101 protein-coding genes, 6 tRNA genes and 3 rRNA genes (2 of these 110 cut by a window edge) are annotated in these 114,928 nt (G+C 63.2%); 79 read left to right on the top strand and 31 right to left on the bottom strand.

The features are described from left to right. The 3 genes from BSY238_RS03860 to BSY238_RS03850 all read right to left on the bottom strand — a co-directional run. On the bottom strand, positions 1-765 hold the 5' end (the start) of the coding sequence (locus BSY238_RS03860; RefSeq protein ID WP_069037981.1) for a TonB-dependent receptor. Its footprint begins 1,488 nt before the window's first position; the window shows 765 of its 2,253 coding nt (coding positions 1-765); its start codon is at positions 763-765; its stop codon lies beyond the left edge, outside the window. A 157-nt stretch (positions 766-922) separates the two neighbouring features. After that, positions 923-1,573, bottom strand: a complete 651-nt coding sequence (locus BSY238_RS03855; RefSeq protein WP_069037980.1) for a response regulator — start codon at positions 1,571-1,573, stop codon at positions 923-925. Next, entirely contained in the window at positions 1,566-2,534 is a 969-nt protein-coding gene (locus BSY238_RS03850) for a sensor histidine kinase (RefSeq protein ID WP_069037979.1), read from the bottom strand. Before BSY238_RS03850 ends, BSY238_RS03855 begins: the two co-directional genes overlap by 8 nt. Before the next feature lie 175 nt (positions 2,535-2,709). Between BSY238_RS03850 and BSY238_RS03845 the strand changes: the two genes are divergently transcribed. The 13 genes from BSY238_RS03845 (at position 2,710) to BSY238_RS18975 (ending at position 17,271) form a co-directional block, all read left to right on the top strand. Continuing rightward, positions 2,710-2,786: transfer RNA gene (locus tag BSY238_RS03845), tRNA-Met, on the top strand. Positions 2,787-3,064: 278 nt separating this feature from the next. After that, a 16S ribosomal RNA gene (locus tag BSY238_RS03840) occupies positions 3,065-4,597 on the top strand. Between the two features lie 126 nt (positions 4,598-4,723). Further along, positions 4,724-4,800 (top strand) — tRNA-Ile (locus BSY238_RS03835). A gap of 29 nt (positions 4,801-4,829) precedes the next feature. Further along, positions 4,830-4,905, top strand: a tRNA-Ala gene (locus tag BSY238_RS03830). Positions 4,906-5,205: 300 nt separating this feature from the next. Continuing rightward, positions 5,206-8,093: ribosomal RNA gene (locus BSY238_RS03825) — 23S ribosomal RNA — on the top strand. A gap of 118 nt (positions 8,094-8,211) precedes the next feature. Beyond that, positions 8,212-8,325, top strand: a 5S ribosomal RNA gene (gene rrf / locus BSY238_RS03820). Together the 16S, 23S and 5S rRNA genes with 3 tRNA genes alongside form the textbook arrangement of a ribosomal RNA operon. 872 nt (positions 8,326-9,197) lie before the next feature. Continuing rightward, a complete protein-coding gene (tig, locus tag BSY238_RS03815) occupies positions 9,198-10,499 on the top strand; it encodes a trigger factor (RefSeq protein WP_069037978.1) in 1,302 nt (433 codons plus the stop codon). A gap of 97 nt (positions 10,500-10,596) precedes the next feature. After that, positions 10,597-11,214, top strand: coding sequence for an ATP-dependent Clp endopeptidase proteolytic subunit ClpP (clpP, locus tag BSY238_RS03810; protein ID WP_069037977.1), 618 nt, complete (start codon positions 10,597-10,599; stop codon positions 11,212-11,214). Between the two features lie 42 nt (positions 11,215-11,256). Then, entirely contained in the window at positions 11,257-12,522 is a 1,266-nt protein-coding gene (gene clpX / locus BSY238_RS03805) for an ATP-dependent Clp protease ATP-binding subunit ClpX (protein ID WP_069037976.1), read from the top strand. Between the two features lie 104 nt (positions 12,523-12,626). After that, positions 12,627-15,041 carry an endopeptidase La gene (gene lon, locus BSY238_RS03800; protein ID WP_069037975.1) on the top strand — a complete coding sequence of 805 codons (2,415 nt, stop codon included), beginning with the start codon at positions 12,627-12,629 and terminating at the stop codon, positions 15,039-15,041. Positions 15,042-15,131: 90 nt separating this feature from the next. Beyond that, positions 15,132-15,207 (top strand) — tRNA-Val (locus BSY238_RS03795). A 4-nt stretch (positions 15,208-15,211) separates the two neighbouring features. After that, positions 15,212-15,288 (top strand) — tRNA-Asp (locus BSY238_RS03790). 78 nt (positions 15,289-15,366) lie between these two features. Then, the gene (locus tag BSY238_RS18975; protein WP_069037974.1) at positions 15,367-17,271 is read left to right on the top strand and encodes a SurA N-terminal domain-containing protein; all 1,905 of its coding nucleotides are present in this window, start codon (positions 15,367-15,369) and stop codon (positions 17,269-17,271) included. 56 nt (positions 17,272-17,327) lie between these two features. Here the strand turns inward: BSY238_RS18975 and BSY238_RS03780 are convergent, their stop codons facing one another. Beyond that, complete coding sequence (locus BSY238_RS03780) at positions 17,328-17,963, bottom strand: TetR family transcriptional regulator (RefSeq protein WP_069037973.1); 636 nt, start codon at positions 17,961-17,963, stop codon at positions 17,328-17,330. A 174-nt stretch (positions 17,964-18,137) separates the two neighbouring features. On the opposite strand from BSY238_RS03780, the gene lysM reads away from it, so the two are divergent. Next, a complete protein-coding gene (lysM, locus tag BSY238_RS03775; protein WP_069037972.1) occupies positions 18,138-18,641 on the top strand; it encodes a peptidoglycan-binding protein LysM in 504 nt (167 codons plus the stop codon). A gap of 58 nt (positions 18,642-18,699) precedes the next feature. Here lysM and BSY238_RS03770 read toward each other — a convergent pair. After that, positions 18,700-18,774 (bottom strand) — tRNA-Val (locus tag BSY238_RS03770). 103 nt (positions 18,775-18,877) lie between these two features. Here BSY238_RS03770 and gltX point away from each other — a divergent pair. Together gltX and BSY238_RS03760 are read left to right on the top strand one after the other, a co-directional pair. Continuing rightward, complete coding sequence (gene gltX / locus BSY238_RS03765) at positions 18,878-20,275, top strand: glutamate--tRNA ligase (RefSeq protein WP_069037971.1); 1,398 nt, start codon at positions 18,878-18,880, stop codon at positions 20,273-20,275. 383 nt (positions 20,276-20,658) lie between these two features. Continuing rightward, a complete protein-coding gene (locus BSY238_RS03760) occupies positions 20,659-21,651 on the top strand; it encodes a toll/interleukin-1 receptor domain-containing protein (RefSeq protein ID WP_069037970.1) in 993 nt (330 codons plus the stop codon). An 89-nt stretch (positions 21,652-21,740) separates the two neighbouring features. Here BSY238_RS03760 and BSY238_RS03755 read toward each other — a convergent pair whose 3' ends face one another. Next, positions 21,741-22,544 (bottom strand): glycine zipper 2TM domain-containing protein, encoded by an 804-nt coding sequence (locus tag BSY238_RS03755; protein WP_069037969.1) that lies wholly within the window; start codon positions 22,542-22,544, stop codon positions 21,741-21,743. A 222-nt stretch (positions 22,545-22,766) separates the two neighbouring features. Between BSY238_RS03755 and flhA the strand changes: the two genes are divergently transcribed. Genes flhA through BSY238_RS03725 form a run of 6 tightly spaced genes read left to right on the top strand, consistent with a single transcriptional unit; the run spans position 22,767 to position 29,644 of the window. After that, on the top strand, positions 22,767-24,878 hold the full coding sequence (gene flhA / locus BSY238_RS03750; RefSeq protein ID WP_069037968.1) for a flagellar biosynthesis protein FlhA: 2,112 nt from the start codon (positions 22,767-22,769) through the stop codon (positions 24,876-24,878). Continuing rightward, positions 24,875-26,407, top strand: coding sequence for a flagellar biosynthesis protein FlhF (gene flhF, locus BSY238_RS03745; protein ID WP_069037967.1), 1,533 nt, complete (start codon positions 24,875-24,877; stop codon positions 26,405-26,407). The genes flhA and flhF overlap by 4 nt, the downstream gene beginning before the upstream one ends. Continuing rightward, positions 26,400-27,278 (top strand): MinD/ParA family ATP-binding protein, encoded by an 879-nt coding sequence (locus tag BSY238_RS03740; protein WP_069037966.1) that lies wholly within the window; start codon positions 26,400-26,402, stop codon positions 27,276-27,278. Before flhF ends, BSY238_RS03740 begins: the two co-directional genes overlap by 8 nt. Positions 27,279-27,309: 31 nt before the next feature. Continuing rightward, positions 27,310-28,026, top strand: a complete 717-nt coding sequence (locus BSY238_RS03735; RefSeq protein ID WP_069037965.1) for an RNA polymerase sigma factor FliA — start codon at positions 27,310-27,312, stop codon at positions 28,024-28,026. 19 nt (positions 28,027-28,045) lie between these two features. Then, positions 28,046-28,804, top strand: coding sequence for a flagellar motor protein (locus BSY238_RS03730; protein ID WP_069037964.1), 759 nt, complete (start codon positions 28,046-28,048; stop codon positions 28,802-28,804). A gap of 15 nt (positions 28,805-28,819) precedes the next feature. Then, the gene (locus BSY238_RS03725; protein WP_069037963.1) at positions 28,820-29,644 is read left to right on the top strand and encodes a flagellar motor protein MotB; all 825 of its coding nucleotides are present in this window, start codon (positions 28,820-28,822) and stop codon (positions 29,642-29,644) included. Positions 29,645-29,708: 64 nt separating this feature from the next. Here the strand turns inward: BSY238_RS03725 and BSY238_RS03720 are convergent, their stop codons facing one another. From BSY238_RS03720 to flgA, 3 genes are all read right to left on the bottom strand, one after another. Further along, entirely contained in the window at positions 29,709-30,203 is a 495-nt protein-coding gene (locus tag BSY238_RS03720; RefSeq protein WP_069037962.1) for a flagella synthesis protein FlgN, read from the bottom strand. Continuing rightward, a complete protein-coding gene (flgM, locus tag BSY238_RS03715) occupies positions 30,203-30,517 on the bottom strand; it encodes a flagellar biosynthesis anti-sigma factor FlgM (protein WP_069040431.1) in 315 nt (104 codons plus the stop codon). The genes BSY238_RS03720 and flgM overlap by 1 nt, the downstream gene beginning before the upstream one ends. Positions 30,518-30,676: 159 nt before the next feature. Further along, the gene (flgA, locus tag BSY238_RS03710; protein ID WP_069037961.1) at positions 30,677-31,369 is read right to left on the bottom strand and encodes a flagellar basal body P-ring formation chaperone FlgA; all 693 of its coding nucleotides are present in this window, start codon (positions 31,367-31,369) and stop codon (positions 30,677-30,679) included. A 309-nt stretch (positions 31,370-31,678) separates the two neighbouring features. Here flgA and flgB point away from each other — a divergent pair, with 309 nt between their 5' ends. The 9 genes from flgB (at position 31,679) to flgJ (ending at position 38,954) form a co-directional block, all read left to right on the top strand. Then, positions 31,679-32,086, top strand: a complete 408-nt coding sequence (flgB, locus tag BSY238_RS03705; protein WP_069037960.1) for a flagellar basal body rod protein FlgB — start codon at positions 31,679-31,681, stop codon at positions 32,084-32,086. A 20-nt stretch (positions 32,087-32,106) separates the two neighbouring features. Next, positions 32,107-32,508 carry a flagellar basal body rod protein FlgC gene (flgC, locus tag BSY238_RS03700; RefSeq protein ID WP_069037959.1) on the top strand — a complete coding sequence of 134 codons (402 nt, stop codon included), beginning with the start codon at positions 32,107-32,109 and terminating at the stop codon, positions 32,506-32,508. Between the two features lie 10 nt (positions 32,509-32,518). Continuing rightward, positions 32,519-33,238 carry a flagellar hook assembly protein FlgD gene (locus tag BSY238_RS03695; RefSeq protein WP_069037958.1) on the top strand — a complete coding sequence of 240 codons (720 nt, stop codon included), beginning with the start codon at positions 32,519-32,521 and terminating at the stop codon, positions 33,236-33,238. 14 nt (positions 33,239-33,252) lie between these two features. Beyond that, entirely contained in the window at positions 33,253-34,470 is a 1,218-nt protein-coding gene (gene flgE / locus BSY238_RS03690; protein WP_069037957.1) for a flagellar hook protein FlgE, read from the top strand. A 19-nt stretch (positions 34,471-34,489) separates the two neighbouring features. Continuing rightward, a complete protein-coding gene (gene flgF / locus BSY238_RS03685; RefSeq protein ID WP_069037956.1) occupies positions 34,490-35,230 on the top strand; it encodes a flagellar basal-body rod protein FlgF in 741 nt (246 codons plus the stop codon). Between the two features lie 15 nt (positions 35,231-35,245). Then, positions 35,246-36,028, top strand: a complete 783-nt coding sequence (flgG, locus tag BSY238_RS03680; protein WP_069037955.1) for a flagellar basal-body rod protein FlgG — start codon at positions 35,246-35,248, stop codon at positions 36,026-36,028. Between the two features lie 33 nt (positions 36,029-36,061). Further along, entirely contained in the window at positions 36,062-36,760 is a 699-nt protein-coding gene (locus tag BSY238_RS03675; RefSeq protein ID WP_069037954.1) for a flagellar basal body L-ring protein FlgH, read from the top strand. A 113-nt stretch (positions 36,761-36,873) separates the two neighbouring features. Further along, complete coding sequence (locus tag BSY238_RS03670) at positions 36,874-37,971, top strand: flagellar basal body P-ring protein FlgI (RefSeq protein ID WP_069037953.1); 1,098 nt, start codon at positions 36,874-36,876, stop codon at positions 37,969-37,971. Further along, positions 37,971-38,954, top strand: coding sequence for a flagellar assembly peptidoglycan hydrolase FlgJ (gene flgJ / locus BSY238_RS03665; RefSeq protein WP_069037952.1), 984 nt, complete (start codon positions 37,971-37,973; stop codon positions 38,952-38,954). The genes BSY238_RS03670 and flgJ overlap by 1 nt, the downstream gene beginning before the upstream one ends. Before the next feature lie 34 nt (positions 38,955-38,988). Here flgJ and BSY238_RS03660 read toward each other — a convergent pair whose 3' ends face one another. After that, positions 38,989-39,486 carry a hypothetical protein gene (locus BSY238_RS03660; RefSeq protein ID WP_223300258.1) on the bottom strand — a complete coding sequence of 166 codons (498 nt, stop codon included), beginning with the start codon at positions 39,484-39,486 and terminating at the stop codon, positions 38,989-38,991. Between the two features lie 88 nt (positions 39,487-39,574). On the opposite strand from BSY238_RS03660, the gene flgK reads away from it, so the two are divergent. The 23 genes from flgK to ispF all read left to right on the top strand — a co-directional run bounded on the left by flgK (position 39,575) and on the right by ispF (position 63,946). Further along, on the top strand, positions 39,575-41,518 hold the full coding sequence (flgK, locus tag BSY238_RS03655; protein WP_069037951.1) for a flagellar hook-associated protein FlgK: 1,944 nt from the start codon (positions 39,575-39,577) through the stop codon (positions 41,516-41,518). An 11-nt stretch (positions 41,519-41,529) separates the two neighbouring features. After that, entirely contained in the window at positions 41,530-42,813 is a 1,284-nt protein-coding gene (gene flgL, locus BSY238_RS03650; RefSeq protein ID WP_069037950.1) for a flagellar hook-associated protein FlgL, read from the top strand. A gap of 8 nt (positions 42,814-42,821) precedes the next feature. Further along, on the top strand, positions 42,822-43,271 hold the full coding sequence (locus BSY238_RS03645) for a hypothetical protein (RefSeq protein WP_069037949.1): 450 nt from the start codon (positions 42,822-42,824) through the stop codon (positions 43,269-43,271). A 38-nt stretch (positions 43,272-43,309) separates the two neighbouring features. After that, positions 43,310-44,467, top strand: a complete 1,158-nt coding sequence (locus BSY238_RS03640; protein WP_069037948.1) for an MFS transporter — start codon at positions 43,310-43,312, stop codon at positions 44,465-44,467. A 55-nt stretch (positions 44,468-44,522) separates the two neighbouring features. After that, positions 44,523-45,929: a 3-isopropylmalate dehydratase large subunit gene (gene leuC / locus BSY238_RS03635; protein ID WP_069037947.1), complete on the top strand. Its 1,407-nt coding sequence runs from the start codon at positions 44,523-44,525 to the stop codon at positions 45,927-45,929. 18 nt (positions 45,930-45,947) lie between these two features. Next, positions 45,948-46,070, top strand: a complete 123-nt coding sequence (locus BSY238_RS03630) for an entericidin A/B family lipoprotein (protein WP_069037946.1) — start codon at positions 45,948-45,950, stop codon at positions 46,068-46,070. 34 nt (positions 46,071-46,104) lie between these two features. Continuing rightward, positions 46,105-46,743, top strand: coding sequence for a 3-isopropylmalate dehydratase small subunit (leuD, locus tag BSY238_RS03625; protein ID WP_069037945.1), 639 nt, complete (start codon positions 46,105-46,107; stop codon positions 46,741-46,743). A 15-nt stretch (positions 46,744-46,758) separates the two neighbouring features. Continuing rightward, positions 46,759-47,832, top strand: coding sequence for a 3-isopropylmalate dehydrogenase (leuB, locus tag BSY238_RS03620; protein WP_069037944.1), 1,074 nt, complete (start codon positions 46,759-46,761; stop codon positions 47,830-47,832). 18 nt (positions 47,833-47,850) lie between these two features. Continuing rightward, positions 47,851-48,966 (top strand): aspartate-semialdehyde dehydrogenase, encoded by a 1,116-nt coding sequence (gene asd / locus BSY238_RS03615; RefSeq protein ID WP_069037943.1) that lies wholly within the window; start codon positions 47,851-47,853, stop codon positions 48,964-48,966. A 140-nt stretch (positions 48,967-49,106) separates the two neighbouring features. Next, positions 49,107-51,968, top strand: a complete 2,862-nt coding sequence (locus tag BSY238_RS03610) for a FimV/HubP family polar landmark protein (RefSeq protein WP_069037942.1) — start codon at positions 49,107-49,109, stop codon at positions 51,966-51,968. 151 nt (positions 51,969-52,119) lie between these two features. Then, positions 52,120-52,746: a hypothetical protein gene (locus BSY238_RS03605; RefSeq protein ID WP_150123877.1), complete on the top strand. Its 627-nt coding sequence runs from the start codon at positions 52,120-52,122 to the stop codon at positions 52,744-52,746. Position 52,747: 1 nt separating this feature from the next. Further along, positions 52,748-53,542 (top strand): tRNA pseudouridine(38-40) synthase TruA, encoded by a 795-nt coding sequence (gene truA / locus BSY238_RS03600; RefSeq protein WP_069037940.1) that lies wholly within the window; start codon positions 52,748-52,750, stop codon positions 53,540-53,542. Positions 53,543-53,580: 38 nt separating this feature from the next. Continuing rightward, on the top strand, positions 53,581-54,219 hold the full coding sequence (locus BSY238_RS03595; RefSeq protein ID WP_083223910.1) for a phosphoribosylanthranilate isomerase: 639 nt from the start codon (positions 53,581-53,583) through the stop codon (positions 54,217-54,219). After that, positions 54,194-55,426, top strand: coding sequence for a tryptophan synthase subunit beta (gene trpB, locus BSY238_RS03590; RefSeq protein ID WP_069037939.1), 1,233 nt, complete (start codon positions 54,194-54,196; stop codon positions 55,424-55,426). The genes BSY238_RS03595 and trpB overlap by 26 nt, the downstream gene beginning before the upstream one ends. 64 nt (positions 55,427-55,490) lie before the next feature. After that, entirely contained in the window at positions 55,491-56,303 is an 813-nt protein-coding gene (trpA, locus tag BSY238_RS03585; RefSeq protein WP_069037938.1) for a tryptophan synthase subunit alpha, read from the top strand. Then, the gene (gene accD / locus BSY238_RS03580) at positions 56,300-57,169 is read left to right on the top strand and encodes an acetyl-CoA carboxylase, carboxyltransferase subunit beta (protein ID WP_069037937.1); all 870 of its coding nucleotides are present in this window, start codon (positions 56,300-56,302) and stop codon (positions 57,167-57,169) included. Before trpA ends, accD begins: the two co-directional genes overlap by 4 nt. A 58-nt stretch (positions 57,170-57,227) precedes the next feature. Beyond that, on the top strand, positions 57,228-58,520 hold the full coding sequence (gene folC / locus BSY238_RS03575; RefSeq protein WP_069037936.1) for a bifunctional tetrahydrofolate synthase/dihydrofolate synthase: 1,293 nt from the start codon (positions 57,228-57,230) through the stop codon (positions 58,518-58,520). A gap of 24 nt (positions 58,521-58,544) precedes the next feature. Then, positions 58,545-59,192 carry an SPOR domain-containing protein gene (locus BSY238_RS03570; protein ID WP_069037935.1) on the top strand — a complete coding sequence of 216 codons (648 nt, stop codon included), beginning with the start codon at positions 58,545-58,547 and terminating at the stop codon, positions 59,190-59,192. Positions 59,193-59,248: 56 nt separating this feature from the next. Beyond that, a complete protein-coding gene (locus BSY238_RS03565; RefSeq protein WP_236952609.1) occupies positions 59,249-59,683 on the top strand; it encodes a CvpA family protein in 435 nt (144 codons plus the stop codon). 5 nt (positions 59,684-59,688) lie between these two features. Continuing rightward, complete coding sequence (gene purF, locus BSY238_RS03560; protein WP_069037933.1) at positions 59,689-61,218, top strand: amidophosphoribosyltransferase; 1,530 nt, start codon at positions 59,689-59,691, stop codon at positions 61,216-61,218. 291 nt (positions 61,219-61,509) lie between these two features. Beyond that, positions 61,510-62,724, top strand: coding sequence for an O-succinylhomoserine sulfhydrylase (locus BSY238_RS03555; RefSeq protein ID WP_069040428.1), 1,215 nt, complete (start codon positions 61,510-61,512; stop codon positions 62,722-62,724). A gap of 5 nt (positions 62,725-62,729) precedes the next feature. Then, the gene (gene ispD / locus BSY238_RS03550) at positions 62,730-63,425 is read left to right on the top strand and encodes a 2-C-methyl-D-erythritol 4-phosphate cytidylyltransferase (protein WP_069037932.1); all 696 of its coding nucleotides are present in this window, start codon (positions 62,730-62,732) and stop codon (positions 63,423-63,425) included. Continuing rightward, positions 63,422-63,946, top strand: coding sequence for a 2-C-methyl-D-erythritol 2,4-cyclodiphosphate synthase (gene ispF, locus BSY238_RS03545; RefSeq protein ID WP_069037931.1), 525 nt, complete (start codon positions 63,422-63,424; stop codon positions 63,944-63,946). The genes ispD and ispF overlap by 4 nt, the downstream gene beginning before the upstream one ends. Positions 63,947-64,202: 256 nt before the next feature. On the opposite strand, the gene BSY238_RS03540 is transcribed toward ispF, so the two are convergent. The 8 genes from BSY238_RS03540 to BSY238_RS03510 form a co-directional block, all read right to left on the bottom strand. Continuing rightward, on the bottom strand, positions 64,203-64,409 hold the full coding sequence (locus BSY238_RS03540) for a hypothetical protein (RefSeq protein WP_150123876.1): 207 nt from the start codon (positions 64,407-64,409) through the stop codon (positions 64,203-64,205). 532 nt (positions 64,410-64,941) lie between these two features. Further along, positions 64,942-65,688 carry an SDR family oxidoreductase gene (locus BSY238_RS03535; protein ID WP_069037929.1) on the bottom strand — a complete coding sequence of 249 codons (747 nt, stop codon included), beginning with the start codon at positions 65,686-65,688 and terminating at the stop codon, positions 64,942-64,944. 240 nt (positions 65,689-65,928) lie between these two features. Next, positions 65,929-66,744 carry a UDP-2,3-diacylglucosamine diphosphatase gene (locus tag BSY238_RS03530; RefSeq protein ID WP_083223909.1) on the bottom strand — a complete coding sequence of 272 codons (816 nt, stop codon included), beginning with the start codon at positions 66,742-66,744 and terminating at the stop codon, positions 65,929-65,931. A 114-nt stretch (positions 66,745-66,858) separates the two neighbouring features. Further along, entirely contained in the window at positions 66,859-69,255 is a 2,397-nt protein-coding gene (locus BSY238_RS03525) for a putative bifunctional diguanylate cyclase/phosphodiesterase (RefSeq protein ID WP_069037927.1), read from the bottom strand. Between the two features lie 137 nt (positions 69,256-69,392). Next, on the bottom strand, positions 69,393-69,596 hold the full coding sequence (locus BSY238_RS18295) for a hypothetical protein (RefSeq protein WP_190295051.1): 204 nt from the start codon (positions 69,594-69,596) through the stop codon (positions 69,393-69,395). Between the two features lie 261 nt (positions 69,597-69,857). Then, positions 69,858-70,991, bottom strand: coding sequence for a hypothetical protein (locus BSY238_RS03520; protein WP_069037926.1), 1,134 nt, complete (start codon positions 70,989-70,991; stop codon positions 69,858-69,860). A gap of 255 nt (positions 70,992-71,246) precedes the next feature. Then, entirely contained in the window at positions 71,247-71,882 is a 636-nt protein-coding gene (locus BSY238_RS03515; RefSeq protein ID WP_069037925.1) for an ANTAR domain-containing response regulator, read from the bottom strand. After that, entirely contained in the window at positions 71,875-73,047 is a 1,173-nt protein-coding gene (locus BSY238_RS03510; RefSeq protein ID WP_069037924.1) for a transporter substrate-binding domain-containing protein, read from the bottom strand. The genes BSY238_RS03515 and BSY238_RS03510 overlap by 8 nt, the downstream gene beginning before the upstream one ends. Before the next feature lie 267 nt (positions 73,048-73,314). On the opposite strand from BSY238_RS03510, the gene BSY238_RS03505 reads away from it, so the two are divergent. The 12 genes from BSY238_RS03505 to BSY238_RS03450 all read left to right on the top strand — a co-directional run bounded on the left by BSY238_RS03505 (position 73,315) and on the right by BSY238_RS03450 (position 85,207). Next, positions 73,315-73,755, top strand: a complete 441-nt coding sequence (locus BSY238_RS03505; RefSeq protein ID WP_069037923.1) for a N,N-dimethylformamidase, small subunit — start codon at positions 73,315-73,317, stop codon at positions 73,753-73,755. 134 nt (positions 73,756-73,889) lie between these two features. Beyond that, positions 73,890-76,286 carry a N,N-dimethylformamidase beta subunit family domain-containing protein gene (locus BSY238_RS03500; protein WP_190295050.1) on the top strand — a complete coding sequence of 799 codons (2,397 nt, stop codon included), beginning with the start codon at positions 73,890-73,892 and terminating at the stop codon, positions 76,284-76,286. Positions 76,287-76,362: 76 nt separating this feature from the next. Continuing rightward, positions 76,363-77,307: a hypothetical protein gene (locus tag BSY238_RS03495; protein ID WP_069037921.1), complete on the top strand. Its 945-nt coding sequence runs from the start codon at positions 76,363-76,365 to the stop codon at positions 77,305-77,307. Between the two features lie 10 nt (positions 77,308-77,317). Further along, a complete protein-coding gene (locus tag BSY238_RS03490; protein WP_069037920.1) occupies positions 77,318-77,998 on the top strand; it encodes a tetratricopeptide repeat protein in 681 nt (226 codons plus the stop codon). A gap of 4 nt (positions 77,999-78,002) precedes the next feature. Further along, the gene (locus BSY238_RS03485; RefSeq protein ID WP_069037919.1) at positions 78,003-78,296 is read left to right on the top strand and encodes a hypothetical protein; all 294 of its coding nucleotides are present in this window, start codon (positions 78,003-78,005) and stop codon (positions 78,294-78,296) included. Between the two features lie 346 nt (positions 78,297-78,642). Continuing rightward, positions 78,643-79,821 (top strand): urea ABC transporter substrate-binding protein, encoded by a 1,179-nt coding sequence (gene urtA, locus BSY238_RS03480; protein ID WP_069037918.1) that lies wholly within the window; start codon positions 78,643-78,645, stop codon positions 79,819-79,821. 184 nt (positions 79,822-80,005) lie between these two features. After that, positions 80,006-80,533, top strand: a complete 528-nt coding sequence (gene ureE / locus BSY238_RS03475; RefSeq protein WP_069037917.1) for an urease accessory protein UreE — start codon at positions 80,006-80,008, stop codon at positions 80,531-80,533. Further along, positions 80,523-81,233, top strand: a complete 711-nt coding sequence (locus BSY238_RS03470) for an urease accessory protein UreF (protein WP_069037916.1) — start codon at positions 80,523-80,525, stop codon at positions 81,231-81,233. The genes ureE and BSY238_RS03470 overlap by 11 nt, the downstream gene beginning before the upstream one ends. 82 nt (positions 81,234-81,315) lie before the next feature. Further along, positions 81,316-82,026, top strand: a complete 711-nt coding sequence (locus BSY238_RS03465; RefSeq protein WP_069037915.1) for an urease subunit beta — start codon at positions 81,316-81,318, stop codon at positions 82,024-82,026. Between the two features lie 33 nt (positions 82,027-82,059). Further along, on the top strand, positions 82,060-83,772 hold the full coding sequence (gene ureC, locus BSY238_RS03460) for an urease subunit alpha (protein WP_069037914.1): 1,713 nt from the start codon (positions 82,060-82,062) through the stop codon (positions 83,770-83,772). Positions 83,773-83,790: 18 nt separating this feature from the next. Next, the gene (gene ureG / locus BSY238_RS18290; protein ID WP_069040427.1) at positions 83,791-84,420 is read left to right on the top strand and encodes an urease accessory protein UreG; all 630 of its coding nucleotides are present in this window, start codon (positions 83,791-83,793) and stop codon (positions 84,418-84,420) included. Continuing rightward, positions 84,413-85,207, top strand: a complete 795-nt coding sequence (locus BSY238_RS03450; RefSeq protein ID WP_190295049.1) for an urease accessory protein UreD — start codon at positions 84,413-84,415, stop codon at positions 85,205-85,207. The genes ureG and BSY238_RS03450 overlap by 8 nt, the downstream gene beginning before the upstream one ends. 76 nt (positions 85,208-85,283) lie before the next feature. Here the strand turns inward: BSY238_RS03450 and BSY238_RS03445 are convergent, their stop codons facing one another. The 8 genes from BSY238_RS03445 to urtA (BSY238_RS03410) form a co-directional block, all read right to left on the bottom strand. Continuing rightward, positions 85,284-86,450: a hypothetical protein gene (locus BSY238_RS03445; protein ID WP_069037912.1), complete on the bottom strand. Its 1,167-nt coding sequence runs from the start codon at positions 86,448-86,450 to the stop codon at positions 85,284-85,286. A gap of 68 nt (positions 86,451-86,518) precedes the next feature. Further along, the gene (locus BSY238_RS03440; protein ID WP_069037911.1) at positions 86,519-86,848 is read right to left on the bottom strand and encodes an FmdB family zinc ribbon protein; all 330 of its coding nucleotides are present in this window, start codon (positions 86,846-86,848) and stop codon (positions 86,519-86,521) included. 10 nt (positions 86,849-86,858) lie between these two features. After that, positions 86,859-88,088, bottom strand: a complete 1,230-nt coding sequence (fmdA, locus tag BSY238_RS03435; protein ID WP_069037910.1) for a formamidase — start codon at positions 88,086-88,088, stop codon at positions 86,859-86,861. A 38-nt stretch (positions 88,089-88,126) separates the two neighbouring features. Next, a complete protein-coding gene (urtE, locus tag BSY238_RS03430; RefSeq protein WP_069037909.1) occupies positions 88,127-88,816 on the bottom strand; it encodes an urea ABC transporter ATP-binding subunit UrtE in 690 nt (229 codons plus the stop codon). A gap of 70 nt (positions 88,817-88,886) precedes the next feature. Continuing rightward, positions 88,887-89,630: an urea ABC transporter ATP-binding protein UrtD gene (urtD, locus tag BSY238_RS03425; protein ID WP_069037908.1), complete on the bottom strand. Its 744-nt coding sequence runs from the start codon at positions 89,628-89,630 to the stop codon at positions 88,887-88,889. Positions 89,631-89,647: 17 nt separating this feature from the next. Continuing rightward, positions 89,648-90,865: an urea ABC transporter permease subunit UrtC gene (urtC, locus tag BSY238_RS03420; protein ID WP_083223907.1), complete on the bottom strand. Its 1,218-nt coding sequence runs from the start codon at positions 90,863-90,865 to the stop codon at positions 89,648-89,650. Positions 90,866-90,914: 49 nt separating this feature from the next. Beyond that, positions 90,915-91,829 carry an urea ABC transporter permease subunit UrtB gene (gene urtB, locus BSY238_RS03415; protein ID WP_069037907.1) on the bottom strand — a complete coding sequence of 305 codons (915 nt, stop codon included), beginning with the start codon at positions 91,827-91,829 and terminating at the stop codon, positions 90,915-90,917. 121 nt (positions 91,830-91,950) lie between these two features. Then, positions 91,951-93,225, bottom strand: a complete 1,275-nt coding sequence (gene urtA / locus BSY238_RS03410; protein WP_069037906.1) for an urea ABC transporter substrate-binding protein — start codon at positions 93,223-93,225, stop codon at positions 91,951-91,953. 366 nt (positions 93,226-93,591) lie between these two features. Between urtA (BSY238_RS03410) and BSY238_RS03405 the strand changes: the two genes are divergently transcribed. The 4 genes from BSY238_RS03405 (at position 93,592) to BSY238_RS03390 (ending at position 99,774) form a co-directional block, all read left to right on the top strand. Continuing rightward, positions 93,592-97,041 (top strand): ATP-binding protein, encoded by a 3,450-nt coding sequence (locus tag BSY238_RS03405; protein WP_069037905.1) that lies wholly within the window; start codon positions 93,592-93,594, stop codon positions 97,039-97,041. Continuing rightward, positions 97,025-97,939 carry a response regulator transcription factor gene (locus tag BSY238_RS03400; protein ID WP_069037904.1) on the top strand — a complete coding sequence of 305 codons (915 nt, stop codon included), beginning with the start codon at positions 97,025-97,027 and terminating at the stop codon, positions 97,937-97,939. Before BSY238_RS03405 ends, BSY238_RS03400 begins: the two co-directional genes overlap by 17 nt. Before the next feature lie 87 nt (positions 97,940-98,026). Beyond that, positions 98,027-98,512, top strand: a complete 486-nt coding sequence (locus BSY238_RS03395) for a chlorite dismutase family protein (RefSeq protein ID WP_335625443.1) — start codon at positions 98,027-98,029, stop codon at positions 98,510-98,512. Between the two features lie 149 nt (positions 98,513-98,661). Then, positions 98,662-99,774 (top strand): AI-2E family transporter, encoded by a 1,113-nt coding sequence (locus BSY238_RS03390; RefSeq protein WP_190295048.1) that lies wholly within the window; start codon positions 98,662-98,664, stop codon positions 99,772-99,774. A 49-nt stretch (positions 99,775-99,823) separates the two neighbouring features. Here the strand turns inward: BSY238_RS03390 and BSY238_RS18670 are convergent, their stop codons facing one another. Then, on the bottom strand, positions 99,824-100,411 hold the full coding sequence (locus BSY238_RS18670; RefSeq protein WP_069037902.1) for a hypothetical protein: 588 nt from the start codon (positions 100,409-100,411) through the stop codon (positions 99,824-99,826). A gap of 199 nt (positions 100,412-100,610) precedes the next feature. On the opposite strand from BSY238_RS18670, the gene BSY238_RS03380 reads away from it, so the two are divergent. Genes BSY238_RS03380 through trmB form a run of 6 tightly spaced genes read left to right on the top strand, consistent with a single transcriptional unit; the run spans position 100,611 to position 106,325 of the window. Then, positions 100,611-101,648: a polysialyltransferase family glycosyltransferase gene (locus tag BSY238_RS03380; protein WP_069037901.1), complete on the top strand. Its 1,038-nt coding sequence runs from the start codon at positions 100,611-100,613 to the stop codon at positions 101,646-101,648. Next, entirely contained in the window at positions 101,645-102,868 is a 1,224-nt protein-coding gene (locus BSY238_RS03375; protein ID WP_069037900.1) for an O-antigen ligase family protein, read from the top strand. Before BSY238_RS03380 ends, BSY238_RS03375 begins: the two co-directional genes overlap by 4 nt. After that, a complete protein-coding gene (locus tag BSY238_RS03370) occupies positions 102,865-103,899 on the top strand; it encodes a glycosyltransferase family 9 protein (protein WP_150123873.1) in 1,035 nt (344 codons plus the stop codon). The genes BSY238_RS03375 and BSY238_RS03370 overlap by 4 nt, the downstream gene beginning before the upstream one ends. Beyond that, positions 103,896-104,981, top strand: coding sequence for a glycosyltransferase (locus BSY238_RS03365; RefSeq protein ID WP_069037898.1), 1,086 nt, complete (start codon positions 103,896-103,898; stop codon positions 104,979-104,981). The genes BSY238_RS03370 and BSY238_RS03365 overlap by 4 nt, the downstream gene beginning before the upstream one ends. 2 nt (positions 104,982-104,983) lie before the next feature. Beyond that, positions 104,984-105,628 carry a hypothetical protein gene (locus tag BSY238_RS03360; protein ID WP_069040425.1) on the top strand — a complete coding sequence of 215 codons (645 nt, stop codon included), beginning with the start codon at positions 104,984-104,986 and terminating at the stop codon, positions 105,626-105,628. Positions 105,629-105,641: 13 nt separating this feature from the next. Then, a complete protein-coding gene (gene trmB / locus BSY238_RS03355; RefSeq protein WP_223300256.1) occupies positions 105,642-106,325 on the top strand; it encodes a tRNA (guanine(46)-N(7))-methyltransferase TrmB in 684 nt (227 codons plus the stop codon). A gap of 275 nt (positions 106,326-106,600) precedes the next feature. On the opposite strand, the gene murB is transcribed toward trmB, so the two are convergent. Beyond that, positions 106,601-107,626, bottom strand: a complete 1,026-nt coding sequence (gene murB / locus BSY238_RS03350; RefSeq protein WP_069037897.1) for a UDP-N-acetylmuramate dehydrogenase — start codon at positions 107,624-107,626, stop codon at positions 106,601-106,603. Between the two features lie 302 nt (positions 107,627-107,928). On the opposite strand from murB, the gene acnB reads away from it, so the two are divergent. From acnB to BSY238_RS03335, 3 genes are all read left to right on the top strand, one after another. Then, on the top strand, positions 107,929-110,514 hold the full coding sequence (gene acnB, locus BSY238_RS03345) for a bifunctional aconitate hydratase 2/2-methylisocitrate dehydratase (RefSeq protein ID WP_069040423.1): 2,586 nt from the start codon (positions 107,929-107,931) through the stop codon (positions 110,512-110,514). A gap of 144 nt (positions 110,515-110,658) precedes the next feature. Then, positions 110,659-111,495: a response regulator gene (locus BSY238_RS03340; RefSeq protein WP_223300255.1), complete on the top strand. Its 837-nt coding sequence runs from the start codon at positions 110,659-110,661 to the stop codon at positions 111,493-111,495. A 25-nt stretch (positions 111,496-111,520) separates the two neighbouring features. Next, positions 111,521-113,008: an FMN-binding glutamate synthase family protein gene (locus BSY238_RS03335; protein ID WP_069037895.1), complete on the top strand. Its 1,488-nt coding sequence runs from the start codon at positions 111,521-111,523 to the stop codon at positions 113,006-113,008. Between the two features lie 40 nt (positions 113,009-113,048). Here the strand turns inward: BSY238_RS03335 and BSY238_RS03330 are convergent, their stop codons facing one another. From BSY238_RS03330 to BSY238_RS03320, 3 genes are all read right to left on the bottom strand, one after another. Then, positions 113,049-113,546: an SRPBCC family protein gene (locus tag BSY238_RS03330; protein ID WP_069037894.1), complete on the bottom strand. Its 498-nt coding sequence runs from the start codon at positions 113,544-113,546 to the stop codon at positions 113,049-113,051. A 94-nt stretch (positions 113,547-113,640) separates the two neighbouring features. Beyond that, entirely contained in the window at positions 113,641-114,723 is a 1,083-nt protein-coding gene (locus tag BSY238_RS03325) for a 3-deoxy-7-phosphoheptulonate synthase (RefSeq protein WP_069037893.1), read from the bottom strand. A gap of 72 nt (positions 114,724-114,795) precedes the next feature. Continuing rightward, positions 114,796-114,928, bottom strand: partial view of a PQQ-dependent sugar dehydrogenase gene (locus tag BSY238_RS03320; protein ID WP_083223905.1) — the final stretch only. 995 nt of this gene lie beyond the right edge of the window; 133 of the gene's 1,128 nt are visible here — the last part of the coding sequence; the start codon falls outside the window, past its right edge — the gene reads right to left on this strand; it ends in the stop codon at positions 114,796-114,798.

Here is a 114,928-nt window from a genome sequence, read left to right as displayed (position 1 = left end):
ATCGCTGTTGGCGTGGGTGAGGTTCAGGTCGAGCTCGTGTTTCGCTGAACGATGCGAAATCTTGCCGAAGAACTGGTTCACGTCTGACGGTGAAGAATCGCGCCAGCCGTCTTCCTTGAAGCGCGTGGCGGTGAAGTACCAGCCCAGTTCGCCGTTGTTGCCGCCATGTTCGGCGGTGACAGCGTGGCGTCCAAAGCTGCCGGTGTAAGCTTCCAGCCCGGTGCGGGCGTGGCTGAAACCGTCCTTTGTGCGGATCGCCAGCGCGCCGCCAAGCGTATTCAGGCCGAACAGCGGGTTCGAACCCGGTATCAAGTCCATCGATGCGATCGCGTTGCGGGGGATCAGGTCCCAATTCACCACGTCGCCGAAAGGCTCGTTGATCCGCACCCCGTCTTGGTACACAGACAGACCTTGCGGTGTGCCGAGCAATGGGCTGGCCGTAAAGCCACGGTAATTCACGTCGGCCTGGTAAGGGTTGCCCTGGATTTCATTGACGTTGACGCTCTGCAGCTGGCTGCCAAGCAGTTCCGGCAATCCGGCTGCCCCGGTGTCGCGCAGCCGATCCCTACGAATTGATTGGACGTTCGACGGTACCTCGTCCTTCGGCCGGTCGAGCCCCGGAATCGGCGACGTGCCCACGACTTCGACGGTCGGGGCAACGGATCGATCTTCCGCTGCAATCGTGAGTGAAGTGCCGAGCAGACCGGCAATGGCTATCGCTAGCGGCGACAGACGCAGTCGGGCTGCGCCGTTATGTGTGTTCAACTAACATCTCCTCGGGTTGCGTCGCGCGCCACTCTGCGAGGCGCTGCGTCGGCTGTCGCAGGGCGCGACCGCAGCGGACGATAGCGAACGCCCTTGGGGAAAGATCGGGAAAAATTCCCGACATCGGGAGTTTTTCCCGATGGTTAGCGAACGAAGTTCAGTCCTGCTTTGGCCCGAGTGGAGGCACAATCCCTAATCGAAGCGCGAGATGAACAAGTGCCGCCGATGTCCCGACTCCGAGCTTCTCCTTGATGAGAGCCTGGTAGTTGGCGACCGTCTTTTGGCTCAGGTTGAGCATCGTGGCGCACTCGGCGGCCGACAGACCCTGCGCGAGGAGCCGGAATACTTCGAACTCACGCGGCGACAGGTCATTGATGATGGAACGTTCGGTATCGGGCGAACGAAGTTCAAACGCCCTTTTGACGTCGGTGCTCAGATAGCGCTCACCTCGTGCAACGTGGCGAACGGCCTCTAGCAGCACTTCCGGCGCGCTGCGTTTGCTGATGAAACCGCTGGCCCCGCTCTGCATCGCTTTCTCGACGACCACCGCTTCATCGTGGACGCTGAACACCAACACCCTGGCACCCGCATCACGAGCCCTGATGCGGCGTATCAGGTCGATGCCGCTCGAACCGGGCAGCGAGAGGTCGGTCACCGTCACCTTGGGTGAATGTGCCGTGTAGGCGAGATAGCCCGAATCGGCGTCCTCCGCTTCTGCGACGACGTGAATGTCTCGACCCGTTTCAAGCAAGCGAGCATAGCCTGAGCGAACGATAGGGTGGTCGTCGACAAGCAGTACTTCAATCATGGCCTGTGACCTTATGGAATTCGATGGCGTGAGCTCGTGCCGGGTGTCGAAAGCTGCAACTCACCATGACACCGCCCAGCGAGCTCTTGTCTATTTTCAACGCTCCACCAAGCATGGACGCGCGCTCGCCCATGCCGAGCCAACCCAGACCGGGGCGTACCTTCGCTGCGTCATACCCGCTACCGTCGTCTTCGATAACAAGTTCGACCATATCGGTTTCGGCATGATGACCGAGGAAGATCCGGACATGGCTGGCATTGGTGTGCTTCATGACGTTGGAAAGAGATTCCTGGATGATGCGAAAAACTGCGATGTTGGCGTCTTCGCCGAGATCATCGAGGTGCCCACGTGGAAGCAGGGCGCAGTTTATCGTCGAACGTTCTTCCCATGATTCGCACAGCGACTGCACCGCTCCAAGCAGCCCGAGGCTGTCCAGACTTGCCGGACGCAGTTCGTAGAGCAACCCCCGCACCGTCTGGTACAGATCGTCCGCTGATTCCGCAATACGGTCAGCCGCGCGCTTCTCCGCCGATGGATTCTCCAGGTGGTCGCGCAAAAAAACCGCGTCGATGCGGATCGCGTTGCAGCACTGTCCGAAATGGTCATGAAGTTCATGCGCAAAGCGCCGTCGCTCGGCCTCCTGCAGACCGATCAATGCCTGGGCCAGATCGCGGTTGCGGGCGGCAAGCCTTTTCAACCGTCGTTCAGCGGCAATGCGTGACGCGAGCTCATGCCGCGCATCACGCCACCGCATGGCTGAAAAAAGCGTCAGGGCAACCGTCAGGCCGAGCAATGCAATGAACAATTCGTCCGCCTGGACGACTTCGTACCGTATGAGCAGCCCATGGAAGCGTTCGTAAAGCTCTGCTTGCGAGCTTGCAACGAATGTAACGGCGGCCGTGGCCACGATGAGCGCAAGCTCGATCTGGTGCCTGTGCTTTCTGATGTAGGTTCTTTTCATTCGCCTATATATACGGGTGTGTATCTAGGTGGTCGTACATTCGCATGTGTTCCAAGACGACTCGTGTGGCTCCACCGGAGCGCTTGCGGATGCCCCCGGTTCCGCAGTCGAGTGCAAATCTATCAGACGGGGTTGACGTTCCTGATTTGAGCAGTCATAATCTTTTTCTCTCGAACGCGGGGTGGAGCAGTCTGGCAGCTCGTCGGGCTCATAACCCGAAGGTCACAGGTTCAAATCCTGTCCCCGCAACCACCGATTAATTGGTGGCGAAAACGAGATAAGAAGTTACCGCAGAGTCGAAATTGTGTTACAGTCTCATTTCTGTGCTGCACGAAATTGCAGCGAAGCTCTTTAAAAACACAAACAGCCGATAGGTGTGGGCACGGCATGGTTGTAACGGCGTGTAGATGTCGTTTCGGGGAGACCTGGGGCGATGGAAATACGCATGACAACTAAATTGAAGTGCTCATACGAATCAAAGGTTTTAAGCGAAAGCTTATACCTGTGAATTCTGTTGAGTTTTGGGAATTAAACTGAAGAGTTTGATCCTGGCTCAGATTGAACGCTGGCGGAATGCTTTACACATGCAAGTCGAGCGGCAGCACGGGGGCAACCCTGGTGGCGAGCGGCGAACGGGTGAGTAACACATCGGAACATACCCAGTCGTGGGGGATAACACTTCGAAAGAAGTGCTAATACCGCATACGTCCTGAGGGAGAAAGCGGGGGATCTTCGGACCTCGCGCGATTGGAGTGGCCGATGTCAGATTAGCTAGTTGGTGGGGTAAAGGCCTACCAAGGCGACGATCTGTAGCTGGTCTGAGAGGACGACCAGCCACACTGGGACTGAGACACGGCCCAGACTCCTACGGGAGGCAGCAGTGGGGAATTTTGGACAATGGGGGCAACCCTGATCCAGCCATTCCGCGTGAGTGAAGAAGGCCTTCGGGTTGTAAAGCTCTTTCGGCAGGAACGAAACGGCGCGCTCTAACATAGCGCGTTAATGACGGTACCTGAAGAAGAAGCACCGGCTAACTACGTGCCAGCAGCCGCGGTAATACGTAGGGTGCGAGCGTTAATCGGAATTACTGGGCGTAAAGCGTGCGCAGGCGGTTGTGTAAGACAGGTGTGAAATCCCCGGGCTTAACCTGGGAACTGCGCTTGTGACTGCACGGCTAGAGTATGGCAGAGGGGGGTGGAATTCCACGTGTAGCAGTGAAATGCGTAGAGATGTGGAGGAACACCGATGGCGAAGGCAGCCCCCTGGGCCAATACTGACGCTCATGCACGAAAGCGTGGGGAGCAAACAGGATTAGATACCCTGGTAGTCCACGCCCTAAACGATGTCGACTAGGTGTTCGGTGAGGAGACTCATTGAGTACCGCAGCTAACGCGTGAAGTCGACCGCCTGGGGAGTACGGTCGCAAGATTAAAACTCAAAGGAATTGACGGGGACCCGCACAAGCGGTGGATGATGTGGATTAATTCGATGCAACGCGAAAAACCTTACCTACCCTTGACATGTACGGAACCCTGCTGAGAGGTGGGGGTGCTCGAAAGAGAGCCGTAACACAGGTGCTGCATGGCTGTCGTCAGCTCGTGTCGTGAGATGTTGGGTTAAGTCCCGCAACGAGCGCAACCCTTGTCATTAGTTGCTACGCAAGAGCACTCTAATGAGACTGCCGGTGACAAACCGGAGGAAGGTGGGGATGACGTCAAGTCCTCATGGCCCTTATGGGTAGGGCTTCACACGTCATACAATGGTCGGTACAGAGGGTTGCCAAGCCGCGAGGTGGAGCCAATCCCAGAAAGCCGATCGTAGTCCGGATCGCAGTCTGCAACTCGACTGCGTGAAGTCGGAATCGCTAGTAATCGCGGATCAGCATGCCGCGGTGAATACGTTCCCGGGTCTTGTACACACCGCCCGTCACACCATGGGAGTGGGTTTCACCAGAAGAGGCTAGCCTAACCGCAAGGGGGGCGGTCGCCACGGTGAGATTCATGACTGGGGTGAAGTCGTAACAAGGTAGCCGTATCGGAAGGTGCGGCTGGATCACCTCCTTTCTAGAGTCACAATCGTGTCGTGTCCACAACCTATCGGCTGTTTCAAGCAACAAGGGCAAGGAGCTCGGGCAAGTTACGGTAAATCGTGATGAGTTCGCAGTGTGAGCACCCGACCCTGGGATTACCGGGTCTGTAGCTCAGCTGGTTAGAGCACCGTCTTGATAAGGCGGGGGTCGTTGGTTCGAACCCAACCAGACCCACCAGATTGCCTGCAGAAGTACTGCGCGGTAATGGGGGATTAGCTCAGCTGGGAGAGCACCTGCTTTGCAAGCAGGGGGTCGTCGGTTCGATCCCGTCATCCTCCACCACAAACTGGTTGTTCAGACGGTTACCGGGTGGTCAGTGTCTGCTGTTGCTTGATGTGCATTTGAGTGTGAGGCGTGGAATGTAGAAATACTGTCCAGACCTCACCCGCAAGGGTGCATGGAATCTTGATCTTTAAAAATTTGGAAGAAGTAAAGGGATGTCGGCGTTTCAACCGCGTCGGCATCTCATGGGTAGTGATTGCATCGTCCCGCCACTTTGAACCAGCGGCGGGATTGATAGCGCGAGCGCTTGAGAATGATCTGTAACGTGGCGCAAGACGCAAGTCGAGCACAGCGTTATAGGGTCAAGTGAATAAGTGCATGTGGTGGATGCCTTGGCGATCACAGGCGATGAAGGACGTGCAAGCCTGCGAAAAGCGGGGGGGAGCTGGCAATGGAGCTTTGATCCCCCGATGTCCGAATGGGGAAACCCGGCCCGTAAGGGTCATCCCTGACTGAATACATAGGTCAGCGGAAGCGAACCGAGCGAACTGAAACATCTAAGTAGCTCGAGGAACAGAAATCAACCGAGATTCCCAAAGTAGTGGCGAGCGAACTGGGAGTAGCCTGCACGACTAAACCATTTACTTAACAAAACGGTCTGGAAAGTCCGACGATACAGGGTGATAGTCCCGTATGTGAAAAGTAAGTGGCGGGTCTGAGCGTGCGACAAGTAGGGCGGGACACGTGAAATCCTGTTTGAAGATGGGGGGACCATCCTCCAAGGCTAAATACTCGTGATCGACCGATAGTGAACCAGTACCGTGAGGGAAAGGCGAAAAGAACCCCGGGAGGGGAGTGAAATAGATCCTGAAACCGCATGCATACAAACAGTGGGAGCCTCGCAAGGGGTGACTGCGTACCTTTTGTATAATGGGTCAGCGACTTACGTTCAGTAGCGAGCTTAACCGAATAGGGGAGGCGTAGCGAAAGCGAGTCTGAATAGGGCGATTCAGTTGCTGGACGTAGACCCGAAACCAAGTGATCTATCCATGGCCAGGATGAAGGTGCCGTAACAGGTACTGGAGGTCCGAACCCACTAATGTTGAAAAATTAGGGGATGAGCTGTGGATAGGGGTGAAAGGCTAAACAAACTTGGAAATAGCTGGTTCTCCCCGAAAACTATTTAGGTAGTGCCTCATGTATCACTCTCGGGGGTAGAGCACTGTAATGGTTGGGGGGGTCATTGCGATCTACCCCGCCATAGCAAACTCCGAATACCGAGAAGTGCGAGCATGGGAGACAGACGGTGGGTGCTAACGTCCATCGTCAAGAGGGAAACAACCCAGACCGCCAGCTAAGGCCCCCAATGCGTGGCTAAGTGGAAAACGAGGTGGGAAGGCATAGACAGCCAGGAGGTTGGCTTAGAAGCAGCCATCCTTTAAAGAAAGCGTAATAGCTCACTGGTCGAGTCGTCCTGCGCGGAAGATGTAACGGGGCTCAAGCCACGAGCCGAAGCTGCGGATATGTCGTAAGACATATGGTAGGGGAGCGTTCTGTAAGTCTGCGAAGGTGTCTGGTAACGGATGCTGGAGATATCAGAAGTGCGAATGCTGACATGAGTAGCGATAAAGCGGGTGAAAGGCCCGCTCGCCGAAAGCCCAAGGTTTCCTACGCAACGTTCATCGGCGTAGGGTGAGTCGGCTCCTAAGGCGAGGCCGAAAGGCGTAGTCGATGGGAAACAGGTCAATATTCCTGTACCAGTCCATGATGCGATGGGGGGACGGAGAAGGTTATAGCAGCCGGGTGTTGGAAGTCCCGGTTTAAGCAGGTAGGCGTGCTGCGTAGGCAAATCCGCGCGGCTTAGCCGAGATGTGATGACGAGGACCCACGTGGTCCGAAGTGCTAGATACCACGCTTCCAAGAAAAGCCTCTAAGCTTCAGTCATGGAGTGACCGTACCGCAAACCGACACAGGTGGGCAGGATGAAAATTCTCAGGCGCTTGAGAGAACCCAGGAGAAGGAACTCGGCAAATTGATACCGTAACTTCGGGAGAAGGTATGCCCCTCGTACGTGAAGTCCCTCGCGGACGGAGCGGAAAGGGGTCGCAGAGAATCGGTGGCTGCGACTGTTTAATAAAAACACAGCACTCTGCAAACACGAAAGTGGACGTATAGGGTGTGACGCCTGCCCGGTGCCGGAAGGTTAAGTGATGGGGTGCAAGCTCTTGATCGAAGCCCCGGTAAACGGCGGCCGTAACTATAACGGTCCTAAGGTAGCGAAATTCCTTGTCGGGTAAGTTCCGACCTGCACGAATGGCGTAACGATGGCCACACTGTCTCCTCCTGGGACTCAGCGAAGTTGAAATGTTTGTGAAGATGCAATCTCCCCGCGGCTAGACGGAAAGACCCCATGAACCTTTACTGTAGCTTTGCATTGGACTTTGACGGGACTTGTGTAGGATAGGTGGGAGGCAGTGAGACGTGGTCGCCAGATCACGTGGAGCCAACCTTGAAATACCACCCTGGTGTCGTTGAGGTTCTAACCTAGGTCCGTGAATCCGGATCGGGGACCGTGCATGGCAGGCAGTTTGACTGGGGCGGTCTCCTCCTAAAAGGTAACGGAGGAGTTCGAAGGTTCGCTTGGTACGGTCGGACATCGTACCTAAAGTGCAATGGCAAAAGCGAGCTTGACTGCGAGACTGACACGTCGAGCAGGTGCGAAAGCAGGACATAGTGATCCGGTGGTTCTGTATGGAAGGGCCATCGCTCAACGGACAAAAGGTACTCTGGGGATAACAGGCTGATTCCGCCCAAGAGTTCACATCGACGGCGGAGTTTGGCACCTCGATGTCGGCTCATCACATCCTGGGGCTGTAGCCGGTCCCAAGGGTATGGCTGTTCGCCATTTAAAGTGGTACGTGAGCTGGGTTTAAAACGTCGTGAGACAGTTTGGTCCCTATCTGCCGTGGGCGCTGGAAGTTTGAGGGGACCTGCTCCTAGTACGAGAGGACCGGAGTGGACTTACCTCTGGTGTACCGGTTGTCACGCCAGTGGCATCGCCGGGTAGCTAAGTAGGGAAGAGATAAGCGCTGAAAGCATCTAAGCGCGAAACTCGCCTCAAGATGAGACTTCCCGGGGACTCGATCCCCCTGAAGGGTCGTGGAAGACCACCACGTTGATAGGCTGGGTGTGGAAGTGCAGTAATGCATTAAGCTAACCAGTACTAATTGCCCGTGCGGCTTGACCCTATAACCGTGTGTTCAACACCGCGGCTATACATCAAATTCAAAAGTGCCTCGCGCACAATCACACCATCCTTTACTTCTTCCACATGGCGGGCCAAAACCCCTCCATGACAAGCTTCAGCCTGGTGCACATAGCGCTGTGGAACCACCCCTTCCCATCCCGAACAGGACCGTGAAACGCAGCCGCGCCAATGATAGTGAGTACTACGCTCGCGAAAGTAGGTCAGTGCCAGGCTACCCTACGCTCCAACACAAAACGCCCGATCACAAAACAACGTGATCGGGCGTTCGTGTTTGCAAACAGCGAAACTGCATCAAAACAAACCCCTTCCTACACCACCCCCTTCGAACAGAGCGAAATCATCGTTTTCGCGCCTCCGAAAGTACTGCTTTTCAAACTGTAACGGCGAGATCTCATTGCTGGAACGATGCCGACGCGTCGGGTTGTAGAACCACTCGCTGTGGTCGAACACACCGGTGTGCGCATCACTCACGACAGGAACGGATGAGCGCGCGGGGCCGGGCATCCTTTTCGACGCCTGCCGACATTCGGGGCGTATGCGCGAAGCGAATTTGCCACTCGGATTCACACACATCGACGAACGGATGCGCCGAACCTTATAGTCCCCTGGGCTTGTGATGAAGGCGTCCTCATCCGAACTGCCTGGCACAGAGCGCGGCGACCTTCTTTTTCCATGTCACGCTCCTCGCTCACCCGGCGCGACTCCAGCTTCAGACGCGGAATTTCATCGGCCTATCCGTCTTGCTGTACCCGCTGAACCGGACTTGTCGAATAGCGATCGATTCACCTGTACGTGCTGACAACAAGGCGCACAGCGTCCTCGGCGACTGGATGACGAACGTCGTGTGCAAGGTCGAGAATCCGTATGACGGCAGTCCGACCGTAACGCGATTTACTCTTAGGCATCTCGGGCGCGTTTTTCCATACGCGTCGGGTGGCCGGCTAAACGAGCCATCTTCAGTTCATGTTGTGCTTCCCTTCGCAGGACACCAAGAGGCCCCTGTGCTATCCTTTAAGGCTATCCAAGGCTTCAATGCAGGCGCCTCTTTGCCTGTTTTTTTCAATCGATTCAAGGATATTGGCTGATGGCCCAGAGCACTTCTACGACACACTCCCTCGAGCGGACGATAAATATGTCCGTTGTTGCCGCTGACGTCGAAAAAGATGTTGCCGCCCGACTCGTCAAGATGGCACGTACGATAAAAATGCCGGGTTTCCGTCCGGGCAAGGTTCCGATGAAATTGGTGCAGCAACAATTTGCCGCCCAAGCACGCTCGGAAGCTTTCACTGAAGCGGTGCAGATGCAATTTGGCAACGTAGTACGCGAGCAGAAGCTTCGCGTGGCCGGTAATCCGAGGATTGAACCGCTTGAGTCAGCCGAACCCGGACAGGTTGCGTTCACTGCGACTTTCCAGGTTTATCCGGACATCGAACTTGCAGATTTATCCGATGCAACTCTGGAACAAGCCGTACTTCCCGTCGGTGATAGTGAGGTAGAGAAGACGATCGAAGTTCTCCGCAAGCAGCGCGTCACGTACTCCTTGGCCGACAAGAAGGCAGCGAAGGAGGATCGTCTGACCATCGATTTTCGTGGGACCCAGGAAGGGGTGCCGTTTGACGGAGGAGTTGCTGAGGATTTTCCGCTGGTGCTCGGTGCAGGGTCTCTGTTGCCGGAGTTTGAAGCCAGCCTAGAAGGTATGGCGCAAGGTGAATCAAAGTCTTTTCCGCTTACATTTCCCGACGACTATCAGGCTAAAGACTTGGCCGGAAAGACCGTTCAATTCGAAGTGACACTCAAGGCCGTCGAAGCCCCACAACTGCCAGCAATAGATGAGGAATTTGCGAGATCGCTCGGTGTTCCGTCCGGAGATGTTTCGTTGCTGAAGGCTGATGTCCGTACAAATCTGGAGCGCGAGGTGAAGAAGCGCCTCCATGCCCGTGTCAAGAATGAGGTCATGAACCTGCTGCTCGAAAAGCATACCTTTGATGTTCCGACTTCACTCTGTGAGCAGGAATCACATCGGCTTGCCGAGGAAGCGCTGTCAAATCTAGCCTCGCGGGGAATGAACGTAAAGGACATTCCTGTCGAGCCGACGTGGTTCCTAGCTCAGGCCGAACGGCGAGTTCGTCTTGGCTTGCTTGTTGCAGAAGCGGTCAAGAAGCACGAACTCTACGCAAAACCAGAGCAGATCCGAGCTGTGGTCGAAGAACAGGCGCAAAGTTATGAGGATCCCGCCGACGTCGTCCGCTGGTACTACAGCGATACGCAACGCCTCGCGCAAGTCGAAGCAATGGTCGTAGAGGATAACGTGGTCGATTGGGTGCTCGCGAACGTCAAGGTAACGCCAAAAACGGTTGAGTTTGACGAGCTGATGGCGTCCAACTGACCTGAATCGTTGAGCAATCTGCTGGCGACCCAAAGCACAGGCCGGTAACCAGATAAACTTGGAGCAGGCATACCTGCTTCAATAAGGAGTGAAACGAATGATGTCGGAAACCGTAGGCTTGGGCCTCGTGCCCATGGTCATCGAGCAGAGTGGACGTGGCGAACGGGCGTATGACATCTACTCGCGCCTGTTGCGCGAGCGAGTCATTTTTCTTGTCGGCCCGGTTAATGACTCGACGGCGAACGTGATTGTTGCGCAGTTGCTGTTTCTAGAATCTGAAAATCCCGACAAGGACATTTTCTTCTACATCAATTCACCTGGTGGGTCGGTCACCGCCGGGCTTTCGATTTACGACACGATGCAGTTCATAAAGCCTGCGGTATCGACGCTGTGCATCGGACAGGCCGCGAGCATGGGGGCGTTCCTGTTGTCAGCTGGTGAAAAGGGCAAGCGTTTCTGTCTTCCGAACTCGCGCGTCATGATCCACCAACCGATGGGTGGCTTCCAAGGGCAAGCTTCGGACATCGAGATACATGCCCGTGAAATTTTGACTTTGCGCTCAAGGTTGAACGCGATCATGGCGCATCACACGGGTCAGCCCATTGAAACTATTGAACGTGACACCGATCGAGACAACTTCCTGTCAGCCGAACAGGCCCGTGATTACGGCATCATTGACAAGGTACTGACGACCCGCGCCGAAGGCACAACCTGATCCTTCACGCTGTGCAGTAACTTTGAAGTCTGGAGTAGAGCCATGACCGACAAAAAATCGGGGTCCGAGAAACTGCTGTATTGCTCTTTTTGCGGAAAGAGTCAGCACGAGGTAAAAAAGCTCATTGCCGGGCCCTCGGTGTTCATTTGCGATGAATGCATCGACTTGTGCAACGACATCATTCGCGATGAGATCAGCAGTGAGCAGTCGGGTAAAGCTGCGCGCAGTGACTTGCCGTCGCCGAAAGAAATATGCGAGATACTTGATCAGTACGTAATCGGTCAATCCCCTGCGAAGCGTATTTTGGCTGTTGCCGTGTATAACCACTACAAGCGTCTGCGCCATATGTCGCGCAAGGACGAAGTCGAGTTATCGAAGAGCAACATCCTGCTCGTTGGGCCGACGGGTTCGGGTAAGACGCTACTTGCACAAACGCTTGCTCGTCTTCTCAATGTGCCGTTCGTAATGGCAGATGCTACGACGCTGACAGAAGCCGGCTACGTTGGCGAGGACGTCGAGAACATCATCCAGAAACTGCTGCAGAAGTGCGACTACGAAGTCGAGCGGGCGCAGCAAGGTATTGTTTATATTGACGAGATCGACAAGATTTCCCGCAAGTCCGACAATCCTTCTATCACTCGCGATGTGTCCGGAGAAGGTGTTCAGCAGGCGCTTCTGAAGCTGATCGAAGGAACGGTGGCCAGCGTGCCGCCGCAGGGTGGCCGCAAACATCCCAACCAGGACTTCGTCCAGGTCGACACGACAAACATACTGTTCATCTGCGGCGGTGCTTTCGACGGTCTCGAGAAAGTGATCCGCAATCGCACCGAGCAGTTCGGTATCGGGTTCGGGGCGGAGGTAAAGAGTCGCGAAAATCGAAATTCCGGGGAAGCGCTCCGTGACGTCGAGCCGGAGGATTTGATCAAATTTGGTCTCATTCCTGAGTTTGTAGGCCGTTTGCCGGTTGTGGCTACGCTGCAGGAACTCGATGAAGAGGCGCTTATCCAGATATTGATCGAGCCCAAGAACGCGTTGATCAAGCAGTATCAGAAGCTTTTCCAGATGGAAGGCGTCGAACTGGAAATCCGGCCTGCAGCACTTCAGGCCATTGCTGGTAAGGCACTTAAGCGAAAAACTGGGGCACGTGGACTGCGAAGTATTATCGAGTCAGCGCTGCTCGACACCATGTATGAACTTCCGGGGATCGATAACGTCACCAAAGTTGTCATTGATGAGGGTGTGATCGAAGGCGAAGGCAAGCCCATCATGCTGTTTGCAGACCAACCCAAAGTGTCAGGATCGAACTGAAGCCCGCGAACCGGATGTCGCGTAACGCGGGTGCGCCTTCGAGGTGGCTTGATTCGGGCATAGCCGCCCCAATCTGTCTGACACTGTCGCGTTAAGGAATATCAATGTCCAGTCTTCAAACCGTCCCGGAACAACTGGAGCTCCCACTCCTGCCGCTGAGGGACGTTGTTGTTTTTCCCCACATGGTCATCCCGCTTTTCGTCGGGCGTCCGAAGTCGATCAAGGCGCTGGAATCGGCCATGGAGTCCGGCAAGAGCATCTTGCTGGTGGCTCAGAAGTCAGCCGCCAAGGACGAGCCGAGTCCGGATGATCTGTACCGCATCGGCTGCGTCGCCAATATCCTGCAGATGTTGAAGCTGCCCGACGGCACCGTGAAAGTGCTTGTCGAAGGTACCCAGCGTGCGACGGTCGAAGACATCGTCGATATCAAGACGCTGTTCATGGCAAACATCACTACCGTTCCGGCTGTCGAGCAGACCTCGCACGAGATCGAGGCGATGCGCCGTGCGCTGATCGGCCAGTTCGACCAGTACGTCAAGTTGAACAAGAAAATCCCGCCGGAGATCCTGACGTCGCTGTCGAGCATCGAAGAAGCGGGCCGTCTTGCCGACACGGTCGCAGCACACCTACCGCTGAAGCTCGAGCAGAAGCAGGACATACTCGAACTGTTCGGCACCGGGGAGCGTATCGAGCGCCTGCTGTCGCAGCTGGAAACAGAACTCGACATCCTGCAGGTCGAAAAGCGCATTCGCGGTCGCGTGAAGCGGCAAATGGAGAAAAGTCAGCGCGAGTATTACCTGAACGAACAGGTCAAGGCCATCCAGAAAGAGCTGGGCGAGGGCGAGGACGGCGCGGATCTCGAAGAAATCGAAAAGAAGATCAAGGCTGCCGGTATGACAAAGGAAGCCATCGCCAAGGCGCAGTCTGAACTGAAGAAGCTGAAGTTGATGTCGCCCATGTCGGCCGAAGCGACGGTCGTACGCAATTTCATCGAAACGCTGGTCGGCCTGCCCTGGCGCAAGAAGTCACGCATTTTCAAGGATCTCGCCGAAGCTGAAAAGGTATTGGATCGCGACCATTACGGACTTGAGAAGGTAAAGGAGCGCATTCTCGAGTACCTGGCTGTGCAGCAGCGTGTGGACAAGCTGAAGGCGCCCATATTGTGTCTGGTTGGCCCTCCGGGTGTCGGCAAGACTTCGCTAGGCCAGTCGATCGCCAAGGCGACGAATCGCAAGTTCGTGCGCATGGCGCTCGGCGGTGTGCGTGATGAGGCGGAAATTCGTGGTCACCGCCGGACCTACATTGGGTCGATGCCTGGCAAGATTTTGCAGAATATGACCAAGGTGGCGGTAAAGAATCCGCTTTTCCTGCTGGATGAAGTCGACAAGATGGGGCAAGACTTCCGAGGCGATCCATCATCAGCCTTGCTGGAAGTGCTTGATCCCGAACAAAATTCGACCTTCGTCGATCATTACGTCGAAGTCGAATACGATCTGTCCGACGTCATGTTTGTTGCTACGGCCAACACGCTGAACATTCCGGCGCCACTGCTCGATCGGATGGAAGTCATCCGCTTGTCCGGTTATACGGAGGACGAAAAGGTCAACATCAGTCAACGGTATCTGGTTCCGAAGCAGATCAAGAACAATGGTCTGAAGAAGGAAGAGATTTCGATCACTGAAGATGCTCTGCGCGACATCGTTCGCTACTACACCCGGGAGGCCGGTGTGCGTGCGCTGGAGCGCGAGGTGTCGAAGATCTGCCGCAAGGTGGTCAAGGGCTTGGTGCTGAAGAAGCGTTCGTCGAAGATCATCATCAACGCGAAGAACCTGGACAAATTCCTCGGTGTCCGTCGTTATACCTTCGGCATCGCGGAGAAGGACAATCAGGTGGGTCAGGTTACGGGTCTGGCATGGACGGAAGTCGGTGGCGAACTGCTCACGATCGAGGTCGCGACGATGCCGGGCAAAGGTGTCGTGCAGCGCACCGGTTCGCTCGGAGACGTGATGAAGGAATCGGTCGAGACTGCGCGTTCAGTCGTCAGATCGCGTGCGCGTCGCTTGGGCATCAAGGACGAAGTGTTCGAAAAGGTCGACCTGCATGTGCACTTTCCGGAAGGCGCCACGCCCAAGGACGGACCGTCGGCTGGTATCGCCATCACGACTGCACTGGTGTCCGCTCTGAGCGGGATCCCCGTGCGTGCCGATGTGGCCATGACAGGTGAAATCACGTTGCGTGGCGAAGTGCTGGGCATTGGCGGTCTTAAGGAAAAGCTGCTTGCTGCGGTGCGAGGCGGTATCCGTACAGCTCTGATTCCGCATGAAAATGTTAAGGATCTGGCGGACATGCCTGATACGCTGAAAAACTCGATCGAGATCGTTTCGGTCAGGTGGATCGACGAAGTGCTTGAACGTGCGCTGGAGCGCAAGCCCGACGCACTGCCAGATGCCGATCCCTCGGCAACGATTGCCAAAGTCGAAGACGCCGCGGTTGCCGCCGCTACCGTCATTACTCACTGACAGTACGCGCCACCTCAGCCCGCGACACCTCTTGTGAGGTATCATCGCGGGCTGTTTTTCGCAGTACCCAAAGCTCGCGCAGCAATCGGCGGGTGCTTAGCTCAGTTGGTAGAGCGTCGCCCTTACAAGGCGAATGTCGGCGGTTCGAGCCCGTCAGCACCCACCAGAACGGAGTGGTAGTTCAGTTGGTTAGAATACCGGCCTGTCACGCCGGGGGTCGCGGGTTCGAGTCCCGTCCACTCCGCCAAAACTGACAGCGGGCGAACCTGGGTTCGCCTTTTTCATTTTTCGCGCCCGCAGCACGCGGGCCCCGCGAAAGGTTCATATGTTTGATGCGGTTCGCAACAACAAGCGCGTGGTCCAGGGTGTCCTGTTGCTGATGATCCTGCCGTTCGCGTTTTTCGGCGTCGAATCCTACGTAAATAGCGACGTGCAGCGTGAAGATGCCGCAGTCGTCGGCAGTGCGAAGATCGCGCAGGAAGAATTCACCGCTGCTTTGCGCGACCAGCAGGACCGATTGCGCGAAATGATGGGAGAGGAATTCGACCCGAAGATCATGGAACGCGCCGAGGTACGCAGCCAGGCGCTTGACGGTCTGGTGAGCCAGCGTTTGCTGATCCAGGAAGCGCAACGCACAAACCTGACCGTACCCGATGCGCGCATGAGCCAGATCATCGCCGCGATCCCCGGGTTTCAGGTGGATGGCAAGTTTTCCGAGGCGCGTTTTGACCAGGTTGCGCAGTCGCAGGGCTACAGTCGCGACGGGCTGCTCGCCCGAATCCGCCAGGATCTGTTGATTCGCCAACTTTACGCAGGTATTGCCGGGAGTTCGTTCGTTCCGGCGTCGCTCGCGAAGCGTTGGGCGCAAATGCAGCAGGAACAGCGCGAAGTCAGCGAGGCGGTCATCACGCCCTTCGAATTCATCGAGCAGATCGCCATCACGCCCGAGCAGGTGCGCAAATACTACGACGACAATCTCAAGCAGTTCGAGGTACCCGAGCAGGTCAAGGTGGAATACCTGACGCTTAGCGAAGCCGCGCTCGCCGCAACCATGGACGTGAGCGAAGAAGACATCCGGAAAACCTACGAAGCAGATCAGTCGCGCTACATGCAGGGCGAAGAACGCAAAGCCAGTCACATCCTGCTGACGATAGACGCATCGGCCCCTCCCGATGAGCGTACCGCGGTGCGCACGAAGGCCGAGGCTCTGCTCAAGACGCTGCGCGCCGATCCATCAAAGTTCGCGGAACTGGCTAAAGAGAATTCGCAGGATCCCGGCTCGAAGGACGCGGGTGGCGATCTTGGCTATTTCGGACGCGGAACGATGGTAAAGCCATTCGAAGATGCCGTGTTCGCGCTCAAGCCTGGCCAGATCAGCGGCGTCGTCGATTCGGATTTTGGCGTGCACATCATTCAGCTCACCGAAGTCCGTGGCGGTCAGGGCAAGACGCTCGACGAGGCGAGGGCGGAAATTGCCGAGGAACTGAAGAAGCAGTCGGCGCGCCGCAAATTCGCCGAACTGGCTGAGGTGTTCAGCAATACCGTTTACGAGCAGGCCGATTCCCTCGCGCCGGCCGCCGAAAAGCTCGGCCTTCAGGTGAAAACCAGCCCCTTGATTCCGAAGGGTTTCCTGATGCCGGCGCCGTTCGATAACGAAAAGCTGCGCGACGCAATTTTTGCGGAGGACGCGGTAAAGAACCGCCGGAACACGCAGGCGATCGAAACGGCTTCCAATACGCTGGTGTCTGCACGTGTCATCGAACAGCTGCCTGCGTCGGTCAAACCGTTCGACAGTGTGCAGGCGGAAATCGAAAAGCGACTCGGTCTTGCTGCCGGCGAAAAGATGGCGCGCGAGCGTGGCGAAGCCGCCATCGCTAAGTTGAAGGCGGGAGAGAATGCATCACTGAACTGGTCACCGCCGCAGGATGTCTCGCGCGCCCAGGCGCAGGGACCGGCTGCGGAAATGGTGCGCGCGATCTTCAATGCGCCTGCCAACGCGCTGCCTGCCTACCTTGGTTTCCCGATGGGTAACGGAGGTTATGCGGTGTTCCGCATCAGCGCTGTCAAGCAACCGAAGGAAGCACTTGACCCGCAACGCATCGAAGCAATCAAAGCCCAGCTTGACCAGACCGTTTCGCAGGATGATTTTGCAGCCTATCTGGGTTCATTGCGTCAGCGCTATCCGGTCACCATCAACAGCAAGGCGATCGAAGCAGCGAAGCAGCAGTAGCCGCGGCGCGCATGCAAAAAAGGCCGCCTTGAGGGCGGCCTTTTTTTATGGCGTTTTCAGCCGGCAGGATCCGGCATCGGTGCGTTGCGCAGGCCGACCAGGAAGGTATCGACCAGCCAGGGCGCGGACTTCTGCAGGTCGAAGTCGCGTCGTTCGATCCAGCTGCGCATCAGTCCGCCAATGAACGCATGCATCGCCTCCGCGGTTTCCCGTGGCGGGAGGTGCGTGGGCAACTGCCCGATCCGCACCGCAGCGCCGAATACGACTTCAAGCATATCGAGACAGCGGCTGTGGGTCTCGAGTTCACGGCTGCGCAGACGGTCGAAATCCGGCCCGCCATCCAGCTTGCAGAACTTGATTTCAAACACTGCTTGAACGCGTTCGCAGTCAGTCAGCATGCGCAGCACGCGGATCGCGTCATTGCGCAAAAAGCCGAGAGGATCTGTGCCCGGGTCGGCCGCAAGATCGCCAAGCATCGCCTGCATCGGCGTTGTGACGCGCTCGCACACCGCCTCGAAGATATCCGCCTTGTTCTCGAAGTGCCAGTACACCGCGCCGCGAGTATGCCCAGCGCTTTTCGCGATGTCGTCCAGCGTGGTTCCCGCAACCCCCTTTTCACGAAAGCAGCGTTCTGCGGCATCAAGCAGCTGCAGCCTCGTTGCTTCAGCTTCTTCTTTGGTGCGTCGGACCATATGAGGCAATCTTTTTACAAACAAGCTTGAATGTATATAAGTACGCGCGACGCGTCAAACGCGCCTGTGGCGACCGTACATCAATTCGACGCCAGAGGTTTCGGCGGCCGTGCGTAGTGGGTCGGCTATCATGACCCCACCACAACTTCGTCACTACACCACAGGAGGCACGACATGGGATTGCTGAATTTCCTGAAAGATGCGGGCGAAAAGCTCTTCGGTTCCGGTGAAGCCAAGGCCGCAACCGAACAGGTCAAGGCGGCGCCTACACCGGAGAACCGCGCAAAGCTCGACCGCGCCGCCGGTGATGCCATCAAGATGTATATCGAAAAGCTGGGCTTGTCGGCCACTGCGCTCAATGTGTCCTTTGACGGCAGTACCTCGACATGCACGGTGTCTGGAACCTGCGCCGATCAGGCGACGCGCGAGCGCATCGTGCTGTCAGCCGGCAACGTGGCCGGTGTGTCCTCGGTTCAGGATCAGCTCAATGTGCTCAACCTCGAGTCGGAAGCCCAGTATCACGACGTGAAGTCGGGCGACACCCTGTCGAAGATCGCCAAGACCTACTACGGCGACGCCAACAAGTACCCGCTGATCTTTGAAGCCAACCGCCCGATGTTGTCGCATCCGGACAAGATCTATCCGGGACAGAAACTCCGTATTCCGCCCAAGCCCTGACCATCCCGACGCCCGCAAGGCAAAAAAAAGCCCGAACCTCGGTTCGGGCTTTCAAGACTGGTGGGCAGTACTGGGATCGAACCAGTGACCCCCGCCGTGTGAAGGCGGTGCTCTACCGCTGAGCTAACTGCCCTGCATTCGTGACAGGGCGCGAATACTAGCGGTTAAGCGAAGTGCCGTCAAATGGCCGCTGCGCTGGCGGTACAATCGCGCGCTCATCTTTCGCAGGCATTGCCATGACTCAAGTTGTCCGTACGCGATTCGCGCCGAGTCCGACCGGTTACCTCCACATCGGCGGCGCGCGCACGGCGCTGTTTTCCTGGGCGTACGCCCGTCATCATGGCGGCCAGTTCGTGTTGCGCATCGAAGATACCGATGTGGCGCGTTCCACGCCCGAGGCGGTACAGGCAATCATCGACGGCATGAACTGGCTCGACCTCGGACATGACGAGGGTCCGTTCTTCCAGATGCAGCGCATGGACCGCTACAAGGAGGTCATCGCGCAGCTGCTGGAACAGGGCCATGCCTACCGCTGCTACACAACGCAGGAAGAACTCGACACGCTGCGCGAACAGCAGCGAGCCAGCAACGAGAAACCTCGCTACGACGGCCGTTGGCGTCCAGGGCCTGGCCGCACGCTGCCCGAGCCGCCGCAGGGCGTCGAGCCGGTCATCCGCTTCTGCAATCCCGTCACCGGTGTGGTGGTATGGGACGATCAGGTCAAGGGACGCATTGCGATCGCCAATGATGAACTGGACGACCTCATCATCGCGCGCGCCGACGGTACGCCGACCTACAATTTCTGCGTCTGCGTGGACGACTGGGACATGGGCATCACCCATGTAATCCGCGGAGACGATCACGTGAACAACACACCGCGCCAGATCAACATCCTGCGAGCGCTGGGTGCCAACGTGCCGCAGTACGCCCACCTGTCGATGATCCTCGGCGACGATGGCCAGAAGCTGTCGAAGCGCCACGGTGCTGTCAGCGTAATGCAGTACGAAGAAGACGGTTATCTGCCCGAAGCGGTCATCAATTACCTGGCGAGGCTGGGCTGGAGCCACGGCGATGACGAAGTCTTTTCGCGCGAACAGTTTGTCGGGTGGTTCGATCTTGACCACATCACGCCGTCGGCAGCGCAGTTCAATACCGAAAAGCTGCGCTGGCTGAATGGGCACTATCTGAAGCTGTCCGACAATGTCCGGCTCGCTGCCGATGTCGCGAGCCGCCTGGCACGTCGAGGTGTCGATCCGGAGGCCGGTCCGCAGCTCGAACCGCTGATCGCGCTGTACAAGGACCGCGCTGCCACCCTGGTCGAACTGACCGATGCGCTCGAAGCCTTCTACATTGATCTTCACGTGTCGCCCGACATGCTTGCGCAGCACCTGACCGATCCGGCGCGTGACGCGCTGCGCAAGCTGGCCGCACGTCTTGAAGGTGCGCCGTGGGACAAGGCGGCGCTTTCGTCAGCGATCAAGGAAACCTGTGCCGAGTGCGGCATGAAGATGCCGCAGGTGGCGATCCCGCTGCGCGTGGCGCTGATCGGCCAGCCGCAGACGCCGTCGATCGATGCCGTGCTGGAAGCGTTTGGCCGCGAGCGGGTTCTGGCCCGCCTTGCACGCGTGTGCTGAGTCTGCTCGGCCCGAGCCTGTCAGGTCGCACTCTGTCCGCTCGGTCGCTCGGACCTGCGTTGCGCACGTCATGTCGTGTCAGGGCGGTGCAGCATCACTTTTGAAGTAATGCGACTCACGCCCTCTCCTCCGCTTTACCCGGCACAGGGTCCTGGTCATCCGGGTTCGGAATGAGCAGCCGCTTAAGGGCCCACCGGGCTGGCTGCGCTGCGAGGCGGCTCGAGAAATCAACAGTGCGGCGTCGGCGGACGCTTCCTTGCACCTAAAAGTGTTGATCTTTTCCAGAGCCTGCCAGCCCGATGGCCGACTGTTGCACCTGCTGTTCCGGGCATACACTCGCCAGCGTGTGAGCTTTCCGCCGTGGCGCCGCCCCGGCTCCCCGCATGAACCGCATATTCATCAGTTACCGCAGTGCCGACGGCACCAAGGACGCCAGCCGGCTGGCCGACGACCTGGGCGACGTTTTCGGCGCCGAGCAGGTCTTTCTCGACCGGCACGACCTCAGGGGCGGCGGCAGCTGGCGTGAGGCGATCGCCAGCGCCATCGGCAAGCGGCCGGTCGTGCTGCTGCTGATCACGCCAGCTTTCTTCGGCGCGCGTCACGACGATGGTCACCTCAGAATCGAGGATGCGGACGATCCGGTACGCGGCGAGATTCAGTCTGCGATCGCTGCCGGCGCAACCCTGATGCCGTTGCGCGTCGATGGCGCGCCGATGCCAACCGCCGACAGCTTGCCCGAGCCCTTGCGCAGCGTCACCGAATGGCACGCGCTGCCGCTGCGTACAGACGACTGGTCGGCCCTTGATCTGCCGCGCGTTGTCGCTGACATCGAACGACTCGGTGTGCCGCGTGCGGCGCCAGAGAAATCCGCCGGCACTGCAGGGAAGCGTCGGCTGGTCCTGAGTTCGGGCATTGCGCTTGCGGCCGTTGCCGGTGCTGGCATATTGCTCCGTTCCGCCTATCCACCCGTCGACGCAACAGCGCCGTTGTCAGTGGTACCGAATACGCTGGATGGCGACTGGTTTCTTGTTTCCACCGACGGTCAGCGCACACCGGCGCACCTGCGCCAGCGCGGCGATACTGTCGAATTGCGAACCGAGCCGGTGCGCATCGACAGTCGGCCGGAATGGGCGAACTACATCGCGTCACTGGCTGCAGACGGCACGCAGCTCTCGCATGTGCGCTACACCGCGCGCGGAGAGATTTTTGGCGACGAACTCGACATGGCGCTGATGTTGATCAGTGGCGACGGCAGCTTCGAAGTGGCCGGTGGCAATCTGCATGTGCGAAAGTCGGCCGATGCACGAATCCTTGATGGCAAGGTGTCGCTGAATACGGGTGATGAAGAAGTGGTGCGTCTCGAGCGCGCACGTTGACGCCCGAACGCCAAAAAAAAAGGGCACCCCTCGGGTGCCCTGAAAACATCCTCACGGAGAGAGAGGAAGAGGAATGCTGAAACGCCTGCCTAGTCGCCCTGGACAAGGTTGCCGTTCTGCAGCTTCACCTTGTCGCCGACATGCCAGCTCGGTGCGGTGTCCAGCGTGACCGTACGATAGTCACCATTGTTCATGCGAACCCCCACTTCGTGCCGGGTGGTCTTGCGCTGTGTCTTTTCGATCTGGTGCCCGGCGTAGGCGCCGCCGGCGATGCCGATGATCGTGGCAACGGTGCGGCCGCTGCCCTTGCCGACATTGTTGCCGAGCAGGCCACCCACCACACCACCGGCCGCAGCGCCCAGCCCGCTCGGATCGGCCGCTGCCTGCACTTCGCGGATTGATTCGACGATGCCGCAGTCTATACACAGCGGGGCCGGTGCTGTCCGGTAATCGTTCTCAATACGGTAAGAATCTGCACGCGACGCATCGACCGGTCGTTCGATGTCACGCGGCGGTGCCGCGGTGATGTCGATGCCCGGGTCGTAAGTCCGGTCTGCCACGCGTATCGGGCGCGCGTCGGCGTACTGCGTTGGCTCGGCCTTCCTGGATTGCGCGGCCTTCGCGACCGGCTTTTCAGCGACCGCCGGCCTGGGCGGTGCGTACGCGACGACCGGCGGCTCTGCAACCGGGGTCATAGATGCGACCGCAGTCGCAGCAACTGGATCGACGCTGGCCACCGCGCTCACAGGGACCGCTGCCGGCGCAGGCGAGCGTTCGAGCACCCCGGTCATGGAAGCGATGCCGACCGCGCTGAAGGCAGTGATCGACAGCGCGGCTACCCACAGCGCCGGGTGCAGCGAGCGGGCTGAAGCAGTGCGGGCTGGTGTATTCATGTGTGTTCTCCTGTGGATGCAGCGCATGAACGGAGTAACGCATGCCCGAGTAAATGAAAGCGACCCCTGTTTGTAAGGATCCATTTCCGGGGGGCTTCCGACGCCTGCGCAAGCGCTCGGGCAGCACGCGGCAGGCCATGCTGTTTCAGTCGCGCCAATAGCCGGGGAAAACCCCGCTTCTTTCCGGGGTTCGAGAGCGCCCCGGTGCGCTGAAATACTGCCATGGCTTCCTCCCTCTCGCTCCGGCAGGCAATCGGCACCCCGAACATCCAGCAACTGGCTGCGCCGATACTGATCATCCTCATCCTGTCGATGATGGTGCTGCCGCTGCCCACCTTCGTGCTGGACGTGTTCTTCACCTTCAATATCGCGCTGTCCGTGATGGTGATGCTGGTTGCGCTCTACACAACACGCGCCCTCGATTTTTCGGTTTTCCCGACGGTCCTGCTGGTGACCACCTTGCTGCGGCTGTCGCTGAACGTCGCCTCCACCCGCGTCGTGCTGCTCGAAGGCCACACCGGTCCGGATGCCGCGGGCAAGGTGATCGAAGCGTTCGGGCACTTTCTGGTCGGCGGCAATTACGCGGTTGGGATCGTCGTATTCATCATCCTGACCGTCATCAATTTCGTGGTCGTGACCAAGGGCGCAGGGCGCATCGCCGAAGTCGGCGCGCGTTTCACGCTTGACGCGATGCCCGGCAAGCAGATGGCCATCGACGCCGATCTCAACGCCGGCCTGATCGGCGAAGAGGATGCGCGACGCCGTCGCAAGGAAATCGCCGACGAGGCGGATTTCTACGGATCGATGGACGGTGCTTCGAAGTTTGTCCGCGGTGACGCGGTCGCCGGCATCATGATTCTGCTGATCAACGTCATCGGCGGCCTGCTGATCGGCGTCATGGAGCACGACATGAGCGCCGGCGAAGCCGCCAAGGCCTACGTGCTTCTGACCATCGGCGACGGCCTGGTGGCGCAGATTCCGGCGCTGATCATTTCGATCGCAGCCGGTCTGGTGGTGTCGCGTGTCGGCAGTGGTCAGGACGTCGGCGGCCAAGTCATCGGCCAGCTGTTCGGCGACCCGCGCGTACTGGCCATTTCTGCCGGCATCCTCGGCCTGATGGGCATGATCCCGGGGATGCCCAACTTCGTGTTCCTGCTGCTCGCCTCGGTGCTGGGCTATCTGGCATGGCGCGGTGTGAATGCCCAGGCGGCGCCAAAGGCGAAGGAAGTCGCCGAGAAAGCGGCCGCGGCGCAGGCGGCCGAAGGCGCCAGCGTGGTGATGCCCGAGTCGCAGGAAGCGGCATGGAGCGACGTGGTGCCGGTCGATACGCTGGGCCTCGAAGTCGGTTACCGCCTGATCCCTCTGGTCGATCGCGGACAGGACGGCGAACTGCTGAAGCGCATCCGTGGCCTGCGCAAGAAGTTCGCCGCCGAAATTGGCTTCCTGACCGCACCGGTGCACATCCGCGACAACCTCGAACTCAAGCCCAACGGCTACCGCATCACGCTCAAGGGCGTCGATGTCGGCAGCGGCGAGGCGTATCCGGGCAGCCTGATGGCGATCAACCCGGGGCGAGTGGCGGGAGCGCTGCCAGGCCGTGAAGCGAAGGATCCGGCGTTCGGCCTGCCGGCCGTGTGGATCGAACAAGGTCTGCGAGAACAGGCGCATGCGCTGGGCTACACCGTCGTCGATGCGGCCACCGTGGTGGCGACCCACTTGAACCACCTCATCCTGAGCCACGCTGCAGAACTGCTCGGCCGGCAGGAAGTGCAGGCGCTGCTCGACCACGTCGGCAAGGATCAACCACGCCTGATCGAGGACCTGGTGCCCAAGGCGCTGCCGCTGGGCACCGTGCAGCGTGTGCTGCAGAGCCTGCTTGAAGAGGGCGTGGCCATTCGCGACATGCGCTCCATCATCGAAACGCTGGCTGACTATGCGGCGCGTACCCAGGACACGCTGGAGCTGACTTCCCGCGTCCGCGTGGCGCTGGGCCGCGCCATCGTGCAGCAGCTGTTCCCCGGCAATGCCGATGTGCAGGTCATGGTGCTCGACCCGGGCCTCGAGCGCCTGCTCGGCCAGGCTCTGGGTTCCGGCGGTGACGGTTCCGTGATCGAACCTGGTCTGGCCGACACGCTGATGCACGAAGTCGCCCGCAGCGCGCAGCAGCAGGAAGAAATGGGTCTACCAGCCGTGCTGCTGGTACCCGCGCCGCTGCGCTGGCTGCTGTCGCGCTTCCTGCGCCGCGCCGTACCGAGTCTGAAAGTTGTTGCCAATTCCGAAGTTCCTGAAACACGCACCATCAAAGTGACCTCTGTCATCGGAGTCAAATCATGACGCCTCGCAAATACCTCGCAGCCAGTGCGCGCGACGCACTTCGTCGCATCAAGGAAGAGCTCGGTCCGGACGCCATCGTGCTGTCCAATCGACCGGTCGAAGGCGGGGTGGAAATCCTTGCGCTGCCGGCCAATGCACTTGACGCGATGACGGCCGCAGCCAGAAAGCCGGCGCCGAAGGCGGAACCGGTCGCCATGGCGCCGCAAGCCGATGACGAGGACTTCCAGCTCACGCTGTCGAGCAGCGTCGCCGCACGCAGCGCCGCACGCAGTCCCGCGCCAAGCGCCGCCCGGGTGGCTGCCGCGAGCACCGAGGTGCGCGCGCCCAAGCCCTGGCAACCGTACAAACCCCGTCCGGCCACGCCGAGCGAACTGCGCGACATGGCTTATGGCCGCGACATTCCGGCCGCCAACACCCGCATGGAACAAGCGAGGCCCGACGCTGCACAGCTCGATCCGGTACAGCTCGGTGCCCACGCCGAGGTCGCGCTGCGTCGTCCGGCCGCCGAATCCGTTCCGGCACCGCAACGCGCCACCGTCCCGGTTGCCGACCGGGCGCCCGAAATCGACGGTGCGCTGCGCGCCGAGCTGGGCAGCATCCGCCGCATGCTCGAACAGCAGCTGGCCGGTTTCGCATGGGGCGAAATGTCGCGCACGTCGCCGCTCAACGCCACGCTCGCCGCCGAAATGCTGGAATCCGGCTTCAGCGCCACCACCACCTACCGCCTGCTCGACCAGCTGGGCGCCTCCGACTCGCTGGCCGCCGCGCGCAACGAACTGCGTACGCTGATCGGGCGCGACCTGATCACGCTCAATTCCGACGCCGACATCATCGACCGAGGCGGCGTGTACGCGCTGGTCGGTCCGACCGGTGTCGGCAAGACCACGACGACGGCCAAGCTTGCCGCGCGCTGCGTGGTGCGACACGGTGCCGACAAGGTGGCGCTGCTGACGACCGACGGCTACCGGATCGGTGCCCACGAACAGCTCCGAATCTACGGCCGCATCCTCGGTGTGCCGGTGCATGCGGTGCGCGATGCCTCCGACCTGCGCCGCATGCTGGTTGAACTGCGCGACAAGCACATGGTGCTGATCGACACCGTCGGCATGAGCCAGCGCGATCAGGCGGTGACCGAACAGATCGCCATGCTGTCGTCCAGCGGTGATGTGCGCCGCTTGCTGTTGCTCAACGCCGTCGCCCGAGCGGATGCGCTCGACGATGTGGTGCGCGCCTACTCGGCGCCGAATGGCGGGGCCGATCTGGCGGGTGCCATCATCAGCAAGGTCGATGAATCGGTGACGCTCGGGCCGGTGCTCGACGTACTGATGCGCCACCAGTTGCCGCTCTTCTATGTCGCCAACGGCCAGCGCGTGCCGGAAGACCTGCACCTCCCCAATCGCGCCTACCTGCTGCACCGTGCGTTGCGCGCGGCCGGTGAGGATTCACCACAGCACCTGTCGGTGCAGGACGCCGGACTGGTCATGGCATCGTCGCGTCGCGCCGCGCGCAGCGAGGTGAGCCGTGGCTGATTCGATGAAGGACCAGGCTGCCGGGTTGCGCGCCATGTTCCGCCGCTACCCGACCCAGCGCATCAGCGTGGCGGGCGCGATGGCCGGCGTCGGCGCGACCTCGGTGGCCCTCGGCGCCGCAATCGAGGCGGCGCGCAGCGGCCTGCGTGTCACCGTCATCGACGAACATCAGGGGCTGGGTTCGGCGACCGCCCGTCTCGGGCTGACATCGCGGCTTGACCTGCTGCAGGCGATCAATCGGGATGCGCCGCTGGCGTCGGTACCGCTGCTGTCGCAGCACGGCGTGACGGTGGTGCCGGCTGCGCGCCTTGCGCAGAATTCGAGGCAGCTGAATCGCCTGCAACTTGAGGCGCTCGACGAAGCATTGATCGAACTGACCCGCGAAACCGAGTTGCTTATCGTCGATTGCGCGCTCGAAGAATCGCAACTGTCAGCGCTGGCCCGTCGTGCCGACCGTCTGGCGGTGGTGACTGCAGCCTCCGGTGTCAGCGTCACCGCTGCATACGCGCTTATCAAGCGCCACCTGACCGGCAACGCGCCGCTGTCGGCCGGTGCCGTGCGCCCGGTGCATGTCGGCGTCAGCCGCGCCCGCTCGGTGTCGGACGCCCGACAGGCCTTCGCCAGCCTGAATGGCGTGGTGAGCGAACATCTGGGCAGCGCGCTGCACTGGCTGGGTTGCCTGCCTGCCGGCTATCAGCGGCCGAATTTTGTCGTGGCGGGTGACGATGCCCTCAAGATCGGACGTGATCTTGCCGAAAAGCTCTTCGTGACCCGCGAGACGGAAAAACCCGGTATGTTGATGCCGCACAACGACACCCAGTCAGGCGATCCGGCCGGACTGCCAGATGGGCTTTCGGCACGCGTAGCCTGATCGCGCAGCCGGCCGAAGCAGAGGACAACCTATGTATACCGCATCCGGAACACTGGACCGCGACCAGCTCGCCAAGCACTATGCGCCGCTGGTCAAGCGCATCGCCTACCACCTGATGGCCAAGTTGCCGGCCAGCGTGCAGGTCGAAGACATCATCCAGAACGGCATGCTCGGGCTGCTTGATGCGATGAACCGCTATGAAGAAGGCCTCGGCGCGCAGTTCGAAACGTATGCCGTGCAGCGCATCCGCGGCGCCATGCTCGACGGCCTGCGCGAAAACGACTGGCTGCCGCGCAGCCTGCGACGCGACATGCGTCGTATCGAAACCGCCATCACCACGCTGGAGCAGGCCAAGGGCCGTCAGCCGACCGAAGGCGAGCTGGCCGAATCGCTCGGCATGCCGCTGGGCGAGTACCAGAAGATGCTGCAGGAGGCGCGAGGCTACCAGCTCGTCTACTTCGAAGATTTCACCAACGGTGACGACGATGATTATCTGGATCGTCACAGCGTCGGCACCGAAGATCTCGATCCGCTCGCCCGGCTGCTCGACAAGAACATGCGCGACGTACTGGTGCGCGCCATCGGCGATCTGCCGGATCGCGAAAAGACTGTCATGGGGCTGTACTACGAAGAAGACCTGAACCTGCGCGAGATCGGCGAGATTCTCGGCGTGTCCGAATCGCGCGTGTGCCAGCTGCACAGTCAGGCCATCGCGCGCCTGCGCAGCCGCATCTCGGCGCGCACCTGAGCGCGCCGGCCAGATTCCAATGCGTGTCGATCGTCTCAGCATCGTCGGCCTTGCTCTCGGCATCGCCGCCATCATGGCGGGTCAGGTGCTCGAAGGGGGCAGCCTGTCATCGCTGTTCCAGCCGGCCGCGCTGGTCATCGTGCTCGGGGGCACATTGGGAGCGACCATGCTGCAGACCCGATTTCCCATTTTCATGCGTGGCATGCGCATGGGCGGCTGGGCGTTTTCTGCGCCGACAGCCTTACCCGACGACATGATCCGCAAACTGGTCGGCTGGGCCACGCTGTCGCGACGCGAGGGCATTCTGGTGCTGGAAAAACACATCGGCAACGAACCTGACCCGTTTTTCCGCAAGGGCGTGCAGTTGCTGGTTGATGGCGCCGATTCGGAACGCCTGCGCGAGGTCATGGAGGTCGAGATCACGACCTACGAAACCACGCTGCGCCAGGCTGCCCGTGTGTGGGATGCCGCCGCGGGCTACGCACCGACGATAGGCATTCTGGGCGCGGTTCTGGGCCTGATTCACGTGATGGAAAACCTGGGCGATCCGTCCCGGCTTGGTGCCGGCATCGCCACTGCCTTCGTGGCGACGATCTACGGTGTCGGCAGCGCGAATCTGATCTTCCTGCCGATCGGGCGCAAGCTGCAGATGCATGTCACCCAGCTGATCAGCCTGCGCGAAATGTTCGTCGACGGTCTGGCCGGCATCGCCAACGGCGACAACCCGCGCATCATCGAAAGCCGCTTGCTCGGCTATGTCGCGCCGGTGCCCGGTTGAGTGCGCAGGCGGACCGTGAGGAAGCGTCGCTATGTACCCGATTCGGACGAGAACCACGACCGGTGGCTCATTTCGTATGCGGATCTGGTGACCCTGCTGTTTGCATTTTTCGTCGTCATGTACGCAATTTCGCAGGTCAATGACGGCAAGTACCGGACGCTGAGCCAATCTCTTAACAGCGCCTTTGCGGCGCGCGAGGGGGTGCGGCTGATCGAACTGCCGGCCACCGACCAGAGTGCACGCATGCAGATCGAAATCGATGAACTACGTGCCCATCGCGCGGCGCAGAAAGAGCAGGAGCGGCGCGAGCGGGCGGACAAGGCGGCGAAAGACATCCAGCAGGCGTTGTCCGCACTGACCCGTGAAGGGCAGGCCAGTGTCACCCAGGGCGCCCTGGGCATCACGGTGGATCTCGACTCGAAATTCCTCTTCGGCCCGGGTGAAAGCGTGCTCGAGCCGGCTGCGCAGGACATCATCGGCGCGATCGCGCGCGTTCTGCTCTACACCGATTTCCCGCTGGTGATCGAAGGCCACACCGACAATGTCCCGGCCGGCGGCAGGCTGGGTTCCAACTGGGAACTGTCGGCGGTTCGTGCGGGCGCCGTGACGCGGGTATTTGCCGACGAGGGCATCCTGACGACCCGGCTGACCGCCGCCGGTCTGGCCGACCAGCGGCCATTGGCCGACAACGCGACCGAAGAAGGCCGGGCGAAGAACCGCCGGGTGTCTATCCGCATCGAAACATACTCGACCGAGCGCGTCACCGTGCCGGGTCAGCAGCCATCCGGGCCGGCCGACGTACCCGATGGCAGTCTGGGATCGAGCTTCCCGAAGCTGTAGCCAGAACGCAAACGCCAAAGCCCGCGGGCTATCGCCGCAGGCGCAATCAATACCGCGGGAAAAATCAGGCGCTACCGAGCGAACGGCTGGTGCTGCGCGCCATCGACTGGCCGTCCGGCCCGTAGGTTGATGCCTGTTCCGAAGCCGACATCAGCACCGCCAGCGCCTGCTGGCTGGACTTCATCTGCGCGCGGATGAGCACGCCGTTGGCCTGATTGAGGTCGTGGGCTTCCCGGGCAAGCGCGATAAGTTCCTTGAAGGGCTGCCTGCACGCAGCCCAGTCGGGAGCGCTCTGGAACAGCGCTTCAATGTCGTCACGCCCCGGCTTGCTGCCGGCGCGGGCCAGCAGCGCGGTCCGTGCGTCCCCCAGTTGCGCCAGGCGTCCGTACGCTTCGGATTTGCGGGCGGCCAGCACGGCGAGCGTATCCACTTCGCCTGCTTCGAGTGCGCGGCGTTCGGCGTGCAAATGACCGAGTGCGGTGCGCAGGGTCACCGCTTCCTCGGTCATCAGTGCGGCCAACCTCGCTGCCGTCTGGGCAGCCGGCTCGGTTGCGGCCATCAGGCTGCCGGGCGTGTGTTCAGCATCTGACGCACGCTCTCGATCAGGCTGTCGGCCACGCGGTCAGCGTTGACCTTGAAGCGGCCGTCCGCGATGGCCTGCTTGATCTCGTCGACGCGTGCGCTGTCGACCACCGGCACATTGGCGACCGACGCTTCAAGTTCGCGCAGTCTCGAGGACGTGCCCGAAATGTCGACCTGCGCGCCAGGTGCGGCGGCAGATGAAGTTGCAGCCGTCGAGCTGTTCGCCGAACTGCTTTTGGTAGCCGAAGTTGCCGTCGGTGCAAGCGGTTTTCCAGTTCCGTCGATTTTCACGATGAACCCTTTCATAAGACGTTCGACTCGTATTACGACGGCACCGCTACAAAACTTTAGGACTTTTTGTAGGGAGCCGTCCTACACGGCGGCAGGCTCATGAATATACCAAGCGGCGGGGCCGGTGGCGACCGACCTGTTGGTGTCAGCCGGATTGACTCAATAGACAACCTCCACCTGACCGCCCGGGCGGGCGACGCCGCTGACGACCTGGCCGCGCCCGGTGCGCACCTGCACCATCTGGCCCTGCTGTGCGCTGGCCAGTGCGCGGCCGTCGTGACTGATCGCAAATCCGTTGCCGCGCGCGAACAGTTTCACCTGCTGGCCCTGCTGGACAGCGACCGGAGCGCGCAGCCAGTCTGCGCGCAGCGGCTGGCCTGCGCCAATGGCGGCATTGACCGTCTGACCGATCACCTGCTGCGGATCACTGACCATATTGGGTGGCAGTTCGGTCAGCTCGCCGCGCATGAAGCCGAAATCGCCATCGGCAATGATCTGGCCGCGACCGAGCGCGCGCGCAGCGACCAGATAGTCGCCGCTGACCTTGACTCGCGCCGGCACGTAGATTGTCCAGCTGGCGCCGGCGATACAGCGCACACCGACCTGCACGCGACCCCAGGCGCGGCTGCCGGTCGGCAGGAATGCCTCGTGTGCGGCGCAGCTTTCAAGTGCCAGCCGCGCGTCGACCTGCCCCACCTCGAAACTGGCCTGACCCGGCAACCCGGCCGTCTGCTGCTGCAGGAAGTCGTCCACCGCACGCCGAAGCTGTTCGCTGCCCGGCGCCACCGGCGGCGCGGCCAGCGCCGCGCTGCACAGTGCAATACATGAGGGGATCAGCAGACGACGGATCATGGCAGGCTCCTTGGCAAGGTTTTCATTGCACCACCGGAGCCCGCGCCGTGATGGCACAAATAGGGCGGAAAGCACGGCGCTGTTCCGGCTTGAAGGCCGGTAGTTGCCGCATTCCGTACTTGCCGGCCCGCAAACCCTCTCGGGCATTGGGTTTGCGGTGAATCACACAGCCCGGAAGCGGCAAGGTTTGCCGCTTCCGGGCGGCAGATAGCGTTGAAAGGCGGGGCACCAACCGTCCTTTTTTGCCGATCCAGACCGGCAATCGGGCCATAGAGTGGCTGGCACGATAGCTGCAATGGGATACCCATCATGCCGAACCCTCTCGACAAACTGCTCGACCTCCCGCAAGCCGCCCTCGGCGTGCGGGCAACCCGCCAGCAAACGCTGGCCGCCAACATCGCCAACGCCGATACACCGCACTACAAGGCGCGCGATGTCGACTTTCGTGGCGCGCTGGAAGCCGCGATGGGCGGACGACTCGGCGGCCCGGTCGAGCTTGCGCGCACGTCGGCGCGGCATATCGAAGCCAAGGGTGACGCATCGATGGATGCGTCGATGAAGTACCGCACCGAAACGCAGTCCAGCCTCGACGGCAACACGGTGGACATGGACGTCGAGCGCGCTGCCTTTGCCGAGAACACCGTGCAGTACGAGGCGCTGCTCACCTTCATCAACGGTCGCCTGCGCACGATGCAGAACGCCATACAAGGCCAGTAAGGAGACCGATCATGGGAAACATGTTCAACGTATTCGGCATCGCAGGGTCGGCGCTCACGGCTCAGTCAGTGCGCCTGAACACAGTGTCCAGCAACCTGGCCAATGCGGATTCGGTGACCTCGGCCAATGGCCAGCCCTATCGAGCCAAGCAGGTGGTGTTCGAAGTGCGTCCGATCAGCGAAGGCGGTGAGGCCAATGGCGTGCGCGTGACGCAGATCGTCGAAAGCGCAGCGCCGTTGCGCACCACCTACGACCCGACCAATCCGGCGGCGAACAAGGAGGGTTATGTACAGATGCCCAACGTCAATGTGGTGGAAGAGATGGTGAACATGATTTCCGCCTCCCGCTCGTATCAGACCAATGCGGAAATGATGAATACCGCGAAGCAGCTGATGCTCAAGACCCTCTCCATCGGACAGTAAGGGAATCGTCATGGCAGTCAATTCAACAGGCAACACCTCGGCGGCAGATATCTACAGCTCGCTGAACACGACGCAGACCAAGGCGACTTCGGAAATCGACAAGGCGCAGAACCGCTTCCTGATGCTGCTGACCACGCAGCTCAAGATGCAGGATCCGCTCAATCCGATGGACAACGCACAGGTCACCTCTCAGCTGGCGCAGATCAGCACGGTGGATGGCATCACGAAGCTGAACAAGACACTCGAAACCTTGAGCGACAGTTCCGTGACCAGTCAGCAAGCGCTTGAGACGCTTACCTCCAATGCGCTCGAATCACAGCAATTCCAGGCGGCGTCGCTGATCGGTCGCGCGGTACTGGTGGAAGGCAACGATCTGAAGCTGTTCGATGGAAAGTCGATGGGCGCTATCGAACTCGCCGCTGATGCAGCGAAGGTGACGGTCAGCATCAAGAACAGCAATGGCGTCGTGGTCAAGGAACTGGAACTTGACGATCTGAAGGCAGGCATTGCGCAATTTCATTGGGATGGAACGGACAGGGCAGGGGTTCCGGTCGCTGCTGACGGCAAGTACTCGTTTTCAGTCAAGGCCATCAACGGAAAAGACAATGTTGTCACCACGCCACTTCATCTCGCTGTGGTCAACAACGTGCAGCGCATCGGGAACAACACGCAACTTGATCTGAAGGATCAGGGCGTGGTGTCCATCAACAACATCAAACAGATCTTTTGATCGGGAGTTGAATCATGGCCTTCCAGCAAGGACTTTCCGGACTGAACATTGCGTCCAAAGCACTCGATGCCATCAGCAACAACGTGGCGAACTCGACCACCGTAGGCTTCAAGCAATCCACTGCCCAGTTCTCTGACCTGTATGCCTCGACCCTCGGTGGTGGCGGCCAGTCGCAGATCGGTATCGGCGCCACGGTCAATGGCGTTGCCCAGCAGTTCAGTCAGGGCAACATCACCGTGACGAGCAATCCGCTTGATCTTGCGATCAACGGCGACGGCTTTTTCCGCATGAGCGACAACGGTTCCGTGCTTTACACGCGCAACGGTCAGTTCTCGGTGGACAAGAACGGCTACATCGTGAATGCCTCGGGCTACCGGCTGACCGGTTACGGCACGGATGCCGACGACAACATCGTCGTGACGGCGCCGATCGATCTGCGCATCGACACCGCATTGAGTGGCGGCGAGCCGCGCTCCACGGAAGAAGCCGATCTGGCGGTCAACCTTGATTCGCGCCTGGTTCCGCCCGTCCCATTGCCAGCATTTGACCCGATCAACACTAACAGCTTTTCCTACTCGACCTCATTGACGGCCTACGATTCACTCGGCAATTCCCACATCATGTCGCTCTACTTCGTCAAGACAGCGGCGAATGCGTGGAATTTGCACACCGCGCTTGACGGCGGCACGGCCACCGGACCAACCGCCTTGGCGTTCAACTCCAACGGCGGTCTGACAGCCCCGGCGACGATAGCACTGTCGTTTCCTGTCACCACCGGTGCAACCAGCCCCCTGGCCTTCGACCTAGACCTGACCGGTTCGACCCAGTTCGGCTCCGCCTTTAGCGTGAACGCAGTAGCGCAGGACGGCTTCGCCTCCGGTCGCCTGTCCGGCATCAGCGTATCGCCGGAAGGCGTGCTGCAGGGGCGCTACACCAACGGCCAGTCGCGCAATCTGGGCCAGGTCGTCATGGCGACCTTCCAGAACCCGGATGGCATGACACAGCTGGGCAGCAATGCATGGGCTGAAACATCCTTCTCCGGTCCGCCGGCTGTCGGCACGCCGGGCACCGGCAACCGCGGCGGCCTGCAGCCGGCGGCAGTGGAAGACTCGAACGTGGATCTGACGGCCGAACTGGTGAACATGATCACGCAGCAGCGCGCCTACCAGGCCAATGCGCAGTCGATCAAGACGCAGGACCAGATCATGCAGACCCTGGTCAACCTGCGCTGACCGCCACTGAGGAACCGCCATGGACCGCCTGATCTATACCGCGATGAGCGGCGCCAAATGGACGCTGGAGCGCCAGGCGTCTGTCGCGCAGAATCTCGCGAACGCGTCGAGTACCGGCTATCGCGCCGAAGAGCACCGGCTGCGCGCCGTGCCGGTGCAGACCGAAGCGTTCGCGTCGCGAGCCTTCGTGGTGGATGCCAGCGTCAAGAACGATTTCACGCCCGGTCCGCTGCAGCAGACCGGCGGCGCCTACGACGTGGCCATCAAGGGCAGTGGCTGGTTCGCCCTGGCCATGCCTGATGGCACCGAGGCCTATACGCGCAACGGTCATCTGCAGATCAGCCCGACCGGGGTGCTGCAGAACCACAACGGGATCCCGGTGCAGGGCGAAACCGGCCCGATCACCGTGCCGCCGGATACCGAGGTCACCATCGGCGCCGACGGCACCCTGTCGGCCGTACAGCGCACCGGTGGCGTCAATCAGGTCAATCAGATCGGCCGGCTCAAGCTGGTCGATCCGCCCGAGAACACGATCAAGCGTGGTGATGACGGCCTTTTCCGCGTCACCACGCCGGGCGCGGTTCCGCAGGCACAGAACGTGCGTGTTGCCGGTGGCTTTCTCGAAGGCAGCAATGTGAATGTGGTGGATCAGGTGGTGGCGATGATTTCGCTGTCGCGCCAGTTCGAAATGCAGACGCGCATGCTCACCACGGCAGAGCGCGATGACCAGGCGGCGACCCAGCTGCTGTCCAACCGATAACCGGAGAATACGACCATGATCCGCTCGCTGTGGATAGCCCGCACCGGCATGGATGCACATCAGACCCAGCTCGATGTCATCACCAACAACCTCGCCAATGTCAGCACCAACGGTTTCAAGCGCGCGCGCGCCGTGTTCGAGGACCTGCTTTATCAGACGATGCGCCAGCCCGGCGCGCTGAACACGCAGCAGAACACCATTCCTTCCGGCCTGCAGATCGGCACCGGCGTGCGCCCGGTGGCGACCCAGCGCATCCAGACCCAGGGCAATCTGCAGCAGACCAGCAATTCGCTCGATGTCGCCGTGCAGGGCGAGGGCTTCTTCCAGATCCAGATGCCGGACGGCACGCTGGCCTATACCCGTGACGGGTCGTTCCAGAAGGATGCGCAGGGCGTGATGGTCACGTCGAGCGGTTTTCCGGTGCAGCCGCAGGTCACCATTCCGCCGGATACGGTATCGCTGACCATCGGGCGTGACGGTGTGGTCAGCGCATTGCAGGCCGGCCAGGCCGCGCCGACCCAGATCGGTCAGTTGCAGCTGGCCACCTTCGTCAATACCGGCGGCCTGCAGAGCGTCGGGGAAAATCTCTATGTCGAAACCGCATCGAGCGGCACGCCGACGCCCAACACACCGGGCACCAATGGCGCCGGCCTGCTGAATCAGGGCTTCGTCGAAACGTCGAACGTCAATGTGGTCGAGGAACTGGTGCAGATGATCCAGACCCAGCGGGCATACGAAATCAATTCGCGCGCCATCCAGACCTCGGACGAAATGCTGGCCCGGCTGACCCAGCTCTGATCGGTCGCGCCAATGACCCGTGGAGAATCATTCATGAACAACGAACGCATCCAGCAGATTGCCCGCGCCGCCGGTTTTGTCACCGTGCTGCTGGTTGCGATGATGCTGGCCGGCTGCGTCAATACGCCGCCCACCGCAGTGCTTCAGCCGATGACCGCGCGGCCTGCGCCCAAACCGGACTTCGTGCAGAACGCCGGTGCGATTTTCCAGCCGACCGGCGGCGCGCGTCCATTGTTCGAGGATCGCCGTGCGCGCTACGTCGGCGATACGCTGGTCATCAACATCAGCGAACGTACCCAGGCGGCGAAGAAGTCGGCCAGTACGGCAGATCGCACGCAGGATATCGAAATGGGTGTGCCGACCATTGCCGGGCTGCCGGGCAAGAGCCTGCAGGGCGCCACGGTGGCCGCCAACAGCGCCAACGCCTTCTCCGGCAAGGGTGCGTCGTCAGCCGACAACAATTTCACCGGCACCATCACGGTGACGGTGATCGAAGTGCTGCCGAACGGCAATCTGGTCGTGTCCGGCGAAAAGCAGGTTGCGATCAATCAGGGCAACGAATTCATCCGCTTCTCGGGCGTCGTCAATTCGACCCAGATTTCCGGTGCGAATACTGTTCAGTCGACCCAGGTGGCCGATGCGCGCATCGAGTACCGAGCCAATGGCTACATCGACGAAGCGCAGGTGATGGGGTGGCTGGCACGCTTCTTCCTCACCTTCATGCCGCTCTGAAGCGACGTGCGAGACGCGGTTTTTGCCGTCTTTTCCGGCCATCGAATGCGGCATGTGCAACGTATAAAGATCCATCACGCTGCCCAGAAAGCACGCCCGGAGGGCGAACTGCCATGAAACGGATAACGATTCTTCTACTGCTTGCATTGCTTTCGGTTGCGCCTGCGCACGCCGAGCGGATCAAGGACCTCGCGACGCTGGCCGGTGTTCGCAACAACCAGTTGATCGGCTACGGCCTGGTCGTGGGTCTGGATGGTTCGGGCGACCAGACCACCCAGACCCCGTTCACCGTGCAGAGCGTGATCAACATGCTGGGCAATCTGGGCGTGACGCTGCCACCCGGCCAGAACCTGCAGCTGAAGAACGTGGCGGCCGTGATGGTCACCGCCAACCTGCCGCCCTTTGCGCGGCAGGGACAGGCGCTCGATATCACCGTATCGTCGATGGGCAATGCAAAAAGCCTGCGCGGCGGCACGCTGGTGATGACACCGCTCAAGGGAGCCGACGGTCAGGTTTATGGCATGGCCCAGGGTAATGTCGTGGTCGGTGGCGTCGGTGCCTCAGCGGGCGGCGCTTCGGTCACCGTCAATCATCTTTCGGTCGGCCGCATCGCCGGCGGGGCGACGGTCGAACGTGCGGTGCCGACCAGCGTCGGCGAGGGTGGGTTTGTCGAACTCGAGACCAACACGACCGATTTCGGTACGGCCCAGCGCATGGTCGACGCGATCAACAAGGCCATGCTGCCCGGCACTGCGGTGGCCGCCGATGCCCGGCGCATCCGCGTGCGCGCCCCGCTCGACCCGGGCGAACGCGTGGCCTTCATGAGCCAGCTGGAAAACATCGATGTCACGCCGGCGCAGCAGGCGGCCAAGGTGGTCGTCAATTCGCGTACCGGTTCGGTGGTGATGAATCAGGCCGTGACGCTCGATACCTGTGCGGTCGCGCACGGCAACCTTACGGTCACGGTCACCGCCGAGCCGGTGATCAGCCAGCCCGGTCCCCTGTCGGGCGGCCAGACCGTGGTGGCCGAACGCAACCAGATCGACATCCAGCAGGAAGGCAGTGCGCTGATCAATGTGAAGAAGGGCGCCAACCTGTCCGAGGTGGTGCGTGCGCTGAATGCGCTGGGCGCCAACCCGCAGGACCTGATCATCATCCTGCAGGCGATGAAGGCGGCTGGCGCGCTGCGCGCCGAACTGGAAGTGATCTGATGGAAAACAGCGGCCTCACTTCGCTGGCGGCCGATGTGCGCGGGCTGGACGTGCTGCGACGCGCGTCGCGCGACAACTCGCCGGAGGCGTTGAAGGCGGCGGCCAAGCAGTTCGAAGCCATGTTCCTGCAGGTGGTGATCAAGTCGATGCGCGAGGCGTCACCCGGCGACGAACTGTTCGGCGGGCAGGAAAGCAAGATGTACCAGGACATGCTCGACCAGCAGTGGGCCCAGGTCATGAGCGAAGGTGGAGGCACCGGGTTGGCGAAGGTGCTCGAGCGGCAGCTGTCCGCCAACGCGCGCAGCGCCGACACGTCGATGCCGATCGATCTCAAGCCGCTGTCCGACGCGGCGCAGTTTTCCGGCATCGCGATGATGCCGCCGACGGCAATCTCTGCCGTGCGCAGGCAAACTTTGCATGGCGGTGGCGGTGGCGGTGCTGCAACACCGGCTGAATCCGTTCTGGCCGGTCTGGCTGCCGAACAGCCACCGGTCAGCAGTCCGAATGTGCCGGCGCATGCTCGGAGTTTTGTCGAACGCGTGTGGCCGGCCGCGCTGTCGGCCAGTCGCGCAACCGGTATTCCGGCCCAGTTCCTGGTTGCCCAGGCTGCACTGGAGACCGGCTGGGGACGCGCCGAACTGACGGCCGCCGATGGTGCATCCAGTCACAATCTTTTCAATATCAAGGCCGGCAGCACCTGGCAGGGCCCGACGGTGAAGGTGTCGGCGAGCGAGTTCGTCGATGGCCGATGGACCCGCGAGGACAGCGCCTTCCGCCGCTACGGCTCCTATGAGGAGAGCTTTGCCGACTACGCCAGGCTGCTGATCGAACAGCCGCGTTACGCGCGGGTGGTCGGCGCGCAGGACGCCGGCAGCTTCGCGCGCGGCCTGCAGCAGTCGGGCTATGCGACCGATCCCATGTATGGCGCCAAGCTGGAGCGCATCATCAACGGCCCGCTGCTGCGTTCGGCGCTGGCTGAATGAGTCATTGACCGAGTGCGCAACTCGGGGCAGTCATTCAAGGAAGTAGCTCAAGGCAGCGTCTCCGGATGAGATCGGCCTGACCGTCTGCGCCCGCTTCGCGTAGCACGCAGACGCACACATCGATGGCTGTGTGCAACGTGGCTTCGTCGGTCACGGCACGCAACGCGGGCTTGATCCGTGCCGTGTCGCCGCGCAGGGCGCGCTCCATGGCTTCCAGCAGATACAGGCGGGCAATGGCCAGCGAGCGCCGCGGTGGCGTGCCTCGACCGGTGTCCCGACCGTCAAGCGTGACCAATCCGAGTTCGAGCAGTGTCGCGGCAGCGGCAAGCAGACGAGGGCCCTCTGCGGCAGGTCGGCCGAGGGCGGCAAACAGGGCGGCAAAGTCATGCCGCCCATCCACCACAATCAGCAGAACGCGGGCCAGCGAGTCGAGCCGGTCACTGCGCCGGACCATTTCCGCGCGCCCGGCCATTGTCTTGGAAGGCACGTCAGTGCTGCGTATGCGGTCGATTGTCCCGGTCATCAGATGCATTGTTGCAGGCCTGTATGACGGAAATAAAAAAAGCTGGCAAAGGTTTTGCTTAGATGGGTCGTAAGCACTCTTAACGAGACGACACATCATGGGAACGCAGCTCTACAACATCGGGATCACCGGATTGAACGCCGCACAGGCGGGGCTGATCACGACCGGTCACAACATTTCGAACGCGGCGACGCCCGGTTTCACCCGGCAGCAGGTAGTACTCGGCACCAACGATCCGCAGCTGACCGGCAGCGGCTTCCTCGGTCAGGGCGCACGGATCGAAACGGTGCGGCGCATCTACAGCCAGTTCCTGACCGCCCAGGTGATGGAGGCCAAGACCCAGAGTGCGGAATACGGTGCCTACGCCGACCAGATCGCTGCGCTCGACAACCTGCTGGCCGACCCGCAAGCAGGCCTGTCGCCGGCGATGTCCGACTTCTTCGATGCCCTGCAGAGCGTGTCGGCATCGCCCACCTCGCTGGCGTCACGCCAGTCGGCGATTTCGGCGGCGCAGTCGATGACGGCCCGCTTCAATACGCTGGATGCGCGGCTCGAACAGATCCGCACCGGCCTCAATGGCGAAATCTCCGGTTCGGTGGGAGAGATCAACCAGCTCGCGTCGCAGATCGCCCGCTACAACGACCAGATCGCGGTCGCCGAGTCGACCACCGGTGCCAACCGGCTCGCCAACGACATGCTCGATGCGCGCGAGCGTCTGATCACCGAACTGAACGAACTGGTTCGCGTGACCCAGTTGCAGCAGAGCGACGGCTCGATCAACCTGTTCATCGGCAACGGGCAGCCCGTGGTGGTCGGTGGCAGCGCCTTCAGCATGAGCGCATCGCCTTCGGTCGAGGACGCCAGTCGCACCGAAGTCACCTATACCGCGCCTGGCGGCGCCGTGCTGCGTCTGCAGGAAGACACCATCACCGGCGGCAAGCTCGGCGGCCTGCTTGCCTTCCGCCGCGAAACGCTGGACGAGGCGCAGAACGCACTCGGCCGGATCGCCATCGGCGTGGCCGAACAGTTCAATTCGCAGCATGCCCTCGGGCAGGATCTCAATGGCGCGCTGGGTACCAACGTGTTCAACGTTCTCGTGGGCAGTGCGCTGCCGGCGAACACCAACAGCACGGTAGCCGCGGCACTGGTGAACGTGACAATCAGCAATTCTTCGGACCTCACCACCAGCGACTATCGTCTGAATTTCGACGGCGCGGCCTACACGCTCACCCGTCTGTCGGACAATCAGAGTTGGACGGCTGCAACCCTGGGTGGCCTGCCCCCGGCGGGCAGCCCGCAGGGCTTCACACTCGATTCGGGGGCGACCACGCTGGCCGCCGGTGACACCTTCCTGGTTCAGCCGACCCGTAATGGCGGCTCGGATATCCGCACCGTCATGACCGATCCGCGCATGCTTGCACTGGCGATGCCGGTCAGCACCTCGGCGGCTCTTGCCAACACCGGCAACGGCAGCATCAGCGCGGGCGCCGTGAGCTCGACCACCGGCTTGCCGCTCGGCGGCCCGATCACGCTCACCTTCGATGCAACCACGAACGTATTCAACGTAACGGGCGGGCCCGGCGGCACGATTGCCTACAACCCGACGACGGAGTCGGCCGGGAAGAGCTTCACCTTCGCCGGCCAGGGCGGCTTCACTTTCCAGTTGTCCGGTCTGCCGCGCAATGGCGACACCTTCACCATCGCGCCCAACAGCAGTGGTCAGGGCGACAACCGCAACCTGCTTGAACTGGCGGCGCTGCAGAACGCGAACACGCTGGCCGGTGGAACGACCGGATTCCAGGGTGCCTATGCCCAGATGGTGGCGTCCGTTGGCGCCCAGGCGCGCGAGGTGCAGGTTAACCAGACGGCGCAGAAGGTGCTGCTGTCGCGCGTCGAGGAGTCGCAGCAATCGTTGTCCGGCGTCAATCTCGATGAAGAGGCAGCCAACCTGCTGCGCTACCAGCAGGCCTACCAGGCCGCCGGAAAGATGATCGAACTGGCGAGTCGCCTGTTCGATACCTTGTTGCAGATCGGTCGTTGAGGAGAAAACTGATGCGTGTATCCACCAATACCGTCTATGAAGCAGGCACTTCGGGTCTGGTCCGTCAGAGCGCCGACCTGTTCCGTACCCAACAGCAGATGTCATCGGGAAAGCGGGTGCTCGCACCGTCCGATGATCCGGTCGCCTCGGCGGTGGCGCTGGAGATCGACCAGATCAAGGCGATGAATGACCAGCAAGCCATAAACCGGCGCGATGCCAACAGCGCGCTCGGCTTTGCCGAGTCGCAGATTTCCACCGCCGGCGACCTGATCGCATCGATCCGTGAACGGTTGATCCAGGCCGGCAATGGTGCGCTGAGCGACAGCGACCTGAAATCGATCGCCACCGACATCCGCGGCAGCTTCGCCGGGCTGATGGGGGTTGCCAATTCGCGCGATGCTTTCGGCGACTTCCTGTTCTCGGGCTATCGAAGTGATACCCAGCCGTTCGCAGGCAGCATCGAGGCTGGCGTGACCTACGCCGGCGACGATGGACAGCGCGAGGCGCAGGTCGGATCCGCCCGGCGCCTTGCAGTCAGTGATTCCGGCAATACGGTATTCATGCGCATGCGCACCGGCAACGGCGATTTCACGATGCGCCCGGGCGCCGGCAACACGGGCAGCGCTGTGAGTGATCTGGGCAGCGTGACCAGCGGCGTCGACTGGAATGCCACAACCAATGGCGGCAGCTTCAACATCGTGTTCGACGTGACCAACAACGTCACCACCTACGACATCATCGACAACACATCGGGCAATTCGATGCTGACTGGCGCAGCGCCGGGTGCCGCGCCTTATCCGCGGACCTATGTGGCCGGAGACACGATTACGCTGGCTTCGCAGGGCGCCGAACCCGCATTCAATCTCGGTGCGCGTTTCTCGATCACCGGTTCGCCAGCCGACGGTGACAGTTTTTCGCTCGATCGCAGCGCCACGCAGAGCGTGTTCGAAACGATCTCCGATGTGGTCCTGGCACTTGAACGCGGCACCAACGGCAATCCGGTGGCCATCGCGGCCCTGAACAACACGCTGTCGGCCACGATAGGCAATATCGATCAGGCGCAGGAAGCCCTGCTCACCGTTCGCTCACGCATTGGCGCGCGCACGGCCGAGCTGGATGCGCTGAATTCGCTCGGCGCCGATGTCGATCTGCAGTTCCAGTCGCAGCTGGCCGACCTGCGGGACCTGAACTACACCGAGGCGATCAGCCGCCTGACGCAGCAGCAGACCTATCTGCAGGCGGCGCAGCAGTCCTTCCTGAAGGTGTCCGGACTGTCGCTGTTCAACTACATCTGAGGCGCGCCATGAACATCCGGATGATCGCGTTGATCGCTCCCTGCCTGCTGGCTGCGTGTACGTCACTCGACCGTACGCTGCCGAATTCAGGTTCGGTCATTCCGAATACCAAGCTGCAGCTGACGCCCGGATACGCCACCACGCCGGAGAAGCTGATCTACTTTGCCGGCGCCGCCTACGTGGCTTATCTGGTACTCGACCCGATGACGCCGAACTGGTCCATCGACGAGGCGAAGCTGTCCGAAGACACCTACTACCTGGGCATGAAGAAGGTGCGCATGCGCTCGGGCGGCGAGGGCGAGGCGCGCATGGTGTTCCGGCGTCGTGCTGAACAGCTGGCCCGCTCGGGCGGCTACGCCGGCTATGAGATCGTCAGCTACAGCGAAGGCATTCAGTCCGACCTGATCGCGCAGCGGGTGGGCGAGGGCGTCATCCAGCTCCGGCACGGCACACGCTAGCCTGCGATGCCCCGGGCAGCTCGGGTAGACTTCGCCCGATGCCTCTTCCCTACTGGCGGCTGTCCGCCTATTACTTCTTCTATTTCGCCTTTGTAGGCGCCTTTTCGCCCTACTTCGGCCTCTACCTCTCTTCCATTCATTTTTCAGCGGCCGACATCGCCATTGTCATGTCGCTGATGCAGGTGATGCGGATCCTCGCGCCCAGTCTGTGGGGATGGCTGGCCGACCGCATCGGCGCCCGGGTGCCCATCGTGCGAGCGGCCGGGTTGGCCAGCCTGGCCGGCTTCCTGATCTTCTTCACCACCGACCAGTTCGCTGGCGTTTTCGTCGCCATGGCGCTGATGTCCTTCTTCTGGAGTGCGTCGCTGCCGCTGGTCGAAGCGCTGACGCTGGAGCACTTGAAATCCAGTGTGTCGCGCTATGGCGCCATCCGGGTCTGGGGATCGATCGGCTTTGTAGTCACGGTGCTGGTGCTGGGCGATGTACTGGAACGCACCGGACTGGATGCGGTGCTGTGGGCATGCAGCCTGCTGCTGGCCGGCATCTTCCTGTTCGCGATGTGTGTGCCGGAGGCGCCGGTGCACGCGGGCGCGGTGGCTGCCACGCAGTCGCTGCGCGCCATCCTGCGCAGCCGTCCGGTTGCCGGTCTTTTCGGCGCTGCATTCTTCATGAGCTGTGCGCACGGCGCGCTGTATGTCTTTTATTCGATCCATCTCGACGAACACGGCTACAGCAAGCGGGTGATCGGCGGGCTGTGGACGCTGGGCGTGCTGGCCGAGATTGGCGTTTTCCTGTGCATGCCCTGGCTGCTGCGCCGTTTCACGCTGCGCGCACTGTTGCTGGTGGCACTGATGGCGGCGGTGCTTCGCTTCGCGGTCATCGGCTGGGCAGTCTCCGCACCGCTCTGGCTGATCGGCGCGCAACTGCTGCACGGTCTGACATTCGGCGCCTTTCACGCCGGTTCGGTGGCGGCGCTGAACCAGTGGTTCGATGCGCGCCAGCAGGCGCGGGCGCAGGCCCTGTACGGCAGCGTGTCCTTCGGCGCCGGCGGCATGGTGGGCGGGTTGCTGGCCGGCTGGATGTGGGCGCCCTTAGGTGGCGCCTGGGCATTCTCGGTCAGTGCGCTGTTCGCGGTCGCCGGCTACGCCTTGCTGCGCTGGATGTGGCGCCCGGAAAGCGCGCCCGGTCACGGCTGAGCGCCCGCCGGCCGGTTATAATCTCCGGTTTGGCTGATCAGCGGGATTGGTTTCAATGGCGCAAACGCTTTACGACAAGTTGTGGTCCGGCCATGTCGTGCATACCGAAGACGACGGCACGACGCTGCTATACATCGACCGCCACCTGGTGCACGAGGTGACCAGCCCGCAGGCCTACGAAGGCCTGCGCCTGGCCGGGCGCAAGCCCTGGCGAACCGGTTCCATCGTGGCGACCGCCGATCACAACGTGCCGACCGACGGCTCGGATCTGGCGGTGGCCGACCCGACCTCGCGCGCCCAGGTCGAAACGCTGGACGACAACATCCGCACCTACGGCGCGCTGGCCTACTTTCCCTATCGCGACAAGCGGCAGGGCATCGTGCACGTGATCGGACCGGAAAACGGCGTGACGCTGCCCGGCATGACCGTGGTGTGCGGCGACTCGCACACCTCGACGCACGGCGCATTCGCCTGTCTGGCGCAGGGCATCGGCACGTCGGAAGTCGAGCACGTGCTGGCCACGCAGTGCCTGCTGCAGAAGAAATCGAAATCGATGCTGGTCCGGGTCGAGGGCGAACTTGGCCGGGGCGTCAGCGCCAAGGACATCGCGCTGTACGTGATCGGTCAGATCGGCACTGCCGGCGGGACCGGCTACGCGATCGAATTCGGCGGCTCGGCCATCCGCGCGCTGTCGATGGAAGGCCGGATGACCCTGTGCAACATGGCGATCGAGGCTGGTGCGCGGGCCGGCATGGTCGCCGTCGATCAGACGACGATCGACTACCTGCGCGGCCGGCCGTTTGCGCCGCGCGACGAACAGTGGGAGCGGGCGGTCGAGTACTGGCGCACGCTGAAATCCGACGACGGCGCACAGCACGACCGCGTGGTCGACATCGATGCGCGCCGCATCACACCGCAGGTCACCTGGGGCACGTCGCCGGAAATGGTGACCGACATCCGCGGCCAGGTGCCGGCGCCCGAGGATTTCGCCGATCCGGTGCAGCGCGAGGGCGTGGCGCGCGCGCTGCAGTACATGGGGCTGACCCCGCGTACGCCGATCGACCAGATCCGGATCGACAAGGTATTCATCGGTTCCTGTACCAACTCGCGCATCGAAGACCTGCGTGCAGCCGCCAAGGTGGTGCAGGGCCGGCACATCGCCGACAACGTGAAGCTGGCGATGGTGGTGCCGGGCTCCGGCCTGGTCCGGGCGCAGGCGGAAGCCGAAGGGCTGGACAAGGTGTTCAAGGCGGCGGGCTTCGAGTGGCGCGAGCCGGGCTGTTCGATGTGTCTGGGCATGAATGCCGACCGGCTCGACCCAGGCGAGCGTTGTGCGTCGACCTCGAACCGCAATTTCGAAGGCCGCCAGGGTGCCGGCGGACGCACCCATCTGGTCAGTCCGCAGATGGCGGCGGCGGCGGCAATCGCCGGCCGCTTCGCCGATGTGCGCGATGTCGTTTGAAAATTCGGGAGAGTGGGCATGAAGCTGATCGTAGTGTGCATGAGCGCCATGGCGCTGCTGCTGGCGGGTTGCAATACCGTCGAAGGGCTGGGCAAGGACATCAAGAAGGGTGGCGAAGCCATCGAGAAGTCGGCGAAGTAGCCAAAGTCAGCGAACGAGCCAGGCAAAACACGCAATGAATCCATTCACCACGCTTGACGGACTGGTCGCGCCGCTGGACCGCGCGAACGTCGACACCGACGCCATCATTCCGAAGCAGTACCTGAAGTCGATCAAACGCTCGGGCTTCGGTCCGACGCTGTTCGACGAATGGCGCTATCTCGATGTCGGCCAGCCGGGGCAGGACCACTCGAAGCGCCCGCTCAATCCCGACTTCGTGCTGAACCAGCCACGCTTCCAGGGCGCCAGCATCCTGCTGGTACGCGAGAACTTCGGTTGCGGCTCGTCGCGCGAACACGCGCCGTGGGCGATCGAGGATTTCGGCTTCCGCGCCATCCTCGGCACCACGTTTGCCGACATCTTCTTCAACAACTGCTTCAAGAACGGCCTGCTGCCGATCCGCCTGCCGCAGACCGAGCTGGAACAGCTGTTCCTGCAGTGCGCCGGCACGCCCGGCTACCGGCTGCGCATCGACCTGGAAAGCCAGACCGTGATCCGGCCCGACGGCCACGTCATCCGCTTCGATGTCGAAGCTTTCCGCAAGTACTGCCTGCTGAACGGCTTCGACGACATCGGCCTGACCTTGCGTCAGGCGGACAAGATCCGCGAATTCGAAGCCCGTCGCCGCATCGAACAACCCTGGCTGTTTGCCTGAACTCTGGAGCGTCCATTGAAAGTCTGCGTTATTCCCGGTGACGGCATCGGCATCGAAATCACTGCCGAGGCGCTGCGCGTGCTCGAGGCGCTGCGCGGCGATGGTTTGAAGATCGAATTCGAACAGGCGCTGCTCGGCGGCTGCGCGGTGGACGCCACCGGCAAGCCGTATCCGGAAGCGACCTCGAAGCTTGCGCGCGAAGCCGACGCCATCCTGCTCGGTGCGGTCGGCGGTCCGAAATGGGATGTACTGCCGCGTGAACAGCGTCCGGAGCGCGGGTTGCTTGGCATCCGCGCAGAACTGGGCGTGTTCGCCAATCTGCGCCCGGCCATCCTGTATCCGGAACTGGCCAACGCTTCGTCACTGAAGCCGGAAGTCGTATCAGGCCTGGACATCCTGATCGTGCGCGAACTGACCGGCGACATCTATTTCGGCCAGCCGCGCGGCATTGAGGAACGCGACACGCAGTGGGGCCGTCAGCGTGTCGGCTGGAACACGATGATCTACGCTGAAGAGGAAATCCGCCGCATCGGTCGCGTTGCCTTCGAGGCGGCGCGCAAGCGCGGTGGCAAGCTCTGTTCGGTCGACAAGATGAATGTGCTCGAATGCACCCAGTTGTGGCGCGAGGTCATCACCGCCATGGCCGCTGATTATCCGGATGTCGAGCTGTCGCACATGCTGGTCGACAACGCCGCGATGCAGCTGGTGAAGGCGCCGAAGCAGTTCGACGTGATCGTCACCGGCAACATGTTCGGCGACATCCTGTCGGACGAGGCGTCGATGCTGACGGGTTCGATCGGCATGCTGCCGTCGGCTTCGCTGGATGCGAACAACAAGGGGCTGTACGAACCCAGCCACGGTTCGGCGCCGGACATCGCAGGCAAGGGCGTGGCCAATCCGCTGGCGACCATCCTGTCGGCGGCGATGCTGCTGCGCTACAGCGGCGAGGACGAGGCGAACGCGGTGCGCATCGAGAATGCGGTGCGCAAGGTGCTGGCCCAGGGCTTGCGCACCGGCGACATCTACGAAGCGGGCACGCAGCGCGTGGGTACGAAGGAAATGGGCGACGCGGTCATCGCGGCGCTGTAACGCTCAGAGGGCAAGACAATGTTGAAGCTGGGTATGGTGGGTTGGCGCGGCATGGTGGGTTCCGTACTCATGCAGCGCATGCGCGAAGAGAACGACTTTTCGCTGGTCGAGCCGGTGTTCTTCACCACGTCCAGCGTCGGTGCGGCGGGCCCGGACGTGGGGCAGGGCAGCGCGCCGCTGCTTGACGCGGCCGACGTCGGCCAGCTGGCGAAGATGGACATCATCATCACCTGCCAGGGCGGCGACTATACGAACGAGGTGTTCCCGAAGCTGCGCGCCGCCGGCTGGAAGGGCTACTGGATCGACGCCGCGTCGGCGCTGCGCATGAAGGACGACGCCATCATCATCCTTGATCCGGTCAACATGGACGTGATCAAGGCCGGTCTGGTTGGCGGCGTGAAGAACTACATCGGCGGCAACTGCACGGTCAGCCTGATGCTGATGGGTGTCGGCGCGCTGTTCTCGGCCGGTCTGGTCGAGTGGATGAGCGCCATGACCTATCAGGCGGCATCGGGTGCGGGCGCGCAGAACATGCGCGAACTGCTGTCGCAGATGGGTACGTTGCATGGCGTTGCCGCGCCGATGCTGAAGGACAGCTCGTCCGCCATCCTCGACATCGATCGGGCGGTCACGGACAGCCTGCGCAGTGCCGATTTTCCGAAAGCGAATTTCGGCGTGCCGCTGGCCGGCTCGCTGATCCCGTACATCGACAAGGAGCTGGACAGCGGTCAGAGCAAGGAAGAGTGGAAGGGACAGGCCGAAACCAACAAGATCCTCGGTCGTACGGGATCGGAGATCATCCCGATCGACGGTATCTGCGTTCGCGTCGGCGCGATGCGCTGTCATTCGCAGGCGCTCACTATCAAGTTGCGCCGCGATGTGCCGTTGGACGAAATCGAAAGCATGATCCGCGAAGCGAATGCCTGGGTGAAGTTTGTCCCCAACCATCGCGAGGACAGCATGCGCGACCTGACGCCGGCTGCGGTCAGCGGTTCGCTGACCATTCCGGTCGGTCGCGTACGCAAACTCAATATGGGACCGGACTATCTCGGCGCATTCACGTGCGGCGACCAGTTGCTGTGGGGCGCCGCCGAACCGCTCCGGCGCATGCTGCGCATCCTGATCGAAGCCTGACCACGCATCGACACATCGCGCCATCTCTGCGTGATGTGTCGTAACAGACAGTATCGCAACATAAAGCGACTGTTTAGCTTGCAGTGCTAAGACCATGATGTTATTTTGAGATTTGGGTTTTAGCGCGCGAGGAAAACGCGGTGCGTCATAGCGATAAAAAACATTCGATCCGCCTGTTGACCGCGTTGCTGTCAGCGCTCCCGCTGACAGCCGGTGCAGCAGGTTTGGGCAAACTCACCGTTCAGTCCGCCATCGGACAGACCCTCCGTGCCGAAGTCGAGTTGTCCGCCAATGCGGATGAACTCGCTTCGATGACCGCCAGGCTCGCGCCGCCAAGTGCCTTCAAGCAGGCCGGCGTCGAATACGCCACCAGCCTGAGCGGCGTCAAGGTCGCAGTCGAAAAGCGCGGGTCGCGTCCGGTGCTGGTCGTGACCAGCGAACGGGTGGTCAATGAGCCCTATCTGGACGTCCTGATCGAGCTCAACTGGTCATCCGGCAAGCTGGTCCGTGAATACACCTTCCTGCTGGATCCGGCTGACATGCCCCGACAGGCGCCGGTCGATCCGGTCGTCGTCAAGAGTGCAGAGCCACGTGCAGTGACGAGGGCGCCCACCGCGCCCACCGCGCCAACGCGTGCGCCCGCTGACAACATCTATGAAGTTAAGCGCGGCGATACGCTGAGTCGTATCGCAGGCGAGTATGTGCCGGCCGGCGTCAGTCTCGACCAGATGCTCGTGGCGCTGGTTCAGGCCAATCCCGAAGCCTTCGACAACGGCAACATGAATCGGCTGCGTGCCGGGCGCATTCTCGCGATTCCCGATCAGGCGGCTGCGCAAGCCGTATCACCGCAGGAAGCGCGCAAGATCGTGATGGCGCAGACCAGTGACTTCGCGGCCTATCGTGCTCGCCTGGCAGGCGCTGTGGCCGACGCACCGCTGGCGGCAGACACCGGCAGTCGCGCCGCGTCGGGCAGGATCGAAGCGCGGGTTGACGATCGCGCACCCTCCGCAGCCGCCGCATCCGACCAGGTCAGGGTGTCGAAATCCGCTGCCGAAAGCGACCGCAAGATCAGCGCGCTCGAGGAGGAGGTGGTCGCCAAGGAACGCGCGCTCAAGGACGCCAACAGCCGTCTGGCCGATCTCGAACGCAATGTTCGCGAGTTGCAGAAGCTGGTCGAACTCAAGAACACGCCGATGGCGCAGGCGCAGCAGCAGGCCGCAACGCCGCCCGCGCCTGTACCGGCGCCCGTTCCCGTTCCCGCGCCGGCGCCTGTCGTCGCACCGTCCGAAAAGCCGGTGCCGGATCTCGCCGCCGACGCGGCGAAGCCCGAAGATAAGGAAGTGCCGGATCTGGTGGCGCTGGCCGATGAGGCACCGGTCGAAAAGCCGGCCGAGCCCCCGGTGGCTGTCGAGCCGCCCAAGGCGGAACCCGTGCCGCCGGTCGCCACACCTGCTCCGGTGCCCGAACCCGAGCCCGAATCTGAACAGCCGGGGCTGTTCTCCGACCCCAAGACTCTGGGCGGTCTGGGCGCCGTGTTGCTGCTGGTGCTCGGTTATCTGGGCTACCGCAAGTCGAAGGCGCGTCAGGCCGTGCCCGACGCAACGCCTTCGACCACAGCCGGCCTTGAAGCCGTGCCCGCCGCATCGTCGGTAATCGGCGCAACGGGCGGCGGGCAGAGCGTTGATACCAGCGCCAGTTCGATCCAGACGGATTTCAGCCAGTCTTCGCTGTCGTCGATCGACGCCGATGAAGGGGTGGATCCGGTTGCGGAAGCGGATGTCTACATGGCTTACGGTCGCGATGCGCAGGCGGAAGAGATCCTGCTTGAAGCGCTGAAGACCGAGCCGAGTCGTCACGCCATTCATCTGAAGCTGCTCGAAATCTATGCTCAGCGGAAATCGGTCAAGCCATTCGAAACAATGGCTACCGAGCTCTATGCGCAGACCGGTGGCCGTGGTGCTGACTGGGAAAAGGCCGCCTTGCTGGGTCGCTCGGTTGACCCGACCAATCCGCTGTACGGCGGCGGCGAGGCGCCGGATGACGGTTTTGACGAACAGGCGTCGATGGCGGCTACCGTCGTCGTATCGGGCGCCGACAAGATGCGTGATACCTGGACCTTGCCGGGTGACATTGGCCAGCTTGCATCGGGCAGCGAACCGACGATTGCTCTGGATCTGAACAAGCTCGACCTCGGTACCCCGGAAGTGCCGGCAGCGAAGGTCGATACGGATCTCGATTTCGATCTCGACATTCAGTCCGCGGAGCCGCTTTTGGAAGCGCCGGCTGTTGGCGTGGCCACGACGATGACCAAGCCGGGTGACGAGTCCGACGCCGATTCTTCGCTTGATTTCGATCTTGGGCTCGACTTCACGTCCGACGAATCGAAGAAGGACGTCAGCACCGTCGTTCTTGAAAAGAATGTCGCTGATACTGCGGAGTCGCTTGCCCAGTCGTCGCAGGGATTCGATCTTGATCTGTCACTGCCGGCGGCGGGCGATGCCAATCCGGATGCCGCGGCCGGTGGTGCTGTGGTCGATCTTGAACGTACGGATGTGGGCAATCTGATCGACTTCAATTTTGACGCATCGGATGCGCCGGCTCAGGCGACAGCCGAACCGGTGATCGATCTGTCCGACATCAATCTCGATCTGGGTACCGATCCGTCCACGCTTGAAACCGACATTGTCGGCGACCCCCTGCATGCACTGGAAACGGATGTGGTCGGCGACGCGGTGCAGGCGTTCGACGAAGCACCTCCGCAGGCACTGCCTGACCTGAGCGAGTCGTCGGTATCCACAGTGATCAATCCGGAAGATATGCTCGCCACCGAGGAGCCGCCGCAAACGGCAGCCGAAGAGGCGGAGACCAAGCTCGAACTGGCGCGCGCTTACGAAGAGATGGGCGACAAGGAAGGTGCGCGCGAACTGCTGCAGGAGGTGGTCCGCGAAGGCACGGCGGATCAGCAGTCGCAGGCGAGCGAAATGCTCGCGAAACTTGCCTGATCAGTATATTGCCGCCGATGGATCGGCCTTCGGGTCGATCCGCTCCGCGCAGTCTGTCCGAACGGGCCCCGGCTGAAAATCTGCAGGTGAGTCCTGTTCGTTCGGGCCTTGCCCGGCGCTATGCTTGACGCAATGAGCCTGCGCCATCCCCATGTACGTTACCGAAACTGACCCTCCTGCACCCCGCCTGCACGCGGCTACTCTGCTCGCGCTCTGGCTGGTCTGGCTGCTTGCCGGGCAGGTGGCGGGTTCCCCCTGGCATGAGCTGTGGTCCGGCATGTCGATCGCGTGCGCCCTCCTTCTGGCCGCGCGTCCTTTCCTTCGTCTGGTGCGCCGTCTGCGCTGGCTGCTGCTCGCCATCCTGCTCACCTTCGCGCTTGCCACGCCGGGGCGACTGCTGGTACCTGATTTCCCGGCGGGTCCGAGTATCGAAGGCTTGCTTGCAGCCCTGTCCGCGATGAGCAAGCTGATCGGTATGGCCGCAGCCGTAGCCATACTGCTGGATCGGATGACGCCCGCCCGGCTGACCGGGGCCATTCACCGGCTGGTTCATCCGTTGTCGGCGGATCATCCAGCGCCCGGAAGCTTCGCCTTGCGCCTGCAACTGGTACTGCACGAAGTCGATCACCGGATGCCGGGACGCAATTGGCGTTCGTGGCTGGAAGAAGGCGACAGCGGAACGTCCCTTCCGGTCGAGGCGTGTGCGCCGTTAGCTGCATTGGATCGTGTCGTGCTGGCTGCTGCCGCATGCCTGCTTGCACTCTGGCACTGGGCCTGACGTGCGCATCGCGCTCGGTGTCGAGTACGACGGATCGGCCTTTCGCGGCTGGCAGTCGCAGGCGTCCGGCCTGACGGTGCAGGACACGCTGGAGGCCGCCTTGTCCGCCATTGCGGCTCATCCGGTTCGCGTGCAGGCATCCGGCCGCACCGATACCGGCGTGCACGCGACGGCTCAGGTAGTGCATTTCGATACTTCGGCACAACGCCCGGACATGGCATGGGTCCGTGGCTGCAATGCGCTGCTGCCCCCGTCGGTTGCCGTGCGTTGGGCCAAGCCGGTTGCCGACGATTTCAACGCGCGTTTTTCGGCGCATTCCCGCAGCTACCGCTATTGCCTTTACAACCATCCGGTCCGTCCGGCGCTGGCAGCCACGCTTGCCGGCTGGTTCCATCGTCCGCTCGACGAGGTCCGCATGCAGGCGGCTGGCGCCGATCTGATCGGCACGCATGACTTTTCCGCCTTCCGGTCGTCGGAATGCCAGGCGCACAGTCCTGTACGTACCTTGTCTGAACTGTCGCTGGTGCGTCGGGGCGACTGGATCCTGCTCGACCTGACCGCCAACGCGTTTCTGCATCACATGGTGCGCAACATCGTCGGCGCACTGGTCGAAGTGGGGTGCAGCCGGCGTGATCCGTCCTGGGTGGGCGAACTGCTGGCGGGGCGGGACCGGCGCCTGGGGGCGCCGACTTTTTCTGCCAGTGGCCTCTATCTGGTCGGGGTGGGCTACGATGCGGCGTGGCATTTGCCGGAAATCCAGTGCGGAATGAGGCTTCCGCCGATCGGACCGGGTTGACGCCCTGCTGATGCTGCTACGATCATCCTTGAGGACGCATGGTGCGCAAGACCCGTATCAAGATCTGCGGCTTCACCCGCGAAAGTGACCTCGAAGCTTCCCTGGCGCTCGGTGTAGACGCCGTCGGTTTCGTGCTCTATCCGCCCAGCCCGCGCGCGGTGACCGTCGAGCGGGCTGCGTTGCTGGCGTTGCGGGTGCCGCCGTTCGTCACGCGGGTCGGACTGTTCGTCAATGAAGATGCTGGATTGATCGGCGAAGCGGCGAGCGGGGCGCGCCTGGATTGCCTGCAGTTTCATGGCGACGAGACGCCGGATGATTGCGAACGTTTCGGCCTGCCATACATCAAAGCAGTCCGGGTGAGGCCGGGGCTGGATTTGCTAGAATACGCGGTCAGGTTTCGTGCAGCGCGAGCACTGCTGCTGGATGCCTACTCCGATGCCTGGGGGGGCTCCGGCAAGAGTTTCGACTGGTCGCTGATCCCGCCCGACCTTCCACTGCCGGTCATCCTGTCCGGCGGTCTGGACCCGGAAACCGTGGCAGACGCGGTTCGGCGCGTGGCGCCGGCTGCGGTCGATGTGAGCAGCGGAGTTGAATCCGCCAAAGGAATCAAGGACGTGGCCAGGGTGGCTGCGTTCATATCAGGAGTTGAAAATGGGGAAGCTCGACCTGCCGGCTGAGGTATCTGCCTCCGCCTACAACCTGCCGGACACGACCGGACATTTTGGTCCGTACGGTGGCACTTTTGTTGCGGAAACCCTGATTGCCGCGCTCGATGAGCTGCGGGATACCTACGAGTCACTGAAGGACGAACCGGCGTTCCGCGCGGAATTCGAGTACGAGCTGAAGCACTACGTCGGCCGCCCGAGCCCGATCTTCCACGCGCGTCGCCTGTCCGAAGCGGCGGGTGGTGCGCAGATCTACCTCAAGCGCGAAGACCTGAACCACACCGGCGCCCACAAGATCAACAATGTGATCGGTCAGGCCATGGTGGCCAAGCACATGGGCAAGCCGCGCGTGATCGCGGAAACCGGTGCCGGCCAGCACGGTGTCGCCACCGCGACGATCGCCGCCAGGCTCGGCATGGAATGCGTTGTCTACATGGGCAGCGAGGACGTGAAGCGTCAGGCCGCCAACGTCTATCGCATGAAGCTGCTCGGTGCCACGGTCGTACCTGTCGAATGCGGCTCCAAGACTTTGAAGGACGCGCTGAACGAAGCCATGCGTGACTGGGTGACCAATGTCGCCAACACCTTCTACATCATCGGCACCGTGGCCGGTCCGCATCCGTATCCGATGATGGTGCGCGACTTCCAGTCGGTCATCGGCGAGGAGTGCAAGTGGCAGATGCCGGAAATGATCGGTCGTCAGCCGGATGCCGTGATCGCCTGCGTTGGCGGTGGATCGAATGCGATGGGCATCTTCTATCCCTACATCCCCTATCCGGACGTGCGTCTGATTGGCGTCGAGGCGGCCGGGCACGGCATTTCGACCGGAATGCATTCGGCGTCGCTGTGTGCCGGACGTCCGGGTGTGCTGCACGGCAATCGCACCTATCTGCTGCAGGATGAAAATGGTCAGATCATCGAAACGCATTCGGTGTCGGCCGGCCTCGACTATCCTGGCGTCGGCCCGGAGCACGCCTGGCTGAAGGACTGCGGTCGCGCCGAATATGTGGCCATCGACGACGAGGAAGCGCTGGCGGCCTTCCACAAGACCTGCCGCATGGAAGGCATCATCCCGGCGCTCGAATCGTCGCACGCCGTCGCCTACGCGATGAAGATGGCGGCCGGCATGTCGAAGGACGCGGTGCTGCTGGTCAATCTGTCCGGCCGCGGCGACAAGGACATGCACACCGTGGCCGAGAAGTCCGGCATCAAGTTCTGACCAGCTTTTCCACCATCCTGTTGTCAGCCGGGTGGCGGAAGCCGCCCGGCGACGGTTTCCGAAAATGTCCCGAATCACTCAAACACTGTCCGCGCTGGACGCCGCAGGCCGCAAGGCGCTGATTCCATTTGTCACAGCGGGCGACCCCGACCTGTCGGTGACGGTGCCGCTGATGCACACGCTGGTCGAGGCGGGTGCCGACATCATCGAACTCGGGGTGCCTTTCTCCGACCCGATGGCCGATGGCCCGACGATACAGCGCGCGTCCGAACGGGCGTTGCTGAAGAAGGTGTCGCTGCGCCAGGTGATTGCGGCGGTAGCCGAATTCCGCACCCGCAACACGACGACGCCGGTCGTACTGATGGGCTATGCCAACCCGATCGAGGCAATGGGTGTAGATGCCTTCGCTGACGCAGCGTCGGCCGCCGGCGCGGATGGCGTGCTGGTGGTGGATTACCCGCCGGAAGAGTCGCGCGAATTCGCCAGGGTGGTGCGCGCTGCAGGGCTGGATGTCATCTTCCTGCTGGCACCGACCTCGACCGACGTTCGCATCCGCGCCGTCGGAGAGATCGGCAGCGGCTACATCTATTACGTATCCTTGAAGGGCGTGACCGGCGCCGGCCACATCGACATCGATGCCGTATCGAAGCGCATTCCGCTGATTCGCGACATGGTCGGCCTGCCGGTTGGCGTCGGCTTCGGCGTGCGTGATGGCGCCTCGGCGAAGGCGCTGGCGGCGGTGGCGGACGCGGTCGTCATCGGCAGCCGCATCATCGAGGAAATCGAGAACAGCCCGGCAGACCAAATACTGCCGCGCGTGAAGACGCTGCTGAGCGGCATCCGCGCTGCGATGGACAGCGTCGAGGTGACGGCATGAGCTGGCTGCAGAAGCTGCTGCCGCCGAAGATAAACCGCAGCGAGGCAGCTGGGCGCAAGTCGGTTCCCGAAGGCCTGTGGTCGAAGTGCCCGGCTTGCGAAGCCGTGCTCTACACCGCCGATCTGGCGGCCAATACCGGCGTCTGCCCGAAGTGCAATCACCACTCGCGGGTACGCGCCCGCGTACGCCTTGATTCCCTGCTCGACCGTGAAGGCCGCTTCGAGATCGGCGCCGAAGTCATGCCGGTCGATCCGCTGAAGTTCCGCGACAGCAAACGCTACGCCGACCGCCTGAACGCGGCTGCCGACGAAACCGGCGAGGGGGATGCACTGATCGTCATGCAGGGCGCGATCCGGACGGTGCCGGTAGTTGTCGCCTGTTTCGAATTCGAATTTCTTGGCGGATCGATGGGTTCGGTCGTTGGCGAACGCTTCGTGCGTGGCGTGCGCGTCGCGGTCGAACAGCGCCTGCCCTTCGTGTGCATCGCGGCCAGTGGCGGTGCTCGCATGCAGGAAGGTCTCTTTTCATTGATGCAGATGGCCAAGACCACCGCTGCGCTGACCCAGCTTGCGCAGCACAGGCTGCCCTTCATTTCGGTGCTGACCGATCCGACCATGGGCGGTGTGTCGGCCAGCTTTGCGTTCATGGGCGACATCGTCATCGCCGAGCCGGGCGCGCTGATAGGCTTCGCCGGCCCGCGCGTGATCGAACAGACCGTGCGCGAAAAACTTCCGGAAGGATTCCAGCGCGCAGAGTTCCTGGTCGAGAAGGGCGCTGTCGACATGATTGTCGATCGGCGCGAAATGCCTGACCGCATCGCCGGCCTGCTGTCCGCATTGCAACGTATGCCGGCATTGACGTGCTGAACCGTCAGCATCCGCGTCCCCTGCGTCGCGTGACAACCGTGTCCGGCCCGTCGATCACATGCCACTGACGCTGACCGAGTGGCTGCAGCACCTCGAAGGCCTGCATCCGAAGGTGATCCAGCTCGGGCTGGACCGCGTGCTCAGCGTCAAGGCGGCGCTCGGCATCACGCAGCGCGTTCCGCTGTTCATCGTCGGCGGCACCAATGGCAAGGGCTCGACCTGTGCGATGCTCGAACGCATCCTGCGATGCGCAGGCTATCGCGTCGGCACCTACACGTCGCCGCACCTGCTGGCCTACAACGAACGCGTTCGCATCAACGGCGAACCGGCCAGCGATGACGCACTGTGCGCCGGCTTTGCCGAGGTCGAACAGGCGCGCGGCGATACCGCGCTGACCTACTTCGAGTTCGGCACCTTGGGCGCGTGGCAGGTGTTCGAGCGCGCCGAGCTCGATGTGATCGTGATGGAAGTTGGGCTGGGCGGCCGTCTTGATGCCGTGAACGCATTCGATGCCGATTGCGCCATCGTCACCAGCGTCGATCTCGACCACATGGAATATCTCGGTGATACGCGAGAGCTGATCGGCCGCGAGAAGGCCGGCATCTTCCGTGCAGGGCGGCCGGCCATCGTCGGTGATCCGATGCCGCCAGCCACGGTGATCGAGTACGCCCAAACGATCGGCGCGGTGCTCAAGGTGTCAGGCCGCGATTTCGGCTTTGGCGGTGACCGGCAGCAGTGGGGCTACTGGCGGCGCGAGCCTGAACGGCTGGTCAAGCGTGGCGGGCTGGGCTATCCGGCGTTGCGCGGTGCCAACCAGCTGCTGAATGCATCGGCGGTGATCACGGCGCTGGACGCCATGTCCGACCAGGTCCCGGTGTCGGTCGGTGACATCCGTCTCGGGCTGGCCACGGTCGAACTGCCGGGTCGCTTCCAGGTGATGCCCGGCCGGCCGGCCGTCATCTTCGACGTCGCGCACAACCCGCACGCCGCCTCGGTGCTGAACGAGAACCTGTCGAGCATGGGGTTCTACCCGGAAACCTGGGCCGTGCTCGGCATGCTGCGCGACAAGGACATCGCGGGCGTGCTCGACCGGCTCAAGGGACGCATCGACCACTGGATGCTGTGCGATCTCGGCGGTCCGCGCGGTACGCTCGCCAGCGACATCGCTGCAATGATCGCCGAACAAGGTATTCCGGGCAGCGTGTCGACCTTCGCCAGTCCGGTCGATGCGTGGCAGGCCACCCGGGAACGGGTGGGTGCAGATGATAGAATCGTCGTGTTCGGATCCTTCCTCACCGTCGCCGAAGTCATGCGCGAATACGCGCGCTCGCCCTTGCCTGCAAAAGGCTGAACCCACCCGCAGGATGCGCCCGACGTGGCTTCTACCGCCCCTGACCTCCAGACTGAGTTGCGCAAGCGCGCCCGCCGGCGCCTGCTCGGTGCCATCGCACTGGCACTGACCGCGGCCATCGTGCTGCCGGTCGTGATGGACCACGAGCCGCGTGCCCCGGCGCAGGACATCGCCGTGCGCATTCCGCCGCGTGACAGCCTGCCGGCGCTGGCCCAGCCGGCTCGACCCGAACCGGCTGACGCCGATGTAATGATTCCGCCTGCGCCGCCGGATACCGAATCTGCTGCGCCGGCGACGACCGAATCAGTTCCTGTTGTGCCGCCTTCGCCACCCGCGCCGGTTGCCGTGCCACCAAAGGCCGAGCCGACCAAACAGGCTGCTGCGCCCGCGCCAGTCAGCGAAGCGTCTCGCGTGGCGGCCCTGCTCGATGGCAAGTCGGGATCCTTCGCATTGCAACTGGGGGTGTTCAGCGATGCCGCCAATGTGGCCAAACTCCGCGCGCGTGCCAAGGAGCTGGGCTTTCCGACCTTTACCGAACCGGTAAAGCTGGAAAACGGCCAGTCGCGTACGCGCGTAAAGGTCGGCCCGTTCCCAACTCGCGCAGCAGCCGAAGCCGCGCAGCGCAAGCTTGAAGGTGCCGGCATGCGTTCCATGATGGCGCCGGCTGCATGACCGTGCTGGACTACATCCTGATCGCCATCGTGGCGGTGTCCACGGCGATCGGGTTGATGCGCGGTCTGGTCAGCGAAGTGATTGCTCTGGCGGCTTGGGTGCTCGCCTTCATTGTCGCTCGGCAGTTCGGCGCCGATGTCGCCATGCTGCTGCCGGCCGGCCTGCAGGATCCGGGCTTGCGCATGGTCAGCGGTTTCGCGCTCGCCTTCGTCGCGGTGCTGCTGTTGTGCGGCGTATTGCGCTGGGTTTTGCGCTCGCTGATCAAGGCGACCGGGCTCGATTTTCCCGATCGTGTGCTGGGGGGCTTGTTCGGGCTGGCTCGGGCCGCATTTATACTGCTTCTGATCGTGGTCGGTGCGGCCTTCACGCCCGCCCCCGAACAACCGTGGTGGCGCGCGGCGGCGCTGACGCCGCCGCTGGAAACTGCAGCAATCGCCCTGCGCCCGTGGCTGCCGGATGCAGTGGCAAAGAAGATTCGATTTAAGGCCTGACCATCATGTGCGGAATACTCGGCGTCGTTGCCACCTCTCCCGTCAATCAGCTCCTGTACGACGGACTGCTCGTGCTGCAGCACCGCGGCCAGGACGCGGCCGGCATCGCCACCGCGCAGGGCCAGAAGTTCCACATGCACAAGAGTTCCGGACTGGTGCGCGATGTGTTCCGCACGCGCAACATGCGTACCCTGCTCGGTGACTGGGGTATTGCGCACGTGCGCTACCCGACGGCCGGATCCGCCTACAACGCGGCCGAGGCGCAGCCCTTCTACGTCAATTCGCCGTTCGGCATCGTGCTGGCGCACAACGGCAACCTGACGAATTCGGAAGAACTGAAGGTCGACATGTTCCGCACCGACCTGCGGCACATCAACACCACGTCGGATTCCGAAGTGCTGCTGAACGTGCTGGCGCACGAAATGATGCAGTCGCTGCGCGAGCGGCCGACCTTCGACGAGCAGACGGTGTTCCGCGCCGTGGCTGGCGTGCATCGCCGCTGTCGAGGCGCTTACGCCGTGGTGGCGATGATCGCCGGCTTTGGCCTGCTGGCGTTCCGCGACCCGTACGGCATCCGCCCGCTGGTCATCGGCACACACGAGACCGAACAGGGCACCGAATGGCTGGTCGCTTCGGAAAGCGTCGCGCTCGATACGCTGGGCTTCACGCTGCTGCGCGACATCGCGCCGGGCGAAGCCGTACTCATCTCGCCGGAGGGCACGATGCAGTCGCTGCAGTGCGCGGCGCATCCGACCCAGGCGCCCTGTCTGTTCGAATACGTCTATCTGGCGCGTCCGGATTCACTGATGGATGGCGTGTCGGTGTATGAGTCGCGCGTGAAGATGGGCGAATTCCTCGCCCAGAAGATCCAGCGCGACCACGGCGGGCTGCAGATCGACGCGGTCATCCCTATCCCGGATTCGAGCCGTCCGTCGGCGATGGAACTGGCCCGCGTGCTCGACGTACCGTACCGCGAGGGGTTCGTGAAGAACCGCTACATCGGCCGCACCTTCATCATGCCGGGCCAGGCGGTACGCCGCAAATCGGTGCGCCAGAAGCTCAATGCGATCACGCAGGAGTTCCGCGGCAAGAACGTGCTGCTGGTCGATGACTCGATCGTGCGCGGCACGACCAGCCAGGAAATCGTTGCGATGGCGCGCGAAGCGGGCGCGCTCAAGGTGTACTTCGCGTCGGCTGCGCCGCCGGTGCGTTTCGCCAACGTGTACGGAATCGACATGCCGACGCGCGACGAGCTGATAGCAGCCAACCGCTCAGACGAGGAAATCCGCGTCGCCATCGGTGCCGACGAATTGATCTACCAGACACTGGACATGCTCAAGGCCTCGATCACCGCTTGCAACCCGTCGATCGAACAGTTCGAAACGTCGTGCTTCGATGGCTGCTACGTCACCGGCGATGTGACCGCCGCCTACCTCGATGGCGTCGAGAACCAGCGCAAGGGCGCGCCGCGACAGTCCGAAGACGACAGCGGTCAGCTCGACCTGAATCTGGTCACGTCGGAAGAAAACGCCTGAGCATGTCTCCGGCTCATGAGCTTTCCCGATATCCGGCTTGACCTGCCCGGCGAACCGGCAGTAATGTCGGCATTCGCGCCGATTTGAATCCAGCTTGCGGGCGCGCGGGTTGACGTTTCGTCGAGACATCGACCCGGACAAATACGGCTAAAGCGGCGAAACGAATGCATTCCCGAACCCGTTTTGCCCTACAGGCAAAACGGGTTTTTCATTTGGGCCGGTGGTTTCGCTTTTCCGTCTTCTGCTTTTTCGATACCTGGTTGCCGGCACTTGCGCCGGCTGGAGCACAGCATGAGCAGTTCTGAACATCGGCCGTCCGAACGGGCGGCATTCGATCCGGAGCAGTACGATCCGGAAACACTGGCGGTGCGCGCCGGCATCGAGCGCAGCCAGTTCGGCGAACACAGCGAAGCGCTCTATCTGACATCGAGCTTCGTGTTCAACAATGCCGCCGAGGCGGCGGCGCGTTTTTCCGGAGCCACACCCGGCAACGTTTACGCGCGTTTCACCAATCCGACGGTCACGATGATGCAGGACCGCCTCGCCGCGCTGGAAGGCGCCGAAGCGTGTGTGGCGACCAGCTCCGGCATGTCGGCCATCCTGTCGATGGTGATGGCGCTGCTCAAGGGCGGCGACCACATCATCGCCTCGCGCAGCATTTTCGGCTCGACCCAGCAGCTGTTCGCCAATTACTTCGAAAAGTTCGGCATTTCGACCACGCTGGTCGATGCGACGGACATCGCGGCCTACCGTGCGGCCGTGCGGCCGACCACCCGGCTGTTCTTCATCGAAACGCCGTCGAACCCGCTGACCGAGGTGATCGACATCGCGGCCGTCGCCGAGGTGGCGCATGAGGCTGGTGCGCTGCTGGCGGTCGACAACTGCTTCTGTTCGCCGGCGCTGCAGAAGCCGCTCGAACTGGGGGCCGACATCATCATCCACTCGGCCACCAAGTATCTGGACGGGCAGGGCCGCGTGCTCGGCGGCGCGGTGTGCGGCCGCAAGGCGGAGATGGACGAGGTGCTGCGCTTCCTGCGCACGGCCGGCCCCACGCTGTCGCCGTTCAACGCCTGGATCATCCTGAAGGGGCTGGAAACGCTGGCGATCCGCATGGAAGCGCAGTCGGCGAAGGCCCATGAACTGTCCATCTGGCTTGAGAAGCAGCCGTGGGTAGATCGCGTCTACTACCCCGGATTGCCGTCGCACCCACAGCATGCGATCGCGATGCGCCAACAGAAGTCCGGCGCCGCGGTGGTGGCGTTCGAGGTGCAGGGCGGGCGCGACGAGGCATGGGCGTTGATCGATTCGACCCGCATGCTGTCCATCACCGCCAATCTGGGCGACACCAAAACGACGATCACGCACCCGGCGACGACGACGCATGGCCGTATTTCTCAGGAGGCGCGCGACGCCTCGGGCATCAAGGACAGCCTCATCCGGCTTGCCATAGGCCTGGAATCGGTCGACGACATGAAGCGCGACCTGTCGCGCTGGCTGGCCGTCTGAGCCGCATGCCGCGCCACATCGCACTCGTTCCCGCCGCCGGCAGCGGCAGCCGTTTCGGTGCGCATCTGCCGAAGCAGTATCTGCCGCTGGCCGGCAAACCGCTGATCCATCATGCGCTGGCCACATTGTGTGCGCATCCGCGCATCGACCGGGTGGTGGTCGTGCTGTCGCCGGACGACCTGTACTGGCGCGACCACGACTGGTCGGCGCTCGGGCCGAAACTGATGCCGGTGCATTGCGGCGGTGCCAGCCGGGCGGTGTCGGTGCGCAACGGCCTGTTCGAACTGACCGGCTGGGCGCGCCCTGACGACTGGGTGCTGGTGCACGACGCCGCGCGTCCCTGCCTTGGCCGTCAGCTGCTGGACAGGTTGATCACCGAACTGGCCGATGACGCCGTCGGCGGCCTGCTCGCCGTGCCGGTCGCCGACACGCTCAAGCGCGCCGACGCCCATGGCCGGGTGGAATGCACCGTGCCACGTGCGGCCATGTGGCAGGCGCAGACACCGCAGATGTTCCGGCTTGCGCTGCTGCACGACGCGCTCGATCGCGGCACCGATGTCACCGACGAGGCTTCGGCGATCGAGGCGGCGGGACTGGCGCCGAAGCTGGTTGCATCGAGCGCCGGCAACCTGAAGGTGACCTGGCCGGAAGACATGGATCTGGCCGAATTGATCCTGCGCACCCGGGAGGCATCGCAATGAACAACCTTATACAAGCGGCACCGCTTCCCTTCCGCATCGGTCAGGGCTTTGACGTCCACCGACTTGTCGCCGGCCGCAAGTGCATCATCGGCGGCGTCGACATTCCGCATGAGAAGGGCCTGCTCGGTCATTCCGACGCGGATGTGCTGCTGCACGCGATCACCGATGCCCTGCTCGGTGCTGCCGGCCTGGGCGACATCGGCCGGCTGTTCCCGGACACCGATGCGACCTACGCAGGCGCCGACAGCCGTGAGCTGCTGCGCGAAGCGGTCAGGCGAGTGCGCCTGACCGGCTGGCAGATTGGCAACATCGATGCGACGGTGATCTGCGAACAGCCGAAGATCACGCCGCATGCGGCACAGATGACAGCCCACATCGCGGCTGACTGCGGCATCGCGCCGAACGCCGTAAACGTCAAGGGAAAGACGTCCGAAAAGCTGGGTTATACAGGTCGCGGTGAAGGCATTGCGGCGCAGGCCGTAGCCCTGCTGATTGCGCCACCGCCACCTTCCATGGGGTGACGATCACAAGAGGTCTGCATGCTGAATGCGGTCCGCCAGAATGAAAAACGCCGCCGGCGTGCAGAGCGCCGGCGGCGAATGAAGCAGGAAACCTGTCAGCCTGTCTTGTCGAGCAGCGGTCGCAACCATTTTGCGACGCCACGTCGCCTCAGTACCTCGCGTTGTTCCGGTGTGAGCCGGATGGTGACAGGTACAGTCGGATCAACGGGTTTTCGGCCGGCACCGACACGGGTGCCGCCGTGCGGTGACCGCGACATCACGCCCTATCGAAGGTCGGAGACTTTTCCGGAACCACGTGGGTGAGATCCCCTTCGCCGATGAGGTAGTGATCGGTGCGCTTCGCCGAACGATTGTCGACCACCCCGAATGTCTTGTTGCTGTGGTGGTTGTACATCGTCGACATCTGTGCCGCCTTGCCGCTGTTGAAAAGAGCCTTCGCCTGATCCAGTGTGAGCATTGTCATAACCAACCTCCGTTGAGATGTCTGTGACGTGAGCCTTGAATAGAAACTGAGTGCAACCATTGACCACTGGTGATTCCGGTTACGCCGTCAGCGCTGTATCGCGCGCGGCTTTTCTTGTGTCCCTTGGGCCCCGCTACCTGCACTCCGTGGGTTGATTCAGCCTGCGACATGCTGGCTGCCAGATTCAAAGTAAGACATCAATCAAGCCGTTTCAAGGGTTTTTTTAAACTGTTTTTTCTTGTTGAAACAATGTGTTGAGGAATATTGCTTCTGCGCCGCACCATCTTCCGCAGTCGGCTCGACCGCTGTCGGCGACGCATCGTCCGCAAAGGTGCGCCGGCATTGCACATCAGCAGATTCTTCGTTGCCAGCAAAAGATTAGCGCGATAAGTTCTCGCGAGTGCCTTGATGTGCGCGGGTCTGTCTGGTTGGTTTCGGGTGAACCGAGGCTGTTGCGTCGCGTCATCAAAGCCTGGCCCCGCGAACGGTCGCGGGGCGCATTTCGACGTGTCGAACTGTCGGCCGGAACGGCTCAGCGGCCGCCGCTGACGTCCAGCAGTGCGCCGGTGGTGTACGAAGCGTCGTCCGACAGCAACCACAGGATGGCGCGCGCCACTTCTTCCGGCTCGCCGCCGCGCTGCAGCGGCACCGATGATTTCACCCGGTTCACCCGATCGGGTTCGCCGCCAGCGGCGTGGATGTCCGTGCGGATGACGCCGGGGCGGACCGCGTTCACGCGAATGCCATCAGCCGCCACTTCCTTCGCCAGACCGATGGTGAAGGTGTCGATGGCACCCTTCGACGCGGCGTAGTCGACGTACTCATCGGGCGAGCCAAGCCGCGACGCGGCCGACGACAGATTGACGATGGCGCCGCCGGCGCCGCCATGTCGGCGCGACATGCGGCGCACTGCCTCGCGTGCGCACAGCATGCTGCCGATCACATTGGTTGCGAAGATGCGGGTCAGTCGCGCCGCGCCCATGTCTTCGACCCGGCTCTGCGCTTCGAGCATGCCGGCATTGTTCACCAGCGCCGACAGGCCGCCGAAGGCGCTATCGACGTCGCGGAACAGCCGTTCCACGTCCGCCTCGATGCTCACGTCGGCCGCCAGTGCGAGCGCCGTGCCGCCGGCGTGGGTGATGTCGCGGACCAGTGCCTCAGCGGCAGCGCGCTGCCGCAGGTAGCTGACCACTACGGCATCGCCCTGCGCGGCGGCCAGACGCGCAGTCGCCGCGCCGATACCGCGACTGCCGCCCGTGATGACGATGATTCGCTCCATGCTGTACGGATGAATCGGAGATTTCAGGGCCCGGGACGCTTGCGCGGCAGCCGGGAGCACACCTTAGCGCGAATGCCGCCGGCCGGCCAGCGGGCGCGACGCGGCCGCCCGCACTCAGGGGGAACTTGCGCGGCAGGACCCCGATTCAAGTGCTTTGCAGAAAAAAGGTGTCCGAAAGTCCGGAGCAGTTGCCGATGACTGAAAATGGCAGCATTGAGTCTAGGCCTCGCACGACCGCGCTCAGTGGCCCATCACTTCCTCGGCGACCGGCAGCGTCATGCCGACACCCGGGCTGCGCAGCGCCTGGCCCCAGTCGACGACGGAAAATTGGCCGTCAGCATGTTCGACAATGGCGGTGCAACTGTCCACCCAGTCACCGCAGTTCATGTAGACGAGCCCGTCGATGGTGCGCTGTGCGACCGCATGGATGTGGCCGCAGATGACGCCATCGACGCCCCGGCTGCGCGCCTCGTGCATGACCGAGTCCTCGAAGTCATAGATGAAACTCACCGCGCTCTTCACCTTGCGCTTGGCGTAGCCGGCCAGTGACCAGTAGCCGGCAATGCCAAGCCGGCGGCGCACGCGCGACATCCACGCATTGATCCGCACGAGCGCGTTGTAGGCCACGTCGCCGAGCAGTGCGACCCAGCGATGATGGCGCGTCACCTGGTCGAAGTCGTCGCCATGCACCAGCCAGTAGCGCTTGCCGTCTGCGGCGACATGGATACGATCAAGATGGACCGCAATGTCACCGAACACCGTCCCGGCATATTCGCGCAGCGCCTCGTCGTGATTACCCGGGATGAAGACGACCTGCGTTCCCTTGCGAGCGCGCCGCAACACTTTCTGAACTACGGTGTTCTGTGCCGGGGTCCAGTGGATCGAGCGGCTCATCGCCCAGAAGTCGATGATGTCTCCGACCAGGTAGAGATAATCGGATTCGTGGTAACGAAGAAAATCGAGCAGCGCCTCGGCCTGACATCCGCGCGTACCGAGATGGATGTCCGACAGGAAGATGGCCCGGACGTGGCGCACGAGGGGATCTGGAGCATTCACACCGTGGATTCAAGCTTGTACGTGTGACAGGGCAGTGACGTCCGGTGGATTTTTTAAGTTGCACCGTGCGCTCCGTCGCTCATCCGTCGTCGCGATCCGGCGCAGCGGCCGGATTCAAAAGGCGACAGGGATGTGATTCGGTGTGCCTTTCGGGCGCGACCTTCCATCCGCGTACGCCACGGCCGGAACGCCCGCAATGCCGCGCCACGTGACAAGGAACCCGGCGACATCCGCCGGGGGGATCGGCCGACTGACCAGATAGCCCTGGACCATTCCGCATTTCTTTCTGCTCAGGGTCTGGAAGTCCGACAGGGTTTCGACGCCTTCGGCGACCGTCTGCATGTTCAGTGCGACCGACATCGCCAGCAATGTATCGACGATGGCACATGCCTTGTCCGACTTGCCCATGTCGCGCACGAAGCTCTGGTCGATCTTCAGTGTGTCGAAGGAGAAGGTGCGCAGATAGGTGAGCGCTGAATAGCCGGTCCCGAAGTCGTCAAGCGCGATGCGGTAGCCCATGGCGCGCAGATCGCGCAACTGTGCAGCGGCAGAGTCGGTGCATTCGAGCAGCAGTGATTCGGTGATCTCGAATTCGACCCTCTGCGGTGCGACCACGGCCGATGATTGCAGCACGTGGTGCAGAAAACTGTCGGTACCCAGCTGCACCGCGGACACATTGATGGAGACTGAAATGGTGTCGGGCCAGGTCGCGGCATGCCGGCTCGCTTCGTCCAGCACCCAATTGCCGATGCCTTCCATCTGACCGGTCGCTTCTGCGATCGGGATGAACTCGGCCGGAGAAATGTCGCCAAGTTCCGGATGGCGCCAGCGCAGCAAGGCCTCGAAGCCGCAGATGGAACTGCTGCTCAACATCAGTTGTGGCTGGAAGGCAAGATGCAGCTGCCGGTCGGCGATGGCATCGCGCAGGGCCATCTCGAGCACGGTCCGGCGACGCGCCTGTTCGCTCATCGACAGGTCAAAGAATCGCCAGCACGCGCCGCCATCGCGTTTCGCGGCGTAGAGCGCAAGATCAGCGGAGCCGAGCAGGCTGTCCACGTCATGTCCGTCTTTCGGCGCAAGCGCGATGCCCATGCTGGTGCGCATCGGTACGATGTGGCCGGCGATCCGGCAGGGTGCTGCCAGCAAGGCATTCAGCGCCTCAAGTCTTGCCGCGATATCCTCCTCGCGACACAGATCGGGCAGCAAGAGCGCGAATTCGTCGCCGCCGGTTCGACTTGCGACATCCTCATTCGTCAGGCAGGCCTTCAGCCGCCGACTGAATTCCTGCAGATAGCTGTCGCCAGCGGCATGGCCCAGCGTATCGTTGATCTTCTTGAAGCCGTCGAGGTCGAAACACACGACCGCAAAGCGTTTGCCGGTGGTGCATGTCAGACGTTCGCGCAGTGCCGAGCGCAAGTAGGCACGGTTGAAAAGGCCTGTCAGCGTGTCGTGATGTGCCAGCCATTCCATCCGTTCCACAGCCATCTGGCGCGCCGTGATCTCGGTCGCCACGCCCCGCCATCCGGCCCACTTTCCGCGGCTGTCGTACAGCGGACTGGCGCTCAGCGACCAGCTCTGCGCACCGCCCTTGCCGACAAGATGAATGATTTCATCGCGAAAGGGCTTGCGTCCGAGAAAGACGTGACGAAGGCGCTGCCAGGCCGCTGCACGTTCTTCGGGCGAGCGGCCAAGGCGATGCCGGAGCAGCTGCGCCGCTCTCTTGCTGAGGGCCTCCTGGGACGTCAGGTGCAGACAGGCTTCGAGCCGCTTCGATGCATGGATGAAACGTCCGTATCGATCGAGTTCCCAAAGTACATCGCTGGCGTGGTTCTCGAAATCGCGCAAAAGCAAGGCGATCACCTCGCTTTGCTGATCGGCCTTCATTTCTGCGACGAGTCGCGCGACGAAGTTGCGCGCCGTCGTCCACGCGCTGAAGATGACGATCAGGCTGTAGGCCGCGAGCATGATGCCGATGCCCGAAGCATGATCCATGTCGGACAGTGCCACGGCGACGGCGCTGCCGGTGCCCAGTACGGCCACGTAGCTGGTCGCCGCGCCGGGCACGCTGGACAATGCGAAGCCTCCGCCGCAGATCATGCCGGTGGTCACCAGGCCGACGAACAGCCGCAGCGAATCATCCGGTGACGGGAACAGCACGATGGCCATGCTTGCCCACAGTGCCGCGAGTACGCCGGCCTGCATGCTGGCGTGTCGGAATGTTCTCGGCGAAGCGGTTTCGATACTGCGGCAACGGGCTCGCAGCCAGCCGCGCAGACCCATGCAGGCGGCAATCGTCACCGCGAGCGCCCAGCACACGAGGAAAAGACGCAGGCCGTAGGACCACGCGGTCAGTACCACCACGATCGCGTTGGTGACGTTGATGGCCATGGCCACAGGGGTGAAGCGCAGCATGGCTTCGATCTGACGACCGCGATAGCGCGCGGCCAGGACATCATCGGGTTCGTACAGGCGGAAGAAGCGCCTGATGGCATCGCGGGCTCGGGTCAGCATGCCTGCGCCGGTCTTCGTCGCTGCAGCAGTGGACGGGCAGCGAACGGCAGTCGCAAGTGACGGGGGATCCACGTCCATCGGGTCGGCGGGCAGTGTGACCCGGTTGTTGAGTTGATGGTCGATGTGTATCGGCTTACTCAGGCGACTGCTTGAGCGGGCGAAGGTGTTCCGGCCAGTGCGTCCGGGTGTCTGTCGGGGTGGTCACAGTGCATGCATGCTTTCACACGCTCGTCGGTCGGACTGTCGTCGGAAACATTGAGGACGGATGCGCGATGGCCGCCCGGATCGACGATGAAATAACGCAGGTGTTTGATGGGAAATGAATTTCCATTGTCTTTCAACAATTTTTCCTTGGTCGCGGCGCCACCATCCGGTTGTCCGGGCTGCCCGTTCGCGGCAGGCGGATGTCCGGCACGGCGGGCACGCTCCGTCACTCGGATCGATGTTCGGCACGCCGTGGGTGGATACACTTGTCCACACAAACGGAGGGGCGGACGGGGCGGCTCCCGTGCCGATGTTGCGGCAGCCGAAAAATGGGCACACCGCAGCGTGTCCTGCGCGCGACCTGTCGGGCAGCTTGCGTGCCGGCATGTCGAGCGCGATCAGTACATCAGTTGCAGCCCGAGGATGAAGCGGTTGCGCGAGCTTGCGCCGTCGCTGCCCATCTCTGAGTAAAAGGCACTCAGCCGCGCGTTATGACCCGAAATGACGTAATTCACGCCGACGTCCCACTGGTCGTTGCGGGCGCCTGTGTCGGGCCGGAATTCCTGATAGCGGATGTTCGGCTCGAAGCGGCCGATGCCGATCTTCGTCGGGAACAGGTAGCCGGCCGTGACCAGCCAGGCGTCGCCCTGGACGGCACCGCCGCAGTTCGTGACACGGCTGCAGCCCGGATCGGCCGGTGAAATGTCGGCGACGCCGTCGGTGTCGTAGTCGTACCAGGCGCCTTCGAGCGTCACCACGGCGCCGTCGGACAGGCGTGTCTGCATCAGTGCGTCGAGGCTCCAGGCGGTGTAGTCACCGCGGTTCAGCGCTGTGCCTACGCCGTCCTTCTGGGTCCGCCAGGCGGCGCCGAGGGTCAGTATTTCCTTTTCACCGTAGTAGTGGTTGCTGTTGAAATACTCCGATTCCCGGTCGCGGAAGCTCCATGCGAAGCGGGTCGCGTACAGCAGCTGATGCGACGCGTTCGACATGTCCTCACCGCGGTTCTTGCCCTGGAATGCGCCGACCATGTATTGCAGCCGACGGTCGAACACGCTGCCCCACAACGTCGCACCGTCATCGCGCCCGGTGTAGGCGTTGGGGTTGCGCGACACCATGGGGTACTCCCACACATTGGCGAAGTAGGGCCCGGCCATCTGCTGCCGGTCGCCCGGCACGACGTGGCGGCCGACCCACAGATTGACGCTGTCGGTCAGTGTGAATTGCCCGACCAGATCGAGCAGGCGCATCGACTCACCCGACAGGCGCGCGAAATTGGTCATCAGGCCGATCTGTTTCGTGAATCTCGCGACCGTGATGATGCGGAATGAATCGAGCCGCAGGTCGCTGTCATGCGACCCGTCGGCCTGTTCGGCGCTCGTATAGGCTGCGCTCGACCACAGCCCGAGCGTCAGCGAACTGTCGCCCGGTCCGGTGAAGGTCGGGCCGGCGAAGGCATTGCCCGCGGCGGCCAGACCGGTAGCGAGCGTGAAGGCGAGCGGCCCGCGTCGCAGGCGGGAAGTCCTCTTCGTCATGGGGTGAGTGTCCTTTGGTGTGCCGTGGCTCGGTGCGGGACCCGGTTCTGTGCTGCCGGGTCTCCGCTTGATGCAGCCGGCCATGCCCCATCGTGGGGCGTGACGGGGTGGCCGGGTGATGCGCGGCGCATTGTGCACCAAGTTGGTGCAGAAGGTCGAGTCGAACCAAGGGATTTCCGGTGCTTCCGCGCGTGCAGAAACAAAAAAGGGCGTGCCCATGCACGCCCTTCGGTACTGCAGATATGCCGGCAGGCCTTAACCCGTCGGCCCTGACAGGATGGAATTCGCGTGAATGATGGCGCGCGCGATTTCTTCGGTCGGCACGCGACGGCTCATCGCCTGTTCGCGGATGATGCGGTAGGCCTCGCTGTCGCCGACATTGCGCGTGCGCATCAGGATGGATTTCGCTTCGTTGATCTGGTTGATGCCCAGCAGCTTCTGCTCGAGCCTGAGCACGCGTTTCTCGGCCTTGCGCATCGCTTCGTTCAGACCGACCGTGAGCACCAGGGTCGACAGGATGCCGGTCGAACGGATCGGCGCCGTGAGCACGCCTGTTGCACCCAGCTTGATCATGGCGTCGAAGATGGTCGGGTTTTCATAGCTGATGATGGCAATCACCGCCGGCGGCTGTTCCTGACGGACCCAGTTGAACGACATGCCGAGCACATCCTGGTCAACGGCACAGAACACCAGGTCAACGTTGTCAGGCAAATCGGGCACCGGCGGCCAGAAGGTCTGCACCTGACAGCCGATGCGCTGCAACTGCTGGGTCAGGGTTTCGCCGTCTTCGTCCTTCGGATGCAGCACGGCGACGCGCAGGCTGCGCAGCTGCCTGAGGAATTCCGGCGTGAGCCGCGCGCCGCGGCTGGAGGGGCGGGCCGGGCTACTCACGACGGGTCTGGTCGTCGGAAAGCACGCGCAGGCGATTGCTCCAGTCGTCGAACGAATGACTGACCAGATAGGGGTCAGGTTCAACGCCCGACAGCGTTTCCGCCAGTATCGTGAATTGCCCGCTGGCGTTGACGCGACCGATGCGCGGAAAAAGCCGCGTGTGGTGATTGTTCGGATTGACGCGGATGCGGCCCTGCGGCGCATCGAATTCCAGGCCCAGCAGGTGCGGCAGCAGCACATCGCGTTCGTCGCTGCCTGCGGCGGCATATGCGCCGGCGAACAGGTGCACCTGGTTGTAAGACGACTCCCAGCTCATGTTGGGTTCGACCTGGGTACCGAAAAGCTTGCGGAAGTGCGCCAGGCAGCTGCGGTTGCGTTCGGTGTCGATCGACTGGAAATAGGGGCCCGCCGTGTAGTGACCTTCGGCGATGCGCGTGCCCATTTCGGCGATTTCCTCCTCGCTGGTGCACAGGCTGGCTATCGGCATGCGCGCCGGATCAAGGCCTGCATCGGCGAAGGCCTGATAGAACATGCGGGTCGTCCGTCCAACGACCGTCGAGAAAATGAAATCGGGCTGTTTGGCCTTAATGTCCTTGATGATGGGCGCGAAGGCGCTTTCCTGGGCGTCCAGCCGGACGTAGCGCTCACCGAGTTTCGCGCCGCCCTGCCGCTGGTGTACGAAGTCGCTCATGATGCGGTTCGACTCATACGGAAAGATGTAGTCGCTGCCCACCATGTAGACCCGCGCGCCGAAGCGGCTCGCCATGTAGTCGGCCAGCAGTGCGCTGTTCTGGTTCGGTGCGCCGCCGGTGTAGATGACGTTGTCCGAAAACTCGAAGCCTTCGTACATGGTCGGGCAGAACAGCAGGCGGTTCCACTTCTCGACCACCGGAAGTATCGCCTTGCGCGTGCTCGACATGTAGCAGCCGAAGATGACATTCACCTTGTCTTCAAGCACCAGCCGCGTGGCGAGGGACTTGAACATCTGCGGGCTGGAGTGCGGGTCGTAATACACCGGCACCAGTTCGCGGCCATTCAGGCCACCGGCATCGTTGATTTCACGTATGGCGAAGAGCGTGCCGAGCAGCATCGAGTTTTCGATGCGCGAGGTCACGCCCTCGCGCGAAAACAGGACGCCGACCTTGACCGGATCGGAGTTGGACACAGGACAGTGAAAGCGGAGAGCGAAAAACGAAATTGATACTAACAGAGCTTGACGCAGTGCAGCGGGCGTGACTAGTATTGAGCTATCTCTTCACATCGCCAGCACTGCCGATGTGGGGCAAGGCAAAAGGGCCTGCTCGAATCTCCGGATTCGGCAGGCCCTTTTTTTTGTCTTTTGTCTTGCCGCGCTGCAACAGGCTGGCTGCAGCGTCCAGGGATTGATGATCGGTTTTCCATCCAATTTCCGTGTTCTGAAGGAGTCTGACCGATGATTTCAATACCGAAGAAAGGCACGCCGGAGCGCGATCGCCTGATCCGGGAGCATCTCGAGTGCGTGCAGTCGATGGCGGGCGTCGCCGGTTTTTCGGTGCTCAAGTGCGCCACGCCGGGCGACACCACCGTCATCAGCGGCGGCGTGCATGAAGACCCGCTGCTCAAGCGCGTGCTGCTGCGCATGCGCGGCGCCTCGACGAAGGGCAAGCTGGTCGTCATCTGTACCCGCATCGATGCCGAATGGCGCATCGGGCGCTTGTCAGGCATCCGTGGCGTGCCGCCGGTCTTCGCGACCGACGATGTCTATACCAGCGAGCAGGACATCCAGCACGCCATCTTCCTGATGCGACTCGATGAGATGCCCGAATCCGACGGCTTCCCCGAGCATTACCACGAAGGCTACAAGCGCCGCGACGACAACTGGCCGGTCACCTGACACCGCGCCGGTCGCGCCGACAGCAGTTCATCCAGCGACCCCGGCACCGACGCCCGGGTACGCACTTTCCGACAATTTCAAGCAACGCATCCGACACCCCGGAGGGCGGCGCTCGACCTGGAGAAACGAACACCATGTGTGCAATGCGACTGACCGGATACGCCGACAAGTTCGGCGTCCACCCGGGCGATACGATCAGGTTCTACGTCAATTGCGACGGTCCCGCGAAGTACGAAGCGTCCGTCGTGCAGATGATCAACGGCGACACCAATCCGCGCGGCCCCGGCTTCATCGAGAAGGCGGTGAAGGCCGATTGCGAAGGCGTGTATGACGGCATCAAGCAGGTCGTCTACGGCGGCTCGTACGGCTTCGTGCCTGACGCGCCGCAACTCAAGCCAGACAGTTTCACGCTGCAGTGCTGGATCTGGCCGACCACGCCCAAGACCGACAAGCGCTACTGGAAGCACGGTGCACAGGGGCTGGTGACCAAGTGGTCCGGTGGCAAGGGCTACGGCCTGTTCATCAACACCGACGGCTGCGTCGAGCTGCGCATCAATGGCGAGACTTACACGAATGGTGCGCCGCTGCGCGACCACGCCTGGCACTTCATCGCCGCCAGCTTCGACGCGCTGACCGGCGAAGTGGTGCTGCACCACGAGCCGCAGGTCGTCTATGCGCTGGACCCGGAGATTCCGCCGCTCAAGGCGGTGTTCAAGGGCAAGGTTGAACACACCGACCAGCCACTGGTGATCGCCGGCTATGTCGATCATCTCGAGCCGGGCCCACTGGGGCTGCCGTCGCTGCCGCAAGGCGTCATCGTCGGTGGCCACTACAACGGCAAATTGGACAGCCCGCGCCTGTGCAATCGCGCCCTGTCGCGCTTCGAGATCGAAATGATGAAGGGCGGCGCGCAGCCCGGCCTGACCGAACGCCGCAACGCAGGCCCGACCGGCGCACTGTCGGAAGCCATCGTGGCTGCCTGGGATTTTTCCGATGGCATCGACACGCTGGTGGCGAAGGACGCCGGTCCGTATCGTTTCAACGCCACCCTGGTGAATTGTCCGACGCGTGCGCTGACCGGCTACAACTGGGCTGGCCAGACCTTCGACTGGAAGGTGGCGCCGAAGGAATATGGCGCCATTCACTTCCACGACGACGACCTCGACAACGCGCGCTGGGAGGTGAGCTTCGAGTGGACGGTACCGACCGACATCAAGAGCCGTTTCTATGCCGCCAAGCTGACCACGCCCGAGGGCGATGAAGAGTACATCCCGTTCTGGATCGTGCCGAAGATCGGCCAGGAACAGTCGAAGATCGCGGTCATGGTGCCGACCATCAGTTACATGGCCTACGCGAACGAGCATGTGGCGTGCAACGCAGGCGGTGCGGAACTGTTCATCTACCGCGTGCCCATCATGCAGCAGCAGAACATGTTCCTCGCCGAGCACCGCGAATACGGCGGCTCGATCTACGACACCCACACCGACGGCAGCGGCATCTGCCTGTCGTCGCGGCTGCGCCCCATCCTGAGCATCCGACCGAAGTACGACCACTTCCTGGCCCAGGCACCCTGGCAGTACCCGGCCGACCTGCATCTGATCTGCTGGCTCGAACAGATGGGCTACGAGTACGACGTGTTCACCGACGAAGACGCGACCTACGACGGTCTGGCGCGGCTGGAGAACTACAACGTCATCATCACCGGCTCGCACCCGGAGCACAACTCGGGCACCCAGCTCGATGCCCTGCACAACTACACGCAGCGTGGCGGTCGCCTGATGTATATGGGTGCCGACGCCTGGTACTGGGTGCATTCATTCCACCCGGCCTACGACGGTCTGGGCCGTGGCGTCGTCACCGAAATGCGCCGCTGCGAATCCGGCATCCGCACCTGGCGCGCCGACCCCGGCGAGTACTACCACCAGGGTACCGGTGAGCTCGGCGGCATGTGGCGCTATCGCGGCCGCTACCTTCATTCGGTGGCCGGTACCGGCATGTCGTCCGAAGGCTTCGATATTTCGTCCTACTTCACGCGCACGCCGGAAAGCCTGGATCCGCGAGTGAGCTGGGCCTTCGACGGCATCACCTATGAAGAGGATCTGGGCAATTTCGGTCTGGTCGGCGGTGGCGCGGCCGGACTGGAACTGGACATCGTCGACACCATGCTCGGTTCGCCGCCGCACATCCTCACCGTCGCCACGTCGGCCGGCCGCCATACCGAGGCCTACCTGCTGGTGATGGAGGATTTCGGCTTCAACCAGCAAGGTCTGGACGGCACCGTGCATCCGCGGGTGCGTGCCGACGTGACCTTCCACGAAACGCCGAATGGCGGCGGCTGCTTCGCGTTCAGCTCGATCGCCTACTGCGGTTCGCTGCCTTGGAACAACTGCGACAACAACATTTCGCGTCTGACCAAGAATGTGCTCGACCGCTTCATGCAGGACGGCCCGCTGCCGGCTGCGCCGAAGGAAGCGTTCAAGCACCGCGGTCGCGCGGATTACGAGTCGCCGGCGCTGGCGTCATCCACCTGAGCGCCGCGCCTGCCCGCTGCAATATCGGTGGGCAGGCGCGCGCCAGCCATACGAAGCTGTCGCGGAAGGAGGCTGCATGCTGGATGAAATGATTCGACCGGTCGCGCTGGATGCCTCGGCGTTCCGGTCGCTGCGCATGGCCCGGCGCGAAGACGATGTGATCTGGACACGCGACTGGGTGTGCGTCGGAACGACGCATGAACTGGCGGGTGTGGGTGATCTGTTGCCCTTCACTGCGGGCGATCACGCCGTTCATATCCAGAGGATGGCGGGTGACGTACTCACGGGTCGATTCAACAAGGCCCAGCACGGCGGCTGCCGTGTGGTGCCGGTGCAATGCCAGCAGGGCACGAAGACACCGTGCTCATTCACGTCGTGCGGACACAGCCGCGACCGGCCGGTCATTGCGGCGTCGGAACTGGGCGATGCGACGCCTGAAATGCACCAGTATCTCGGTCTGCGACCGGAGCGCCTGCTGCCGGTCCGCGTCGACCGGATCGGGCCGCTGCTGTGCGTCAATCTCGATCCGCACGGCGCGGCGATCATCGACACGGCCAGATCGCTGCAGGCCGCGGTTCCAGTGCTGTCGCAGCAGGACATGCCGCTGCAGGGCAGTCAATGGCAGGAGGTCGACGGCAACTGGAAGCGCGTGGCTCAGCGTCTGCTCGCCGCGGAACAACTGCCGCGTGCCTTCGGTGCCTCGGTACTGCTGGCTGACACCACCCTCGCCGGCCTGCCGGCCAGGGCGCTCTGGCTGTTTCCGAATCTCGTTTTGCTGGCGCTGCAGCACGCCGTGTGTGCCGTCGTGCTGCAACCCGTCGCGCTGACGCGCACGCTGTGCCGTATCACCGTGCTGGGTGAAGGCGCACTGCCCTTGAGTGACTGGCTGGCGCTGATCGGAGAACGTCTGTCGGACAGGGCGGCAGATGCACCGACCCGGGCCGACGACGCCGTCGCGTCATGGCTGGCCTGCGAAATGACGCAGCGCCTCGACGCCTTCGATCTTGCAACGAACCCATGAAGGACACCCCGTGAACACCTCGTCAAGACCCGTTGATGCAGCCGTCGCAGCCTACCGCGAAGGCCACCTGGCCGACGCCCATGAACGCTTTGCCGCGCTGGCTGAGGCGGGAGACCCGGAGGCGCAGGCGTGGTTCGGGTCGCTGCATGCCAATGGCGAAGGGGTGACGGCCGATCTCGAAGCGGCGTTCGCGTGGTATCTGCGGGCGGCCGAGCAGGATCATGTTCCGGCGCAGACCAATGTCGGCGCGATGCTCGTCATGGGGCAGGGCACGGTTGCCGATCCCGTGGCTGGACTGCACTGGCTGACCCGCGCCGCGCAGGCCGGTGACGCCATGGCGCAGAGCAATCTCGCCACGCTCCACTTCAAGGGCGACCGCGTACCGCACGACGAGGCGGCCGCCGCACACTGGTATCGACGCGCGGCCGAACAGGGTCACTACCCGTCGCAGGCGCGCCTGGGCTTCATGTACGCGAACGGACTCGGTGTGGAGAAGGACCGCGCGCAGGCCTTCGCCTGGCTTTCGCTGGCCGCGCAGCATGGCGTCGGCACCGCGCTGAGCGCGCTCGAAGGCATCGTCGGTCAGATGTCGGTGGAAGAGAAGCACCGGGGGGCGACGCAGTTCGATCAATGGCGGACCCGGACGGCAGCGGTGTCATCGCCTGCTCGACTGGTGCCGGTTCCGGGGTGACACGATGACCTTCAGCGTGCAGCAGATCAAGTTCGAGTGCCTCAGCTACATCAAGGAATTCGGCGCGAAGACGGAAGAGTGGGCCATTGGCATGGCGGACGATGCCGAGCAGGCGCTCTTTTCGGTCTGCGGCATCGACAGCCAGCAAGACATATGGATATGGAAGCCGACCTTGTCGCCTGCCGCCGCCCGTACGGTCGTCGACTTCATGGTGGCAAGACACCGGCTCCATCCGGTCGCCGGCTTCGAAGCGGGGCAGCAGGGGCGCTGCATCTTCATGTACCGGATGCGCGGCTGACGGCATGCCTGAAGTGCCGAGCCGGGGGAAATCGGAGCCCGGCGGTTTGCCTCTGCGCGGGTGATGCGTTGCAACAAAAAAAGTGCAAATTCGGCGTATTCGATTTACTGAAAACAGTGCTTGACTCGCTGCAATCGGCTCACTAGTATCAATGTAACTCTTCGCATCGCCAGCATTGCCGGTGCAAAGAAAGGCAAAAAGGCCTGTGCGGATCCCCGGATCCGCCAGGCCTTTTTTTCGTTCTTTTTTCGCAAATGGCAATGTGGCGTTGCAGCAAATTTTGTCGTCTGCGCTGTGCTGTCTTGAGTCATCCAAACCTTATCCACCCATTTCTTTCGAGGGAAACATGAAAAGTAATCTGCGTCGTGATCTGGTGAAAGCACTCGCCCTGGCATCCGTGGCGGGCCCGACGATGATGCGTACTGCGTTCGCGCAGCAGGATGTGGTGAAGGTCGGCATCCTGCATTCGCTGACCGGTACCATCGCTTTGGCCGAAGCTTCTGTGGTCGACGCCGAAAAGCTCGCCATCGACGAAATCAATGCAGCCGGCGGCGTGCTCGGCAAGAAGATCGTGCCGGTGGTCGAAGACGGCGCGAGCGACTGGCCCACCTTCGCCGAAAAGGCCCGGAAACTGCTCGGACAGGACAAGGTGGCCGCGGTGTTCGGCTGCTACACGTCGGCATCGCGCAAGGCGGTGCTGCCGGTGTTCGAACAGGCCAAGGGGCTGCTTTATTACCCGACCTACTACGAAGGACAGGAACAGTCGCCCAACATCCTGTACACCGCGCACGAAGCGACCCAGCAATGCGTGCAGGGCTGCAACTGGCTGCTCGAAAACCGCGGCAAGACCTTCTACCTGATCGGTTCCGACTACATCTGGCCGCGCGTCACCAACAAGATTGCCCGGCCGACCATCGTCAAGGGTGGCGGGTCGGTGCTCGGCGAGGAATACATGCCGCTGGGCAGCACGTCCTTCGGCTCGACCATCAACAAGATCAAGGCGGTCAAGCCCGACATCATCCTGAGCACCATCGTCGGCGGATCGAACGTGGCGTTCTACAAGCAGCTGAAGGCGGCCGGCGTCAACATGAAGAAAACCACGGTGATGGCCTTCGCCGTGTCGGAAGAAGAGGTGTCGGGCATCGGCAACGAGAACGTGCAGGACGTGCTGACCTGCATGAGCTACCTGCAGAGTCTCGACAATCCGGCGAACAAGAAATTCGTGGCTGCGTTCAAGGCCAAGTACGGCCAGAAGCGCGTCACCGGCGACACGCTGGCGTGCGCCTACACCGCGGTCTATCTGTGGAAGATGGCGGTGGAAAAGGCCAAGAGTTTCGATGTGGACAAGGTGATCGCCGCGTCGGCCAATCTCGAATTCACCGGACCGGAAGGCCTGGTGAGATTCCACGGCACCAACCATCACCTGTGGAAGCAGGCGCGCATCGGTGCATTCGGCGCCGACGGTCAGGTCAACATGATTTACGAATCACCGCTGATCGAGCCCAACCCTTTCCCGACTATCTGAGCGGGTAGTTGCTGCGCCCGCCGTCGGACGGTGTGCGGCCGTTCGGCGGCGGGTTGTTGGCAAACAGCGCTCCGGGCACACGCTGGGGGCACGTGACGTGCCTTCAGCACCGGCGTGTTCTCGAACATGTGTCAAGCCGACTTGCTACCCGACTTGCTAATCCCATCTTGAACCGGACCCGTCAATGCTTCGTGTGACCACCATTCTGGGCTGCGCCGCAGACGCCGCGCTGGCGGACAGGCTGCATGACATCGAACATCGAGGCGGCCTGGAAACGGTGCGCCTCTCGCGCAGTGACATGGCGCGCCGCCGACAGCAGCTGCGGACCGACCGCGGCAGCGTGGTGGCGCTGATGCTGGACCGCGACGCCACGCTGCAGAACGGCTCCGTGCTGTGGCTCGACGACGATCGCGCCGTGCTCGTGCTGCTCGACGAACCGCACTGGCTCGTGCTGCAGGCCGGCAATGCGGCGGACGCGCTCGAACTTGGCTACTTCGCGGGCAACATGCACTGGAAGGTCAGGTTCGACGGCGAACGCCTGTGCATCGCACTGGACGGCCCGCGGGAAGCCTATCTGCAGCGCCTCGCCCACCTGATCCAGCGGGGTTGCGTGCAGGTGTGCGACGAGGCCGGGCCAAGCGCCGACCCGCATCCTGCGCCGCCCGCCGGCCCTGGCGGCGTGCGCTACATCCCGGTGCCGCATGCACATTGACTCAGGCATCGACCAGCAGCTGGCGATGCTGCAGTTTTCCGACAGCTTCTTTCCCGGCGGTGCCACCGCCTTTTCGTGGGGGCTGGAATCGCTGCGCCTGGACGTGCAGGTCAGCAATGCGGAACAGGTGTTCGGTCTGCTGCAGGCGCAGGTGAGCCATCGCTGGGCTGGCCTCGACCGGCCGCTGATGCAGCTGGCGCACCAGGCCTTCACGGCGTGCGGCGACACACCGGCCTTGCTCGATGTCCTGTGCGACCTCGACCGCCTGTGCGAAGCGATGTCGCTGACGCGCGGCTGGCGCGAAGCCAGTCGCCGACTCGGCTTCACGCAGCTCCGCATGCACGCCGATCTCGGCGTCGCGTGCGCGCAGCGCTATCTGGAAACTGTGCGCGGCGGGCACGCCCCGGGCCACCTGCCGGTGGTGCAGGGCGCACTGTGGGCGGCGTACCGGTTGCCCGCGGGCAGTTGCGATGCCATGGCGGCGGGCGGGCTGTGCACGTCGATCATCGGTGCTGCGCTGCGCATGGGGATGATCGGGCACGTCGATGGCCAGCGTCTGCTGACCCGCATGCGTCCGGTCATTGCCGGCGTGCTGTCGCAGCCGCCGCCAGCGCGCGAGGACATGAGCAGCGGCACGCCTGCACTCGATATCGCCGCCATGCGCCACGAAGCGCGCAGCGCGCGTCTGTTTGCCAATTGAAGACCATCTGAATGCCGACTGGAGTACCGATGGCGCCATACACAGGGACCGACCGGATGAATGAACTGCGAAGGAGCACGACATGCTGCTGACCCCGACCGAACTGGAACGCCTGACCATCTTCAACGCGGCGGAACTGTCGCGGCGGCGACGTGCGCGTGGGCTCAAGCTCAATTGCCCGGAGGCGATCGCCTTCATCGTCGATGAGATTCTCGAAGGCGCGCGCGACGGCCGCACGGTGGCGGAAATGATTGCCTTCGGTTCGCAGATCCTGAATTCCGACGACGTGCTGCCCGGTGTCGCGGCGCTGATGCCGATGATCCAGATCGAAGCCAGCTTTCCTGACGGCACCAAGCTGGTGACCGTGCATGACCCGATACGGCCCGGCCCCGGCGCACAGATGTCGAACGGCGGCAGCCGCGCACGCATACCGGGAGAAATCATTCCAGCCGAAGGCAGCATCGAGGTCAATGCAGGCCGCCGCAGCGCGACGCTGAAAGCGCTCAATACCGGAGATCGCCCGATACAGATCGGCAGTCACTTCCATTTCTTCGAAGTCAATCGCGCGCTCGACTTCGACCGTGCGCTGGCTTGGGGCATGCATCTGGATATCGCAGCCGGCACCGCCGTTCGCTTCGAGCCGGGCGAATCGAAGGAAGTCACGCTGGTCGCCTTCGGTGGCACGGGCGAGGTGTTCGGCCTGAACCGGCTGACCGAAGGCGCGAGCAACACCGAGGCCGGCCTGGCCGATGCGCTGGTGCGCGCGCGGCAGGCCGGCTTCAGGGGGGCATGACCGACATGAACAAGAACTGCCGGGAGAATTGACATGGCATGGCTGACCCGTCGCGACTATGCGGCGATGTACGGACCGACCCAGGGCGACATGGTGCGTCTGGGCGACACCTCGCTGCTGGCCGAAATCGAACACGACTTCGCCGTACCCGGCGACGAATGCCTGCACGGCGGTGGCAAGACGCTGCGCGACGGGCTGGGCATGATGGGCGGGCTGACCTCGGCGCAGGGCGCACTCGACATGCTGATCAGCAATGTCGTGGTGATCGACGCGGTGGTCGGCATCGTCAAGGGCGACATCGGCATCAAGGACGGGCGCATCGTCGCCATCGGCAAGGCGGGCAATCCGCATGTGATGGATGGCGTGCATCCGCAGCTGCTGGTCGGCAACGCGACGACGGTGCGCGATGGCGAAGGGCTGATCGCCACGGCGGGCGGGCTCGACGTGCATGTGCATTTCGACTCGGCGCAACTGGTCGAGCACGCGCTGGCGTCCGGCATCACGACGATGTTCGGCGGCTCGCTCGGCCCGATCACGGTCGGCATCGATTGTGGCGGCGCATGGAACGTGGCGCGCATGCTGCAGGCGTCGGAACAATGGCCGATGAATTTCGGCTTTCTCGGCCGCGGCAATTCGTCGCGTCCGGAATCGCTGGTCGAGCAGATGCAGGCCGGCTGCATCGGCCTGAAGATCCACGAGGACTGGGGGGCCACGCCGGCCACCATCGACACCTGCCTGTCGGTCGCCGACGACATGGATTTCCAGGTGCAGCTGCACACCGACACGCTGAACGAATCCGGTTTTCTCGAAGACACGCTGGCGGCGACCAAAGGCCGCACCATCCACATGTATCACACCGAGGGCGCCGGCGGCGGTCATGCGCCGGACGTGATCAGCGTCGTCGGCCAGGCCAACTGCCTGCCGTCATCGACCAATCCGACCAACCCCTACACGGTGAACACCTTCGACGAACACCTCGACATGATCATGGTGTGCCATCACCTGAACCCGGCCGTGCCGGAGGACGTGGCGTTCGCCGAAAGCCGCATCCGCGCGCAGACCATTGCCGCCGAAGACGTGCTGCACGACATGGGTGCGATCTCGATGCTGGGCTCCGACAGCCAGGGCATGGGGCGCATCAATGAAGTGATCTGCCGCACCTGGCAACTGGCCAGCAAGATGAAGGACCAGTTCGGCCGCCTGCCGGAGGAGCGCACGCGCGGCGCCGACAACGAACGCATCCTGCGCTACATCGCGAAGTACACGATCAACGCGGCGCGCTCCTTCGGCGTGGATCAGCACGTCGGATCGCTGGAACCCGGCAAGCTGGCCGACATCGTGCTGTGGCGTCCCGCCTTCTTCGGCATCAAGCCGGAAATCGTCGTCAAGGGCGGTTTCATCGCCTATGGCGCGATGGGCGATTCGGCTGCGTCGCTGATGACCTGCGAGCCGCTCATCATGCGACCGCAGTGGGGCGCCTTCGGCCGCGCACCGCAGGCGCTGTCGGCCAACTTCGTCTGCGCCGCTTCGCTCGGCCGCGACCTCGAGGGGCGGCTCGATCTGCACAAGGCACTGCTGCCGGTGCACGGCACGCGCACCTTGACCAAGGCCGACATGGTGCGCAACGGCACGCTGCCGAACATCACGGTCAATCCGCAAACCTTCGAAGTCAGCGTCGACAACCACGTGATCGGCTGCGCGCCGGCGACCCACGTGCCGCTGAATCGCCTTTACATGATGAGGTAGCCCCGTATGTCATCGGTCATGCCCCTGCAGTATGCGAAGCCGCGCGGTGCGGCGCGTGTCGGTGTCGGCGGCCCGGTCGGATCGGGCAAGACGGCGCTGCTCGAACAGCTCATTCCGCGCTTCATTGCACGCGGTACCGATATCGCCGTCATCACCAATGATCTGGTGACCGCGGAAGACGCCGAACGCATCCGGCGCAGCGGCATCATCGCGCCGGAGCGCGTGCTGGCGGTCGAAACCGGCGCCTGTCCGCACACCGCGATACGCGAAGACCCGACGCTCAACCTCGCCGCGGCCGATGAACTTGACCGGACCTTTCCGGGCCTGGAACTGATTCTGGTGGAAAGTGGCGGCGACAATCTGGCGTCGTCGTTCTCGCTCGACCTGGTCGATTACTGGCTGTTCGTCATCGATGTCGCGGGCGGCGACGACATTCCGCGCAAGCGCGGTCTGGGCGTCCTGCAGTGCGACCTGCTGGTCATCAACAAGACCGACCTGGCGCCATTCGTGCGCGTGGACCTGGCGCGCATGACGCGCGAAGCCGAAGAGGTGCGGGCCGGCAAGCCGACCCTGCTCACCAACTGCGCCAGTGGCGAAGGCGTCGATGCGGTGGTCGATGCCATCGTGCGCGGAGTTCTGTTTGACTGAACGCCACAGCTTCGAGCTGGATTTCGCTTCGGCGGAAGGTCGCAGCTTCGTTGCCCGGCAATACGTTCGTTACCCGGTGCATGTCGGCCGCGCGCTGTATACAGATCCGATCGATCGCGGTCGCTGCACGGTCTTCCTGCAGTCGGTGTCGGGCGGCTTGTTCGAGCACGACACGGTGACCGGGCGCATTGCCGTGGCGTCGGGTGCGCGTGCGCATGTGGCGACGCCCGCATCGACCATCGTGCACACCATGCGCGGCGGCTGCGCGACGCAGACCGTCGACATCGATGCCGGTGCTGGCGCGCGGGTCGAGTATCTGCAGGCGCCGCAGATCCTTTTTCCGGGCAGTCATCTGCATACCCGCATCGGCGTCAAGCTGGGTGAGGGTGCCCTCGTGCTGGTGTCGGAAACCTATCTCGCGCACGACCCGACGGCCTGCGGTGCGCCATTCGCGCTGATCGATACGGCGATCGACATCACCGGCCGCGACGCTCGGCTGCTGGCGCGCGAACGGATGCGCATCCGTGGCGCTGACTGGCTCGCTGCGCAACCCGGCGTATCGGGTGGGTTCAGCGTGCAGGGTAGCCTCTGGATACTGACTCAGACTGCATGCGCCGGCTTGCCGGACGCGCTGCGCGCGATCTCTGGCGAAGGGCTGTATGCCGGGGCCTCGGCGCTGCCGGGCGAAGCCGGGTGGGTGTTCCGTGCGCTCGGTGCCGATGCGATCGTGGTCGGCAAGGCGATGGCCGCGGCGCGCGTCGCCGCGCTTGGGTCATTGCAGCCGTAAACGAAAAGGGGCACGCCTGAGCGTGCCCCTGAAGCGGAAGCGACCCGGCGCGCAGTGCGGCCGGGTCGTTACCGGATCAATACATCAGCTGCACGCCGACGATGAACTTGTCGATCGACTGGGCTGCGCCGCCCGGATCCATGTCCGAATACACCGCGGTGATGCGCGCGTTGTGGCCGGCCATCACGTAGGTCACGCCCAGATCCCACTGGTCGGCCTTGGAACCGCCTTGCGGATCGAATTCCTGGTAGCGGTAGTAGGGCTGGAACTGGCCGATGCCGAACTTGCCCGGAATCAGGTAGGCGGCCGTCAGCAGGTAGGCTTCGCCTTCGGTTGCGCCACCGCAGTTGTTGACATTGACCAGACCGCAGGCCGCAGCGACCGCCGGACCGGTGTCGGCCACGCCATCGGTGTCGTAATCGTAGTAGGCGCCTTCGAGCGTCAGCACGCCGCCGTTCGAGAACTTGGTTTCCATCAGCGCATCGATGTTCCACGCCGTGTAATCACCCGATGCACCGGCGATGCCGACACCGTTCTTCTGCGTCTGGACAGCTGCGCCGATGGTCAGGATTTCCTTGCCGCCGTAGTAGGTGTTGGTGCCGTAGTAGCCCAGTTCCGGATCCCAGAAGCTGTAAGCCAGACGACCGGCGTACAGCAGCTTGTCGGAGTCGTTCGACAGACCGGCGCCGCGGTTCTTGCCCTGGTAGGCGCCGAGGGCGTACAGCAGCTTGCCGCCGAGCACATTGCCCCACAGCAGCGCGCCGTCGTCACGACCGGTGAAGGCGTTCGGGTACTGCGACACCATCGGGTATTCCCACACGTTGGCGAAGTACGGGCCGGCGAGGTTGGCACGGTCGGTCGGCGGCAGCATGCGGCCGAACCACAGGTTGAGGCCGTCCATCAGTTCGAACTGGGCGACCACGTCGAGCAGGCGCATCGATTCGTCTGACTGGCGCTCGAAATTCACCATGCCGCCGATCTGCTTGGTGATCTTGCCGCTGGTGATGATACGGATGGAATCGACCGCGAAATCCTTCGAGCGCGACGTGCCGTTCGGGGCGCCGTCATCCGCGCTGGTGAAGGACGTACGCATCCACAGACCAAGCGTGAGATAGCTTTCGCCGGGGCCGGATACGGTCACGCCGGCGTTGGCGGTGCCGGCCGTGGCCAGTGCAACGGCGAGCGCGCCGAGGCGCGGGACGGATGACAGGCTCCGCAGACGGTTTTTGAGGGTGCTTTTCATGGTGCAGGACTCCCGGTTGTTGAAGTGCAAGTTGAAGGTGGAGGGGGCTGGTTACGAAAACCCGGCAATCAGTGACTGATCATCCAGGGACGTTTGGTGGGGAAAGCCTTCGATCCGTCCTTGCCTACCGCGGTCGTTCGGCTGGGTTTGCTGCTGCAGCACGAACACCCGGGACCGTGCTTGCGGCTGGCAAGTACGGGTTCATGGCGGCTGCGTTCGTTGGTGGCGTGTGCGAAGCGGGTCTCGTGCGGCATGTCGGCGAAGGACGGTGCCGTCACCAGCACCCGCTGCGCGGGCGAACCGCACTCCGGGCACAGGCAGGCGGCGTCGCGCTGGGCGATGCTGCGCAGGGCGGAAAATCCGCCATGCGCCTCGCACTGATAGTCGTAGGTCGGCATGGCGGCGGCCTCAGAGATCCGGCGACAGCGGCATCTGGATGCTGCCGTCGATGAACTTCACCGGACCGGCTTCGTTCGGCATGATGTCGAAGTCGAAAATGTCGGTCGGCAGCCACAGCGTGGCGCAGGCGTTCGGAATGTCGACCACGCCGCTGATGTGGCCCTGAACCGGTGCCGTACCGAGGATCGAATAGGCCTGTGCGCCCGAGTAGCCGAATTTCTTCAGGTATTCGATGGCATTCAGGCAGGCCTGGCGGTACGCGACATGCACGTCGAGGTAGTGCTGCTTGCCCTGCTCGTCGACCGAAATGCCTTCGAAGATCAGGTAGTCGTCGTACTTGGGCGTGATCGGGCTTGGCTTGAAGATCGGGTTCTTGATGGCGTACTTCTTCATGCCGTCCTTGATGATGCTCACCCGCAGATGCAGCCAGCCGGCCATTTCGATGGCGCCGCAGAAGGTGATTTCGCCGTCGCCCTGCGAGAAGTGCAGGTCGCCCATCGACAGGCCGCCGCCCTTCACATAGACCGGGAAGTAGATGCGCGAGCCGCGCGACAGATCCTTGATGTCGCAGTTGCCGCCGTGCTCGCGCGGCGGCACGGTGCGGGCGGCTTCGGCAGCCGCCTTGTCGCGCGCCTCGCCCTTCAGGCGGCCCATGTGCGCGGTCGGTGCGCACGGCGGGCAGCCCAGCGGCGGCACGCGGTCCGGCTCGGTGTTGATGAAATCGATTTCGCGCTCGTTCCAGTCGGCCAGCAGCTTCGGGTCCGGCAGGCAGCCGATCAGACCCGGGTGGATCAGGCCGGCGTACTTGACGCCCGGCACGTGGCGCGATTCGGTGAACATGCCCTTGATGTCCCAGATCGACTTCTGGGCTTCCGGGAAGTGCTCGGTCAGGAAGCCGCCGCCGTTCTTCTTCGAGAAGAAGCCGTTGAAGCCCCACAGGCTGTCTTCCTTGGCACCGATGTCCAGGATGTCGACCACCAGCAGGTCGCCCGGCTCGCAGCCTTCGACGCCGATCGGACCGGACAGGAAGTGCACCGTCGTCAGGTCGATGTCGCGCACGTCGTCCGCGCTGTCGTTGTTCTGGATGAAACCGCCGGTCCAGTCGTAGGTTTCGATCTTGAAATCGTCACCCGGCTTGACCCATGCGACGATGGGGATGTCGGGGTGCCAGCGGTTGTGCACCATGTCGTTCTCGTACGGCGACTGCTTCAGGTCAACCTTGATCAGGGTCTCGGCCATGTTGATCTCCTTTGGATGTGTGGGCGGATGGTGGGCACTCAGACGGACAGGAACTGCTTGATGCGCGCGGTATCCGTGTCGGCGCGCGTGCTTTCATGGACAAGGCGTCCGCCTTCGATGACGAACAGGCGGTCGGCCACATCCATTGCGAAACTGAGGACCTGCTCGGACACGACGATGGTGATTTCACGCAGCTTGCGGATTTCGTTCAGCGCCTTCGCGATGTCCTTGATGATCGAGGGCTGGATGCCTTCGGTCGGTTCGTCGAGCAGCAGCACCTTGGGGTCGGTGACCAGCGCGCGCGCGATGGCCAGCTGCTGCTGCTGGCCGCCGGACAGGTTGCCGCCCTTGCGGCTGCGCATTTCCCACAGCACCGGGAACAGGGCGTAGATCTCTTCCGGCACCTTCTTGACCTTGGCATTTTCCAGGCCGGTGTGGATGTTTTCCTCGACCGTCAGCGTCGGGAAAATCATGCGGCCCTGCGGCACGTAGGCGATGCCCTTGGCGACGCGCTTGTAGCTTTCGTCCTTGGACACTTCCTTGCCGGCGACTTCGATGTGGCCGCTCTTGATCGGCAGGATGCCGATCAGCGATTTGAACAGCGTGGTCTTGCCCATGCCGTTGCGGCCCATGATGGCGATCGTCTCGTTCCTGTTCGCTTCGAACGAAATGCCGTGCAGGGCCTCGCTCTGACCGTAGGCAACGTGGAGATCCTTGACGTTGAGCATGGTGGTGTCCTCTCGTGTTCGATGCGGGTGGCGTGTGCGGGATCGGTAGTCGGGACTCGGTGGCCCAGACTCAGTGACCCAGATAAACGTCGATGACCTTGGGATCGTTCTGCACCTTGTCCATCGATCCTTCGGCGAGGATCTTTCCCTGGTGCATGACGGTGACCTTGTGTGCGATGCGCTTGACGAAATCCATGTCGTGCTCGATCACGATCACCGAGCGCCCCTTGCAGATGCGCTGCAGGAGCTCGCCTGTCAGTTCGCGCTCGCGCACGCTCATGCCGGCGATCGGCTCGTCGAGCATCAGAAGTTCGGGTTCCTGCATCAGCAACATGCCGATCTCGAGCCACTGCTTCTGGCCGTGGCTCAGCAGGCCCGCTTCGACGTCGAGCGAGTCGCCCAGGCTGATTTCGTCGGCCACCGACTGCACGCGTGCCTTGACTTCGTCGGTGCACCGGAAACCCAGTGCGCCGAACACGCTGCGACCGCGCGGGAAGGACACTTCAAGATTCTTGAAGACGGAGAGGTTTTCGTAGATCGACGGCGTCTGGAATTTGCGGCCGATGCCCGAGCGCACGATCTTGTGCTCGGACATCTTGGTCATCTCCGTATTCTTGAACTTGATGCTGCCGCTGCTGGCGCGCGTCTTGCCGCAGATCAGGTCGAGCAGCGTGGTCTTGCCGGCACCGTTCGGGCCGATGATTACGCGCAGCTCGCCGCGATCCACGTACAGGGTCAGCGCGTCGATGGCCTTGAAACCGTCGAAGGACACGGTGAGGTCTTCCACCGCAAGTACGAAGTCGGTATTGCTCATGTCGGTCTCCGTTCGGATCAGGCGGATGTGCCCTGCACGCCGTCAGGCAGTGCGGTGCGTGCCAGCGGCTTGCCGCCGTGCGGTGCGCCGCTGTGCAGCGTGGTGGCGGGCGGAACGTCGGACGACGATGTGCTGTCGGTGCCGGCAGCGGGCTTGTCCCTGCGTTTGCCCAGGCGCGGCTTGACGTGGCTTTCGTACAGGCCGGCCAGCCCGTTCGGGAACGCCATCACGACGCCGATGAACAGTGCAGCCATCAGGAACAGCCACAGGTCGGGGAAGCTTTCGGAGAAGTAGGTCTTGCCGAAATTGACCAGCAGCGCGCCATACACCGCACCGACCAGCGACATGCGTCCGCCGACGGCGGCGAAGATGACCATTTCGATCGACGGCACGATGCCGACCAGTGACGGCGACATGAAGCCGACCTGCAGCACGAACATCGCACCGCCGATGGCCGACAGCATCGCCGCGAGGCAGAAGGTGAACACCTTGAACATCGACACGTCGTAACCGGAGAAGCGCACGCGATCTTCCTTGTCGCGCATCGCCAGCAGCAGCGTGCCGAGCTTGCTCAGCTGGATCCAGCGGCACAGCAGGATGGAGGCGATCAGCAGTCCGGCATTGAGGAAGTACAGGATGTACTTGGCCTCGTCGGTGCGCGTGTCCCAGCCAAGGATGGTCTTCAGGTCGGTGATGCCGTTGACCCCGCCGGTGTAGCCCTGCTGGCCGACGATGAGCACGGTGAGGATCAGGCAGACCGCCTGCGTGATGATGGCGAAATACACGCCACCGACCCGGCGCCGGAACATCGCGAAACTGATGATGAAAGCTAGAAGCGTCGGTATCAGCAGGACCGCCAGAAGCGCCAGCGGCAGGTGGCGGAACGGCTCCCACCAGAGCGGCAGCTCGGTCAGCTGGTTCCAGTCCATGAAGTCGGGGATGCCCGGCGTGCTCTGGATCTTGGTGGTTTCCGGATCGGACGCCTCCAGCTTCATGAACATGGCCATCATGTAGCCGCCGAGGCCGAAGAACACACCCTGGCCCAGGCTGAGCACGCCGCCGTAGCCCCACAGCATGACGAGGCCGACAGCGACGAAGGCGTAGGTGAGATATTTGCCGACCAGGTTCAGGCGGAACAGGTCCATCGTCAGCGGGAACACGACGACGATGATCAGCGCCAGTATCAGCACGCTTCCCATTCCGCTACGTGCCAGCCAGCTCTTGATTGAGTCCATTGGGTTCTCCTTGGATCGTGGGTATTCGGGGGTCGGAGCGCAGCCGGACTCAGCGGCGGATCTTCGAAGCAAAGAGGCCTTGCGGACGCAGCATCAGGATGGTCACGATCATCATCAGCGTGAGCACCTTGGCCATCGAACCGGTCATGAAGAACTCGGCGATCGATTGCGTCTGGGCGATGCCGAAAGCCGACGCCACCGTGCCGAGCAGGCTGCCTGCGCCGCCGAAGGTCACCACCAGGAAGGCATCGACGATGTACAGCGAACCGCTGGTCGGGCCGGTCGAACCGATCGTCGTGAAGGCGGCTCCGGCGATGCCGGCAATGCCGCAACCGATGGCGAAGGTCAGGCGGTCGGTGCGGCTGGTGTTGATGCCGGTGGCGTTGGCCATCGGGCGGTTGGCAACCGTGGCACGCACACGCAAGCCCCAGCGCGAGCGGTACAGGGCGAGCAGCACGCAGCCGGTCACCAGCGCGGTCAGCGCGAGCACGAAAAGGCCGTTGATCGGGATGTCGAGACCTTCGGCCGGCGCCCACGAGCCAAGCAGCCAGTCGGGCAGCGTCGGGCTCACTTCGCGTGCGCCGAAGGTCGAGCGGAAGGTCTGCTGCATGGCCAGCGACAGGCCCCAGGTGGCAAGCAGCGTGTCGAGCGGACGCTTGTACAGATGTCGTATCAGCGCCCATTCGATGAACCAGCCGAAGACGAAGGCGATGCAGAACGCCGCCGCGATGGCAAACGGGAAGTACATCGAAGCGAAGCCGGGAAGGAAGGTTTCGGTGAGCGACGAGAACATGTAGATCGTGTAGGCGCCGATGGTCATGAATTCGCCATGCGCCATGTTGATCACGCCCATCTGGCCGAAGATGATGGCCAGCCCGAGGCCCATCAGCAGCAGCACCGAAAACAGGCTCAGGCCTGCGAAACCCTGCATCAGGGTGATGTTCATGATGTCGGTCAGTGACATGGTGATCTCCGGCTAGGGGGTATTCACAAATGAAGGTCGTGGGCCGATGAACGCTTGTGGATACGTCCTGGGCGGGGCCGGAGCCCGTGCGAGGAGACGCACGGACCCCGGACCGTCCGGCTTACTGGTAACCCTTGGGGAAGGGGTTCGGCTCGATCAGCTCGGGCGACTCGGCGACCACCTTGAACTGGCCGTCGAGCTGCGCCTGGCCGATGCGCGCCTTGCTCCACAGGTGGTGGTTGTCATGCACCTTGACGTAGCCTTCGGGCGCGGTCTTCAACTCGATGCCACCGGAGGCGGCGGCGATCTTGTCGACATCGAAGCTGCCGGCCTTCTCGACGGTCGCCTTCCAGATCCACGGGCCGAGATAGCCGGCCTGGGTCACGTCGCCGATCACCGACTTCGGACCGTAGGCCTTCTTGAATGCCTCGACGAAAGCCTTGTTGTTGGCGTTGTCCAGCGACTGGAAGTACTTCATCGACGAGTAGAAGCCGGCGATGTTTTCACCACCGATGCCCAGCACTTCGTCTTCGGTCACCGAAATGGTCAGCAGGAACTGCTTGTCCGCGGTGATGCCGGCAGCCTTCAGCTGCTTGTAGAAGGCGACGTTCGAGCCGCCGACCACGGCTGCGAAGATGCAGTCCGGCTTGGCCAGCTTGATCTTGTTGATCAGCGAGTTGAAATTGGTGTGGCCGAGCGGGTAGTACTCTTCGCCGGCGACCTTGCCCAGCTTGGCAACGGACTCGATGTGCTTGCGTGCGATCTTCATCGAGGTGCGCGGCCAGATGTAGTCCGAGCCGACCAGGAAGAATGTCTTGGCGCTTTTTTCCTTCGCTGCCCAGTCGAGGCCGTACAGGATCTGTTGCGTGGCTTCCTGGCCCGTGTAGATCACGTTCTTCGACTGTTCCAGACCTTCGTAGAACGTCGGGTAGTACAGCATGCCGTTTTCTTTTTCGAAGATCGGCAGCACCGCCTTGCGCGAAGCCGACGTCCAGCAGCCGAACACGCACGCCACCTTGTCCTGCACCAGCAGCTTCTTCGACTTCTCGGCGAAGGTCGGCCAGTCGGATGCGCCGTCTTCCTTGATCACGCGGATCTTGCGACCGAGCACGCCGCCCATCGCATTGATCTGGTCGATCGCCAGCTGTTCGGCCTGGATCGACCCGGTTTCCGAAATGGCCATGGTGCCGGTCGCCGAATGCAGCTGACCGACGACGACCTCGGTATCCGTCACCGCCAGCTTGGTGGTGTTCACCTTGGCCGTCGGGAACTGCGCAGCCTGGGCCAGTGCCATGCCGGGCATCATCATCGCAGGCATCGCGGCCATGCCCATCAGCACCTTGCGGCGCTGTTCATCGGTAAGCGGCGTCTGGATCGGGTCTTTCTTGTCAGCCATATCTGTTCTCCTGAGCGGGGACGGGTTGGGGAGCTTCAGGCGATCCGGTATTGGCCGTTGATTCACTTTTGTGCGGTGCACCGCAACCGGTCGCTGCGGTCCGAAAAGTAGTTGTCGGGGGTGTGTAGCCGGAATACGTCAATCGACGTATGTGAGTACGCTGCGCAACACTCGGGATGCGCGGGGTTCGGTGCTAAGGTGAAGTCCTGCGCTGACGCACTGCACCACCAAGTGGCTCATGCACTGTTCTGGTGCGCTTTCGGCGGCGTGGAGGGAAGCTGTACCTTGTTCTCCGGGCGGGTGCTCACGCACCTTGCCCGGAGCGTTTCTTGCATGCGTCGGGCAGACCTACAGCCGCCCGATCCGATGTCAGAAGCCACCCAGCAGATTTTCAAGATTCGCCGCGACTACAACACCTGGGTCGCGACCGAAACGCTCGAGGACTACGCGCTGCGTTACACGCCGCGCAGCTTCCGGAAGTGGTCGGAGTGGCGGGTCGCCAACACCGCCTTCGGCGCGGTGTCCTTTCTGGCGCTGGAAGCCATCGGCGGGGCGATCGCGCTGAACTACGGCTTCACCAACGCGCTGTGGGCCATCCTGTTCGTTGGCCTGATCACCTTCCTGACCGGCCTGCCCATCAGCTATTGCGCCGCCAAGTACGGCGTCGACATGGATCTGCTGACGCGCGGCGCGGGTTTCGGCTATCTGGGCTCGACCATCACTTCGCTGGTCTATGCCAGCTTCACCTTCATCTTCTTCGCCATCGAGGCGGCCATCATGGCGCTGGCGTTCGAGCTGTACTTCGGCATGCCGCTCGCGTGGGCCTATCTGCTGTGCGCGGTGGTGGTGATTCCGCTGGTGATCCACGGGGTGACGCTGATCAGCCGCATCCAGCTGTGGACGCAGCCGGTGTGGATCGTGCTGCTGGTGTTGCCCTACATTGCGGTGTGGCTGCAGGCGCCGGAAATGTTCAGCGACTTCACCAGCATGAGTGGCCGCTCGTCGGGCAACAGCGACTTCGACTGGCTGATGTTCGGTGCCGCCTCCACCGTGGCCATTTCTCTCGTCGTGCAGATCGGCGAACAGGTCGATTACCTGCGCTTCCTGCCGGAAAAGAACCGCGAGAACCGTTACCGCTGGTGGGCGGCCGTGCTGATTGCCGGCCCGGGCTGGATCGTGCCCGGCATGGTCAAGATGCTGGGCGGCGCCTTTCTCGCCTTTCTCGCGCTGCAGGCCATGGTTCCGGCCGACCGAGCGCTCGAACCGACGCAGATGTATCTGGCCGGCTACGGCTATGTGTTCGATTCCCCGGCGGTCGTGCTGGCCGTGACCGTCGTCTTCGTCATCGTGTCGCAGCTCAAGATCAACGTGACCAACGCCTACGCCGGATCGCTCGCCTGGTCGAATTTCTTCGCCCGGCTGACGCACAGCCACCCGGGCCGCGTCGTATGGCTGGTATTCAATGTGGTCATCGCGCTGCTGCTGATGCTGCTCGGCGTGTTCGAGGCGCTGGAGCACGTGCTGGGTCTGTACGCCAACCTCGCCATCGCCTGGGTCGGCGCACTGGTGGCCGACCTCGTGGTGAACAAGCCGCTCGGCCTGTCGCCGTCGCACATCGAGTTCAAGCGCGCCCACCTGTACGAAATCAATCCGGTCGGGCTGGGGTCGATGGCGATTGCCACCGTCGTGTCGGTACTGGCCTACACCGGCTGGATGGGGGACGCGGCGCAGGCGTTTTCGCCGGTCATTTCGCTCGCCACCGCCTTCGTCATTGCGCCGCTGATCGCCTGGGGGACGCGCGGCCGCTACTACATCGCGCGGCGCAGCACGATGCAGTGGCGACCGGGTCAGAACGTCACCTGCCACGTCTGCGAAAACAGCTTCGAATCGGAAGACATGGCCTACTGCCCAGCCTATGGGCAGCCGATCTGCTCGCTGTGCTGCACGCTGGAATCGCGCTGCCACGACCGCTGCAAGACCGACGCGAGTGCCGCTGCCCAACTGCATGCGGTGCTCAACGCCATCCTGCCGATGCGGCTGGCGCGCCGGGTCAATTTCCGGGTCGGCCACTTCCTGGTCGTATTCCTGTCGCTTACTGCGCTGCTGGCGGTCATCTTCGGCGTCGTGTACTACCAGGAGGCGGTGGTCGCCGACCTGTACTCGGCGACGCGTGAAATCCTGCTGCTGAGCTTGCTCAAGACCTTCGCGCTGCTGGTGTTGCTGTGCGCGGTGTGCGCGTGGTGGATCGTGCTCGGCTCGGAAAGCAGGCGTCTGGCGCAGGACGAGTCGAACCGGCAGAACCAGCTGCTGATGCGCGAGGTGGATGCCCACCGCAAGACTGACCTCGCATTGCAGAAGGCGAAGGATTCCGCCGAATCGGCCAACCTCGCGAAAACGCGTTATGTGACCGGCATCAGCCACGAACTGCGTACGCCGCTGAACAGCATTCTCGGCTATGCGCAGATACTGCTGCGCGAGCTGGGACAGGGCTCGCTGGCGCAGGCCGGTGCGGCCAAAGGCGCGCCAGCGACGGGTGCGCTGACCCAGGTCGATACCCAGCGGCGCGCGCTCGGCACCATCCTGCGCAGCGGCGAACACCTGCTGGGGCTGATCGACGGTCTGCTCGACCTCGCCCGCATCGAAGCCGGCAAGCTGCGGCTCGATCCGTCACCGATGCCGATGCGCGAACTGCTCGACGACCTGGCCAAGATGTTCGAGCCGCAGGCCGTGCGCAAGGGCCTGCGCTTTCGCATCGAAACCACCGGCCGCATGCCCGACTATGTGCGGGTGGATGTGAAGCGGCTCCGTCAGGTGCTGATCAACCTGCTGGCCAATGCGGTGAAATTCACGTCGCGCGGCGAAGTGGTGCTGCGCATCGACTACCGCATGGAAGTGGCGCGCTTCGAAGTGGCCGACACCGGGCCCGGCATCGCGCAGGAAGACCATGCACGCATCTTCGTGCCGTTCGAGCGCAGCAGTTCCGGCCGCGGCCAGGCCGAACCCGGAGCCGGCCTGGGCCTGACCATCAGCCGCATGCTCACCTCGCTGATGGGCGGCGAACTGACGCTGGAAAGCGAACCGGGCCGAGGCAGCACATTCCGACTGCGGCTCTACCTGCCGGAGTACCTGTCGGTGCCGACCAAGGTCAGACCGACGCGTCAGGTCATCGGCTACGACGGCGAGCGCCGGCGCGTGCTGCTGATCGACGACGACGCCACGCAGCGCCACATGCTCGCGGCCATGCTGCTGCCACTCGGTTTCGGCATCGACGAGGCGGCGAGCGGGCGCGAAGGGCTCGAACGGGTCGCGCTGCAGCGCCCCGACGTGGTGCTGCTCGATATCAACATGGACGGCATGGATGGCTGGGAAACCGCGCGCCACCTGCAGCACACTGCCGGCGCGCCGATTCCGGTCATCATGGTGTCGGCCAACGTATTCGACAACCGCAGCGAACTGCTGCGCAACTCAGGCTGCGCCGGCTTCGTGCCCAAGCCGGTCATGGAGTCGGAGCTGCTGGAACAATTGCGCGACGCGCTCGACCTGACCTGGCACGTCGATGCACCTGAACCTTCGAATGTTGCATCCCGCAACGACGCAGGCGATGTACCCTTGCGGGCGCTGGACGAAGAGGAACGCTCGGCGCTGCTCAGGCTGTCGCGTCTCGGCCACGTGAACGGCATCGCGACCCTGCTCGATGCCATCGCGGAACGGTCGGATGAGGCACGCGAAGACTGCGGCCGGCTGCGCAAGCTCATCGATGGTTTTGACCTGATCCGTTTCACCGAATTGCTGCAACGTGATGCCCATGTCCAATGATTCCCCGTTCCATCAGCCGGTCGTGCTGGTGGTGGACGACGCGCCGGATTCGCTCGGCTTCCTGTGCGAAGCGCTGTCCCAGGCCGGCTATCTGGTACTGATCGCCAATGATGGCGAGTCGGCGCTGGCCCGGCTCGAACTGGTCGTGCCCGACGCCATCCTGCTGGATGCGGTCATGCCGGGCCTGTCCGGTTTCGAAACCTGCCGCCTGATCCGCGAAGAGCCTGGCCTGTCGCATGTGCCGGTCATCTTCATGACCGGCCTGTCGGGCACGGCGGAAGTGGTCGAAGGTTTCACCGCAGGCGGTACCGACTATGTCGTCAAGCCGCTGCGCGTCGAAGAGGTGCTGGCGCGCCTGTCGGCCCATGTGCGCAATGCGCGAGCCGTGCGCATCGCGCGGCAGGCGGTGGACGTGGCCGGGCTGGGCGTGCTCGTGATCGACGCGCTCGGCCGCATCGCGTGGCGCTCGCCGCGTGCGGCAGACAGCCTGACGCAGTTCGGCATCGACGCGTCCGACTCGTCGCCCGGCGAGTCGCTGGCCCAGCTTGCAGGCATGGCGGAGGAGCCGGGTACCGATGCCAAGCTGATCGGTGAAAGTGGCGAAAATTCGCTTTACGCGCGCAGTCTGGGCGCAGTCGGGCTGGGCGAGCACATGCTGCTGCTCGATGTGCGCCGTCGTGGCGAATCGAGCACCCGCATCGCTGGCGCCCAGTTGACGCCGCGCGAAGCGGAAGTGCTGTCCTGGCTGGCCAAGGGCAAGACCAACCGTGACATCGGCGACATCCTCGGCATGAGCCCACGCACCGTGAACAAGCACCTCGAACACGTGTACGAAAAGCTCGGGGTCGAGACGCGTGCCGCGGCGGCGGCGCTCGCGATGCGAGCCGAAAGCGACTGAGCAGCCATGTCAGCGACGGCGCCCCCACGTTTGTTTTCCTTTGCAGCCGGCGGCGCCGGCCCGTGGCACATCACGGGAGTGCACGCCGTGATCGGCGAAGGCCTGGCGACTGCATCGCGGCTCGACATCGTCGCCGGTGCGGTTGAAGCGGCCGGAGCGTGGACGCTGCGCGGCATCGCCAGCAACGAACGCTACGTCACCCGGCCGGAGAAGCAGCAGTTGCTTGCGCTGCAGCCGCCGCTGGCCCGCGCCGAGGCGCGCAGCGCCGTGTTGATTCCGATCCGCAAGTCGGCCGCCTGGTGGGCGCTGACGCAGGACGAACGGCGCGACATCCTGGAGGAGCAGTCGCACCATGTGGCGCACGGCATGCGCGCGCTGCCGGCGGTGGCGCGCAAGCTGCATCACTGCCGGGACCTGTCGGAAGCCGAACCGTTCGACTTCCTGACCTGGTTCGAATTCGCACCGCAGGACGCGGCCGTGTTCGACGACCTCACCGCCACGCTGCGCGCCTCGCCCGAGTGGGTCTATGTCGAGCGCGAAGTCGAAGTGACGCTGGCGTTCGATCCGCGCTGACGACCCTCCAGGGCGAGTGGGACCCGCGTGTTCGACGGTGGCTCGGGTAGTATCCGTCGATGAATACCCTATCTGTGCCACCCGGCGCTCCGCACACCGCGGAAGCTGCCCCTTCCGGCATCGAATCAGCCTCCCCGGGGGCGGACAGCGTGCTTCCACCAGCATGCTCCGAACCGGAATCGCTGCCCGAGATCGTGCAGGCAGTCGCTGCAGTTCCACGCCTGCGCAATGGCTCGCGGGCGCTCATCGGGCTGTTCTGGCTGGCCGCGCTGGGGGCGGTGTACTTCGCTCGAGCCCTGCTCATGCCCATCGTGCTGGCGGTGCTGTTCGCCCTGCTGCTCGCGCCGCTGGTCACCCTGCTGAAGAAGTGGCGCATCCATGAATCGATTGCCGCCGGCGTGGTGGTCGTGATGATGGTCGGTGGCGTCGGGGCAGGGCTGTACTTTCTGACCAATCCGGCGCTCGACTGGCTGGAACGTTCGCCGCGCGCGCTGCGCGAAGTCGAAGTGAAGCTGCTGAAGTTGCAGCGGCCGGTGGAGGAGGTGCGCGAGGCGACGGAGCGCCTGGAGGCGATGACCTCCAGCAACGACAATTCCAGGGTGAGGTCGGTCGTGCTGAAGGAACCGGGCCTGGGTTCGGTGCTGTTCACCGGCACGCAGTACTTCCTGATCGGCGCCGCCTCGACCGTGGTGCTGCTTTACTTCCTGCTGGCGTCGGGCGACGGCTTCCTGCGCAAGGTGGTGCGATTGATGCCGACCCTGCGCGACAAGATCCGCGCCATCGGCGTGGCGCGTCAGATACAGCAGGACATCGGCCGCTACTTCCTGACCCTGAGCACCATCAATGCCGGGCTGGGCGTGGCGACCGCTGCCGCCATGTATCTGCTCGACATGCCCAACCCGGCGCTCTGGGGCGTCATGGCCGGTCTGCTCAATTTCATTCCCTATCTCGGGCCGACGCTCTGCCTGCTCGCCCTGTCGCTCGCCGCGCTGATCAACTTCGACAGCGTGGCCGAAGCCTGGCTGATTCCGGCCAGCTTCCTTGCCATCACCGTCATCGAAGGCCAGTTCATCCAGCCGCTGTTCGCCGGGCGCATGCTGTCGCTCAATCCGGTCGCGGTGTTCATAAGCTTCCTGTTCTGGGGCTGGCTGTGGGGTATTGCCGGCATGCTTATCGCCGTGCCGATGCTCATCATCATCAAGGTCGTGTGTTCGCACGTCGAACACTGGGAGCCGATCGGCACCTTTCTCGACCGGTCGTGACCGGCGGCCGGGTGTCTTGCCGGGCCTCTGCCCGGCGAATCAGTTCGAATCAGGGCGCCGCATCGATGAAGCTGTAACCGGCGCACAGCGCGTCCTTGTTGCCCCAGGTGGTGCCGGCACTGACCCGTGCTTCGGCCTCGGCGCAGGTCATCCAGTCGGCGCGCACACCGAGAAGGTGGTCCATGCGCGCCCAGAAGAGATCGTAGATTGCGCTGCCCTTGACCGGGCCGCCGATGCGCGGCGTGGTCTGGGTGGTCGGCGTCATGCCGAAGGACGATACCGTCGTGCTGCGCCGGTAGGTGAGCAGCGACAGTCGGGCCTTCGTCGCGCCATCGGCTTCGCTGACGGTCAAGGTCCACGTGTCGTCGCCGACGATGCGCACCATCTGCGAGTAGAACACCCAGTCGCGTTCGGCCACCAGGCTGTTGTCACCCGGCTTGATGCGGAAGTCGTCACCATCGGCCAGCCGCCACAGACGGGTGGCGGCCGCCATGACCTCCTGCGCGCTGCGGCCCGGATACGCTCGTGTGAGCACCTGTTCGAGTTCGGCCTCGCTCATTGGCGGGCGCGGGGTGACACATCCGGTCAGGAAGGCTGCACACAGCAGCAGTGCAGTCAGGCTATAGAACCGCTTCATCGTTTCTGGATTCCGTGGAAGGCGACATCGTGCGTCGTGTCAGTGCATGGGGCCTGCATGTCGATCGGCATCCGCACACAGGTGTTCCGCCAATGATGCCGGCAATCGCGTTCGCGCGCCCTCGGCTTCGGGCTGGGCGCCCTCAGGCAGGCACAAAAAGGTAGCATCGCGACTTCCCGAAACATCGCCCAACGCCGGCATGTCAGATCACCGAACGGTTGCCGTCTATTTTGTCGCATCCCCCCTGCAGTACCTGGCTGCCCGGCGCATTGCCAGCGACATCGAGCGCGATGCGAAGCAGGTGCTGGTCTGGTACAAGCCGGGCATGAAGGCAGTCGTGGATCCGTCCGAATGGGATGCCTGCACCTACATGCCCTGGCCGCGCTGGGAGCCCTTGCCCGGCTGGTTCGGGCGGCACCGCCGGCTGCGCGCAAACATCGATCTGGTGGCCGGGCTGGTCGGGCGATGCGACACCTTGCTGCTGCACAGCGCAGTTTTCGACACCGAAGCGATCAATTACTTCCTGCATGCGCTGCCGCGGCGGGCCGGTGCACGCGAAATGCATGCTCGCATCCTGCCCGACGGCCTGATCAGCATCCGGCGTTACCCGCTGTCGCTCGCGAAGCGGCTGATGCAGCGGCTGCGCTTGCTGCGCAGCCTGTTCGCGCCGGAATTGCGCTATGCCTGCTTCGCCGGCGATCGCATCGGTTCGGATGCCGACTTCTGCGACTGCATATATGTAGTGCGCGGATTGCCGCACCAGTATCCGGCGGAGAAGATCCGGGCGCTGCCGCCGCTGGTCGAGCCAGCAGGCGCTGACGGTACGGCATTGGCGGCGTCGCGGCGTGCACTGGTCATCGGTCAGCCACTGGTCGGCTTCGCATTGCTGCAGAAGGACCGGCTGCCTGCGATGACGGCAGCCATTCGTTCGTGGCTGGACCGTCAGGGCATCACGGATATCGATTACAAGGCGCATCCCAAGGATCCGGAACACGAACTGCGCCACCCGGACTACCGGCTCATCGAGCCGGACTGCGCGCTCGAGGTGCATATGGCACGAACGCCTTACGACGCAGTCGTGGGTGTACGTTCCAGCGCACTGCTGTTCGCGCGGCAGATCTATCCGCAGACCGTGCCGGTCGTTGCCTTTGGCTGGAATGACGTGCTTTTCAAGAGCGAGCAGGAAAGGTCGGATATGAGGAACGCCTTCGAACAGTGCGGAGTGCGCTTCGCATGAACGTCACCGGTTTTCGCGATCGCATTCCGGTGATCAACTCATGGCTGCTGGCCGGGGTGTTCTTCTCAATTCCGCTGACCGTCGCGCCGGCGTACTGGCTCAGCGCGCTGATACTGATCCTCTGGTTGCTGGAAGGTCGATACGCTGCCAAGTTGCGTGCGCTGGCGGCGGAACCCCTGGTGTGGGTCTGCGCCGCCTACTACGCGGTGTTCGCATTGTCTCTGCTGTGGTCGGAGGACCTCGAATGGGGGGGCGGCATGTTGTCGCGGCAGAACTTCTTCCTTTTGTTCGCCCTGTACTTCAGTGTGGCAAGGCGAGAGCATTTCGACCGCTATGTCAGTGCCTTCCTGATTTCGATCGCCTTATGCCAGGTCCTCGCCTATTACAACTGGGTACAGATCAATTTCTGGCTTGAACTGCCGGAAGGAATACGAGTAGACAAGAATCCGGACGACACTGCGCCCTTCGTCGATCGCATCATGTACGCGCCGGTGCTTGCGTTGGCGGGCTATCTGGCGGGCTACCGGCTGCTGTTTGAAGCACGCTCGCGGCGCCAGCGCCTGCTCTATGCCCTGTTGCTTGCCACGACCTCGATCAACCTCGTGTTTTCGGGCGGGCGTGCGGGTCTGGTCGGATTCCTCGTGCTGGTCGCGCTCCTGATCGTCCAGCGCTTTGCGAAGCGACCACTTGTCGCAGCCATGCTTGCCGCCTCCATCGTGAGCGGCGTGCTGACTGCGGGCTATTTCGGAAACAGCTATTTCCAGGGCCGTTTCGACGACGCGGTCGATCAAGTCATGCATTACGAAGATCGCCCGAATTCATCGGTCGGGTTGCGGATCGTCTTCGCCATCAACGCGACGCGGATTTTTCTTCAGAACCCCGTTCTTGGCGTGGGTCTCGGCGACTATCCGACGGAGTACGACAAGACGAATGCGCTTCATACCCCGGAGTGGAAGACAGCGTGGAACCCACATAACCACTACCTGTATGTGCTGACGGCGACCGGTGTGCTCGGCGGTTCGATCCTCCTCGTGCTGCTGCTGCTGCCACTGCTGCGTCACAACCCGCCGGACGGCCGGCAGTTCATCAGAACGGCTCCACCGGTACTCATCATGACGATCAGTCTGTTCGAGTCCTATCTGATGCGCTCCAACATCAGCCTGATGTATGCCGTATTCCTTGCCGCCCTGTGGTGCGGCATCAGGGAGCCCGAAGCTTGAAACGCATCCTCATCGTGCGTACTTCGGCCATCGGCGACGTGGTGTTCGCATCGCCACTGGCCGCCGCTCTGCGGCGCAGCCACCCGGATGCCTGGATCGCCTGGCTGGTGGAACCCGGCATCGATGCGCTGATCTCCCATGATCCGGCCATCGATGCGCGCATCCTGTGGCCGAAGGCGGAGTGGGTGCAACTGTGGCGCAGCGGCAGGCGCATCGAGTTGTGGCGCCGCGTGCGCGCCCTGCGTGCCGAACTGCGCGGCCATCATTTCGATACCGTGCTCGACCTGCAGGGGCTGCTCAAGAGCGGCGTGCTGGCCTGGCTGTCGGGCGCGCCGACCCGCATCGGTCTCGGGTCGCGCGAGGGCAGCCAATGGCTGATGACCCGCGTGGTGCCGCGCGGCGGCGACGTCGCCCGCATTTCGTCCGAATACCTGCACCTGGCGCAGCAACTCGAACTTGACACCGGCGACTTCATGCCGGCGCTGCATGTGGCACCCGAGGCCGATGCGCGCGCGCAGGCATTGCTGACCGAATACGGTCTGGTGCCGGGTCGTTACGCCGTGTTCGCCGCCTTCACGACGCGGCCGCAGAAGCACTGGTTCGAAGACGCCTGGCAAACGCTGGCTGCGAAGCTGGTGGCGCAGACCGGGCTCACGCCGGTGCTGCTGGGTGGGCCAGCCGATGCGCACGCGGCGGCCAGCATCGCCGCCGGTGCGCCCGGCCTGATCAATCTGGTCGGGCGGACGAAGCTGCCTGAAGCGGCGGCGCTGGTGCGCAGTGCCGGTTTGCTGGTCGGCGTCGATACCGGCCTCACGCACATGGGCATCGCGTTTTCGGTGCCGACCGTGGCCATTTTCGGTTCCACCTGCCCGTATACGAACACCGGCCGCGCCAATGCCCTCGTAATCTGGCTCGGCATGAGCTGTTCGCCGTGCCGGCGCAATCCGACCTGCGGTGGCGCCTGGACCTGCCTGCGCGACATCACACCGGAGCGGGTGCTGGAAGACGTTGCCCGGGTGCGATCCGCATGAAGGTGCTGCATGTCGAGGCCGGCAAGCACTACTACGGTGGCGCCCGCCAGGTCGCCTACATCGTCGAGGGGCTGGCGCGGCGCGGCGTGACGAATGTGCTCGCCTGCCCGCCCGGCGCGGGTATCGCCGCCGCGTGCGCCGGTCACGCGCAGGTGGTCGAAATGAAGATGGGCGGCGATGCCGACGCCGGCATGGCATTGCGGCTGGCCGCGCTGATCCGCGAGACGCGCCCCGACATCGTGCATCTGCACAGCCGGCGCGGTGCCGATCTTTGGGGCGGCGTCGCAGCGCGGCTGACCGGCACGCGCTGCGTGCTGTCGCGCCGGGTGGACAACCCGGAAGCGCGCTGGCTGGTCGCGCTGAAGTACCGGCTGTTCGACCATGTCATCACGATTTCCGAAGGTATCCGTCAGGTGCTGCTGTCGGAAGGGCTGGCGGCTCACCGGGCCAGCTGCGTGCGCAGCGCGGTCGATGCCACGCCTTATCTTGAGCCGGTCGACGCGGCCGCCTTCCGGTGCGAATTCGACCTGCCGCCCGACGCACGGGTGATCGGCGTCGTGGCACAGATGATTCCGCGCAAGGGCCATCGCTACATGATCGATGCAGCCGATGCGCTGCGCGCGGCCCACCCGGATGTGCGGGTGCTGTTTTTCGGCCAGGGGCCGCTGCATGACGCGCTCGAAGCCGAGGTGCGGGCGCGCGGACTGGCCGATGTCATCCGCTTCGCCGGCTTCCGCAACGATCTGCCGCGCTGGCTTGGTGGACTGGACATACTCGCCCATCCGGCCGACATGGAGGGGCTGGGTGTGTCGCTGCTGCAGGCATCGGCCGCCGCGGTGCCCATCGTGACCTGCCGTGCCGGCGGTCTGCCCGAAGCGGTAGCCGACGGTGTCAGTGGCCTGCTGATCGAACCGGGCGATGTGGCGGCACTCACCGCCGCACTGCGTCGCCTGCTGGATGACCCGCCGCTGCGCCACCGCCTCGGCGCAGCCGGCCGGGCGCGCATACTGGCCGACTTTTCGGTCGACGCGATGGTGGACGGCAATCTGACCGTCTATCGTCGCGTGCTTGAACAGGAATGAACATGGTTCCCGCTGATCGTCGCATCGTTGTCGCCATTGCGTTGTTCACCGCGCTGCTGGCGCTGTTCCCGCTGTTGTTGAGCGAAGAATCCTTTGTCTGGGTGTTTTCGGAGGCAGGACCTTTCGAGCGGCTGTCCGAACCCGCGTGGATCGTCACCGCGCTGATCGTGATCGTGCGCATCCGCCCGCTCGGTCCGCGTGCCTGGGCCTTCGCGCTGCTGTGCCTCGCGTTCGCCGCGCGCGAGGCCGACTGGCACAAGGCCTTCACCGGCGAAAGCTTCCTGAAGAACAGTTTTTACCGCGATGCCGCGCGACCGATAGAGGAAAAGCTTATCTGCGGCGCCATCGCGCTCGTGCTGATCGGACTGGTGCTCTATGCGGGGTTCATCATCGGCCGCTTCCTGCTCCTGCGTGGCGGCTGGCGCTCCCGCTCGGGCGCATGGCTGCTGGCCGGGACCCTGCTGGTCGTCGCCGGCAAGGTGCTCGACCGTCTGCCGGCGACGCTGTCGGTCGATTACGGCGTCGAGCTCGGCCCCATGGTGAAGCTGTACGCGGCGGCATTCGAGGAAGGCATGGAAATGATCCATCCGATGATCCTCGGCTGGTCGGTCTGGATCAGCCAGTTCGAGCGGCGCTACCTGTCGTAGTCGAGGCCGCGGAGTGGACGGTTCCCACACGGCGCCTTGCATCGGCAGGTCGCGCCTTCCCGACAGTGTCCAGACCGGCCCGCACGATCATCTTGCAGCGCTGATCGCGCGCCGCGCGCGCGGCGAATTCCGCAAGCCGGTCGCGGCCTACAGTGCTGCGGCGTTCGCAGGTTTTACGCGCACCTGCGATCCGGCGCGTGCGCTGATCGTCGACAGTGGCTGCGGGGTCGGCGAAAGCACGCGGCACCTGGCGGAGCGTTTTGCAGACCACTTCGTGCTCGGCATTGACCAGTCTGCCGACCGTTTGTCGCGCGCCCCCGCGCTGCCCGGCAATGCGCTGCTTCTGCGTGCCGACATGACCGACATCTGGCTGCTGCTGCAGCGCCACGCCTGCCGCCCGGCGCGCCAGTACATGCTCTATCCGAACCCGTGGCCGAAGATCGGGCAGCTGGCGCGACGCTGGCCGGCGCATCCGGTGTTTCCGGTCGTGCTGGAGTTGGGCGGCGTCATCGAGTGCCGCAGCAACTGGCGCATCTATGTCGAAGAGTTCGCACTGGCCGCACGGCTGATCGCAGGCCTCGAAGCGGGGGTCGAGCCCTTCACGACCGATGCGCCGATGACGCCGTTCGAGCGCAAATACCTGGCGAGCGGACATGCGCTGTACCGCTGCGTGCTGAATGCGGGCGCCGCTTCGTGAGCGGGCCGCTGGCGTGTAATGCAGGCGGACCGATCGCCCAGGCCACCATGTCGCGACGATGAACTGTTGGGCATCGCTGCGCTCACCCCAACCTACGGGTCGGGCGAGCGACATGGGGTGCGGTGGTGGCGGGGCGTGGTGTGGCGGTTGTGGGGTAGATCGGGCATCGCTGCGCTCCCCCTGCCTACCCCAAAAACCGGGCGACCCGTAGGTTGGGGTGAGCGCAGCGATGCCCAACATGCAACCGCGGCCGAGCGACCCTCCGGACCGCCCGCTCAGCGCAGGATCAGTGGCTCGGGTTCTAGCGTCACGCCGAAGCGCGCCTGCACACTGGCCTGGATGTCGGCGGCAAGGCCGAGCAGGTCGGCGGCGGAGGCCTCGCCATGGTTGACCAGCACCAGTGCCTGCCTGTCATGCACGCCGGCGTCGCCGCGCCGCGCGCCCTTCCAGCCGCACTGGTCGATCAGCCAGGCCGCGGCGACTTTCACGGCGCCGTGCGCTGCCGGGTAGTGCGCTGCATCCGGGTGGGCGGCGAGCAGGCGGGCCGCATCGGCGGCAGGCAGCACCGGGTTGCGGAAGAAGCTCCCGGCGTTGCCGAGCACCGCAGGGTCGGGCAGCTTGGCGCGGCGCACTGCGCACACCGCGTCGAACACGTGCTGCGGCGTCACCTGCGTGACGCCGCGCGAGGAAAGTTCGCGTTGCAGGTCGGCGTAGTCGCAGCGCACACGCGCTTCGGTCGTCAGGCGAAAGGCCACGCGGGTGATGATGGCGCGCTGCGCCAGTTCGTGCTTGAACACGCTGTCGCGATAACCGGCGCGGCACTCGTCGGCACTCAGGCGAAGCCAGCGGCGGTCGGTCATGTCCCAGGCGTCTACGTGGTCGAGGCGATCGATCAGTTCGACACCGTAGGCGCCGATGTTCTGGACGGGTGCGGCACCGACGGTGCCCGGTATCAGTGCGAGATTTTCCAGTCCGTGCCAGCCGTGCGCCAGCGCGCGCGCGACCCAGTCGTGCCAGTTTTCGCCCGCCGCGACCGATACGAGCACGTCGTTGCCGGACTGCGCCAGCAGGTCGATGCCGAGCGTGCGCATGTGCAGCACCGTGCCGTCGACATTCCGGCCGAACACGATATTGCTGCCGCCGCCGAGCACCAGCACCGGGCCGCCGGCGTCGCGGGCGGCTTGCGTCAGCGTCGGCAGGTCGGACGCGTCGTCGACCGGCTGCAGCCGTGCGGCGTGTGCCGGCAAGTGCAGGGTATTGAGGTGACGCAGGTCGGCGTCGGTCTGGACAGGTTGAATCATGGTGCGCCGGGCGGAAAAGGCAGCGCGAGTATAGCCAAGCCTGTCACCTAGACTCGATGGACGTCCTTGGCGGTCAATCGAATAAAAGATATCATATATAAGACTTGAACCACCCGGTCGTGCGCCGCTATTGCAGTGCGCCATGCGGGTTTGCGAATGACGGCAGCGCACGGTATCGCTCTGTGGCGGCCGGTTCGCATCGGTACAGGCCGCGGATTTTCTGTCCGTGTCTTCGTGCGACGCACCATCGAGCCGGTGTGTCGTTCTATGATGCGAAATACCCGTCCACCGGAGGAACCACCGTGCTTGAAGCTTATCGTGCCCATGTTGCTGAACGCGCCGCGCTCGGCATCCCGCCGCTGCCGCTGACTGCGAAGCAGACTGCCGAACTGATCGAACTGCTGAAGGCGCCGCCCGCAGGCGAGGAAGCCACGCTGGTCGAACTGATCACCCACCGCGTGCCGGCCGGCGTCGACGACGCCGCCAAGGTGAAGGCGAGCTATCTGGCCGCCGTGGCGCACGGCACCGAAAAGTGCGCGCTCATTTCGCGCGCCAAGGCGACCGAACTGCTGGGTACGATGCTCGGCGGCTACAACATCAGCCCGATGATCGAATTGCTGGACGACGCCGAAGTGGGCGCCGTGGCCGCCGAAGGCCTGAAGAAGACGCTGCTGATGTTCGACCAGTTCCACGACGTGAAGGACAAGGCCGACGCCGGCAACGCCAATGCGATCGCCGTGATGAAGAGCTGGGCCGACGCCGAGTGGTTCACCGGCCGCCCGGAAGTGCCGAAGTCGATCACGCTGACCATCCTGAAGGTGACCGGCGAAACCAATACCGACGACCTGTCGCCGGCACCGGACGCCTGGAGCCGCCCGGACATTCCGCTGCACGCGCTGGCCATGCTGAAGAACACCCGCCCGGGCATCACGCCCGAAGAGGACGGCAAGCGCGGCCCGGTCAAGTTCATCGAATCGCTGCGCGCCAAGGGCAATCTGGTCGCCTACGTGGGCGACGTGGTCGGTACCGGATCGAGCCGCAAGTCGGCCACCAATTCCGTGCTGTGGTTCACCGGCGAAGACATCCCCTTCGTGCCGAACAAGCGTTTCGGCGGTGTGTGCCTGGGCAGCAAGATCGCCCCGATCTTCTACAACACGATGGAAGATGCCGGCGCGCTGCCGATCGAGCTGGATGTGAGCCAGATGGACATGGGCGACGTGATCGAACTGCGCCCGTACGAAGGCAAGGCGCTGAAGGACGGCAAGGTGATCGCTGAATTCACCGTCAAGTCCGACGTGCTGTTCGACGAAGTGCGTGCCGGTGGCCGCATTCCGCTGATCATCGGGCGCGGCCTGACGGCCAAGGCGCGCGAGGCGCTGGGCCTGCCGCCGTCGACGCTGTTCCGCCTGCCGCAGGTGCCGGCCGATACCGGCAAGGGCTACTCGCTGGCGCAGAAGATGGTCGGTCGCGCCTGTGGCCTGCCTGAAGGCAAGGGCATGCGCCCGGGCACCTACTGCGAACCGAAGATGACCACGGTCGGCAGCCAGGACACCACCGGCCCGATGACGCGTGACGAACTGAAGGATCTGGCCTGCCTCGGCTTCTCGGCCGACCTGGTGATGCAGTCCTTCTGCCACACCGCCGCCTATCCGAAGCCGGTCGACGTGAAGATGCACCGCGAACTGCCGGCCTTCATCAGCACGCGCGGCGGCGTGGCACTGCGCCCGGGCGACGGCGTCATCCACTCGTGGCTGAACCGCCTGCTGCTGCCGGACACGGTCGGCACCGGCGGCGATTCGCACACCCGCTTCCCGATCGGCATCAGCTTCCCGGCCGGTTCCGGTCTGGTCGCCTTCGCCGCCGCCACCGGCGTGATGCCGCTGGACATGCCGGAATCGGTACTGGTGCGCTTCAAGGGCACGATGCAGCCCGGCATCACGCTGCGCGACCTGGTGCATGCCATTCCGCTGTACGCGATCAAGGCCGGCCTGCTGACGGTCGAGAAAAAGGGCAAGAAGAACATCTTCTCCGGCCGCATCCTGGAAATCGAAGGCCTGCCCGACCTGAAGGTGGAACAGGCATTCGAGCTGTCGGACGCGTCCGCCGAACGTTCCGCCGCCGGCTGCGCGGTCAAGCTGAACAAGGAGCCGATGATCGAGTACATGAATTCGAACATCGTGCTGATGAAGAACATGATCGCCAACGGCTACCAGGACGCGCGCACGCTGGCCCGCCGCATCAAGGCGATGGAGGCCTGGCTGGCCGATCCGAAGCTGCTGGAAAGCGACGCCGATGCCGAGTACGCCGCGGTGATCGAGATCGATCTGGCCGACATCAAGGAACCCATCGTGTGCTGCCCGAACGACCCGGACGACGCGAAATTCCTGTCCGAAGTGCAGGGTCAGGTCATCGACGAAGTGTTCATCGGTTCGTGCATGACCAATATCGGCCACTTCCGCGCGGCGTCCAAGCTGCTCGAAGGCAAGCGCGACATCCCGGTCAAGCTGTGGATCGCCCCGCCGACCAAGATGGACGCGGCCGAACTGACCAAGGAAGGTCATTACGGCGTGTTCGGCGCCGCCGGTGCACGCACCGAAATGCCGGGCTGCTCGCTGTGCATGGGCAATCAGGCGCAGGTGCGCGAAGGTGCGACCGTCATGTCGACCTCGACCCGCAACTTCCCGAACCGTCTCGGCAAGAACACCAATGTGTATCTGGGTTCCGCCGAACTGGCCGCGATCTGCTCCAAGCTGGGGCGCATCCCGACCGTCGCCGAGTACCACGCCGACATGGGCGCCATCAACAAGGACGGCGACAAGGTATACCGCTACATGAACTTCGACCAGATCGAGGAATACGCGGAAACGGCAAAGGAAGTCACGGCCTGATCCTGCGCCTGGCGCTGTGACTGACCGAAGGCCCGCCGGACATCCGGCGGGCCTTTTTCATGCCGCATGCGTGCGTGCAGACAAGGCGCGGCGCACGCATGGGCGGGGCGTCCTCATGTTGCGCTGCGACGGAGCCGCTAACAGGTGATCGCATTCGTTACGGCCGCGGCCGGGCTCACCATGTCTCCGGATATCCTGCACCTTGATGTACTGCTGGTGGAACCTTCTCCCACGCAGATGAAAATCATCCGTGAACGTGCCAGCGGCCTGGGCATCGCGCAGATACGCGAAGCCGACGGGCTGCAGTCGGCGCTCGCCGCCATGCAGCAGAAACTGCCCGACGTGGTGATCAGCGCACTCTACCTGCCCGATGGTGACGGTACCGATCTGGTGCAGACAATGCGCTCGACCGAAGCGCTGCAGCATGTCGCATTCGTTCTGGTATCGAGCGAAACGCGGCCGCAGGCGCTCGATCCGGTCCGCCAGTCCGGCGTCTGCGGCATCCTGCCCAAGCCTTTCTCGGACGCCCAGTTGCGGCGCGTGCTCGAGGCCACGGCTGATTTCCTGGCCGAGGGCGGAACGGACGACGCCGACATCGATTTCGAGTCGCTGCGCGTACTGCTGGTCGACGACAGCGGGAACGCACGCCGCTACATGCGCCGGGTGCTCGAGAACATCGGCCTGCGCGACTTCGTCGAGGCGGAGAACGGCCTCGAAGCAGTCGCCCACCTCGAACAGACGATGTTCGACCTGATCGTCACCGACTACAACATGCCGGAAATGGACGGCCGCGCGCTGGTCGAGTACGTGCGCCAGCAGAGCTGGCAGGCGTCCGTACCCATCCTGATGGTCACCAGCGAATCGGACATGAGCCGGCTGGCGGCCGTCGAACAGGCGGGCGTGTCCGGCATCTGCGACAAGCCTTTCGAAGCGACGTCGATTCGTTCGCTGCTGCGGCGCGCGCTGTTGCAGCCGGGTTGATGGCATCGTCTTACCGGAGAGTGCAATGGAAACCTTGATGTCGGTGTTCCAGGTCAGCCTGGGCGTGGCGCTGGTGATCGGGCTGGTGCTGCTGCTGCTGTACCGCTACATCCAGGACAGCACGCAGACCCAGCACACCATCCTGCGCAACTATCCGGTTGTCGGTCACCTGCGCTATTTCTTCGAACAGCTGGGCGAATACTTCCGGCAGTACTTCTTTCTCGGCGACCGGGAAGAAATGCCGTTCAATCGCGCCACCCGTGGCTGGGTGTACCGGCTGGCGAAGAACGAGGGCGGCATCATCGGCTTCGGCTCGACCTATTCGCTGCACGAGCCCGGCGCGCTGATCTTCGTCAATGCGCCGTTTCCGGTGCTCGACGAGGACAGGGAAACCACGCCGCCGTTGATTCTGGGTAACGGTTTCTGCGACAAGCCCTTTACCGCGCGCTCCATCGTGAACGTCAGCGGCATGAGTTTCGGTGCGATTTCGGCACCAGCCGTGCAGGCGCTGTCGCGCGGCGCAGCCCAGGCAGGCTGCTGGATGAGCACCGGCGAGGGCGGACTGTCGCCGTATCACCTGGAAGGCAACTGCGACGTCATTCTGCAGATCGGTACCGCCAAGTACGGCGTACGCGATTCGCAGGGCCTGCTGTCGGAGGCGCGGCTGCGCGAGCTGGCGGCGATCGAATCGGTGCGTGCGTTCGAGATCAAGCTGTCGCAGGGCGCGAAACCGGGCAAGGGCGGCGTGTTGCCGGCAGCCAAGGTGACCGCGGAGATCGCGCGCATCCGCGGCATTCCGCAGGGCGTTGATTCGATCAGCCCGAACCGTCATCCGGAAGTGTCGAACGTCGAACAGCTGCTCGACCGCATCGCGCTGATCCGCGATGTCACCGGCAAGCCGGTCGGCATCAAGACGGCGCTCGGCGGCTGGCATTTCATGAACGATCTGTGCGAGGCCATCCTGCGCCGCGGCATCGCGGCGGCGCCGGATTTCATCGCGATCGACGGCGGCGAGGGCGGTTCGGGGGCGGCACCGCAGGCGCTGGCCGATCATGTGGCGCTGTCGATCGACGAGGCCTTGCCGCGTGCGGTCGATTCACTGATCGAAGCGGGGCTGCGCGAACGGGTAAAGGTGATCGCCGCCGGCAAGCTGGTCACGTCGGCGCGCGCCGCCTGGGCGCTGTCGGCCGGTGCGGATTTCGTCAATACCGCGCGCGGCTTCATGTTTTCGCTCGGCTGCATCCAGGCGCTGCGCTGCCATTCGAACAGCTGTCCGACCGGCATCACGACGCACAACCCCAAGCTGCACCGCGGGCTCGATGTCGCGGACAAGGCGGCCCGGGTGGCCAACTACTGCCTCAACATGAATCAGGAAATCGACATGATTGCCCACTCGTGCGGGCTGCGCCATGCGCGGGAATTCCGTCGCGAGCACACGCGCATCGTGCAGCCGAACGGGCAGAGCACGGCGCTCAACATGCTGTATCCCTACCCGGTGGCGCGAACCGCCTGAGCACGCGGCGCGCCCATCGGTTCGCCGCGTGCCGCAGGACTTACTTCTTCAGCGTGCTGCTTGCGCGTTCGAGACCGCCTTCGTAGATGCCGATGATCACCTTTTTGGCTTCTTCATCACTGGCGCCGCTGGCGTCGAACGTCGATGACCACTTCACCAGCGTCTTGCCTTCGCCGGCCGGGCTCAGCGCCAGCGTCGCCACGTAGTTCTTCACCGGTAGCGGGCTGCTCAGGATGGTGTAGGTGTAGGTGTGCTTGACGCCGCTGTAGGCGGTCAGCTTTTCCTCGATCTTGGCGCCATTGCCGAGTGTCAGCGTGCGCGTTGCACCGGCCTTGATGCCCGCTCCCTTCATGGTGCTGGACGCCACCGCCGGGTGCCACACGTCGAGCCCGTTGAAATCGCCGACCAGTTTCCAGACGGTGTCGGGCGAACCATCGACCGTGGCTTCGCGTTCCACCGACAACTTGCCGGCGGCGACGCTGAAGGTGGCGATCAGCATCAGGCTGGTGCCGGCGACGAAGGTGCGAAAAGCGTTCATCAGTTGTTCCCTTTTTGAAGTTCGGATCGGAGCGCCGGATGGCGCTGCCGCGGATTATCGGCTGCATCTGCAGCAAGGTGACGGACTATTCCCGTCAGGCGGTGGTGCAGCGTCGCTGCAGCGCGTCGGCAGTCGTCTCAGCCAGTGCGCGCAGCATGCGTTCGGTGGTCGCCCAGTCGACGCAGGCGTCGGTGACGGAGCAGCCATAGCGCAGCTGCGAAAGATCGGCCGGAATCGGCTGGTTGCCGGCTTCGAGATGACTTTCGATCATGACACCGACGATTGAGCGATTGCCATCGCGGATCTGTGCGGCCACGTCGGCCAGCACGAGCGGCTGCATTTCTGGCTTCTTGAACGAGTTCGCGTGCGAACAATCGACGACGATGTTCGGTGGCAGCTCGGCCCGCAGCAGCGACTGTTCGGCCAGCGTGACGCTGACCGAATCGTAATTCGGGCGCCCGGCACCGCCGCGCAGAACGAGGTGGCCATGCGGGTTGCCGCGTGTGCGGATGATGCTGGAGCGGCCGTAGCGGCTGATGCCGAGGAAGCTGTGCGGTCGCGACGCCGAAATGATGGCGTTGATCGCGGCGTCCACATCGCCGTCGGTCGCGTTCTTGAAGCCGACCGGTGTGGACAGGCCGCTGGCCATTTCGCGGTGCGTCTGCGATTCCGAGGTGCGTGCGCCGATCGCCGTCCACGACACCAGGTCGCCCAGGTACTGCGGCGAAATCGGATCGAGCGCTTCGGTGGCGGCCGGCAGGCCCAGTTCGGCGATGTCGAGCAGGAAGCGGCGTGCCCGGCGCATGCCTTCCTCGATGCGGAAACTGTCGTCCATGAAAGGGTCGTTGATGTAGCCCTTCCAGCCGGTCGTCGTGCGCGGCTTCTCGAAATAGACGCGCATCACGATCAGCAGGCTGCCGGACAGTTCCGAGACCAGCCCTTGCAGCCGCCGAGCGTAGTCCATGCAGGCGACCGGATCGTGCATCGAACACGGACCGACCACCACCAGCAGCCGCGGATCGCCGCGTTCGAGCACGCTGCGCACTGCGGCGCGCCCGTCATTGACACTGTGCGCGGCGGGGGCAGTCAGCGGCAGGTCGTTCTTGATGTCGACCGGCGCCGCCATCACGCCGAAACTTTCTATTCGCCCGTCTTCCAGTGAGCTGTCGCTGTCCATGTCCGTCCTCCTCGATCGCACCAGACAGTGAACGCCCGCGCGCGCATCAAGTCAATCGGCCATGCCGCCGCATCAGCGCAGTGCCGCGTCGCCGGCCGCGGTGCGGGTGCCGTTCCAGCGCACGCGGTAGATCGCGTTCGCATGGTCGTCGGACACCAGCAGGCTGCCGTCGGGCAGCTCCAGCACATCGGCCGGGCGGCCGAAC

Origin of the sequence: Methyloversatilis sp. RAC08 (assembly GCF_001713355.1) — a bacterium.
In the GTDB taxonomy this organism is placed as follows: domain Bacteria; phylum Pseudomonadota; class Gammaproteobacteria; order Burkholderiales; family Rhodocyclaceae; genus Methyloversatilis.
This window is presented reverse-complemented; position numbering and strand designations above follow the sequence as displayed.

Excerpts from the sequence above, each read along its gene's own strand:
- urtB (WP_069037907.1), bottom strand. The coding sequence starts at position 91,829 with ATGTCACTGACCGACATCATGAACATCACCCTGATGCAGGGTTTCGCA.
- BSY238_RS03360 (WP_069040425.1), top strand. The coding sequence starts at position 104,984 with ATGGTTCCCGCTGATCGTCGCATCGTTGTCGCCATTGCGTTGTTCACC.
- BSY238_RS03730 (WP_069037964.1), top strand. The coding sequence starts at position 28,046 with ATGCGTGTCGATCGTCTCAGCATCGTCGGCCTTGCTCTCGGCATCGCC.
- gltX (WP_069037971.1), top strand. The coding sequence starts at position 18,878 with ATGACTCAAGTTGTCCGTACGCGATTCGCGCCGAGTCCGACCGGTTAC.
- urtC (WP_083223907.1), bottom strand. The coding sequence starts at position 90,865 with ATGGACTCAATCAAGAGCTGGCTGGCACGTAGCGGAATGGGAAGCGTG.
- BSY238_RS03375 (WP_069037900.1), top strand. The coding sequence starts at position 101,645 with ATGAACGTCACCGGTTTTCGCGATCGCATTCCGGTGATCAACTCATGG.
- BSY238_RS03500 (WP_190295050.1), top strand. The coding sequence starts at position 73,890 with ATGTGTGCAATGCGACTGACCGGATACGCCGACAAGTTCGGCGTCCAC.
- BSY238_RS03380 (WP_069037901.1), top strand. The coding sequence starts at position 100,611 with ATGTCAGATCACCGAACGGTTGCCGTCTATTTTGTCGCATCCCCCCTG.
- BSY238_RS03495 (WP_069037921.1), top strand. The coding sequence starts at position 76,363 with ATGCTGGATGAAATGATTCGACCGGTCGCGCTGGATGCCTCGGCGTTC.
- BSY238_RS03440 (WP_069037911.1), bottom strand. The coding sequence starts at position 86,848 with ATGCCGACCTACGACTATCAGTGCGAGGCGCATGGCGGATTTTCCGCC.
- BSY238_RS03605 (WP_150123877.1), top strand. The coding sequence starts at position 52,120 with ATGTACGTTACCGAAACTGACCCTCCTGCACCCCGCCTGCACGCGGCT.
- flgK (WP_069037951.1), top strand. The coding sequence starts at position 39,575 with ATGGGAACGCAGCTCTACAACATCGGGATCACCGGATTGAACGCCGCA.
- BSY238_RS03335 (WP_069037895.1), top strand. The coding sequence starts at position 111,521 with ATGGAAACCTTGATGTCGGTGTTCCAGGTCAGCCTGGGCGTGGCGCTG.
- flhF (WP_069037967.1), top strand. The coding sequence starts at position 24,875 with ATGACGCCTCGCAAATACCTCGCAGCCAGTGCGCGCGACGCACTTCGT.
- ureC (WP_069037914.1), top strand. The coding sequence starts at position 82,060 with ATGGCATGGCTGACCCGTCGCGACTATGCGGCGATGTACGGACCGACC.
- BSY238_RS03720 (WP_069037962.1), bottom strand. The coding sequence starts at position 30,203 with ATGGCCGCAACCGAGCCGGCTGCCCAGACGGCAGCGAGGTTGGCCGCA.
- ureG (WP_069040427.1), top strand. The coding sequence starts at position 83,791 with ATGCCCCTGCAGTATGCGAAGCCGCGCGGTGCGGCGCGTGTCGGTGTC.
- tig (WP_069037978.1), top strand. The coding sequence starts at position 9,198 with ATGGCCCAGAGCACTTCTACGACACACTCCCTCGAGCGGACGATAAAT.
- clpX (WP_069037976.1), top strand. The coding sequence starts at position 11,257 with ATGACCGACAAAAAATCGGGGTCCGAGAAACTGCTGTATTGCTCTTTT.
- flhA (WP_069037968.1), top strand. The coding sequence starts at position 22,767 with ATGGCTTCCTCCCTCTCGCTCCGGCAGGCAATCGGCACCCCGAACATC.
- flgC (WP_069037959.1), top strand. The coding sequence starts at position 32,107 with ATGTTCAACGTATTCGGCATCGCAGGGTCGGCGCTCACGGCTCAGTCA.
- BSY238_RS18975 (WP_069037974.1), top strand. The coding sequence starts at position 15,367 with ATGTTTGATGCGGTTCGCAACAACAAGCGCGTGGTCCAGGGTGTCCTG.
- BSY238_RS03780 (WP_069037973.1), bottom strand. The coding sequence starts at position 17,963 with ATGGTCCGACGCACCAAAGAAGAAGCTGAAGCAACGAGGCTGCAGCTG.
- BSY238_RS03645 (WP_069037949.1), top strand. The coding sequence starts at position 42,822 with ATGAACATCCGGATGATCGCGTTGATCGCTCCCTGCCTGCTGGCTGCG.
- urtE (WP_069037909.1), bottom strand. The coding sequence starts at position 88,816 with ATGCTCAACGTCAAGGATCTCCACGTTGCCTACGGTCAGAGCGAGGCC.
- BSY238_RS18670 (WP_069037902.1), bottom strand. The coding sequence starts at position 100,411 with ATGAAGCGGTTCTATAGCCTGACTGCACTGCTGCTGTGTGCAGCCTTC.
- BSY238_RS03540 (WP_150123876.1), bottom strand. The coding sequence starts at position 64,409 with ATGACAATGCTCACACTGGATCAGGCGAAGGCTCTTTTCAACAGCGGC.
- urtA (WP_069037906.1), bottom strand. The coding sequence starts at position 93,225 with ATGGCTGACAAGAAAGACCCGATCCAGACGCCGCTTACCGATGAACAG.
- BSY238_RS03325 (WP_069037893.1), bottom strand. The coding sequence starts at position 114,723 with ATGGACAGCGACAGCTCACTGGAAGACGGGCGAATAGAAAGTTTCGGC.
- BSY238_RS03485 (WP_069037919.1), top strand. The coding sequence starts at position 78,003 with ATGACCTTCAGCGTGCAGCAGATCAAGTTCGAGTGCCTCAGCTACATC.
- clpP (WP_069037977.1), top strand. The coding sequence starts at position 10,597 with ATGATGTCGGAAACCGTAGGCTTGGGCCTCGTGCCCATGGTCATCGAG.
- BSY238_RS03470 (WP_069037916.1), top strand. The coding sequence starts at position 80,523 with ATGCACATTGACTCAGGCATCGACCAGCAGCTGGCGATGCTGCAGTTT.
- accD (WP_069037937.1), top strand. The coding sequence starts at position 56,300 with ATGAGCTGGCTGCAGAAGCTGCTGCCGCCGAAGATAAACCGCAGCGAG.
- BSY238_RS03525 (WP_069037927.1), bottom strand. The coding sequence starts at position 69,255 with ATGCTGACCCGAGCCCGCGATGCCATCAGGCGCTTCTTCCGCCTGTAC.
- BSY238_RS03330 (WP_069037894.1), bottom strand. The coding sequence starts at position 113,546 with ATGAACGCTTTTCGCACCTTCGTCGCCGGCACCAGCCTGATGCTGATC.
- urtD (WP_069037908.1), bottom strand. The coding sequence starts at position 89,630 with ATGAGCAATACCGACTTCGTACTTGCGGTGGAAGACCTCACCGTGTCC.
- BSY238_RS03520 (WP_069037926.1), bottom strand. The coding sequence starts at position 70,991 with ATGACGAAGAGGACTTCCCGCCTGCGACGCGGGCCGCTCGCCTTCACG.
- leuD (WP_069037945.1), top strand. The coding sequence starts at position 46,105 with ATGAATCCATTCACCACGCTTGACGGACTGGTCGCGCCGCTGGACCGC.
- flgG (WP_069037955.1), top strand. The coding sequence starts at position 35,246 with ATGATCCGCTCGCTGTGGATAGCCCGCACCGGCATGGATGCACATCAG.
- leuC (WP_069037947.1), top strand. The coding sequence starts at position 44,523 with ATGGCGCAAACGCTTTACGACAAGTTGTGGTCCGGCCATGTCGTGCAT.
- BSY238_RS03850 (WP_069037979.1), bottom strand. The coding sequence starts at position 2,534 with ATGAAAAGAACCTACATCAGAAAGCACAGGCACCAGATCGAGCTTGCG.
- BSY238_RS03640 (WP_069037948.1), top strand. The coding sequence starts at position 43,310 with ATGCCTCTTCCCTACTGGCGGCTGTCCGCCTATTACTTCTTCTATTTC.
- BSY238_RS03855 (WP_069037980.1), bottom strand. The coding sequence starts at position 1,573 with ATGATTGAAGTACTGCTTGTCGACGACCACCCTATCGTTCGCTCAGGC.
- purF (WP_069037933.1), top strand. The coding sequence starts at position 59,689 with ATGTGCGGAATACTCGGCGTCGTTGCCACCTCTCCCGTCAATCAGCTC.
- BSY238_RS03445 (WP_069037912.1), bottom strand. The coding sequence starts at position 86,450 with ATGAAAAGCACCCTCAAAAACCGTCTGCGGAGCCTGTCATCCGTCCCG.
- flgF (WP_069037956.1), top strand. The coding sequence starts at position 34,490 with ATGGACCGCCTGATCTATACCGCGATGAGCGGCGCCAAATGGACGCTG.
- BSY238_RS03405 (WP_069037905.1), top strand. The coding sequence starts at position 93,592 with ATGTCAGAAGCCACCCAGCAGATTTTCAAGATTCGCCGCGACTACAAC.
- BSY238_RS03660 (WP_223300258.1), bottom strand. The coding sequence starts at position 39,486 with ATGCATCTGATGACCGGGACAATCGACCGCATACGCAGCACTGACGTG.
- flgE (WP_069037957.1), top strand. The coding sequence starts at position 33,253 with ATGGCCTTCCAGCAAGGACTTTCCGGACTGAACATTGCGTCCAAAGCA.
- ispD (WP_069037932.1), top strand. The coding sequence starts at position 62,730 with ATGCCGCGCCACATCGCACTCGTTCCCGCCGCCGGCAGCGGCAGCCGT.
- BSY238_RS03535 (WP_069037929.1), bottom strand. The coding sequence starts at position 65,688 with ATGGAGCGAATCATCGTCATCACGGGCGGCAGTCGCGGTATCGGCGCG.
- BSY238_RS03675 (WP_069037954.1), top strand. The coding sequence starts at position 36,062 with ATGAACAACGAACGCATCCAGCAGATTGCCCGCGCCGCCGGTTTTGTC.
- BSY238_RS03400 (WP_069037904.1), top strand. The coding sequence starts at position 97,025 with ATGCCCATGTCCAATGATTCCCCGTTCCATCAGCCGGTCGTGCTGGTG.
- BSY238_RS03565 (WP_236952609.1), top strand. The coding sequence starts at position 59,249 with ATGCGCGGTCTGGTCAGCGAAGTGATTGCTCTGGCGGCTTGGGTGCTC.
- BSY238_RS03695 (WP_069037958.1), top strand. The coding sequence starts at position 32,519 with ATGGCAGTCAATTCAACAGGCAACACCTCGGCGGCAGATATCTACAGC.
- BSY238_RS03630 (WP_069037946.1), top strand. The coding sequence starts at position 45,948 with ATGAAGCTGATCGTAGTGTGCATGAGCGCCATGGCGCTGCTGCTGGCG.
- trpB (WP_069037939.1), top strand. The coding sequence starts at position 54,194 with ATGGGGAAGCTCGACCTGCCGGCTGAGGTATCTGCCTCCGCCTACAAC.
- flgA (WP_069037961.1), bottom strand. The coding sequence starts at position 31,369 with ATGATCCGTCGTCTGCTGATCCCCTCATGTATTGCACTGTGCAGCGCG.
- murB (WP_069037897.1), bottom strand. The coding sequence starts at position 107,626 with ATGATTCAACCTGTCCAGACCGACGCCGACCTGCGTCACCTCAATACC.
- flgL (WP_069037950.1), top strand. The coding sequence starts at position 41,530 with ATGCGTGTATCCACCAATACCGTCTATGAAGCAGGCACTTCGGGTCTG.
- ureE (WP_069037917.1), top strand. The coding sequence starts at position 80,006 with ATGCTTCGTGTGACCACCATTCTGGGCTGCGCCGCAGACGCCGCGCTG.
- flgJ (WP_069037952.1), top strand. The coding sequence starts at position 37,971 with ATGGAAAACAGCGGCCTCACTTCGCTGGCGGCCGATGTGCGCGGGCTG.
- lysM (WP_069037972.1), top strand. The coding sequence starts at position 18,138 with ATGGGATTGCTGAATTTCCTGAAAGATGCGGGCGAAAAGCTCTTCGGT.
- BSY238_RS03555 (WP_069040428.1), top strand. The coding sequence starts at position 61,510 with ATGAGCAGTTCTGAACATCGGCCGTCCGAACGGGCGGCATTCGATCCG.
- flgB (WP_069037960.1), top strand. The coding sequence starts at position 31,679 with ATGCCGAACCCTCTCGACAAACTGCTCGACCTCCCGCAAGCCGCCCTC.
- BSY238_RS03760 (WP_069037970.1), top strand. The coding sequence starts at position 20,659 with ATGAACCGCATATTCATCAGTTACCGCAGTGCCGACGGCACCAAGGAC.
- BSY238_RS03595 (WP_083223910.1), top strand. The coding sequence starts at position 53,581 with ATGGTGCGCAAGACCCGTATCAAGATCTGCGGCTTCACCCGCGAAAGT.
- ispF (WP_069037931.1), top strand. The coding sequence starts at position 63,422 with ATGAACAACCTTATACAAGCGGCACCGCTTCCCTTCCGCATCGGTCAG.
- BSY238_RS03755 (WP_069037969.1), bottom strand. The coding sequence starts at position 22,544 with ATGAATACACCAGCCCGCACTGCTTCAGCCCGCTCGCTGCACCCGGCG.
- BSY238_RS03365 (WP_069037898.1), top strand. The coding sequence starts at position 103,896 with ATGAAGGTGCTGCATGTCGAGGCCGGCAAGCACTACTACGGTGGCGCC.
- trpA (WP_069037938.1), top strand. The coding sequence starts at position 55,491 with ATGTCCCGAATCACTCAAACACTGTCCGCGCTGGACGCCGCAGGCCGC.
- asd (WP_069037943.1), top strand. The coding sequence starts at position 47,851 with ATGTTGAAGCTGGGTATGGTGGGTTGGCGCGGCATGGTGGGTTCCGTA.
- BSY238_RS03505 (WP_069037923.1), top strand. The coding sequence starts at position 73,315 with ATGATTTCAATACCGAAGAAAGGCACGCCGGAGCGCGATCGCCTGATC.
- lon (WP_069037975.1), top strand. The coding sequence starts at position 12,627 with ATGTCCAGTCTTCAAACCGTCCCGGAACAACTGGAGCTCCCACTCCTG.
- BSY238_RS03465 (WP_069037915.1), top strand. The coding sequence starts at position 81,316 with ATGCTGCTGACCCCGACCGAACTGGAACGCCTGACCATCTTCAACGCG.
- BSY238_RS03670 (WP_069037953.1), top strand. The coding sequence starts at position 36,874 with ATGAAACGGATAACGATTCTTCTACTGCTTGCATTGCTTTCGGTTGCG.
- urtA (WP_069037918.1), top strand. The coding sequence starts at position 78,643 with ATGAAAAGTAATCTGCGTCGTGATCTGGTGAAAGCACTCGCCCTGGCA.
- folC (WP_069037936.1), top strand. The coding sequence starts at position 57,228 with ATGCCACTGACGCTGACCGAGTGGCTGCAGCACCTCGAAGGCCTGCAT.
- fmdA (WP_069037910.1), bottom strand. The coding sequence starts at position 88,088 with ATGGCCGAGACCCTGATCAAGGTTGACCTGAAGCAGTCGCCGTACGAG.
- BSY238_RS03735 (WP_069037965.1), top strand. The coding sequence starts at position 27,310 with ATGTATACCGCATCCGGAACACTGGACCGCGACCAGCTCGCCAAGCAC.